The sequence below is a fragment of the Sphingobium soli genome, assembly GCF_020782245.1.
Taxonomy (GTDB): domain Bacteria; phylum Pseudomonadota; class Alphaproteobacteria; order Sphingomonadales; family Sphingomonadaceae; genus Sphingobium; species Sphingobium soli.
In genome coordinates this window covers 57,013-169,923 of sequence record NZ_JAJGNP010000003.1, presented here as the reverse complement: position 1 = coordinate 169,923, position 112,911 = coordinate 57,013, and the positions used below count along the sequence as shown (strand labels likewise).

The following is a 112,911-nucleotide window of genomic DNA, read 5'->3' as shown; positions in this document are numbered from 1 at the left end:
ATGGTCGGCAGGCGAGAAGGCCGAGCCGAACAGCGAGAGCAGCCGCGCTTCGTCGCTGGGTTGCAACGTGCCGCCGACCCAGGCGTTGCGCGCGGCGATTCGCGCTTCGTCCATCCGCCCCAATTGCATCAGCGCCACCGCGTTGCGGGCGTGGCCGACGGGCGTGCGCGGCGGAAATTGCGCGAAGAAGGCGACGACCTGCGTGGGCGCATAGCTGTCGGGATTGATGGCGGTTTCGGCCAGGCGGCGCATCCGGTCTTCGCCCGGCCAGCCCGGATTGGCCATGATGAAGCTGGCATAGGGCGCAAAGCCCAGCCCATCGCTCTGTTGCAGCGCGCGCCACTGGCTGATCGTGCCGGCGATCGAGCTATCGGTCGGCTGGCCAATCTGCGCCTGGACCTGGTTCCACTGGCTGGGCTGGCCATATTCGGGCGGCACCGGCTGCACCATCGCGCCGGTGGGCGAAGGCCGCGCCGCGTCCTCGGTCTGCGCGCTGGCGCCCGCGGTCATCAGCAACAAGGCAATAATCGGCATGCGGATCAGATAACTTTCGATAGGAGGAGGGGTGCGCATGCTGGACATAATCGCATTTGCGTCCTTATCAGGCCCTGAATGACGCGCTATAGCGCGCCGCTTGTCCCATCATGCCCCGGCAGCCCGGAGATTTGAAGGAGTTTCATCATGTTTTCGGGCTCGATTCCGGCTCTGGTCACCCCGTTCCGCGACGGGACGATCGACGAAGCCGCCTTTCGCGCGTTCGTCGACTGGCAGATTGCGGATGGATCGAGCGCGCTGGTGCCGTGCGGGACGACTGGCGAAAGCGCGACGATGACCGTTGAGGAGCATAACCGCGTCATCGCCATCTGCGTCGATCAGGCAGCAGGCCGCGTGCCGGTGATCGCGGGATGCGGGTCCAACGACACGCGCATCGCACTGGACCATATGTATGCGGCGCAGGGCGCGGGCGCGGATGCGGCGCTGGTGGTCGCGCCCTATTACAACAAGCCCAACCAGGACGGCGTCTATCGCCATTTCGCCTGGCTGGCCGAACGCTGCGACCTGCCCATCATCCTGTATAATGTGCCCAGCCGCACCATCACCGACATCGGCGTGCCGGTGATCCACCGCCTGTCGGAGGAGTTTCAGACCATCGTCGGGATCAAGGACGCGACCGGGAATCTGGGGCGGGTCACCGCGCAGCGTCTGGCCTGCCGCCCGGACTTCTGCCAGCTGTCGGGCAATGACGAAACGGCATTGGGGTTCAACGCGATGGGCGGCAAGGGATGCATCAGCGTCACCGCCAATGTCGCGCCGCGCCTGTGCGCCGATTTCCAGGCGGCGATGGCCCGCCATGACTGGGATGGCGCATTGGCGCTCCAGGATCGTCTCTATCCGCTGCACGATGCCCTGTTCAGCGATTCTTCACCCGGCCCGGTTAAATATGCGCTCACGCGGGTTCGCCCCGACATGCCCGGCGACGTCCGACTGCCCATTACCTGGCCGTCGGAATCGAGCCGGGCGGCGGTGGACCGGGCGCTGGAGATTGCGGGACTGGTTTAAATCCCTACATCCGTTCGGTTCGAGCCTGTCGGGAACCGGAACGACAGGGTTCTCGACAGGCTCGAACCGAACGGAAATTTGATAAGCCAATGGCCCGCCCCCGTCCCGAAACCTTCGACAAGAAGAAGATCGTCGCCGAAAACCGGCGCGCGAAGTTCGAATATTTCCTGGAGGATGTGTTCGAGGCGGGCATCGCCTTGCAAGGCACCGAGGTCAAATCGCTGCGCTTTGGCGAAGGCAATATCGCCGAAAGCTATGCTGAGGTGAAGGGCAATCAGGTATGGCTGGTCAACAGCAACATTCCCGAATTCAGCCATGGCAACCGGTTCAACCATGAATCCAAGCGCCCCCGCAAATTGTTGCTGCACGAGCGGGAGATTGCCCGGATGCACGGCGCGGTCGAGCGCAAGGGCATGACGCTGGTGCCGCTGGCGCTCTATTTCAACAGCCGCGGCAAGGTGAAGGTCGAGCTGGCGCTGGCCAAGGGCAAGAAGACCCATGACAAGCGCGAGACGATCAAGGAGCGCGACTGGAAGCGCGACCAGCAGCGCATCATGAAGGCGCATAGCTGATGAGCAGACTGACCCGCTGGTGGCATGCCAATTGCCCGACCCGCGAGTCGATGGAGCGCAGCCGCATCCTCGCCCCGGTCGCGCATCGCGTGCTCGAACCATCGCTGTGGCGCTTTACCCGCCGGTCGGTGCCGCGCGGCGTGGCGCTGGGCCTGTTCGTCGGCATATTCCTGATGATCCCGGGCGTGCAGATTGCGGGCGCAGCGCTGCTGGCGCTGCCTTTTCGCGCCAATATTCCGGTCGCCGCCGCCATGACATTCCTGTCCAACCCAGCGACGACGCCGCTGATCCTGATGGCGTCGGTGTGGCTGGGCAACTGGATGCTGGGGCGCAGCGCCGATGCGTCGGGCTTCATGGCGTTGGTCGACGGGCATGCGAGCGTGCGCGAATGGACCGCCTGGCTGGTGTCGGAAGCCGCGCCCGCCATGTTGATCGGCCTGCTGATCATTTCGCTGGTGTGCACCGCGATCGGCTATGTCCTGGCCGACTGGTTCTGGCGCCATCGCATGGGCCGCAAATGGCGGGCGCGCAAATTGAGGATTGGCAAGGTCCATCAAAGCAGGCCATTGGAGAAGGCGGCCGGCGCCTGACGCCGCGGCCGCAGGTTTCGATGGCGATGCAGGGGGTTGGCCGGTCATGGCGGCACGGCTGAAGACGGACGAGGAAGCGTGGCTGGGCCAGCCACCGTCCCCCTTTGTCCTGCCTATGCTGCTGGGCGCGGCCCTGCTGTCGGCGGCTCTCGTCCTCTATGCGGCGGGCAATGGGGTGCTGGCCGCGGGCTTTGCCGCGAGCGTGATCGCCATTGCGGGCCTGATGCGCTGGTATCGCCACCTCTATGCCCCTGCCCTGTCGGACCGGGAGGCGACGCCCGACTGGACGGTCGCGCGCGCCGCCGCCGACGCATCCAACATCGCCATCGCCGTCACCGACCGGTCGGGCCGGCTGGTCTGCGCCAGCGACCTGTTCGGCGAATGGTTTCCCGGCTATCCCACCCCACCGGGCGTCAGCAATGACGCGGGCCTGACCGAAAGCCTGTCGCAGGCTGCGCGCGCGGCCTGGCGCGACGGCGACGGCAAGCTGGAGGGGCTGGCGATGGGGGCGCTGCGGCTGGATGTCGACATTGCCCGCACTGGCCGGACCGAGGATTATCTGCTCTGGCGCTTCACCCCCGTGCGCCAGCCCAGCGCGCTGGACGACGTGCATCGCTTCCTGACCGGGGAGGCCGGGCGACAACTGGGCGAAGCGGGCATCATGGCGGCGATGATCGGCGGAGAGGGGCGCATTCGCGCCGCCAATGGCGCCTTCCTGCTGCGCGCGGCGGGACGCATCGACGCCAATATCACCGGTCGCGACTTTGCCGCGCATATGCGGGTGGACGACAAGGGCCGGCTGTTCCTGGCGCGCGAGGAAAATGGCGGCCTGCCGCTGCGCCTGCTCCAGGTGCCGCTGCGCCGCGCGAGCCAGCCCGGCGCCACGCAGGCGACGGTGCAGGACGGGCCGATGCTGTTGCTGCTGATCGACGAGCCGACCGGCGGGGGCGGCACGTCGGCGCTGTCCTATATCGAAACCCTGCTGTCTCTGCTGCCCTTTGGCCTGGCGATGGCGGACCGCGACGGGCGCATCCTGTTCGTCAACAAGGCGTTCGCGCGCGCCGCGGGCCTCAAGTCCGGCGACAAGCCGAGCTATCCGGGCGATCTGGTCGCGCGGGAGGATCAGGCGGCGGTGGCGGACGCAGTGCGGCGCTTTGCCGTCGGCCCGCAAATGTCGGGCGACATCGTGGTGCGCATGCGCGACCAGCCCGACGAACCGACCGCGCTCAGCCTGGCGGGCGTGCGCGGCCTGGGCGAGGCGGCGGTGCTTTTGTCGCTCAAGGACAATAGCGAGGAAAGCAAGCTCAAGCGGCAGGTGGCGCAGGCGACCAAGATGCAGGCGATCGGCCAGCTGGCCGGCGGCGTGGCGCATGATTTCAACAATATCCTGACCGCCATCATCGGCCATTGCGACCTGATGCTGATGCGCCATGTGCCGGGCGACAGCGATTATGACGATATCCAGCAGGTCAAGTCGAACAGCAACCGCGCGGCGGGGCTGACGCGGCAATTGCTTGCCTTTTCTCGGCAGCAGACATTGCGGCCGCAGATATTGCAGTTGCCCGATATCGTGTCGGACGTGTCGAACCTGCTCAAGCGGCTGCTGGGCGAAAATGTCCGGCTGGAGGTCAGCCATGGTCGCAATCTGGGCGCGGTGCGCGCCGATCCCGGGCAGCTGGAACAGGTGATCGTCAACCTGGCCGTCAACGCGCGCGACGCCATGCCCGAAGGCGGCACACTCAACATCCAGACCTATGCCGTGCCCGCCGCGAAGGCGCGCGAGATGCGCCAGCAGATCCTGCCCATCAGTGACTATACCGCACTGCGCGTGTCGGACACCGGCCTGGGCATTCCGCCCGATATATTGGCGAAGATTTTCGAACCCTTCTTCACCACCAAGGAACTGGGCAAGGGCACGGGCCTGGGCCTCTCTACCGTCTATGGCATCGTCAAGCAGTCGGGCGGCTATATCTTTGCCGAATCCGAACTGGGCCGGGGCGCAAGCTTCGTCATCTACCTGCCCGTCTATGCCGGTGCTGACGCACAGCAGGAGACGCCGGTACGCGAGCCGGTGAAACGCGCCGAAACCTGGGGATCGGGCACCATATTGCTGGTCGAGGACGAGGATATGGTCCGCGCGGTCGCCGAACGGGCGCTGACACGGCAGGGCTATACGGTGCTGACCGCCAATGACGGCGAACAGGGGCTGGAGGTGCTGGCCGCCCATGACGGCATCGACCTGCTGATTTCCGACGTGGTCATGCCCAATATGGATGGTCCGGCGATGGTGGCGCGGGCGCGCGTCAGTCATCCGCACCTGCCCGTGCTGTTCATGTCCGGCTATGCCGAGGAACAGCTGCGCAAGTCGATCGACATCGCCAATGTTGCCTTCCTGCCCAAGCCCTTTTCCGTCAACCAGTTGGCGCAGGCAGCGCGCGACACCATGGCGATGCAACCCGCCGCCGAATGATCTTGCGCCCGATCACGGCGTGGGGGCTGGGCAAGCGCGCGCCATTGGGCTAGCGAAGCCCCGGTCGAACAAAGGAAACAGGCATGTCGGACGCAAAATCCATCCTCGTCGTCGAAGATGAAGCGATGATCGGCATGATGCTTGAGGATTATCTCGACGCACTCGGCTATCGGCTGCACGCGCTGGTCGCGACGGTGGATGAAGGATGTGAGCAGGCCCGCCGCGGCGGCTTTGACGGCGCGCTGCTCGATTGCAATTTGCAGGGCGAGAAAAGCTGGCCGATCGCCGACATATTGGCGCAGGCCGGGATTCCCTTCGCCTTTGCGACCGGGGGCATGGCCGACGACCTGCCGCCCGCCCATGCCGATCGGCCGACGCTGGCCAAGCCCTTTACCGTGGGTGCGGTGGAGCGGGTGCTCGGCCGGATTGTAGGCGATTGAGGCGGGATTTTTCCGGCCGATAGGAAAATTCCGTTCCCCCCTTGTTCCATGAGAACAAATGGGATACATCATCGTCCAGCGCCGGCAGATTCGGCGTGATCCGCTTGACAGGGGATGGGCCGATGACCGCAATGCTGCAACTTATCGATTCCAAGAAGACGGGGAATATGGACAGACAAAAAGCATTGGATGCCGCGCTCGCCCAGATCGACCGCGCTTTTGGCAAGGGCTCGGCGATGAAGCTGGGGTCGCGCGAAAAGATCGAGATCGAATCCATTTCGACCGGATCGCTGGGGCTCGATATCGCGCTGGGCATTGGCGGCCTGCCCAAGGGCCGCATCATCGAGATTTACGGGCCGGAAAGCTCGGGCAAGACGACGCTGACGCTGCATGCCATCGCCGAAGCGCAGAAGGCGGGCGGAACGGCCGCGTTCGTCGATGCGGAACATGCGCTGGATCCGGCCTATGCCAAGAAGCTGGGCGTCGATATCGACGAACTGATCGTGTCGCAGCCCGATACGGGCGAACAGGCGCTGGAAATCGTCGACACGCTGGTGCGGTCGAACGCGATCGACATATTGGTGATCGATTCGGTCGCCGCGCTGGTGCCGCGCGCGGAGATTGAGGGCGAGATGGGCGACAGCCATGTCGGTTTGCAGGCGCGGCTGATGAGCCAGGCGCTGCGCAAGCTGACCGGCTCCATTTCCCGCTCCAAATGCATGGTGATCTTCATCAACCAGGTGCGCATGAAGATTGGCGTGATGTACGGCAATCCGGAAACCACGACCGGCGGCAATGCGCTCAAATTCTACGCCTCGGTCCGACTCGACATCCGCCGTACCGGCCAGATCAAGGATCGCGACGATATTGTCGGCAATGCGACCCGCGTGAAGGTGGTCAAGAATAAGGTCGCCCCGCCGTTCAAGCAGGTCGAATTCGACATCATGTATGGCGAGGGCATTTCCAAGATCGGCGAACTGCTCGACATTGGCGTGAAGGCCGGGCTGGTGGAGAAATCCGGTGCCTGGTTCTCCTATGACTCGATCCGCATTGGTCAGGGTCGTGAAAATGCCAAGACCTATCTGAAAGAGCATCCCGAACTGGCCGATCGGCTGGAAAAGGCGATCCGCGGCAAGACCGAGGAAGTGGCCGACGGGATGATGACCGGACCCGATGCGGAGGATGATGGCGAATAAGCCGGACAGGCGCGCTGGCCGGATCAACCGGGGCGCCGTTCGAACATGACTCGCCCGCCTGGCGCATCACGCACCGAAAAGGCCCGCCGCGCCCCCCGCGCTGCGGGCCTTTTACCGTTGGCAATCGCCGGATCGGGCCGCCGCATTTCGCCCGGTGGCCTTTCCCGCCACGATGGCGATTGCGTCCGCAAAATTCCTGCTTTGGCCCCAGTCGAGTGGCGCGCTGGTGGGTGCAAGCCACGCAAATCGCTCGAACGTGTCGACCACTGCGCTACGGGCAGCGGCAGCGGCGGTTGTGACCTCGGGAGGCTATGTGCGTGGGCCAGCCCGCACGGCGTTAAACGGAGTGAACAGGATAGCGGGCTCGTCGTCAGGGATCGATGCGCCGGTGGCGGAAAGATGGCTCATGCGGTCGGCTTCGGTCGTTGCGACAAGGACGTGGGCCACCGGCGCAATGTCACGAGGATTAGTCCCGCCAATCTGACAAGAGAATGAGTGGGAATGCGTCATTAAGCGCGCACCAATTCTGCTGACACCACGGCCGCTGTCCATATCGTCCGACGCATCCCCAGCCTTTCAACCCTGCCGTCACGCTGGCGCCGCCCGCCCCGCTCGGGCCGCAGGCGAACGGCTCCAAGATGCCTGAGGTCGCTCCCTCCCGATCGCCTTGATCGATGGCGCTTGCGTCGGGCCTGCAGGACAGCGAAGCTGCGCGGCACGGGCCGATTCGCGCCCGCTCTCCAAATCTGGACCATCCCCATGCGTATCGCGATCGAAGCGATTCTCGACTATGACTTCGCCTGCCCCACCGATGTGCTGTTAGCGGTCGAAGCCGCGGCGGTGCCCGACCAGCGCGTGCTCACACAATCCCATATCATCAACAATGCAGGCCCGCTGACCAACAAGGTCGGCGGCAGCGGCATCGGCCGGCGGACCTGGACCCGCACCGGCACGGGACGCATGGTCAGCACCTATCGCGCGACCATGGCAATCGACCGCGCTCCGATCGAGATTCGTCACCTGCCCCGCAGCCCGCTGCCCAGCCTGCCCGAAGACGTGCTGCCCTTCATCTGGCCGAGCCGTTATTGCGAGGCCGATCGCTTCGGCAGTTTTGTCGGCGGCCATTTTCCCGATCTGGACGGCGGGGCGCTGGTACAGGCGCTGGTCGATTGGGTGCGCGACAATGTCGCCTATGTGTCAGGCAGTTCGACCGTCACGACAACGGCCGCCGACACCTTCGTCGCGCAGCAGGGCGTGTGCCGCGACTTCGCGCATCTGACGGCCGCGTTGATCCGGTCGCGCGACATTCCCGCGCGGCTGGTGTCGGTCTATGCGCTCGATCTCGACCCGCCCGATTTCCACGCGGTGGTGGAGGTCTGGCTGGACGGGGCCTGGCACCTTATCGATGCGACCGGGCTGGCGCCGGTTGAGACGATGGCGCGCATCGCCGTGGGCCGGGATGCGACCGACATCGCCTTCATGACCATCTTCGGTGGCGGGCAGATGAACGCCCAGTCGATCCGCGTCAGCCGCCTGCCCGACGAGGACTGAGCGGCGGGGTCAGGCCCACCAGGTCGCCACCTCCTCCACCGCCGCGCGCGCCGCGGCGGGATCGGGCGTTTCGTTGGCGTCGCCATAGCCGAACCAGTCATCCTCGCCGACCGGCTGGACGACGATGCCGTCGCGCCGCGCGAGCAGCGCGATGCCGTGATAATAGATGCCGAAGGTCGCGCCCGGCTGCGGGATCAGCCAGGCAATCTGGCCGCGCACCGGCACAATGCTCTCATCGCGCCACAGCGCCCGTGCGCCATAGCCGGTGCAATTGATGATCACCTTTTCGCGAAGTGCGGCAAGGTCGCCGGGCGCGTGGAAGACGCGCGATTCGATCCGCCCGCCCGCGATCAGGAAATCGCTGGTCAATTGATGGGCGAGATCAGCGACGTTGAAGGTGAGCGAGGAATTGCGGCGGACGCGGTCGGCGCGAAAGGGATGCGCGCCGCGCGGCAGTTCCACCGAGCGCGGCGTGATGTCGCGCAGCCGCCCTTCCAGACGGAGAAAATCGTGAGAGCGTGGGGGCGCGGGCGCGACTGGCGCGATGGTCGATGTGGCGGCTGGCGGATCGGACAGGATGTAGCGGTCGGTCCATTCGACCGGATCGCCCGGCAGGCCGAGAAAACTCTGATAACGAGCGAAGGAGGTGCGCGCCATCGTCTCCCACCGGTCGGCAAACCCGGCATCGACCGCGCCCGCCATCGCGATGCGGCTGTCGGGCGACCAGGTGCCGGTGGCGCGGGCGGAGCGGACATCGGGAAACTGCTCCTTGGCGTAGATGGTGACGCGCGCGCCGGCGCGCTGCGCCGTCAAGGCTGCGGCAAGGCCAAGCGCGCCCGCGCCGATGACGGCGATGTCGCGCACGCCATCAGCCATGGCGAGCGGAACCGCCAGCTGCGCCGATCCCCAGCTCAACGACCAGCCGCTGCCGCCATGGCCATAATTGTGGACGACGCGCTTGCGCCCGACCTGCTCCACTTCGATGCGCGGGCCGGCGGCGCGAAAGGGGCGCAGGCAGACGGTGGTGCGGAAGATGCGGTCCACGCTGGCGCGGATCGGTTCGACCCCGGCCAAGGCGTTGAAGGGCGACACCGCCCCCGCCCGCGCGGCCATCAGCGACAGCGCGCCGCCACCCATGCCCGCGCGCAGAAAATGCCGTCTGTCCATGATCATCCCTTCATGCTGCGCCACCGCCAACAACGAAGCAGGCGGCCAAATCCCGCCGACTGTTCGCCACAAAATGATCCGACACAACCCAGATCATGGACAAGCGTCAAATGCGAACATAGAAGGAACATCATGGCGCAGATGTCCACCCGGCAGAAACTCGAAATATTGGCGGACGCCGCCAAATATGATGCGTCCTGCGCATCGTCCGGGACGGCAAAGCGCGATTCACGCGGCGGCAAGGGGATCGGATCGACCGAGGGCATGGGCATTTGCCATGCTTATGCGCCCGATGGCCGATGCATATCGCTGCTCAAGATCCTGCTGACCAACAGCTGCATTTTCGATTGCCATTATTGCATCAATCGCCGGTCGAGCGATGTGCGGCGCGCGCGGTTTACCGCCAGGGAAGTGGTAGACCTGACGCTCAATTTCTATCGCCGTAATTATATCGAGGGTCTGTTCCTCTCGTCGGGCATTATTCGGTCGTCGGACTATACGATGGAGCAGATGGTCGAAGTGGCGCGGTCGCTGCGCGAGGATCATGATTTTCGCGGCTATATCCATTTGAAGACCATTCCCGACGCCGACCCAGATTTGCTGCGGCAGGCGGGGCTGCATGCCGACCGGCTGTCAATCAATGTCGAATTGCCGACGGAAGGGGGCCTCAAGCGGCTGGCGCCGGAGAAGGACAGCGCGCGGATCGAAGGGGCGATGCGGCATTTGCGCACCGAAATGGAAGACAAGGGCGAGGCGCGGCGGAAATATCGCCACGCGCCCCGCTTCGCGCCGGCGGGCCAATCGACGCAAATGATCGTGGGAGCGGATGCGGCAGACGACCGCGCCATCATCACGCGGGCGAGCAGCCTTTACGACCGGCATCGGCTGCGCCGGGTCTATTACAGCGCCTTTTCCCCCATCCCTTCGCCCAGCGCGGTCCTGCCGCTCAAGCGACCGCCATTGCTGCGCGAACATCGGCTATACCAGTCGGACTGGATGATGCGTTTCTATGGCTATGACGCGCAGGAGATCGCGGCAGCGACCGATGCGGCGACCGGCTGCCTGCCGCTCGACATCGATCCCAAGCTCGCCTGGGCGCTCAACCATCGCGCCCATTTCCCGGTCGACGTCAACCGCGCCCCGCGCGAGGCGCTGCTGCGCGTGCCGGGACTGGGGGTGAAAGCGGTGGATCGCATCCTTGCCAGCCGGCGGCACCGACGCTTGCGGCTGGAGGATGTCGCGCGGCTGACCGTCTCCATCACCAAATTGCGGCCTTTCCTGGTGGCGGCGGACTGGCGGCCGATGACGCTGACCGACAGCGTCGATCTGCGCGCGAGGCTGGCCCCGCCCGCCAAGCAACTGGATCTGTTTGCGGCGTAAGGGCAGGGACGAATTTGGATGGTCTGCAAACGACCAGAAGCGGACATTCCCATGAACCGTTCGCCCTGATAGGGACTGAGCTTGCCGAAGGCCCGTATCGAAGGGCCGGCGCGTGTCATCGGTCCTTCGATACGCCATTTCGACAAGCTCAATGGCTACTCAGGACGAACGGTAGTTGTGCCTGCCATCCACCCAACCCAGCCATCCGACGAACGTCAATTTATCCCTGCCGCGTGGCAATTTCGGGTTGATTGACAGCGCCCTGTACGAAATACTGCTGACAAGGTCGGACAAGGAGATCGGGTCGTGGCGACGACATTGGGCCATCGGGCGGAGCGTAAGGGCTTCGCCAAGCGGATCAGCAGCCATCTGGCGGCGGCGCTCGTGGTCTTTTGCCTGGCGCAGATTTTCATTGTCGCGAAAATGGGCGGATCGCTCGCGCTGCACCTGGGTATCATCGTCGCGATCGGCGGCTATGCGGTGGCGGCGCGCGGGTTGGAGCGCCGCTGGCAGATGCTGGACGCAAGCGGCTTGTCGCATAGCGGGCTTGCCTTGCGCTTTCGCCGCGATCTGGTGCAGCTCTGGGGCGCCTGCGTGATCGGCGCGTTGCTGTGGATTCCCGTCGCCATCATCTTTCGGTTCCTGTTCGGCTGAAAGTCGGAGCCAATCCGCGCGCGCGTCGTTCTCCCCCTCGACAAGAGGAGAAGCGACCATGGCCGACGCCACCATATTCCACCGCCTGAAACAGGATCATGATAGCCACCGCCAGTTGTTCAAAAAGATGGACGATGCGCAGGGCGATGATGATCGGCTGAAAAAGCTGTTCGACCAGTTCAGGGTCGAAGTGACCGCCCATGCCGCGGCGGAGGAAGAAACGCTTTACGCCACCATGCTCGCTCGCCCCGACCTGCGCGAGGATGCCCAGCATAGCGTGTCCGAGCATAAGGAAATCGACGATTATCTGGAAGAGATGGAAGAGCAGGACTTCAACGGCAAGGAATGGCGCGAGACGTTCGCGCAGCTGAAGAAGCGTTACCTGCATCATATCGACGAGGAAGAGGAAGAGATGTTCCCCGACGCGGCCAAGGACCTGACCGCCGAAGAGGAAAAGACACTGGGCGCCAAGTTCGCCGAGCGCAAGCCTGCCGAACTGGAACGCGCCAAGGCCGAGGACTGACCCCTGCCCCGCCCCGCCGGCCATCAGGGCGTATCCATGCACCGCGTAGTGCTGGATGCGCCCGATGATTTCGAAGGCTGGCGCGATGCCGCGCGGCGGCTGGCGATTGCAGGAGTCGAACCGGATCATGTGACCTGGCAGATAAGGGGCGAGAGCGGCGACCTGTTCGGCGACGCGCCTTTGCCCCCTGCGCCGGACCGGGCGGCCTTTTCCGTACCGCGCGCGTTCGTCGCCCTGGCCGAGACGGTGGTGTTGCATAGCGACGCGGAGCGCTTCGCCTTGCTCTATCAGCTTTTGACACGGCTGCGCGATCAGCCGGGTCTGATGGAGGACAAGGCCGATCCGTTGCTTCGGCGGATCGACATGCTGGCCAAGGCGGTGCGGCGTGATATCCACAAGATGCGCGCCTTCGTCCGGTTTCGGGAAGTGGAAGAGGACGGCGCGGCGCGCTTCGTCGCCTGGTTCGAACCGGACCATCATATCGTGCGCGCCAATGCAGGTTTTTTCGTGCGCCGCTTCGCCACGATGCGCTGGTCGATCCTGACGCCGGACATCAGCATTCACTGGGAAGGTGAGACGCTGCGCGAAGGACCGGGCGCGACACGCGCCGACGCGCCGGAGGGCGACCCGGTCGAGGCGCTGTGGAAGGGCTATTATGCCGCAATCTTCAATCCGGCGCGGCTCAAGACCGGGGCCATGCTGTCGGAAATGCCCAAGAAATATTGGCGCAACCTGCCAGAGGCGGCGCTCATCCCCGACCTGGTTGCGGGTGCGCAGGCGCGCGAGGCGGCGATGATCGCGAGCGCGCCGCGTGCGCCGGCGCAACCGGGTGGCGGTGGGGAGGGCGGCGGCAAGGCGGGCGCGGGCAGCAACAGCAAGGCGGCATGGGCGGCGGTGCGCGAGGAGGCGATGGGCTGCACCCGCTGTCCGCTGCATCAGGGAGCAACGCAGACCGTGTTTGGCGAAGGACCGCTCGACGCGCCGCTGATGTTCATCGGCGAGCAGCCGGGCGATCAGGAGGATCAGGCCGGCCGCCCCTTTGTGGGGCCGGCGGGTCAGTTGCTGGATCAGGCGTTGATCGAGGCGGGCGTGGACCGGGCGCGCGCCTATGTCACCAACGCGGTCAAGCATTTCAAGTTCGAAGCGCGCGGCAAGCGGCGCATCCACCAGACCCCCGATGCGGGCGAGGTGCAGGCGTGCCGATGGTGGCTGACTCAGGAACTCGACATCGTGCGGCCGCGCCTGATCGTGGCACTGGGGGCGACGGCGGCGCGGGCGATGCTGGGCAAGGCCGTGACGATCAGCCGCACGCGCGGCTCCTCGATCGCGCTGGACAATGGCGCGGAAGGATGGGTGACGGTGCACCCCAGCTATTTGCTGCGCATCCCCGACGAAGCGAAGAAGGCGGAAGAACGCGCGCGGTTCGTCGAGGATTTGCGAGTGATCGGGGAGCGGGTGAAGGCGCTGGCATAAACTTGCGTTTGCCAATCATCGTGCTGCGCGCAAAATGCCTTATTCTCAGCCAACGAAGGTTTCAGCTGGCTGCTTGCGATAGAAATGAGGATTCCTCTGGTCCTTTACGCAGCCTATGCTGCAGTCATGCTGCTGATTATCGGAACGATTCGACTGCCGCCCGAGAATAGGGCGGCGGCCCGCCCTGCCATGAAGCGGATGGCTGAAATCAGCCGAGGCGAAGCGGGCTGCATGGACTATGTTTACGCCGAAGATGTGTTCGAGCCTGGCCTCATTCACGTCAAGGAGATGTGGGCCGACCAGCTCGCCCTCGACCGTCACTTCAACGCTGCCCATCTCCATGAATGGCGATCTACATGGGCGAGCCTTGGCATCGGAGAGCGCCACTTGCAGGTTTATGAAGTCGGCGCACCGCGATCTACATGACCGACCTTCGGCTTTTGCATGAAATAGGGCATGCCGGAGTTCGATGCTGAATGTAGCTGGCCATTCATGGGTAGGTACGCCCCCCATCCAACCTGTTAATGTCCCCGCTCACCCGGCGCTCAAATCATGTTTTTTCATGCAGTGGCGCAGCTGATCGTAGGTGAGGCCAAGGCCCTTGGCGGTAGCGCGCTGGTTGTAGCGATAGCGTTCGAGCGCGGCGCGGACGATGGCGGCTTCATAGGTGTCGACCGCGGCCTTGAGGTCGCTGATGCCGTCACAGGGCGAGGATAAGGATGCGGGCGCGGCTGGCGGGAGGGAGGGGGCTTCTTCGCGCGTTTCAGGGCGCGGCATCATCGCGCGCGGTTTCCAGGGAGAGGCGAAGGGATCGAAGGTGATACGGCTGATCGGCCGGGCGGGATCGTCCCAGCGATAGACCGCGCGTTCCACCACGTTGCGCAGTTCACGCACATTGCCGGGCCAGCCATGCCCTTCCAGTTCGGCGGCGCAGGCAGCGGTGAAGCCGGGCCATTGCGGCCAGTTGATTTCTGCGGCCATACGGCGGCCGAAATGATCGGCAAGCACCGCGACATCGCCTTCGCGCGCGCGCAGCGGCGGCAGGGTGATGACCTCGAAACTCAGCCGGTCGAGCAGGTCGGGGCGAAAACGGCCGGCATCGGCGGCGGCGGGCAGGTCTTCATTGGTGGCGGCGACGATGCGGACATCGACCCGAACGGGTTTCGATGCCCCGATGCGCGTGACCTCCCCATACTCCACCACACGAAGCAGCCTTTCCTGCGCCGCCATCGACAATGTTCCGAGTTCATCGAGGAAGAGCGTGCCGCCATCGGCTTCCTCGAACCGGCCGGGGCGCGCGCGGTTGGCGCCGGTGAAGGCGCCCTGTTCATGGCCGAACAGCTCCGCCTCGATCAAGGTTTCGGGCAACGCCGCGCAATTCATGGTGATGAGCGGTTCGCCCCAGCGTGGGGAGAGGTGATGCAGGCGTTCGGCGATCAGTTCCTTGCCGGTGCCGCGTTCACCGATGACCAGCACCGGGCGATTGAGCTCGGCAGCGCGCCCGGCCTGCTCCACCGCATCGAGAAAGGCGAAGCTCTGGCCGATAAATTGCGTATTTTTCTCCATGCGCCAACTTATGGTGAAATTTCCCACCCCTTGGCAAGAGGGATACCGCCGGCACTAGATTAAAACGCCCCGAAGGCGCGCAATTCTGCCACTTTTCGAAAATTGGCACGCCCCCTGCAAAGCTATCGGCAATCCGCAGCAAGATGCGGAAATCATATGAAGGCCAAGGTTCAGGGAGCAAGAAACATGGAAAAGACCACCAATATGCGCGAAATCGGCCAGCTGATGTCAGTCGCCATCGCCGCCGTCCTGTTCGGATCCACGATGATCCTGTCGGCGGTCGGCCCGGCCCGCGCCAGCGAAGCGCCGATCCTCGCGTCGAGCGACATGCCCGCCCCCGCCCGTTATCTGGCGTAAGGGCAAGGGCCAAACCACAAGAACACGCACCAGGAGCCAAGACATGGGTATTTTTTCCCGCACCCGAGACATCATCGCCGCCAATGTCACCGACTTGCTCGACAAGGCGGAAGACCCGGCGAAGATGATCCGCATGATCATCCTTGAGATGGAAGAGACGCTGGTCGAGGTGCGCGCGTCCGCCGCCCGCACGATCGCCGACCAGAAGGAAATGCGCCGGCACATCGCCAAGCTGACCGCGTTGCAGGACAGCTGGACCGAGAAGGCGCAGCTTGCCCTGTCGAAGGACCGCGAGGACCTGGCCAAGGCGGCATTGGTCGAGCGGCAGAAAGCGGCCGACATGGCCGAGCATCTGGCGCACGAGATCGAGACGCTGGACGAGGCGCTGAAGGCTTCGGAAGAGGATATCGCCAAGTTGCAGGGCAAGCTGCGCGAAGCCCGCGCCCGCCAGAACAGCCTGGTGAGCCGTATGGAAAGCGCACAGAACCGCCTGCGGGTGCGCGAAGCCTATGCCGGCGAGAAGGTCAACGACGCCTTTGCCCGTTTCGACATGCTGGAACGCCGCGTGGACATGGCCGAAGGCCGCGCCGACGCCATGGGCCTGGGCCAGCAGCCCAAGACGCTGGAGGAAGAGATTGCCGAGCTGAAGTCGGCCGACAAAGTCGATGCTGATCTCGCCGCTCTGAAGGCCAGCATGAACAAGGAAGGCTGACCCGATGGAAGAGGTGTTCCTGCCCATCATGATCTGCGGCATGCTGTTCATCGGCATGCCCTGGCTGATCTTCCACTATGTCACCAAGTGGAAGCAGGCCCCCAAGATCACCGACGAGGACGAGAAGCTGCTGGATGAACTCCACCTTCTCGCCCGCCGGCTGGAAGACAGGCTGCAGACGGTCGAACGGATCGTCGCCGCCGACAATCCCGATTTCCGCCCGCAACGTCCGGCACAGGACGACAGCTACACTTTCGACCGGAGGAACTGACATGAGCGCCCGCCGCACCAAATTCTATCTCGACAAGAAGAACGGGAAGTTCATGGGCGTGTGCTCCGGCATCGCCGACTATACCGGGATCGACGTGGTCTGGGTTCGCGTCGCGATGGTCCTGTCCTTCTTCATCGTGGGCTGGACCCTGCTGGGCTATTTCGTGATCGGCTTTGTCGCCGACACCAAGCCCAATGACCTCTACAGCGACCGGGACGACGAGAAATTCTGGCAAGGGGTGCGCGCCAATCCGGCCCGTTCCACCCGCGACGTCCGGTCCAAATTCCGCGACATCGACCGCCGGCTCGCCGACATCGAACTCTATTATACCAGCCGCAACACGCGCCTGGCTGACGAAATCGACAGTCTGCGCTGAGCCCCGCATCCTTAAGGGAGGAGAGAGCCAATGACTTTTGCCGGACCCAATTTCGTGATCGCCATCATCGCCCTGTCCATGGGCGCCTGGGTCATCACAACCTGGATGCGCGTCAAGCACGGCTATCCGGTTACGGATGATAACGGAAACACCGTTCATCGAACCGATCCCGACGCCGGTCGAAAAATCGACCTTCTGTCCAGCGAAAACGAAAAGCTGGTGGGCCGGATCAGCCGGCTGGAGGAACGCATCGCCGTGCTGGAGCGGATCGCCACCGATCCCGCCACCCGGACGGCCCGTGAAATCGACGCGCTGCGCTGAGCCGGTGTGAGCCAAGGGAAGTAAGGGACCATGGACAAGACCGATATGGTGGACGCCATCATCATGCCCAACCTGCCGTGGATCATCGGCGCCGGGCTGTTCATCGCGATCATCGCGATTGGCGGCTGGATTTTCACCACGTGGTTGCGCGTGCGCCACGGCTATCCGCTGGACGGCGCATGGGGCCAGGCCGTCTACCCGCAGAAGAATGAGGAAATGGTCGAGCGCATCAAATTGCTGAGCCAGGAAAATGCCCAGCTGCGCGCCGAGATCGGATCGATGAAGGACCGGCTGGCAGTGGTGGAGCGCATCGTCACTGATGAAAGCCACCAGTTGACCCGCGACATCGAAAGGCTGCGCGGCCCCGCCAACTGAGATGCGGTGGCACGAGGCGCCAACAGGGAGAAAGAGACATGAATCCGTTTGAAATGGTCGTCGCCATCATCGCCATCGTGATGATCGCGCAGGTGGTGAAGGCCCGGATGGGCGTGGTGAACCGCCACAAGGGCGAGGATTTCATCCATCGCGGCCCCGATCCGGAAGCCGACCGGCTGCGCGCCGAAGTGAAGGCGCTCAAGGACCGGGTGGCCGTGCTGGAACGGCTCGCCACCGATGATTCGACCGCGCTGGAGCGGGAATTCGACAAATTGCGCAGCCGCGACTGAGCGCGGTGCGACAGGGAGGCCAAGATGCACGACCCCTATATTTATCTGACGCTGGCGACGACGGCCCTGGCGGGCATCGCTATCCTGACCACAGCGGCGCTGCGCGGCTGGAATGGCTGGCTGGACCTCAAGCGCGCGGAACTGGGCCGGCAGGGCGAAGACGCCGCGCCGCCATCGGCCGCCGCCCGGATCGAGGTAGCGGACCTTAAGGAACGTATTCGTAAGCTGGAAGCAATCGCGGCGGGAGTCGATCTGTAACGGGGTTCCCGCGCCCGCTTTTGCGCCTATATGGGCGGCCATGACCGATATGCCCGCTGCCCCCCCGGCACTTGCCGACATTCAGGACGAATATGAATTTCTCGACGCGGACGATCGCTATCGGCTGCTGATCGACCTGGGGCGCGCGCTGGAGCCGATGCCCGACGCGCTCAAGACCGATGCGACGCTGGTGCGGGGCTGTTCGGCCGCCGTGTGGGTCTATCCCACCGTGCTGGACGGCGATTCGGAAACGGGAGGCCGGCTCCATTTCCTGGCGGACAGCAATGCGGCCATCACCAAGGGGATCATCGCACTGGTGCTGCTGACGGTGCAGGACAGTGCCCCGGCGCAGATTGCGCGCACCGATATCGAAGCCGCGCTGGCGCCCTTCGACCTCAAGAACCAGCTGAGTTCAAACCGCACGCAGGGCATTCCCAACATGATCGCCCTGATCCGGGAAACGGCGGCGCGTTACGCGGGGTAAGACGGGCAGCATGAAACCGGCCTGACGGCCTGCGCGTTCCTGCCTTTCGTCAAAAGGAGGACGTTGCCATGCGTCATGTCATCATAATGGCCGGCATTGCGCTCATCAGCGCCTGTTCGGCAGGGGAAAAGGCGAAGACACCGACCCAGCGCGAGCAGATCGGCCAGAGCTGGAAATATGAAGAGGCCGAGGGAACGAAGCTGGCCTATGTCGGCAGCGCGAACAGCGTCGCCACCATGACCGCACCCGACACATTTTCGGTTTTGCTGGTCCAGCCGATGAGCAATGGGGAAAAGACGGTGCGCGTGAAGCTGGTCGGCGCGCCTTTCCGGTGCGACCTGTCCGATTGCGCGGTAACGGCGCGCGCGGATGGCGGGGAGCCGATGGAGTGGAAGGGTCGGATGACCACCACCGACGACGGGATCGAATTGCCGCCATCGCAAAAGGCCTATGAGGCGATCAAGGCCGCCAGGACCATCGACGTCGACCTGATCACCGGGACCAAGGATGAAACCACCCGGTTCCGGTTCAACGTGGCAGGACTGGACCTGCCGGGCTGACGGGCTTTCGCACCCCGGCCCGCGAACGGCGGGCCAGTTCCTGCTTGAGTGCAGCGGGATGGGACGCGACGAGAAAGCCAAAGCTGACCGTGCCGTCCTTCGTCTCCACCGCGTGGTGCAGGCGATGCGCCTGCACGATCCGCTTCATATAGCGCGACCGGGCGACATAGCGGTTGCGTACGCGCTGATGCACGATGATGTCGTGGAAGCCGAGATAGATAGCGCCATAGGCCGCAATGCCCGCCCCGACCGCCGTTGCCCAGCTGCCCCAATTCCACTGAACGCCGCCCAGCAGCAGCAGGATGGAAGGCAAGGCGAAGATCACGAAATACAGATCATTGGCTTCCCAGTTGCCAGTGCGGGGCCGGTGATGGCTGGCATGCAGGAACCAGCCCGGCCCATGCATCACCCAGCGGTGCATGACATAGGCAAAACCCTCCATCGCAGCGACGGTAGCGACGAAGATGAGCAGAAGCAGCAGTGGCGACATGATGCCTTTATAGGCATGGCCGGCGCACTATGCGACCCCGTAAAGCAACGGATGGTCAGTCGTCCGCCGGTGGCTTTGCCATGTGCACCACGCGCTGGGGGAAGGGGATGGTGACGCCGTGATCGCGGAACAGGTGCCACAGCCGGCCGAGCACATCGGATTTGACATTGCCGACGCCGGCTTCGGGATCGGCGATCCAGGCGAGGATTTCATGATCGACGCTGTTGTCGCCATAGCCGGTCAGCCAGACATTGGGCTTGGGATCCTTGAGCACGCGCGGGCTTTCCAGCGCGGCCTGCATCATCAGCTTTTGTGCGAGGTCGAGATCGCTGTCATAGGCGATGCCGACGGGAATATGGATGCGCACATTGCGGTCGGAATAGGACCAGTTTTCAACCTCCTGCGTCATCAGATTTTCGTTGGGGATCAGATGTTCCTTGCCGTCGCGGGTGATGACGCTGACGGCGCGCACGCCGATTTTGTTCACCCAGCCGAAGCTGTCGCCCACGACGATGACGTCGCCCGGCTTGATCGACCGGTCGAGCAGCAGGATGATGCCTGCGATCAAATTGCCGACCGTCTTTTGCAGGCCGAAGCCGACCGCCAGGCCCAGCGCGCCGGAGAAAACGGCGAAAGCGGTGAGGTCGATTCCGAGCACGTCGATGCCGAAGAAGAAGGCGGCGGCGATGATGGCGATGCCCGCCAGTTTTTCGGCCAGCAATTTCTGGGTCGCGTCCAGTCCGCGCGAGCGGGATATGCTGCGCGCCAATACGCGATTGGCAAGGCGCACGGCACCGAACAGGCCGACGCCAATCGCCGCGACCGAGGTGACGTCAAGCAGCGAGATCCGGCTCTTCCCCAGTTGCAGGCCCACGCTGTCCATCATCTGCGCCAGCGGGGTGATGCCCCCCGTGCTGCCCGACAGCAGCATGACGAAGATCAGGATCGAGAGCGGTACCGTCGCCCAGAGCGGGATCGACACGCCGCGCAGCAGATGATTGGCGACCATCGCCAGCGCCCAGCCCATGACGCAGGCCAGGACGATATTGGCGGTCGTGCCGGTCGGCCAGACTGCCGTGGCGATCCCGACGAGCAGCGTCGCCAGCCCGTGGCGGACGAGCGGACGCACATGCGGCGTGAAAGTGGGGCCAAGATGCGCGCAATGTGGCTCGATGCGCCGCGCGATCATTCGCGCCACCGCGGCGCACAGGATATAGAGGCCGATCGCGACGCCAAGTGCGATGCCGGCTTCGATCCAGTCCGTGCTGCGCTCCAGCCGCGCCAGCAATTCGGGCGGGACAAGCCGCATCAGCATGCCGCCCTGAAGCGCGCGAGGCCGGCGTCGAGATCGGCGATGAGGTCGGCGGGGTCCTCCAGCCCGATATGCAGCCGCACCGCCGGCCCAGCCGCCTGCCAACGGGTGGCGCTGCGGTAGCGGGCGGGATCGACGGGCAGCGCCAGGCTTTCAAAGCCGCCCCAGCTATAGCCGATGCCGAAATGGGCCAGCCCGTCGATAAGGGCGGCGCGCGCGGCGTCATCCCCGCCATCGAGGATGAAGGTGAAGAGGCCGGTCGACCCGGAAAAATCGCGCGACCAATGGGCATGGCCGGGGCAGTCGGGAAGGGCGGGATGCAGGACGCGCGCGACGCCCGGCTGATCCTTCAGCCAGCGCGCCACGGCCAATGCGCCATCGCGGTGCTGCGCCAGCCGGACGCCCAGCGTGCGCAGCCCGCGCGCCGCCAGCCAAGCGTCGTCGGGACTGACCATCTGGCCGAAGAGATAGGCGGTCTGGCGAATCTTGCCGAACCAGTCGGCGTTGGCGGTGACGCTACCCATCATGACGTCGCTGTGGCCGACGATATATTTGGTGCAGGCGAGGATGGCGATGTCGACGCCATGAGCCATGGCCGGGAAATAGAGCGGCGTCGCCCAGGTATTGTCCATGAGCGTGACGACGCCATGCGCCCGCGCCCAGGCGGTGATGGCCGGCACATCCTGCACCTCGAAAGTGAGGCTTCCGGGGCTTTCCAGGAAGATGGCGCGGATCGGCCCGCTGGCGAGATGCGCGTCAAGGCCAGGTGCCAGCGGATCGTAATAGACGGTTTCGATGCCGTGCTGGCTGAGCATCTGGGTGCAGAAGGACCGGGTCGGATCGTAGGCGCTGTCGACCATAAGCAGCCGATCGCCAGGTTTCAGCACAGCCATCAGCGCGCAGGCGATCGCCGCTACGCCCGACGGGAATAGCATCGTCCCCGCCGCCCCCGGCTCCATTTCGGTGAGCGCGTCGGCCAGGCTCCAGGCGGTCGGCGTCCCCTTGCGCCCGTAGAAGAGCCGTTCATGCGTGCTGCTGGCGGCGGCTTGGCGCAGATGCGCGACATCGTCATAAAGGATGGTGGAGGCGCGCCAGACCGGCGGGCTGACGATGCCGCCGGGCTGGCCGGGCATACCGGTCCATTCCGGCTTGCGGCCCGCCTGCACCAGCTGCGTCAGGGGCTTGCGCCCGTCCTTTCCCTTGTCCTTGCCGCTCATGCCGGGCCGGCCGCCTTGGGCGTGGCGGGATCGAAGCCCCATTCCGACCAGCTGCCATCATACAGGCTAACGTCGTGCTTGCCGAGCGATTCAAGGCCCGCGAGCAGGATGGCCGCAGTGACGCCGCTGCCGCAGCTGGTGATGATAGGACGATCGAAATCGGTGCCGGCATCCGCAAACGCCTGCCGCAGATCGTCGCCCTGCTTCATGCAGTTGTCGGGCAGGAACAGCGCGGAGGATGGGAGGTTGCGGCTGCCGGGGATATGGCCAGACGCCATGCCGGGGCGCGGCTCCGCCTCTTCCCCGGTGAAGCGGCCTGCGCCGCGCGCGTCGATCACCTGCGCCCGCCCGCTCTCCAGATTGGCGCGCAGATCGGCCTTGGTGCGGACCTGTGTCCGATCGAGCCGGGCGACGGCGTTGCCGGGCGCGATCGTCGGCAGGCCGCTTTCCACCGGCCGCCCTTCCGCCCGCCATTTGGGCAGACCCCCGTCGAGGATCGCGGCCGACGCGCCCAGGCCATAGACGCGCATCATCCACCAACCGCGCGCGGCGCTGTGCGTCGGGCTGTTGTCATAGACGATGATCCGGCTGTTCGCGTTCACCCCCAGCGCCTGCATGCGCTGCGTCATCATCGCGTCGGGTGGCAGCATGCCCGGCGTCGGATCATCGGGATCGTTGAGGCTGGGAAGATCCATGAACGCTGCGCCCGGAATATGGGCTTCGGCATATTCGGCCTGCGGGTCGCGCGGCGTGCCGGGCAGGAACAGGCTGGCGTCCAGAATAACGAGATCGGGCTTGCCCAATTCGTCCGCCAGCCAGTCGGTGGACACGAAAATGGTCATGCGGCGCCTTTCCCGGAGAGTTTATAAGCCAATCCCGGTTTAGGGCGATGGAGCGGCCGTGGAAAGAGGCGTCAGGCCGGCGCCAGTTCGGCGGCGGCGCGCGCGGCGGGTCGGCGATATTGGCGCGGGCCCTGATCCAATCGCAGGGGCGCGAGCCGATCGGTCGGAGGTTCCTGTTCCTGGCCGACGATGAAGGCGCGCGCGGTCCGTCCCGACGGGAGATCGTCACCTTCCACCCCGCCCCAGCGATAGGCGGCGTCGAACGCGGCCAGCGGGATGAGCAGGCTACGCTGGCCCATCGCCACCGGGACGATCCGATCGGGGGTGAGGCGCAGTTCGCCCGTCAGCTGCCGCGTTTCGCCCGGCGCGATCGTCACCACGCTGTGCAGTGGCGTGCCTTCCTGCCCGGCGAGAAAGTCCTGCAACAAGGCCTGCTGCTGCGCGCCGGCATTGCCGATGACGCCGCGCACCAGCAGATCCTGCGCAGCCACTGTGCCGCGATTATGGAGGATGAGGACGTAGGCGACGGTCACGCCCATCAGCGAATAGCGCGCCTGGCTGACGACCAGGTCCATCGCAATCCAGGGACGGTCGGATGGCGGGGATACCGGTTCAGCGGGCGCTGGTGGCGCTGGAGCGGGCGGCGGGGTGGCAGGCCGCGGGCGCGCCGGCGGGGGCGCGTCGGCGACTGGTTCGGGCGCGGGAGCGAGAGGAGCGCGCGCTGCGTCGGACGATCGGCGACGGCGTTGCAGGAGGATGGCGCCAAGGAGGGCGAGCAGAGCTACGACGACGCCGATGATCCACGATAGCGCTGACGCCTCCTGCTGGGGGGCAGGCGCGGGCGGTGGTTCGCGGGCAACATCCGGCGTCGCGGCATTTTCCGCAGGCGCAGGAGGCGACGCTGGCGCTGGGGCGGGCGCAGCGTCGTTGGACGGGGTTGGCGTCGCCTGTGGTTCCGGCTCGACGGGTTCGGACGGCGGGGACGCGCGGGTCGAGGTGTCGCGCTCGGTCGATGGCGCTGTGCGAGGCGCTTGCGCTCGGGGCGGCGACGCCTGTTGCCGGGGCGTCGAGGGCACGGGCTGGACCGTGGCCCGCGGGGGCGTCACGGTTGGCGCGGTTACAGGTGGCGCGCTGACGGCCGGCGTCGTTGTGGAGGGAGCGGTTACGGGCGGATTGGCGCGCGGCGTTACCGGATCTCGATAGACGTCGAGTTCGGGACCCTGCCGATTGGGGTCGGGCGCGGGTCGGGACGGCGGCAGGGAAAATCCGCCGCTCGGCTGCTGCGTTTCCTGCGCGGCGAGCGGCGCGGCCATCAGCAATGGCGCGGCAATCCAGAACGAACGAATAAGAGACCCCATAGGCAAGCCAAGGCACAAGACGCACTGAACCGCAAGTGAACAATGCGCGGCGATGACATCAGCCGTGCGATCGCGTAGATGCGCGGTCATGACCAACCTTCCCACGACCCCGATTCATTTGGGCCAGGCCAGTGCCCTGCCCGCTTCGCCGCAGGACGCCGTCCTGGACTATGTGCCCAATCCCCGGCCCGGCCGCCCCTATCTGGTGCGCTTTACCGCGCCGGAGTTCACGTCGCTCTGCCCCGTGACCGGCCAGCCCGATTTCGCGCATCTGGTAATCGATTATGCGCCCGGCGACACGATCGTCGAATCCAAATCGCTCAAGCTGTTCCTGGGCGCGTTCCGCAACCATGCCGGTTTCCATGAGGATTGCACCGTGGGCATTGGCGAGCGGCTGTTCGCGGAGATGCGGCCGATCTGGCTGCGCATCGGCGGATATTGGTATCCGCGCGGCGGCATTCCCATCGACGTCTTCTGGCAGTCCGGCGAACCGCCTATGGGCATGTGGCTGCCGCCGCAGGACGTGCCGGGCTATCGCGGACGAGGCTGACCAATGCGCCCGCTTGTTTGACAAACGGGCAACAGACATCGACCAACGACAGGGATGCGCGGCGTGATCGCTTGACCGATGCGACGAAACGGTTGATCCCGCGTTCATTGGGCGAGAGATACAATCTCATGCCGCCCTTCAAGACGTGTCGGAGTCTGTCACCCCATGAGCTTTGCAAAAATCCTGCCGCTGCTGATCGCGGCTGCCCCCGTCGCCCTTGCCACGCCCGCGCTGGCGCAGAGCGCCGCCCCCACTGGCCCGGCGGCCGGCATCACCACGCAATTGCCGCATGGCGCGGTGCCCAGCCATTACACCATTGAGGTGACGCCCGACGCGGCCAACCTGCGCTTCACCGGCAACACCGTCATCGACGTGACCGTCACCCAGACCATGCCGCAGCTGGTGCTGAACGCCGCCGACCTGAGCTTTGGCGACGTGACGCTGACACCGTCGAGCGGCCGGGCGATCAAGGGCAAGGCGACGGTCGATGCGCAGGCGCAGACCGTCAGCCTGGATTTCGGCAAGCCGGTCGCGCCGGGCAATTACCGGCTGGCCATCGCCTATGCCGGCGTCATCAACCAACAGGCGAACGGCCTTTTCGCGCTCGACTATACCAATAATGACGGTCAGGCGAAGCGCGCGCTGTTCACCCAGTTCGAAGCGCCCGATGCGCGCCGTTTCGTGCCGAGCTGGGACGAGCCGAGCTACAAGGCGACATTCGACCTGAGCGCCGTCATCCCCACGGGCCTGATGGCGGTCGGCAACATGCCGGTCAAATCGACGGCGGACATGGGCGGTGGCAAGACCCGCGTGACATTTGGCACCAGTCCCAAAATGTCGACCTATCTGCTGTTCTTTGGCCTGGGCGAACTGGAACGCGCCACCAAGATGGCCGGCCAGACCGAAGTCGGCGTCATCACCGGCAAGGGCAATAGCGGCAAGGCGCAGCTGGCGCTCGACGCGTCGGCCAGCATCCTGCCCTATTTCAACGACTATTTCGGCGTGCCCTTCCCCCTGCCCAAGCTCGACAATGTGGCGGGACCGGGCCAGAGCCAGTTTTTCAGCGCGATGGAGAATTGGGGCGCGATCTTCACCTTCGAACGGGCGCTGCTGGTCGATCCGCGCTTCACGTCGGAAGCGACCAAGCGGCGCATCTACGAAACCGTCGCGCATGAAATGGCGCACCAGTGGTTCGGCGACCTCGTCACCATGGCATGGTGGGACGATCTGTGGCTGAATGAAGGCTTTGCCAGCTGGATGGCGACCAAGGTGACGGACAAGCTGCAACCCGACTGGGAAATGCTGCTGACCCGCGTCGACGGGCGCGAGGCGGCGATGAGCCTCGATTCGCTCGCCACCACCCATCCGGTCGTGCAGAAGGTCACCACCGTCGATCAGGTGAACCAGGCGTTCGACGCCATCACCTATCAGAAGGGTGAAGCGGTCATCACCATGCTGGAAGGCTATGCCGGCGAGGATGCGTGGAAGTCGGGCATTCAGGCCTATATGAAGGCCCACGCCTATGGCAACACCGTCACAGACGACCTATGGAAGGCGGTCGAGGGCGCGGGCGCGAAGGGGCTGGTGAGCATCGCCCATGACTTCACCAGCCAGCCGGGCATCCCGCTGGTGAAGGTGGACAGCGCCCAGTGCCGGGGCGGCCAGACCGTACTGTCGCTCAGCCAGGGTGAATTTAGCCGAGACCAGAAGAATAAAACGCCGCTCAGCTGGAACGTGCCGGTCAAGGCGCAGACGATCGGTGGCGAGGCGCAGCGCCTGATCCTGCAGGGCAAGGGACAGGTCACGCTGCCCGGATGCGGCGCCTATGTCGTCAATGCGGGCCAGACGGGCTATTATCGCTCGCTGTACCCGGAGGCCAATGTGAAGGCGCTGGCCAAGCACTTCACGAAGCTGGCCAGCATCGACCAGACCGGCCTGCTGGCCGACAATTTCGCGCTGGGCCTGGGCGGATATCAGCCGATCGGGCTGGCGCTCGATCTGGTCGACGCGGTGCCGGCGAGCGCCAGTCCCGCCGTGCTGGCCGAAGTGCCCGGCTATCTGGGCAGCGCCTATGACATGCTGGAGAGCGACAAGGCGGCGCAGGACCGGGTCGTCGCCTATAGTTCGCGCAAGCTGACGCCTGTCCTCAACGCGATCGGTTATGACGCCAAGGCGGGCGAGGGATCGCAGGTGCCGGTGCTGCGCTCCGCGCTGATATCGACGCTGGGCGACATGGGCGACAAGGCCGTGGTGGCCGAAGCCAATCGTCGCTTCGCCGCGCTGGACAGCGACCCGACCGCCCTGGACGGCCCGCTGCGCAATGTGTGGCTGGGCATCATCGCCAAAAACGCCGATCAGGCGACCTGGGACAAACTGCGCGCCATGGCCAAGGCGGCGAAGACCGACCTGGAAAAGAGCACGCTCTATGCGCTGCTGGGCGGTGCGCGCGACGAAAAGCTGGCCGCGCAGGCGCTGGACCTGGCGCTGACTGACGAGCCGGGCAAGACCACCAGCGCAGCGATCATCGGCCAGGTCGGCTATGCGCATCCGATGCAGGCGGTGGACTTCGTGCTGGCGCACCGGGCGCAATATGAGGCGCTGATCGACGTGTCGGCGCGCAGCCAGGCGCTCGCGCGGCTGGGTGGCGGTTCGGCCGACCCGGCGATGGCGACCAAGCTGGACGCCTATGCCACCCAATATCTGACGCCGGAATCGCGCAAGGTCGTTGACCGCGCCATCGCGTCGGTCAAGACGCGGGTCGAAACGCGGCAACGGTTGAAGGCCCCGCTCGCCAGCTGGTTTGCGGGCAAGCGGTAACAAGAAAAAGGGCGGCCCAGACGGGTCGCCCTTTTTCATTCAACGATCGAGCGCGGGGTCAGAAGCTGGCTTTCAGCCCATCGATCACGAATTGGGACGCCAGGGCCGCCAGAAGCACGCCCAGCAGCCGGGTGATGACCGCTTCGATCTTGTGCCCCAGCAGCGCCATCAGCGGCCCCGCGGCGATCAGTGCGCCAAGCATCAGGAGCAACGTCACGACGACCGCGCCCAGCACGACCATGCGTTCGATCAAGCCGTCGGTGCGCGACATCAGCAGCATCACCGTCGCAATCGACCCCGGCCCGGCGATCATCGGCATCGCCATGGGGAAGACGGAGACATCCTCCACCTCGGGCGTATCGGCGATCTTCTGCGCCCGATCCTCGCGCCGCTGGGTGCGCTTTTCGAACACCATGTCCATCGCGATGATGAAGAGCATGATGCCGCCGGCAATGCGGAAACTGTCGAGTTCGATGCCCAGCATGCCGAGCAGCTGTTTGCCCCACAAAGCAAAGACCAGCAGGATCGCGGCGGCGATGCCCACCGCGCGCACCGCCATGGCCCGGCGCTGCGCCGCGCTGGCGCCGTTGGTGATGCTGGCATAGATGGGCGCACAGCCGGGCGGGTCGATCACCACGAACAAGGTGACGAAGGCGGACAGGAACAGGGCGATCATGATCCGGCCTTTACGTTATCGTCGATGACGGTTTCATAGGCCGCGCCCGTCCACATGCGGACGGTGACGCGGCGGCTTTTGTCGGGGGCGACTTCAGCGGTCCAGAGCAGGCTGTCATCGGCAGGCGGCGCGTCCTTGCCGTCCTTAGCGGGCGGGCCGTCGGGCCGGGTGGCGCGCTTGCAGGTGGCGACCTTGCCCGACAGGATATCGGACGCTGGGCGCGGCGTGGCGAGCGTGTCGCCATGATCCAGGATCCACTGCCAGCGCCCCTTCTTGTCGCGCCGCCAGATGGTGGTGAAATAGCCGACCGATCCGTCCGGGCGCTTCCAGTTGCCGGTACTGGCCGCGAGCCGCCCGTCGCACGAGACATAGACGGTGGAGGGCGACCAATTGACCGATGCCGGCGGGTCCGCCTGTTTCTTGAGCCAGTCCTTCGCCAGCACTTTGTCGGGCACGAACATCACCGCATCGTCGGCGGCGGTTTCACGGAAGGCGGTCCATTGTCCCTTGTCCTGCGCCAGCCGGTTGAAGGCGATTTCGGCGGCGATCACAGAGCTGGGATCGGGCTGATAGCGCATTGGCGGGCGGGCCGCGACCAGGGCCGCAGCACCGATCGCCAGCAGGGCGAGCCGCGCGCTCACAGGCCGTCCGGCTTCGCCAGCCCGGCGCGAGCGTGGGCGGCGACCAGCGTGTTGCGCAGCAGGACCGCAATGGTCATCGGCCCGACACCGCCGGGAACGGGGGTGATCGCGCCGACATGGGCCAGCGCCTCGGCCGTGGCGACATCACCCACAATACGACTTTTTCCGGTATCCTCGTCATCGGGGACGCGGTTGATGCCCACGTCGATCACGGTCGCGCCGGGCTTGATCCATTCGCCCTTGATCATTTCCGGGCGACCCACTGCGGCGACAACGATGTCGGCGCGGTGGACGACGCTGGCCAGATCATGGGTGCGGCTGTGCGCGATGGTGACGGTCGCGTTTTCAGCGAGCAACAATTGCGCCATCGGCTTGCCGACGATATTCGACCGGCCGATCACCACCGCTTCCTTGCCGCTGAGGTCGCCCAGTTCATCCTTCAGGAGCATGATGCAGCCCATTGGCGTGCAGGGCACCAGCGCCTCCTGCCCGGTGGCGAGGCGGCCGGCGTTGACGACGTGGAAACCGTCGACATCCTTGGCCGGATCGATGGCGGCGATCACGGCGGCTTCGTCGATATGGTTGGGCAGCGGCAGCTGGACGAGGATGCCGTCGACCCGTTCGTCCTGGTTGAGTTCCTCGATCAGGTCGAGCAGATCGTCCTGGCCGATCGTGGCGGGCCGCTTGAACTCGAAACTGTCCATGCCGACCGCGACCGTCATCTTGCCCTTGGAGCGGACATAGACGCTGCTCGCCGGGTCTTCCCCCACCAGCACGACCGCCAGGCCCGGCTTACGTCCCGCCTGTTCCACGAAAACCGGGACCGCCTGCGCGATCCGTTCGCGCAGGCTGGCGGCGAACGCCTTGCCGTCGATGATCTTGCCGATGCTCATATCTGTTCCATCCACTGTTCGATGCAGGCCACCAGTCGGTCCTGCGCCCCGCCGCCGCCGATGATCCGCAGCCGCTTTAGCCGGTTGCTATCACCCGATTCCAGCATAATTGCGCTTTTCGGCCAATCCAGCGCCTGCGCCAGCAGGGCGATGAGCGCGGCGTTGGCGCGGCCCTTTTCCGGCACTGCGCGCACCCTTGCGGTAAGCCACGGCGCGGCCCTGTCATCACGCCAGACGCCACCGATCTCCTGCCGGGCCGATCCGGGCGTCAGGCGGATCGCCAGCAGCAGATCCGCGCCCGATCGGCTCCAGGCCGTCACACGAAGCCGAAGAGCGGCGGCAATATGGCCTGGCGGATGATCAGGATGGCGAGCAGCACCACCATCGGCGACAGGTCGAGCGCGCCCAAGTCCGGCATCACCCGGCGAATGGGGTTGTAGATGGGCGCGGTCATCCGGTCGAGCGCGACCATGACGGTGCGCACGAAGTCATTGCCCATGTTGACGACGTTGAAGGCGATCAGCCAGCTCATGATCGCCTGAATGATGATGATCCACCACAGCACGTCGAGCAGGATGACGATGATCTGATAAAGCGCGTAGGCCACAAGGGTCTCCGTAAAAGCGTTGCCCCCGGCTCTAGCCGAGGCGCAGGGGCCGGGACAAGCCATGTGCTGGCTCTTTTGGCGAAGGGCAGGCCCGCGCCTATCCCGCGATCAGCCGGACATAGGCGCTGGCGACCCAGCCGCTGGCGCACGGCCCTTCATAGGCCTGTTTGCGGTCCACCGGCGAGGACACGCCGCAATCGACGGCCGGGGTGCCGTCACCGTCCGCCGGAGCCGGGCGCACGACGACGCCCAGCCATTTCTGGTCGATGCTGCGCGTGCAGACATGCAGCCGCGCGCCCTCCTCCAGGGTTGCGACGCTTTTGGCTTCGGCAAAAGGCGCGGCGCGCAAGGCAAGACCATTGCCGCCCGCGCGCGTCACCTGCCCCATCACCCCGCAAGCGTCGAGGCGCGGGCCATCCTCGCCGATCGTCACCAGCCGCGCCAGCGTGGATTCGATCCGGCTGTCGGGCACCACCTCCCGCGGCGCGCCCGCGAGCGAACTGTTGGGCAATTCCTCATAGACGTCGTTGCTTTGCGAGCAGGCGGCGAGGACCAGCATCAGGGCAGGGACAATGCGCATGGAAAGCGTGATAGACCGGGCGGGACGCGGGGGAAAGACGCCATGTTTCGCTTTAGTTTCATAGGCGCATTCCCTATAGGCTTGGCATGAGCGAAGAACCCCTGAATAGCAGCAACAAAAATGATTATGGCGCCGACAGCATCAAGGTGCTGAAAGGTCTGGACGCCGTGCGCAAGCGGCCCGGCATGTATATCGGCGACACCGACGATGGCAGCGGCCTGCACCATATGGTGTTCGAGGTCAGCGACAATGCGATCGACGAGGCGCTGGCCGGTCATTGCGACAGGATCGTCATCACGCTCAACCCCGATGGCTCCGTCAGCGTCGAGGATAATGGCCGCGGCATCCCCACCGGCATCCACAAGGAAGAGGGCGTGTCGGCGGCCGAGGTCATCATGACCCAGCTGCATGCGGGCGGGAAGTTCGAGAATACCAGTGACGATAATGCCTATAAGGTGTCGGGCGGCCTGCACGGCGTGGGCGTATCTGTGGTCAACGCCCTGTCCGAATGGCTGGACCTCAATATCTGGCGGGACGGCAAGGAACATTATATGCGCTTCGCCTATGGCGATGCGACCGCGCCGCTGAAGGTGATCGGCGACGCGCCAGAAGGGAAGAAGGGGACGCGCGTCACTTTCCTGGCGTCGACCGAGAAGGCGCCCGGCGACGGCGGCACGTTCAAGAACCAGACCGACTATGATTTCGACAAGCTGGAGCATCGCTATCGCGAGCTGGCGTTCCTCAATAGCGGCGTGCGCCTGTTTCTGGTCGATGCGCGGCATGAGGAGAAGAAGGAAGTCGAGCTGTTCTACGAAGGCGGGATCGCGGCCTTCGTCAAATATCTGGATCGCAACAAGAATGCGCTGATGCCCGATCCGATCGCGATCGCGGGCACGCGCGACGATGTGACCATCGACGTCGCGCTGGAATGGAACGACAGCTATTATGAAAATGTGCTGTGTTTCACGAATAACATCCCGCAGCGCGACGGCGGCACGCACCTGGCCGCGTTCCGCGCGGCGCTGACCCGCACCTTGAACAACTATGCGGAAAAATCGGGCGCGCTCAAGAAAGAGAAGGTGTCCCTCACCGGCGAGGATATGCGCGAGGGGCTGACGGCGATCGTGTCGGTGAAGCTTCCCGATCCCAAATTCTCGTCGCAGACCAAGGACAAGCTGGTGTCGTCCGAAGTGCGTCAGCCGCTCGAAAGCCTGATGGCGGACAAGATGGCCGAGTGGCTGGAAGAAAATCCCGCGCACGGCAAGATGATCGTGCAGAAGGTGATAGACGCCGCCGCCGCGCGCGAGGCGGCGAAGAAGGCGCGCGAGCTGACCCGGCGCAAGGGCGCGATGGACATCGCGTCGCTCCCCGGCAAGCTCGCCGACTGCCAGGAGCGTGACCCGGCCAAGTCCGAACTGTTCCTGGTCGAGGGTGATTCGGCCGGCGGTTCGGCCAAGCAGGGGCGCAATCGCCACAATCAGGCGATCCTGCCATTGAAGGGCAAGATATTGAACGTCGAACGGGCGCGGTTCGACCGGATGCTGTCGTCCAAGGAGGTGGGCACGCTCATCCAAGCGATGGGCACGGGCATTCGCGACGATTTCAACCTGGAAAAGCTGCGCTACCACAAGATCGTCATCATGACCGACGCCGACGTCGATGGCGCGCATATCCGCACGCTGCTGCTGACCTTCTTCTACCGCCAGATGCCGCAGATCATCGAGGCGGGGCATCTCTACATCGCGCAACCGCCGCTCTACAAGGCGAGCCGGGGCCGGTCGGAAGTCTACCTCAAGAACGAGGCGGCGCTGGAGCAATATCTGGTCGACAATGGCGTCGAGACGATGGTGCTGGAAACCGGCGGCGGTGCCCGCGGCGGCGATGACCTGCGCGGCCTGATCGAGCATGGGCGGCGGATGCGTGCGGTGATGCGCTATGTGCCGCGCCGCTATAATCCGCAGATCATCGAAGCGCTGAGCATCAATGGCGCGCTCGACCCGGAACTGTCGAAAGAGAGCCAGGCGGAGCGGCTGGCCGCGACCGTGACCTGGCTGGGCGCCCATGACTCCGAAGGCCGCTGGTCGGGCCGTATTGCGCAGGAGGGCGGTTTCCATTTCGAACGGCTGTGGCGCGGCGTCACCGATCACCACATGATCGAGGGTGGCTTCATCGGGTCGGCCGAAGCGCGCAAGCTGCACACCATCGCCAGCGAGGAAGCGGCGAGCTACCAGAGCATCAGCCGGCTGGTTTCGGCCAAGGCGGCGCAGGCGGCGGAAGATGCGGGCGAGGACGACCTGCCGGCGGCCCCCGCCAAGGGCGCGACCATCACCAGCCCCAGCGATCTGCTGGAGGCGATATTGGCCGCCGGGCGGAAGGGCTTGTCGATCCAGCGCTATAAAGGGCTTGGCGAGATGAATGCCGAGCAATTGTGGGAAACCACGCTGGACCCCGACAACCGGTCGATGCTGCGCGTCGAGGTGGAGCAGGCGGACATTGCCGACGAAATTTTCAGCCAGCTGATGGGCGATGTGGTCGAATCCCGCCGCGAGTTCATCCAGGACAATGCGCTGAACGTCGCCAATCTGGACGTTTGAGATGGGGCCGGTCCGGTGCAGCTGGTGCGGCACCGACCCGCTTTATCGCGCCTATCATGACGAGGAATGGGGCGTCCCGCAGCGCGATTCCCGCATGTTGTGGGAAATGCTGATGCTGGAGGGGTTTCAGGCGGGGCTGTCCTGGATCACCATCCTGCGCAAGCGGGACGCCTTTCGCGCTGCCTTTGCCAGGTTCGATCCAGACCGCGTGGCGGCGTTCGGCCCGGCCGATGTCGAGCGGCTGATGGGCGATACCGGCATCGTGCGGGCGCGCGCGAAGATAGAAGCGACGATTGCCGGCGCGCGCATCTTTGGCGCGATGCGCGATTCCGGCGAGGATTTCGCGGATTATGCCTGGGCGTTCGTAGACGGGCAGCCGATCCGCAATGATGGGCGATCCTTTCCGGCGAAAACGGCGCTGTCGGAGACTATTTCCAAGGATCTGAAGCAACGCGGTTTCAAATTCGTCGGCCCGACGATCGTTTACGCCTGGATGCAGGCGACGGGGCTGGTGAACGACCATGCGGCGGATTGCTTCCGACGCGAGGCGGTGGCGGGATGAGGCTGGCGGCTCTGCTGCTGCTGGCGCTATCGGCCGGGTGCGGGGACGAGCCGAGGGCGGTGGTGAACGCGGCCGGGATCGAGCGCGAAGCGGAAGTGGTGCGCGCGCCGATCACCACGGAGCCCGCAAAGTCCGACAACGAAGGCGACAGGTCGACGTCGGTTGCGCCACCGGCCAAGCCTTTGGTTTCACGTGGAACATCAGCGCGCGATCCATCTCCGCCCGACTATCGCGCCATTGGCACCGAACCCTTTTGGGCTGTAACCGTGCGGGGCGCGACGGCGGTGCTGGAGCGGCCAGATGCACCGCCTCTCCGCTACGGCGTGCGCCAGGAAATGGACAGCAAGTCGCTGCGCTATCTGGGCGACGGCTTTACCATGACGATCAGCGAGGGGCCGTGCAGTGACGGAATGAGCGACGCGCTCTGGTCCGACCGGGTGCAGATCGCCTTTGCGCAGGGCGTGTACAAGGGATGCGGAGGGGACCGCGAAGAGGATCGCGGTTTCTGATCCGCCAATCGTTGAGGAAGGAAAGGAGATGCGATCATGCCCATGCCGCCCATCACCCCGTCGCGCCGCGACCTGCTCATCGGGTCCGCGCTGATGGCGGCCGCGCCGACCCCGTCGACCGCCGCCACGCCCGTTACCGGCACGCCGCCGGTGCCGCCGCAAGGGCCGCGCAAGACGCTGGGCATGGTGGTGTTCGAGGGGTTTGAGCTGCTCGATGTGTTCGGGCCGCTGGAAATGTTCGGCATGATCAATGACCGCGTCGATACGGTGCTGATTGCCGAGAAGGCGGGGCCGGTCGCGAGCCGCACTGGTCCCAAGACCGTTGCCGATGTGAGCTTTGCCGACGCGCCCAAGCTGGACATTGTGATGGTGCCGGGCGGATCGGGCACGCGGCGGGAGGTCGACAATCCGGCGTTCCTGGGCGCGATGAAGCGGCTTGCGGAGGCGACGCCGCAAGTGGCGAGCATCTGCACCGGATCGGGACTGCTGGCGAAGGCAGGGCTGTTGAACGGTGTGCGCGCCACCAGCAACAAGATGGCGTGGCAATGGGCTACCGCGCAAGGCAAGGAGGTGCATTGGGTGCCCCATGCGCGCTGGGTGGAGGATGGCCGCTTCATCACGTCGTCGGGGGTGTCCGCCGGCACCGACATGGCGCTCGCGCTGATCGCCAAGCTCTATGGCAAGGTGCTGGCGCAATGGGTCGCCGACCGGGCCGAATATCGCTGGAACGAGGACGCGAGCGACGATCCCTTCGCAGCTATCAATGGATTGTAATAGAATATTTAATCCGCGCGCATCGCTTCGTTGACCAGCGCTTCGGCCTCCATCAGCAGCGCGTCCTCGGCCGCCTGTTGCGCCACCTGCTCGCGCCCGATCAGGATCAGCACCGGCACCGCGAGCGGGCTGACGCGATCCAGTGTGATATGCAGCATCGTGGTCGCCGCGCGGTCGATCAGGTCGCCCAGACGCCCCACGTCGGTCATGCGCGCGCGGGCGTCCGCCCAGGCCGCCTTGATAAGCAGATGATCAGGCTGATATTTGCGCAGCACATCATAGATGAGGTCGGTGGAGAAGGTGACTTGCCGCCCGGTTTTGCGCTTGCCCGGATGCTGCCGTTCGATGAGGCCCGAAATGACCGCCACATCCCGAAAGGCGCGCTTGAGCAGGCTTGACTGTTCGACCCAGTCGATAAATTCATGGTCCAATATGTCAGCCGAAAACAGGCTCCTGGGGTCAGTGACGGGCTTGAGGCCATAGACCGCCAGCGCATAGTCGTTGGCGACGAAGCCCAGTGGCATCAGCCCCTGCGCGTCCATGCGGCGCGTGAGCAACATGCCGAGCGACTGGTGCGCATTCCAGCCTTCGAAACTGTAGCAGACGAGATAATGCCGCCCCTCATGCGGGAAGGTTTCGATCAGCAATTGCCCCGGCTGCGGCAGGACCGAGCGGGCCTCTTGCATTTCCAGCCATTCGCGCACGTCCTGCGGAAAGCGATGCCATTCCTGCGGTTCGGCCAGGAAATGCCGCACGCGGTCGGCCAGGCGCGTGGACATCGCCATGCGCGACCCGCCCCAACTGGGCACGCGCGCCTGTTTTGACGTGGCGCGCACGGTGAGGTCGCTCGTGTCCATGCGCACGACCTCCAGCGCCATGCCGGAAAAAAAGAAACTGTCGCCGGGACGGAGTTGCGCGGCAAAGCCTTCCTCCACAGTGCCGAGCTTGCGGCCATTGGCGAAGCGTACGGCGAGTGCGGGCTGATCGACGATGATGCCTGCGTTCAGGCGGTGCTGCTGAATGAAGCGGGGATGGGATACACGCCAGGTCCCGTCCTGTTCTCTGGTCAGCCGCTTGAACCGGTCATAGGCGCGCAGGGCGTACCCCCCGCCTTCGATGAAGTGAAGGACATGATCGAACGCTTCGGCGGTCAGCGCGCTATAGGGCGTGGCGGATTGCACCTCCTTGAGCAAATCCTCCGCGCGGAACGGCCCGGCACAGGCAAGCCCCATGACATGCTGGGCCAGCACGTCGAGGCTGCCGGGACGGAAATCATCGGCGTCGCGTTCGCCCGCCTCCACCGCGTCGAGCGCGGCGCGCGCTTCCAGATATTCGAAGCGATTGCCGGGGATGAGGATCGCTTGCGAGGCCATGTCGAGCCGGTGATTGGCGCGGCCGATCCGCTGGAGCAGGCGCGAGCTGCCCTTGGGCGCGCCCATCTGGATGACGCAATCGACATTGCCCCAATCGACGCCGAGGTCGAGTGAGGCGGTCGCGACCAGCGCGCGCAACTTGCCCGCCGCCATCGCGCTCTCCACCTTGCGTCGCGCCTCGATCGACAGGCTGCCATGATGGATGCCGATCGGCAGGTTCGCGTCGTTGGCCGACCAGAGATCCTGGAAGATGAGTTCGGCAAGCCCGCGGGTGTTGCAGAAGATCAGGGTGGTGCCGCGTGACTGGATTTCCGCCATGACCTGCGCGGCGGCATAGCGGCCCGAATGGCCCGACCAGGGAACGCGACCTTCGGGAATGAGGATGGCGACATGGGGGTCCGCGCCAGCCTCCCCCAGCACCGGCGTCACCGTGCCGATATCGCCATCAGGCGCGAGCCAGGCGCGATAGGCATCGACATCGGCGACCGTCGCGGACAGAGCGACACGGCGCAGATCGGGGTTGATCGTCTGAAGCCGCGCCATCGACAGGTTGAGCAAGTCGCCGCGCTTCTGGGTGGCAAAGGCATGAACTTCATCGACGATTATTGTCCGCAGATGGGCGAACATGATCTGTGCGTCAGGATAGCTGAGCAGCAGGGACAGCGATTCGGGCGTCGTGAGCAATATCTGCGGTGGGCGGGCGCGCTGCCGCGCCTTTCGGTCGGAGGGCGTGTCGCCGGTGCGGGTTTCCACGCGGATGGGCAGGCCCATTTCCTCGATCGGCGTCAGCAGGTTGCGCCGGACATCGACGGCTAGCGCCTTAAGCGGCGAGACATAGAGGGTGTGCAGGCCCTCGGTGGGATGGTCGATAAGATCAGCCAGCGTCGGCAGGAAGCCGGCCAGCGTCTTGCCCGCGCCGGTGGGCGCGACCAGCAGCGCATGATCGCCCTGCCGTGCCGCCGCCAGCATTTCCATCTGATGCCGGCGCGGACGCCAGCCGCGCGCGTCGAACCAGTTGCCGATAATGGGGGGGAGCGTGACGGGCATCGTCGGGAATGTAGGTACGCCTATGGCCTTCGTCACCCTCTCGTCCAGCCATCCGTCCTTGGCAATTAACATGCTTGGCAGCGAAATATTATGTCCCGACCCTCTGGCCCCCGCCCCCGCTCCTGCGTTACACTCCGGTCCATCATCAGCGTCGCTGCAGACGTCGCGAAGCAGGAGATATGATCATGACCGGCGAAACCCCGCCCCCCGTCACCGAAGCCGACCTGAGCGGCGTCGAAGCCACCGGCAACCGCCGCCGTCCCAAGGCGTCCATCCTGGAAATCGACGGCCGCAAGCTCAAGCCCGCGACCTTGATGATGGGCCATGGCTATGACCCGACCCTGTCGGAAGGGTCATTAAAGCCACCGATCTTCCTCACCTCCACCTTTGCCTTTGAAAGCGCCGCGGCGGGCAAGCGGCATTTCGAGGGCGTGACGGGCATCCGCCCCGGCGGCGCGGAGGGGCTGGTCTATTCGCGGTTCAACGGCCCCAATCAGGAAATTTGCGAGGACCGGCTATCGGTGTGGGAGGAAGCCGAGGACGCGCTGCTCTTTTCCAGCGGCATGTCGGCGATCGCCACCACCCTGCTGGCGCTGGTGCAGCCGGGCGACGTCATCGTCCACAGCGCGCCGCTCTATGCCGCGACCGAATCGCTGATCGGGCGCATTCTGGGCAAGTTCGGCGTGCAATGGGTCGACTTCCCGGCCGGCGCGACCGCGCAGGAGATTGGCGCGGTGATCGAGCAGGCCAAGAAACTGGGCCGGGTGGCGATGATCTATCTGGAAAGTCCTGCCAATCCGACCAATGTCCTGGTCGATTTAGAAGCGGTAGTCGCGCGGCGCGACTCCGTGTTCGCCGGGGTGGACCATGTGCCGCCGATCGCCATCGATAATACATTCCTTGGTCCGCTATGGCACAAGCCGATCGCCCATGGCGCGGACCTGGTCATCTACAGCCTCACCAAATATGCCGGCGGCCATAGCGATCTTGTGGCGGGCGGCGTGCTGGGCAGCAATGCGCTGATCAATACCATCCGCCTGATGCGCAACACGATCGGTACCATATTGGACCCGCACAGCGCCTGGATGCTGCTGCGCAGCCTGGAGACGCTGGAACTGCGGATGAGCCGGGCGGGCGAGAATGCCGCCAAGGTGTGCGCCTGGCTGCGCGACCAGCCGCAGGTGGAAAAGGTCGTCTATCTGGGCTTTCCCGAAACCGAGCGCCAAGCGGACATTTACAGGCGGCATTGCACCGGCGCGGGATCGACCTTTTCGCTCTACTTGAAAGGCGGAGAAGCCGAAGCCTTCGCCTTCCTCGACGCGCTCAAGATCGCCAAGCTGGCGGTCAGCCTGGGCGGCACTGAAACGCTGGCCAGCCACCCGGCGGCGATGACGCATTTGTCGGTGCCGGCCGAGCGCAAGAAGGCGCTGGCGATCGGCGACAATATGGTGCGCATTTCGATCGGCTGCGAGGATGCCGACGATCTGATCGCCGATTTCGCGCAGGCGCTGCGGCAGATAGGCTGAGCGGCATGACCAGACCCTTGTTGTTGGTGGGGCAGCCGCTGCTGGCGCCGTTGTTGCCCGTGCTGCGCGCCGAATATGATGTGATCGCGCTGTGGGACGACCCGGACCCGGCAGCGCTCGCCCGCGTCGATGCGATCGTGTGGGCCGGGGAGTTCCCGCTCGATCGGGCGCTGATCGACGCGATGCCGCAGCTGCGCCTGATCGCCTGCTTCACTGTCGGCTATGACGGCGTGGACCTGGACCTGGCGCGAACGCGCGGCATTGCCGTTGCCCATGCGGGCGCAGCCAATGCCGATGACGTCGCCGACCATGCGATCGGCCTGATGATCGCGCATCGCCGCTGGATCGTCGGCGGCGACCGGCATCTGCGGGCTGGCCAATGGACGATCAAGGCGAAGACACGCACATGGTCGATGGGCAGCGCGCGGCTGGGGATTGTCGGCATGGGCGCAATCGGCATCGCCATTGCGGAACGGGCGCAGGCGATGAAGATGCAGATCGGCTGGTGGGGACCGCGCCCCAAGCCGGGCCTGGCCTGGCCGCGCGCCGACAGCCTGATGGCGCTGGCCCGGCAAAGCGATATCGTGATCGTCGCGTGCCGAGCGGACGAAAGCAATCGCGGCATGATCGATGCTGCGATCATGGAGGCGGTCGGCGCAGACGGGCTGTTGGTCAATGTCGCGCGGGGTCAGCTGGTTCAGGAGGCGGCGCTGGTCGAGGCGCTGACATCGGGGCGGCTGGGCGGCGCGGCGCTGGACGTGTTCGATCCTGAACCGACCGATCCCGCGCGGTGGAAGGACGTGCCGAACATCGTGCTGACGCCCCATACCGGCGGCGCGACGCATGAGGCGGTGGGCCGGATGCTTGAAACGCTGCGCGCCAATCTGGCCGCGCATTTCGCCGGCGAGCCGCTGCCGGCCCGCGTGGTATAGGTGGTCAGTCCCAGTCTACCCGCGGCCAGCCGCGCGCCTGCGCCAGCAGGGCAAGGCGGCGGTGGGGATTGGCGGCAAAGGGCAGGTCGGCAAATTCCAGCATCGGCGCGTCCGAGACATGGTCGGAATAGGCCCGAATCTGCGCGTCGCTGCGGTCGATCGCCTGGGCCGCCATCCATGCCTTGATCATGCGCAATTTGCCGGTGTCATAGCAGTTTTCGCCGGCGATCTTGGCACGGACGTAGCGCAGATCCTGGCTGAGATGATCCGTGGCGATGACGGCGTCGAACCCCAGCCGGCGGGCGATCGGTTCGACATAGAGGCGATAGGATGCAGTGGCGAGCACCAGAGTGTAGCCGTCCGCGCGGTCTTGCGCGATCTGCGCCAGCGCGCCCTTGCGCACATTGGTGGCGATCACCTTGTCGGCGTAGCTTTCGACATGCGGCATCAACCGGGCGCGTTCGACATTGTAGCCGACCATCAGCGCCTGATTCAGCTCCTTGAGCCGCTGGCGGCTGATGAGCTTCACGACATAGGCCAGCATCAGCAAAACGACGCAGGGCAGCAGGATCAGCCGCCACGGCGCCATGGCGCGCGCGACATGGATCAGGAATCCGGTATAGGTGCCCGTCACCGTGACCGTGCGGTCCATGTCGTAGATCGCCAGATGATGCGTCATGCCGTATCCGAAACTTTTGCCCCAGCCCTTCGTTCTGACCTGCGGATGGGCCGTTTCGGCTTGCCGTGCAACCGATAATGGACCACTAAATCCCCCTGATGAACAAAGCCGCCGAACTCACAGAAGAGCAACGCGATGGCGGCACGGTAATACGGCTTTCGGGAAACCTGGCCATAGCGTGCCTTCATGATCTGCCTGCCCGCCTGGACGCTGTGCAGGGGCCGATCAATGCTGTCGACGTGTCGCAGGTCGATCATATCGACACGATCGGCGCATGGACCGTGCATAGCGCGGCCAAGCGATTGAACGCGCCAATCACCGGCGCGAACGAAGATGCAAAGAGGCTGATAGAGGCGGTCGGTACGCTGGACGAGCCGTTTTCCCTCCGCCCGGATAAGGTGTCGCCGCTGACGCGCGTCGTCGGCCAGATTGGCGATGCGGTGATCAGCGCCGGGACAACCTTGATGGGCCTGCTCGGCTTTTTCGGCGCCAGCCTGGTTGCGGCATGGGGGCTGATCCGGCATCCAAGCCGGTTTCGCGTCAATGCGGTCGTCCAGCGGTTCGAAGTGGTGGGCGTGTCGGCCCTGGGCATTATCGGCCTGATGAGTTTCCTGATCGGCATCGTCATCGCCCAGCAAGGATCGGTGCAGTTGCGGCAGTTCGGCATGGAAATGCTGACCATCAACCTGGTCGGACGCCTGACGTTCCGCGAACTGGGCGTGTTGATGACCGCGATCATGGTTGCTGGCCGATCCGGTTCGGCTTTTGCCGCACAGCTTGGCACGATGAAGCTGACCGAGGAAATCGACGCGATGCGCACCATCGGCGTGTCGCCGATGGAAGCGCTGGTCATGCCGCGCACATTGGCGGTGGTGGTGATGATGCCGCTGCTGGGTTTCTACGCGTCCATCGTCGCGGTCATCGGCGGCGGGTTCCTGTGCGCCGTTGCGCTCGACATTCCGCCCATCACCTTCGTCCAGCGGCTGCGCGAAGTCGTGCCGATCACCGACCTGTGGGTCGGATTGATCAAGGCGCCGGTGTTCGGCATCATCATCGCGCTGTCGGGCTGCTATCAAGGTATGCAGGTCAAGGCCAATGCTGAGGAAGTCGGCCTGCGCACCACCGCAGCCGTGGTTCAGGCAATTTTCCTCGTTATCGTGATCGACGCCTTCTTCGCCGTCTTCTTCACCTGGGTCGGGTGGAACTGATGAGCGAGATGGACATGCAGCAGGCCGACGAACGGCGCGTCGATGACGCCATCGCGCAAGACGGGGTTGCAATCCGCGTGCGCGGCCTGCGCAACAGTTTCGGCGATCAGGTTGTGCACGAAAAACTCGACCTCGACGTGCGCAAGGGCGAGATACTGGGGGTCGTGGGCGGATCAGGCACGGGCAAATCCGTCTTGATGCGGTCCATCATCGGATTGCAGACCCCGGATGAAGGCGATGTGTGCGTGTTTGGCGAGGCCATGGTCGGCCGCCTGGACGATGAAGCGCTGGCGGTCCGCAAGCGCTGGGGCGTTCTGTTTCAGGGCGGCGCGCTGTTTTCAACGCTCACGGTCGCGGAAAATGTCGAGGTGCCGATCCGCGAATATTACCCCAATATCGGGCCGAAGCTGCGCGAGGAGATCGCCGCCTACAAGATCCGCATGACCGGCCTGCCTGCCGAGGCTGGACCCAAATATCCGGCCGAACTGTCCGGCGGCATGCGCAAGCGCGCCGGGCTGGCGCGCGCATTGGCGCTGGACCCCGATTTGTTGTTCCTGGACGAACCCACAGCTGGCCTGGACCCGATCGGCGCGGCCGCGTTCGATGATCAGACTCGCAAGCTGCAACAGACACTGGGGTTGACCGTCTTCCTCATCACCCATGATCTCGACACGCTCTATTCGATTTGCGACCGGGTCGCCGTGCTGGCGGACAAGAAGGTGATCGCCGTGGGCACGATCGAGGAATTGCTGGCGCTGGATCACCCGTGGATCCAGGAATATTTCAATGGTCCAAGAGGCCGGGCCGCCACAGCGGCGGTGGAACGCGAAAAGAACAAGGTGGCGTCCGCGTCGCCCGAGGGAAGGCAATAGGATATGGAAACCCGCTCCAACCATGTGCTGGTCGGCACGGTCACGCTGTTGTTGCTGGCCGCGATTATGATTGCCGCCTTCTGGTTTTCGCGCCTGTCGCAAGGCGACAACAAGGAATATGACATCTTTTTCAAGCAGTCGGTCAGTGGCCTGGCGAAAGGATCGGGCGTCAACTATGCCGGCGTGCCGTCCGGCCAGGTCGAGAAGATCGAATTGTGGAAGCGCGACCCTAGTTTCGTGAAGGTGCGTATCTCCGTCCGGGATGGCACCCCTATCCTGCAAGGCACCACCGCCACGATTCAGGGCGTTGGCTTTACAGGGGTGAGTGAGATCGTGCTGGACGGCGCTGTGAAGGGCGCCCCGCCCATCCAGTGCCCCGCACAAAATGCCCCGGCGGCCTGCCCGGATGGCGTGCCTGTCATACCAACCAAGCCCGGCGCGCTGGGCGAACTGCTCAACAATGCGCCGCAGCTGCTGGAGCGTCTGTCCACACTGACCGAGCGCCTCACCGAATTGCTCGACGACAAGAATCAGCAATCGATTGCGGGCATCCTGGCCAATGTGGAGCGTATTTCGGGATCGCTGGCCGACCGCAGCCCCGAAATCGCCGCGACCCTGGCGGAAGCGCGCATTGCTGTCCAACGTACCGGTGTTGCCGTCGAGCAGATCGGCAAGCTGGCCGCGACGACGGATTCGCTGCTGAATGAACAGGGCAAGCCGTTGATGGCCGACCTGCGCAAGACCGTGCAGTCCGCAACCCGCAGCATCGACACACTCGACAAGACGATCGGCGAGGCGCAGCCTGGCGTGAAGAGTTTCAGCACGCAGACCATGCCGGAAGTCAATCAGCTGGTGCGCGACCTGCGGGAAATGTCGCGCGCGTTCCGCGGCGTTGCTGAAAAGCTCGACCAGCAAGGCGCCGGGTCGATCGTCGGATCGCCCAAATTGCCCGATTACAAGCCATGAGGAAGATAAGGATGAGGCGCATGTTCCACGCGAAACCCCATGGCGTCACGGCGGTGCTGGCCGCGGCTTTCCTGCTGTCGGGCTGCGTATCCTTCGGGGGGAAACCGCCCGAGCGGCTGCTGTCGCTCGATGCTGCGCACAAGGTGCCGTCCGGCACGCCGCGCGTCGCAGGGAACGGGCGGACGCTGATCGTGACCGAGCCTGAAGCGCCAAAGACAGTCGATACGGTTCGAGTGCCTGTCCAGACGAGCCCGACGTCAGTTGCCTATGTGACCGATGTGCAATGGGCCGATACGCCGCGTCACCTGTTCCGCCGTCTGCTGGCGGAGACGATTTCGGCCACGACCAACCGCGTGGTTCTGGATACGGGCCAATTTTCGGGCGATGGTGGCCAGCGGCTCACCGGCGAACTGATCGATTTCGGCATCAACGAAGCACAGCAGAGCGCGATCGTAACCTATGATGCGATGCTGATGACGCCGAGCGGGGTCGCATTGGCGCGTCAGCGATTTACCGCCAGCGCGCCGGTCGGCGGGAAGATCAATGCGACCAGCGTCGGTGCCCCGCTCAATGCGGCGGCCAATCAGGTGGCGACTGATGTCGCCGCTTGGGTTGCGGCGATGAAGGACTAAGGCACAGGCCGCCGGGACATCCTGCCAAGTTTCTCAATCCAGGCTCTTGCGGACCTGTTCCATCACGTCTTTCGACAAGCCCGGCTGAGACAGAATGCGTTGAAGCTGCGCTTGCATCAGGGCGGCACGCTGCGCATCGAACCTTTTCCAGCGGCCAAGCGGAGGCACCAAGCGCGCTGCTGTCTGCGGGTTGATGGGATCCAGGGCGAGGATGCAGTCGGCGACGAGCCGATATCCCTTGCCCGAGCGATGATGAAACGCCCACTGATTGCCCGAAAAAGCGCCATAAAGCGCGCGAACTCGGTTCGGGTTGTTGAGGGTGAAATCCTTATGTCGGCCCAGTTTCTCCACAAGGTCCACCGTATCAGGGTGCAAAGCGAAGGCTTGGGTCTGGAACCATTTGTCCAGCGTCAGCGCGTCGGCGCAATAACGGTTATAGAAAATATCGACGGCAGCGATGCGTTCGGGGCTTTCCCCGTTCGCCAATATGCCCAGTGCGGCCTGACGTTCGGTCATGTTGTCGGCGCTGTCGAACTGCTCAAAGGCCGTTAATGGGCCGTCCGCCGCGCCCGATGCCACCAGATAATGTAACGCCGCGTTGCGTAATTTTCTCGCACCCTTGGCCGCCGGCGACAAGGAAAAGCTGTTCGCGCGCAGCCGGGCATGCATATCACGCCATAGCGGCTCCAGTTCCGCGCCGATACGATGTTGAAGCGCGTCCCGGGCGTCGTGTATCGCATCAGGATCGACGATAGGCATCTGGTCACCCAGATAGGCTTCGCTGGGCAAACGGATCGCCTCCGCCACGAATGCGGAGTCCAAAGCCGGGTCGATCAGCGTCTGGCGGACCGCATCGACCACCGCCGACTCGTCCACCGGCTGGCCGCCGATCTGGCCCACAAGCACATTGACCATCAATTGCTGCATCGCTTCATAGCGGGCGAACGGATCATCGTCATGCGCTGACAGAAAGGCGAGGTCGGCTTGGCTGCGGTTGGTATCCACGATCACCGGCGCGGAAAAGCCGCGATTGATCGACAGCACGGGCGCGGTGGCGACATTCTGGAACGTGAAGCGCTGCTCCGACCGGGTCAGCATCAGAGTCTCGTCGCCATGATTGGCCCGGCTTTCCCGGTCGAACAGGGCAACGCGGATTGGGATCGCCATCGGCCGTTTTTCTGGCTGACCTGGGGTCGGCGGGATGATTTGGCTCAGAACCAGATTGACGCGACCGGTGGCGGCGTCATGCGACAGAAGCGCGCGCACGCGCGGGGTGCCGGCCTGTTCATACCAAAGCCGGAACTGAGTGAGGTCGATGTTGCCCCCATCCTCCATGGCGCGGACGAAATCCTCACAGGTTGCGGCCTGCCCGTCATGCCGGTCGAAATACAGGTCCGTGCCGGCATGAAAGCGTTCAGGTCCAAGCATCAACGCCATCATCCGGATCAGCTCAGCACCCTTGTTATAGATGGTCGCAGTGTAGAAGTTGCTGATTTCCATGTAGGATTCAGGCCGCACCGGGTGCGCGAGCGGGCCTGAATCCTCCGGGAACTGGCCCGCGCGCAGGATGCGGACATCCTCGATCCGCTTGACCGCATGGCTGCCCATATCCGCCGAAAAATTCTGGTCGCGAAAGACGGTAAAGCCTTCCTTTAATGACAACTGAAACCAGTCACGGCACGTGACACGGTTCCCCGACCAATTGTGGAAATATTCATGGGCGACCACGCCCTCTACGCCGTCATAGTCGATGTCGGTCGCGGTATCCGGATCAGCCAAAATATAACGCGAATTGAAGATGTTGAGGCCCTTATTCTCCATCGCGCCAAAATTAAAGTCAGCCACAGCGACGATATTGAAGACATTGAGATCATATTCACGGCCGTAGACACGCTCATCCCAGGCCATGCTGTTTTTAAGGGCCTCCATGGCATGGGTGGTGCGGGGAAGGTCGGCGTCCTTTACCCATATCCCAAGCTGTACGTCGCGGCCGCTCATGGTGACAAACCGGTCCCGGTTGCAGGACAGGTCGCCCGCCACAAGGGCGAACAAGTAGCAGGGCTTGGGATAGGGATCGTTCCAGATCGCCCAGTGGCGGCCATCTTCGCCATCACCCTGCTCTACTGGATCGCCGTTGGCGAGCAGGATTGGGAAACATGCCTTATCCGCCGCCATGCGCACGCTGTAGCGCGACAATATATCGGGCCGATCGGGAAAAAAGGTTATGCGGCGGAACCCCTCCGCCTCGCATTGGGTGCATAGCAGCCCGCCGCTGGCATACAGCCCCATCAGCTTGCTATTTCGTTCAGGGGCGAGTTCGACGAGCGTTTCCACCTCATGCGCGGCGCCCGGCAAGGGCAGAATGAGCGCGCCGGCTTCCAGATGCCATTCCGCCTGCGTCAGGGACCGACCATCGACCTTGACTTCCAAGGGCACCAGTCCGTCGCCATCGAGACGCAGCGGTCGGTCATGACCGCCGTTGCGCGCTACGGCGAGTTTCGCACGAACGGTCGTGAGCGCAGGATCAAGATCAAAATCAAGCGTAACGTCGGGCACCAGCCAGTCCGGCACACGATAATCCGAGCGACGAATGACGGCAGGCGAGGCGGCGGCAGCGTGTATATCCATGCTGCCAACCTAGGGCGGCAACCGGAAAAAGCCAGTCACTTCGAAAAGTGAGCGGCCGGCGTCCTCCTCTTTTCAGGCGCTTCAAATGCTTGCGAGGAGCAACGTCAGATGCGTTCGCCCGAGAGCCGCTGGCACAGCATATCGAGCTGGTCCAGGTTCGAGTAGCGCATCGACAAGGTGCCCCCGGTGGCTGCACCGTTATGGGCAATCTCGACTTTCAGGCCTAATATGTCCGCCAGATGTTGCTCCAGCGCCGCAATGTCGGGGTCCTTATCCTTGGGATCGGACCGCATCGAGCGTGCCGCAGGCGCATCATTGCCGGTTTTGGCGCGGCGAACCAGCTGTTCGGTATCGCGGACCGACAGGCCTTTCTCCTCGATCTGGCCAGCAAGCCGTTCACAATCGGGCGCGCCGATCAGCGCCCGGGCATGGCCCATGCTGATCTTGCTGTGCATAACCTGCTGTTGCACTGATTGCGGCAGGTCGAGCAAGCGCATCAGGTTGGCGACATGGCTGCGGGATTTGCCGACGATACGACCGAGCGCCTCTTGGCTATGGTTGAACTCGGCGATCAGCTTTCGATAAGCTTCCGCTTCCTCGATAGGGTTTAGGTCTTCACGCTGAATATTTTCTATCAACGCGATCTCAAGCGTTTCCTGCTCGTCGAAGTCGCGGACGATCGCAGGAATACGGTGGAGTTGCGCCCGTTGCGACGCGCGCCAGCGACGTTCGCCAGCGATGATTTGAAAACCCCCGCCATGCGGGCGCACGATGATGGGCTGGATTACGCCGCGTTTGGCGATGCTGTCGGCCAGTTCCTGCAAGGCGCCATCGTCAAAATGGCGGCGCGGCTGTTCGGGATGCGGATGGATGAGCGCGACTTCGATGCTCTGCACCGCCTTGCCATTGACCTGGGGCGCAGAGGGAGAAACCGGTTCTTCGCGAGCAACGTCGCCCAATAGAGCAGACAGGCCACGACCCAATCCTTGGGGGCGCTTTGCCGTCTTGGGCTTTTCGGTCATATCCTCGCTCAAGCCGCAACCTCCTCTGGGGGCAGGCGCGCGATCAGCTCGCGCGCCAGACGCATATAAGCTTCCGACCCCGAGCAACGGAAGTCGTAGATAAGCGCCGGAACGCCATGGCTGGGCGCTTCAGACAGTCGGACGTTACGAGGGATGACGGTTGAAAAGACCAGATCGCCCAAACAGGCCCGGACGTCATCCGCGACCTGATCGGTCAATCGATTGCGGCGATCATACATGGTGAGTGCTACGCCCATGATCGACAAGCCAGGGTTGAAACGTCCCCGGATGCGTTCAACGGTTTGCAGCAATTGCGACAAACCTTCGAGCGCGAAAAATTCGCATTGCAATGGCACGAGCAGCGACTGCGCCGCCACCATGGCGTTGATGGTCAGCAATCCCAATGATGGCGGACAGTCGACCAGGCATATATCCCAACGCCCCGGCTGCGCTTCCGACAATACCCGCTCGAGCCGGTGCGTCCGCTCTTCATATTCGATCAGTTCGATTTCAGCGCCGGATAAATCCTGGGTTGCGGGCACCAGATCCAGCTTCGGCACGCGCGTCGTCACGATACTGTCGTCCAACGCGCAATTGCCCACCAGCAAGTCATAGCTGGAGCGCTCGCGTGCTGCCTGATCAACCCCCAGGCCGGTCGATGCATTGCCCTGCGGGTCAAGATCCACCAGCAAAACGCGAAGTCCGGTGGCGGCAAGACCGGTAGCTAGATTGATCGCCGTGGTCGTCTTCCCAACCCCACCCTTCTGGTTGGCGATAGCGATGCGGATCATGAACGACCTTTCTTCTTGCCGGCGGGCGCGACATTCCGGGCAACGATGATGGCGCTGTCCGCGTCCGTTACACTCGGTTCCACGTGGAACACACCTTGCCACGATGGGCGCACGGCCTCCAGTTCATTTTTCGCGGTTCGTCCCTTTGGCAACACCCAAAGGCTGTTCCTGTCGGAAAGATGCAGCGCCGAATGCAGCAATTTGTCCAGCGGGGCATAAGCGCGCGCGCTGATGACGGCTGCATGCATTGCCGGCGCGGACTCGACGCGACCGCCGAACACGTCCGCATGTTGCAGGCCAAGCTCTGCGATCACAGCATTCAGGAAATCCACGCGCTTGCGGCGGGCTTCGATCATCAGGACTGGCTGCTTACCGAGGCATGCAATCACGATGCCGGGCAATCCCGCCCCCGCACCCAGATCAACCCACGTACCTGTAGCAGCGCCTTCGACCAAAAGCAGCAACTGGGCAGAATCGACGATATGCCTTGCCCAGATCTGGGCACGCGTCGATTCCGCAATAAGGTTCTGTTCGTCCATGGAGGACAGCAGGATTGCAACGAAGCGTTCAAGCTGGTCCCATGTTCCACGTGAAACATCAAAATGAGAACGGAGCCACGCCCTGGCTTCTTCTTCGGTCACGCGGCCATCCGGCGGGTATGAACCAGGATGGCAGCCAAGGCCGCAGGGGTGATACCGCGGATACGGCCAGCAGCCGCTAACGTATCCGGACGGGCGGCCTCCAGACGTTCGATCATCTCGCTGGACAATCCACCTACTGATCGAAAGTCAAAGTCGGCGGCAATGATCACTCGCTCGTCCCGCCGCAATGCTGCGACTTCCGCTTCTTGGCGAAGGAGATACGGCGCATAATGGGCATCTTCGAGCAATTCGTTTCGCACATCGTCCGGCGCATCTTGCAGGCTGGGCGCGAGCGTCATGAGCAAGCGCCGAGGGACCTCAGGGAAGCGGGCCCATTCGGTCAGCGTGCGGCGCGCCCCATCCTGCCTTACGGCCGCGCCGGCCTTCGCCATTTCAGATGCCGTCATAGACCGGGCCAACGCAGTTTCAACCCGCGAGCGCCAATCCGACCGAAGCTGCAGACGTCGCGCACGATCCGGTCCAATCAGGCCATGGGCAAGACCCAGGGAGCCAAGGCGGGTCTCCGCATTGTCGGCGCGCAGGCGGAGGCGATATTCCGCGCGCGCAGTCAGCATGCGATAGGGTTCCGTAACACCCTGCAGCACCAGGTCGTCGATCATAACGCCGATATAGGAGCTGGCCCGGTCCAAGATCATCGGCGATTGTCCTAGCGCGTAAGCGGCAGCATTGGCACCGGCAACCAGCCCTTGCGCCGCCGCCTCCTCATAGCCCGTTGTGCCGTTGATCTGACCCGCGCAAAAAAGACCCGATACCGCCCGCAGCTCCAAAGCGCTGGTGAGCGCACGCGGGTCGACATGATCATATTCCACGGCATAGCCCGCTACGACGATTTTCGCGCGTTCAAGACCGACCATTGATTGGATCATGTCCCGCTGGATATCAGCCGGCAGAGAGGTGGAAATACCGTTGGGATAGACCAACGGGCTGTCGAGCCCCTCCGGTTCGAGGAATATCTGATGCCCGTCACGATCGCCGAAGCGAAGAACCTTGTCCTCAATGGAGGGACAGTAGCGCGGTCCCCGCCCCTCAATCGCGCCACTGAACAAAGGCGAGCGCCCTAGCCCATCTCGGATGATCCGATGCGTTCGATCATTTGTCCGCGTGATGGCACAGGCCAATTGCGGCAATATGCGGTTTGGCGTCACGGGCGACATCGTCCACCCGTCGTCATCCGATGGTTGAGTTTCCAAACGAGCCCAGTCGATCGTCCGGCCATCGATCCGCGGTGGCGTACCAGTCTTCAACCGCGCGATCGGCAGATCCAACAGCCGCAATTGCGTTCCGAGACTGGTAGCCGCCCTTTCCCCGACGCGCCCGCCAACGTCCTGAGTATCGCCGCAGAAAAGTTTGCCGCCCAGGAAAGTGCCAGTCGCCAGCACGATTGCAGATGAGTTCAGCGCGCGTCCATCGGCCATCCGGACGCCAGTGACCTGCCCGGCGTCCAGCAGCAGTTCCTGCGCTTCACCCTCAATGATCGTCAGACCATCCAGATCATCGATCAGCCTGTGAATGGCGGCCCGATAGCGAACACGGTCGGCTTGAACGCGCGGTCCCTGAACCGCAGCACCCTTGCTGCTGTTGAGCATGCGATAATGGATAGCAGCGGCATCTGCAGCGCGGGCCATGAGGCCGTCCAACGCATCGACTTCGCGCACGAGATGGCCTTTGCCCAGACCGCCAATGGCAGGGTTGCAGGACATGGCTCCGACAGTCGATCGGTCAAACGTCAGCAATGCTACAGTAGCGCCCTTGCGTGCAGCAGCAGCGGCCGCCTCACAGCCGGCATGGCCACCACCGACCACGATCACATCATAGGGTTTATGCATGCGTCGCCCTTATCAGAGTCGGGGCTATTTGGTCAAAAGCGTTCCACGTGGAACATTATTATTTCCCGATGCAGAAACCCGAAAAAAGGCGGTCGAGCATATCCTCCGTGCTTGCTTGACCAGTCAGCGTGTCAAGGACTGCGCGTCCAAGCCGACATTCTTCCGCGATTATGAGCAGGTCATGATGCGCGCGCGCCGCGCGGAGGTGATCGGCCAACCGGACCACCAGATCGCGTTGTCTGCGGTGGAGGGCATAGTCCCCCTCGCCTGGCAGCAGAGTGGCGGCACGCGCTGCGAGCGCCGCCAATAATGCCCCCATATTTTCGCCGGTCAGGGCCGATACCGGCAAGCCGGGCCGAGTACTATTCTGTCGGTCGCTCTGGGCAGCTATAAGGATAGCGTCGGGTCGAGGCATCGCATCCGCAGCCCCTAGCCAAAGAATGACATCCGCCGCCTCAAGCGCAGCCCGCGCCCGGTCGATACCGATAGCCTCAATATCATCACCGACATCGTCTCGCAGCCCGGCGGTGTCGGTGAAGAGATAGGCGACACCATCAATCGCGGCCGGCACCTCGATCCGGTCGCGCGTCGTTCCGGCAATGGCCGACACGATGGCGGCATCCCGGCCGACCAAAGCATTGAGCAGGGTCGATTTCCCTGCATTGGGCGGACCCGCCAGTACGACGCGAATACCATCCCGCAATCGTTCCGCTGACGGCGCAGCAAGGACGTTTCGAACATCGCCTTCCAACAGCGATAATTGCTCCGCGATATCGTCTTCGATGCTCGCGTCGGGGACGTCATCTTCGTCCGAGAAGTCCAGAGCCGCTTCCGCCATGGCGGACAGCGCGAGCAACCGTGCACGCCAATCGTCAATCCGTCGTGAGAAATGCCCTTCCGCCATGGACAAGGCCGCCCTGCGCTGACTTTGCGTTTCCGCCGCAAGCAGGTCCGACAATCCCTCCACCGCGTTCAAATCCATGCGCCCATGGTCGAATGCCCGGCGTGTGAATTCCCCGGGCTGAGCGCGCCGCAGTCCGGGAATGGCGCTCAGTACGGCTTCGACCGCGTCGATGACCGCCCGACCGCCGTGACAGTGAAACTCCGCCATGTCTTCGCCAGTGACAGTATGAGGTCCCGGCAGCCAAAGAAGGAGGGATCGGTCGAGCGGCATTCCGCCCGTCGGATCGCGCAGCAAGGCCAGGCTCGCCTGTCGGGGGGCGGGCATTCGATGCGCCAACATCTCCATCGCCGTCCCAGCTAGCGCACCGCTTACCCGAATGACGGCAATCCCTGCCGGCGGCGGGCCGCTGGAAAGAGCGAAAATCGTATCCCTCGACGGTCCGCGCACGGCTACTTTGTGTCATCCTTGCCGCCGCCCATACCGGCCAGCCCGACATTCATCATCTGCTGGAACATCCGCATGCTGGCGTCGCCCAATGGCGAAAAGCTTTTGAGCAACGTTTCCATTTGCTCGACACTGCCAATGCCATCAAAACTATCCAGCATCGTGCGGATATATTTGTCGTGTATCGGGCTCACATCCGGCAATCCGAGAAAGGCGCGGGCCTCCGCCGGGGTGCAATCCACGTCAACGGTAACCTTCATGTCCCTGCCCTTTCCGGCTGATATGCATGCACATCATCTGTCATGCGATAGTTAGACGCGCAAATGCTAATTTTTAGGGCGAATCGATGGTTGTGCCGCCCGACGGCAGGGCCAATATGCGTGCGGGACTCGTTGCGAAAGGATCAAGAAATGGGTGCATTCATTCCTGTCGACACGCTGGACAGCGACGCGCAATTTGACGCCTATGTCGCCAAGCCCGAGGGCGAGGCCAAGGCGGCAATCATCGTTATCCAGGAGATATTTGGTGTCAATGAAGGCATCCGGCGCAAATGCGATGGCTGGGCAAAAGCAGGCTATGTCGCCTATGCGCCCGACCTGTTCTGGCGCATCGATCCGCATATCGAACTTGATCCGGATGTCCCCGACGAGATGGACCAGGCTTTGGCGTTGATGCCGAAGTTCAATCAGGACCAGGGTATTCGCGACCTTGAAGCCACGATCAAGGCGGCGCGGGTCGCGGCCGGCGGCGGCAAGGTAGGGCTGGTAGGCTATTGCTTGGGAGGTCGTCTGGCGTTCATGGCCGCATGTCGGACCGACGGCGACGCCTTCGTCGGCTATTATGGCGTCGGCATCGATGGATTGCTGGGTGAACAACACGCGATCGGCAAACCGACCATGCTTCATGTCCCGACAGCAGATCATTTCGTCACGCCCGATGTGCAGAAAGCGATGCATGAGGGACTGAAGGACAATGTTCATGTGACGTTGCATGATTATGAGGGCCTGGATCATGGCTTTGCCACTGAAATGGGCCAGCGCCGGAATGATGCCGCAGCCGTTCTGGCCGATGGCCGCACCGCCGATTTTTTCGCGGAGCATCTGTCTTGACGCAGGCCTATCGCATGATCGTCCGGCAGCATGGCGGGCCGGATGTGATCGAGCGGGAGGACATGGACACTCCCGTTCTGGCCCATGGCCAGGTGCTGGTGGCGACCGAGGCCATTGGTCTCAATTATATCGACACCTATTTTCGCACTGGCCTTTATCCCGGCGATCTTCCCCTCACATTGGGCAATGAGGGCGCCGGGCGGGTAGCGGCGGTCGGTCCAGGGGTCACCGCCTTTTCCGTCGGCGATCGGGTGGCGAGCGGCACGGGCAAGGGCAGCTACACAACCCATTGGGTCGTGTCGCAGGACCAGCTGGTCGCCCTGCCCGATTCTATTGACAGCACGGATGCGGCGGCGATGATGCTGAAGGGCATGACCGCCTGCTACTTGGCCGAAGACGTGCTCCCACTGAAAGCCGGGCAGGTGGCATTGGTTCATGCCGCCGCGGGTGGCGTGGGATCGGTGCTGGTTCCCTGGCTGCGGGACAAGGGCGTCATCGTCATCGCCCACAGCGGCTCGGCGCAGAAAGCTGCGAAGGTCGATGCGGACCATAGTCTGCATGATCCCATGGAGACGCTCGCCGATCATATATGTGCGATCACCGACGGACATGGTGTCGATGTCGTTTATGATGGCGTGGGCAAGGCGAGCTGGAACGCGTCGATCGCCAGCCTCAAACGTCGCGGCATGATGGTCAGCTATGGCAATGCCTCAGGTGCTGTGCCGCCGGTCAATCTGCTCGATTTAAGCCGCGGTGGATCACTGTACGTAACGCGACCGACGTTGTTCGACTATGTGGCTACGCCCGAAGCGCTGACGCATACGGCCCAAAGACTGTTTGACCGCATGGCCCAAGGCATCATCAAGGCCGAAATTGGCCAACATTTTGCCCTGACCGAAGCCGCGCAGGCACATCGTACGCTCGAAGCAAGGCAGACAATTGGCTCTACCGTTTTAATCCCCTGAAGGAGCCCCGCGAATATCGCTTCAGCCCAGTCGGCGCTTTAGATATCGGCGCAGGCGCTTTGGCCACGGTGGCGTCATTGGGCGATCAGGTTCACGTCGCACCAGTGGCGTCATCTCAACATCGTCAATCTTCTTAAGTTCAGGCAACTTGGTACAAACGATAACGTCCTGAAGGCTCTCACCGATACCGCCTCCCATCCAGCACCCATAGCTGACCCGGGTTATGGTCATTCCCGCTTTCCACACCATATCTCTGATTAAATCGGCATCGAACGCGATGAAGGAGAGTGGATCGTCTGCGTTAGCAATGAAAACGTCCTGCGCATCCATCATTCTTTGGCGGTCGAGAGGAAACATCGACTGCCCTGATAACACCATGTGCCGTGAAAAGGCATTAAGCTCGAAACAGGTGAATAAGAAGCGGCCACCGGGTTTCATCATAGAAGACACAAAGTCTAACAACTTCTGGAAATCATCTTGGGTAACATGCGTAAAAACAGAAAACGCGTAGCCATCCGTGAAGTAACCTTGGTATTTCTTTCTTAGATCGTCATGGCTTGCACGATCTCGCTCATCAATGAAGCGATCATAATGATCGTTCATGCCCTCAATCAGTTCAAATGTCGTATTTGGTACTGTTGGAGCAATATTCTGTTCGCAAAATTCGATAACTGGGGGCATGATATCCATGCCCACAATTTTTGTGGGACGGACACCGGCTTTGTGCAGCGAAACCAATCCCCTGCCTATCCCGCAGCCAAAATCGAGGACTTTGGATGCACCATTAAGGCGCACATGACGGCGCAGCACATTAACACAGGCATCGCCGACCTTCTCGGGGTCTGATCCTCCAACCCAGTCGTTCATGGGGGAGGCGCGCATGAGATCATAAATTTGAGAAAGTTCGGTCACTTACAATCCCTAACTATTCTTCCGCTACATGATGATGTGAAGCGGTAAACATTCCCATGCCGCACAATCAAGTGCATGCGCCAAAAAGACCGCGAAAGTCCAAGTGTCACCATTTGCTTCTGCGGAGCGCTTTCAAAACAGGGTCAGCAGGCCCACTTGCTGATCGACAAACCCCTCATAGATCATCTTCAACGCCACATAGATGATGACGGCGAGGCCCAGATAGGCGATCCAGCGAAAACGCTCGATATAATGGGCGATGACATTGGCCGCGATGCCCATCAGGGCGACCGACAGGACCAAGCCGATCATGAGGATCCCGGGATGGTCGCGCGCCGCGCCGGCCACGGCCAGGACGTTGTCGAGGCTCATCGACACGTCGGCCACGGCGACGGCCCAGGCGGCTGCCGCAAAGCTCTTGGCGGGGCGCAGCCCGGACACGTCGTCATCGCTGGGATCGTCGGGCGTATCCGCCCCGCGCGCAGGATGCAGCTCGCGCCACATCTTCCAGCTGACCCAGAGCAGCAACAGACCGCCGGCCAGAATGAGGCCGACAATCTGCATCAGCTGGCTGACCACCAACGCAAAGGCGATGCGCAGCACCAGAGCGGCCAGGATGCCGATCAGTATCACCTTCTTACGCTGGGCGGCGGGAAGGCCAGCCGCCAGCGCGCCGACGACAATCGCATTGTCGCCCGCCAGCAGCACGTCGATCATCAACACCTGGACAAAGGCCGACAGCGCGGATGGCGACGTTATATTGCTGAAATCATGGATGATATGCTGCCAGATTTCGGCAGGTGAGCCGACCCCTTGAACAGCCGAAGCGGCGGTGGCGAATAGGTCGATCATAGCGGCCCTTGCGTCCCTGTCGTCGATAGGAAGAACGCCGGACCATCGCATGATCCGGCGCTCCGATACAATATGGGGCGCCCGAAGCGCCCCATGTCCTCAAAGGAGGAACCCCCCAGCGGGGTTACTGGTTCATCGTCGCGAAGAAATCCTCGTTGGTCTTGCTGTCCTTCATCTTGTCGAGCAGGAACTCCATTGCGTCGATCGTGCCCATCTGCATGAGGATGCGGCGCAGCACCCACATCTTGCTAAGCGTCGGCTTGTCGACCAGCAATTCTTCCTTGCGGGTGCCGGACTTGCCAACATCGAGCGCCGGGAAAATGCGCTTGTCCGCAACCTTGCGGTCCAGCACGATTTCCGAGTTGCCGGTGCCCTTAAACTCTTCGAAAATGACTTCGTCCATACGGCTGCCGGTGTCGATCAACGCGGTGGCGATGATGGAGAGCGAACCGCCTTCCTCGATATTGCGCGCCGCGCCGAAGAAACGCTTGGGACGCTGGAGCGCATTCGCATCGACGCCGCCGGTCAGCACCTTGCCCGACGAAGGGACGACCGTGTTGTAGGCGCGGCCAAGGCGGGTAATGGAGTCGAGCAGGATCACCACATCCTTCTTGTGCTCGACCAGACGCTTGGCCTTTTCGATCACCATTTCTGCGACCTGGACGTGGCGAGTGGCGGGCTCGTCGAAGGTGGAGGAGACAACCTCACCCTTCACGCTGCGCTGCATGTCGGTGACTTCCTCGGGCCGCTCGTCGATCAACAGCACGATCAGGAAGACTTCGGGATGATTGTCGGTGATCGCCTTGGCGATATTCTGCAGCATCACCGTCTTGCCGACGCGCGGCGGCGCGACGATCAGCGTGCGCTGGCCCTTGCCCTGCGGGGAAACGATGTCGATGACGCGCGCCGACTTGTCCTTGACGGTCGGGTCCAGCGTATCGAGCCGCAGCTTCTCGTCCGGATAGAGCGGCGTCAGATTGTCGAAATTGACGCGGTGGCGAACCACATCGGGGTCATCGAAATTGACCGTGGTAAGCTTAGTGAGGGCAAAATAGCGCTCGCCATCCTTGGGCGCGCGGATCTCACCTTCCACCGTGTCGCCAGTGCGCAGGCCGAATTTGCGGACCTGATTAGGCGAAACATAGATGTCATCGGGACCAGCGAGGAAATTGGCTTCCGGGCTGCGCAGGAAGCCGAAACCATCGGGCAGCACCTCGATCGTGCCTTCACCCATGATCTGTTCGCCATTTTCCGCCTCGGCCTTCAGAATCGCGAACATCAGGTCCTGTTTGCGCAACGTCGATGCGCCTTCTACGCCCAGTTCCTCCGCCATGGTGACGAGGTCGGCGGGGACGGTTTTCTTGAGGTCCTTGAGGTGCATGAGCGAGTCGGTCCGATGAGGTGAAGAAGGAAAAGGCCGGAAAGGAAGGATTTAGCCGGCGAGGACCGCCGGGACTCCGCGCTCCGGAAGGGCGTGGACAGGTTGTTTGCGTGTAGCGGGCCGTGCATCCTTCCGTCAAGCTGGGACAGGCATCCAAAATCCGCAAATCTGGGGCCCGTTCGCCAATGGCGCGGTCAGCGGTGCACATGGCGCGATTGTCGCCTGTCATGCTATAAGGGCGGCAGAAGACACGAAGAGGATGAGGATATGGGACGGCTCCCTGCCCTGCTGGCGATCATGCTGGCGTTCGGCAACGCGCCCCTGGCTGCGCAAACGCCGCCGCTCGATCCACAAGTACCTCCCGCGCTCGTGCGCACCGCCAGCCTGGACGATCGCGTCACCATCCCCATTTCCATCGACGGCAAGGGGCCATGGCCCTTCGTCATTGATACTGGATCGCAGCGCACGGTGATCGCGCGCGACCTGGCTCAACGCCTGGGGTTGCCGCCGCGCGCTGATGTCACGATCCTTAGCATGACCGGACGGTCCCAGGTCGCAACGGTCGCCCTGCCGCGCCTGACATTCGGTGCGGGCGTGATCGACGATATCGAAGCGCCTGTGCTGGAGGGGGAGCATCTGGGCGCGGCGGGCCTGTTGGGGCTGGATAGCCTGCACGACAGGCGCGTCGTCCTGAATTTCCGCAGCGGCACGATGGACATTGCCGACAGTGGCCGCCGACGGACATTTCCAACCGATCCCGACACGATCGTGGTGGAAGCGCGGCGCAAGCGCGGGCAGCTGATTCTATTGGATTCGCGGGTCAACGGGATGCGGGTCAACATCATGCTCGATACCGGCAGCCATTACAGCATCGGCAACCTGGCGCTACGCGACAAGCTGCTGCGCAAAAAGCGCGCGCCCGACCTGCTGACCGCGACACTCACCAGCGTCACGGGCGGCACGCTGATCGGGGAAGTCGGCCGCATAGGATCGGTGGCGCTGGGCCGCGTCAACCTGACCGAAGTGCCGGTGATCTTTGCCGACGCCAGCCCCTTTGCGGAACTGGGCATGCAGGACAAGCCCGCCTTGCTGCTGGGCATCAGCGCGCTGCGGGTGTTCGACCGGGTGGCAATCGATTTCGCGCGGGGGAAGGTCGACTTCCTGTTACCCGACGCCAGTGCGATCACGCCCACACGCTTGGCGGCGAACCAACCGGCGGATGGCTGAGCCGCGTTTCAGGGCTGCTGCGATGGCGGCCGGTTGGACGGCGGCTGTTGCGCCGGCTGGCGCGCGCGGTCGCGGCCCAGCACATTGTCGATCCACTGCTGGTCGAGCCGCGGCGGCTGCGGGCGATCCTGCGGGTCGATCTCCATATCCGGCTCATCCTCATAGCCCTGCGAAGGCGCGGGGGCTGGCGGCTCGATCGGATAGCCATTTTCATCGACCATCATGCCGCCGGCATAGGCGCCATTGTCGGGGCCCTCATAATAGGCCTCTTCATCCGGTTCGAGCTGCCATTCGGGCAAGGTAACTTCGGTGTCGAACTTTTCGACCGGTCGCTTGGCGACGGCGACCTTCATATAGTCCGCGAAGGCGCGGGCCGGGGCGCGGCCCCCCTGCAATCCGCCCACCGCACGCGCATCATCGCGGCCCATCCAGACGCCGGTGGTGATGCCGCTGGAAAAGCCCAGGAACCAGCCATCCTTGTTGCTGCTGGTGGTGCCAGTCTTGCCCGCGACTGGCCGGCCGATCTGTGCGGCGCGGCCCGTACCGGTGCTGACCGCGGTTTGCATCAGGTCGGTCATGCCCGCCGCCACCCAGGGCGCGACCAGCACGCGGCTGGTGTCATCCTGATGTTCGTAGAGCAGTCGCCCGTCCGCCGTCGTCACCTTGGTGATGCCATAGGGCGTGACCGCGATCCCCTTGCGCGCGATCGAGGCAAAGGCGCGCGTCATGTCGATCAGGCGCACGTCGGACGTGCCCAGCACCATGGAAGGATGGGTGTTAATCGGCGTCGATATGCCAAAGCGGCGGGCCATGTCGGCGACGGTGGAAAAGCCCACTTCCACGCCCAGCTTGGCCGCGACCGTGTTGATGGAATAGGCAAAGGCGGTCCGGATATCGATCGCGCCGGCGAAGCGGCCATTGCTGTTGCGGGGGCTCCACCCGTTGATCGTTACCGGCTCGTCGGTGATGCCGGTGTCGGGCGTATAGCCCGCCTCGAGCGCTGCCATATAGACGAAGATCTTCCACGCGGAACCGGGCTGACGGGTGGCGGTGACGGCCCGGTTATAGTTGGACGACACATAATCAAGGCCGCCGACCATCGCACGCACGGCGCCGTCGCGATCCAGGCTGACCATGGCGCCTTGCGCGCCCTTGGGCGCGTTGGCCTGCACCGCTGCGGTCGCAGCCCTCTGCATGCCAAGGTCGATCGTGGTATAGACCTCCAGCGGCTCATTGGGTTCGTCGATCAGCAGGTCGAGCTGCGGCAACGCCCAGTCGGTGAAATAGCGCACGCTGTTCTGCGGCGGTTCGGGCGCCATCTTGACGTCGTCCAGGTCTACACTGGCGCGCTCCGATGCTGAAATCTTGCCATTATCCTGCATCAGGTCGAGCACGACGCCCGCGCGGCCGATCGCCGCCTCGGCGTCGGCGGTGGGGGAATAGCTGGAAGGCGCCTTGACAAGTCCGGCGATGATCGCGGCCTCTGGCAAGTCGATCGTCGTTGCGGGATGGCCAAAGAATTTGCGGCTGGCGGCGTCGATGCCATAGGCGCCGCCGCCAAAATACACCTTGTTGAGATAGAGTTCGAGGATCTGCCGCTTGGAAAATTTGCGTTCCATCGCCAACGCCAGCACCATTTCGCGGATCTTCCGCCCGAAACTATAGCTGTTGTTGAGGAAGATATTGCGCGTCACCTGCTGCGTAATGGTCGATGCGCCCTGCAGGCGGCGGCCGGACCCGCGCCGTTCCACCGCGACCCAGGCGGCGCGCGCCATGCCCACCGGGTCGATGCCGGGATGCATGTAGAAACGCTTGTCTTCGGTCGAAACCATCGCGTCAACCATGACCGCCGGGATCTGATCATAGGTCATCCAGCGGCCGAAACTGGGACCAAGCGAAACGATCACGCTGCCATCGGCGGCATGGACGCGGATCATCTGGCCATTGGGCGAGGATTTGAGACTTTCATAGTCGGGCAACGACTGAAGCGCGATCACGACAGCGATCACCAGCGCCAACATGGCCGCGACCGCTGCCGCCAGGCCGATCTTCAGCCCGCGCATCAGCCATTTCCTGACGCCGCGGGGCGTGCCCTTGCTCTTGCCTGATCCTGCCATCTGTGCCGCCCCGGATACGCGCTAAACCTGGTCCGGGCCAGCGCAAATCATGCGTCCGGCATTCGAAATGGACCGCTTCGCCCCTTCCATGGCGATACGCGCTTTACCAGCGATGAACGATCATGGATGCTGTTCGCGCGGCTTGAAGTCGAGACTGGCGCTGTTCATGCAGTAACGCAGGCCATTGACGCCGGGGCCATCGGGAAAGACATGGCCCAGATGCCCGTCACATTTGGCGCAGCGCACTTCGGTGCGGATCATGCCGTGACTGGTGTCGCGAATTTCCTCGACCGCGTCGATGTCGACGGGCGCTGTGAAGCTGGGCCAGCCCGATCCGCTATCATATTTTTCCTCGCCATCGAACAGTTCCGCGCCGCAGCCGGCGCAATAGTAGACGCCATCGATCTTGTTGGCGTTGAGCTTGCCGGTGAAGGCCCGCTCCGTGCCCCCTTCGCGCAGCACATGAAATTGTTCGGGGGTCAGGCGCTGGCGCCATTCGGCGTCGGTGAGGCTGATCTTTTCCATGGCGGCAATATGGCCATGGGGCGAAGGCGGATCAAGCCCGCTCCCGCGCTGCCTGCCGCGCTATGGCCAGCAACTCATGCCGCACCATCAGGTCGCCCAGGCCCCTGCCCCCGCGGCTCGATCGCTCGGCCGCCAATAATCGCTGGATCACGCGCGCGATACCGGGCGCGTCCCAAAGTCGCACCTGCCGCGTCACCAGCCCCTTTTCCTTCCAGAACACCGCGCGGCCGGCCTGATCGACCGCCGCCTCCAGCCGCCCGCTGGCGTCGAAGGCGTCACGGATCGTCGCCAGCAGCATCGCGCGGGTGAGCAACGGGCGGATCACAGCCGCCATTGCGGCGCCCGCCTGCGCCAATGCCGTCAATTCGCGATGCATCGCCCGAAGGTCGCCGCCCAGCACGGCGTTGACCAGGGGACCGACTTCCGTTTCAGGATTATCCGCCGACAGCGCATCCAGCGCTTCCGCCGTGGCTTCGGCCGGCCGGTCGGGCGCCGCGTCGAGATAGAGAATCAGCTTTTCGATCTCGCCCGCCATCAGCGCCCGGTCCCCACCCGACAGGTCGACGATCCGCCGGGCCAGGTCAGACGACAGGCGCAGCCCGCCGTCCCGCGCGATACCGATGGCGATCTGCTCCGCCTCCCGCCCGTCGGGTTGATAGGAGATGCAGGCCAATATGCCTTTATGATCGAGCGCCAGCTTGGCCAGCTTCGACGTCGGCTTGAGCGCGCCGGCGACCGCGATCACCGGGTTGCCCGCCGCTTCGGCGTCCAGCAAGGCGTTGAGGGCGGGCAGGCAATCATCGCCAATGCCGTTGACGCGAATCCAACGCTTGTCGCCGAACATGGAAAAGGCCGCCGCTTCGTCGGACAGGCGCGCCGGATCCTCGCGCAGGGTCGGCGCGTCGAGGTCGATCCGCTCCGCCTGCGGCCCCATGGCGCGTTCAAGACGCTTCGCCAGCGCCTGGCTGCCCGCCTCATCGGGGCCGTAGAGCAGGAAGAACCGGGTGTTCGCGGCCGCACCCTGACCGGGGGCGTCCAGCGCCTTTTCCATCTGGCCGCGATTGGCCTTCAAGGATTGGCGGCCTTGCGCGAATAGAGAGCAAGGCGGGTGATAATCTGATCAGCGACCGTCTGCGACAGCCGTTCCAGCGCGGTATCTTCGGCGGCAATCGTGGCATATTCGCTGGAGGTGACGTCGATGCCCGCGTCCGACCCGGCGGTGTCGTCCAATATCTGCGCGCCTGTGCTTTCATCCACCAGCTGATAGCGCGCGCGCAGCGTCCGCCGCTCGCGCGTGATCGCCGCGTCGGCGCGCAGGCCAAGGCCCGCAATATTATCGTCCAGCTTGACGACCAGTCGGTAGCGCGGGCCGCTGCCGCTCTGCATCGCGGCCAGCCGATCGTTGAGGGCATTGCGGACCAGCCAGCCCGCCTTGCCCTCGATCGGGGCGACCTCGACATTGCCCAGCGCCCGCGCGACCGGCCCAGCGCCGCCCCCACCATAGACCGGCCGCAGCCCGCAGGCGGTAAGGGACGCAAGGCCGATAAGGGGGACGATGACGGGAAGGATGCGCTTCATGATCCGGACCCTTAAACCTTCCGTCGTTCCCGCGAAAGCGGGAACGACGGGGTTCGATTCAGATGACCAGATTGACCAGCCGATCGGCCACCACGATCACCTTCTTGGGGCTGGCACCGTCCAGGATACGGGCGACATTCGGGGCAGCGAGCGCCAGCCTTTCCAGTTCGTCCCTGGGCGTTCCCTTGGCCACGGTGATGGTGTCGCGCAGCTTGCCCATGACCTGGCAGGCGATGGTGACTTCATCATCGACCAGCAGCGCGGGATCGACCGCCGGCCATGAAGCCTCGGCGATCAGGCCGGAACAGCCATTGTCCTGCCCCATCTGCGCCCAGCCTTCCTCGGCCAGATGCGGCGTCATCGGCGCAACCAGCAGCGCCAGCGTACGAATGGCGGTGGTGCGGCTGGCCGATGGCCTGGCCTTTTCGACCGCGTTCACCAGTTCGTAGATCTTGGCGACCGCCTTATTGAAGCCCAGCGATTCAATATCCTTCGCCACGCCGTCGATCGTCTGGTGCAGCTTGCGGTCCAGCGCCTTGTCCTGGCCTTCCGCCGCCGCATCGGCCTCAGCGAACAGCCGCCAGACACGGTTGACGAAACGCCAGCTTCCCTCGATGCCGCTGTCGGTCCAGGGCAGATCGCGCTCGGGCGGGCTGTCGGACAGCATGAACCAGCGCACCGCGTCCGCACCATATTGTTCGATGATGTCATCGGGATCGACGACATTTTTCTTGGACTTGGACATTTTTTCGACGCGGCCAACGGTAACGGGCGCGCCGCTTTCGATATGCGTATAGTCGTCCCCGGACTTCTTCACCTCGACGGGCGACAGCCAGCTGCCATCGCCGGCCTTGTATGTTTCATGCGTCACCATGCCTTGGGTGAACAGGCCGGTGAACGGCTCGGCAAAGCCCAGCTGCCCCATATGCTGGAGCGCGCGCGTCCAGAAGCGGGCGTAGAGAAGATGCAGGATCGCATGTTCGACGCCGCCAATATATTGGCCGACCGGCAGCCATTGCTCGACCGTGGCGCGATCGAACGGCCTGTCCCTGGGCTGGCTGGCGAAGCGGATGAAATACCAGCTGGAATCGGCGAAGGTGTCGAGCGTGTCCGTCTCACGCCGGGCGGGCTTGCCGCAGGCCGGGCAATCGACATGCTTCCAGGTCGGATGCCGGTCGAGCGGGTTGCCGGGAATGTCGAAGCTGACATCCTCTGGCAGCACGACCGGCAGCTGATCCTTGGGTACCGGGACCACGCCGCAGCCGTCGCAATGGATCACGGGGATCGGCGTGCCCCAGTAACGCTGACGCGACACGCCCCAGTCGCGCAGGCGGAACACGGTCTTGCCCTCGCCCCAGCCTTCGCTCTCGGCGCGGGCGATGACGGCGGCCTTGGCCTCTTCCACCGCCATTCCATCAAGGAAGCGGGAGTTCACCAGACGGCCGGGGCCGGTATAGGCCTCGTCATGAATGGGCTTGTCGGCCTCACCCTCGGCGGCGACCACGCGCTCCACGGGAAGCATATATTTGCGAGCGAAGTCGAGGTCGCGCTGGTCATGGCCTGGCACGCCCATGACCGCGCCGGTGCCATAGTCCATCAGCACGAAATTGGCGATGAAGACGGGCAGCTGCCAGTCCGGGTCGAACGGATGAACCATCGACAGGCCGGTGTCGAAACCCAGCTTTTCGGCCGTCTCCAGCTCGGCCGCGGTGGTGCCGCCTTCCTTGCATTTCTCGATGAAGGCGGCGGCGTCCGCATTGTTGGCGGCGATCGCCTGCGCCACGGGATGATCCGCGGCGATCGCGACGAAACTGGCGCCGAAGATGGTGTCGGGCCGGGTCGAATAGACCGCGATCCCCGCGCCCGCGTCCAGACCCTCCAGCGCTTCGCGTTCCGGGAAGGGTGCGAAGTCGAACCGGAATTGGAGCCCAACCGACTTGCCGATCCAGTTTTCCTGCATGGTCCGCACCTTTTCGGGCCATTGGTCGAGGCTCTTCAGCCCGTCCAGCAGGTCGTCGGCGAACTGGGTGATCTTGAGGAACCACTGGTTGAGCTTGCGCTTTTCGACCGGCGCACCCGATCGCCAGCCCTTGCCGTCGATCACCTGTTCGTTCGCCAGCACGGTCATGTCGACCGGGTCCCAGTTGACCGACGATTCCTTGCGATAGACGAGGCCAGCCTCCAGCATGTCCAGGAACAGCGCCTGTTCATGGCCATAATAGTCCGGTTCGCAGGTGGCGAGTTCGCGGCTCCAGTCGATCGCGAAGCCCAGCTTTTTCAGCTGCGCGCGCATGTTGGCGATGTTGGAACGGGTCCAGTCGCCCGGATGCACCTTCTTTTCCATCGCGGCGTTTTCGGCCGGCATGCCAAAGGCGTCCCAGCCCATCGGATGCAGCACTTCATGCCCGGTCATCCGCCGGAACCGCGCCAGCACATCGCCCATCGAATAGTTGCGCACATGGCCGATATGGATGCGCCCCGATGGATAGGGAAACATCTCCAGCACATAGGATCGCGGCTTGGGCGAAGCATCGTTCGCGCGAAAGCTCTGCTTTTCGTCCCACACCGCCTGCCAGCGGGCGTCGGCCTCCAGCGGGTTGAAGCGCCTTTGCATCTCTAATCCTTACACATACGCGCGGGGCTGGGCCTGCGATGAAGCCCAGCCCCGGATGCTGAAAAACGGGCCGCGCCGCGCGGCCCCTGGAAATTGGGGTAGGGTCAGCCGATCGCCATGCGGCGCAGGTCGCGCGCCTTGGTGAGGATGATCTCCTCCAGCTTCTGCACCGTGGCGGCCTTGACCGGGGCATCGACCCAGGCGCCATTCTGGCTGACCTGGCGGCTGGCAGCGACGCGCACCGCATCGGCGCGCAGATCCTGATCCAAGATCGACACGGTCAGCTTCATTCGCTCGCCGGGCGTATTGGGATCGATATACCAGTCGGTGACGACCACGCCGCCGTTCGAGTCGGTTTGCGCCAGCGGCATGAAGGACAAGGTGTCGAGCGTCGCGCGCCACAGATAGGCGTTGACGCCGATCGTCGTCACGCGAGAGGCGGCGAGATCCGCCTTGGGCCGGTCCTTGGAACCACCGCCGCACGCCGCGAGCGGCAGAAGCGCAGCCAGCAGCAGACCGGCGGAAACAGGGGCGGGAAGGCGACGGGCCATCAGGCATGTCCTAGCTTGAAAAGACGAAAATCAGCCCGCTTCTATAGTGTCCGCGCGCCATTGGGCAAGGGGCGCTGGATCAGTCCGTCGCGCGCGGGCGTTGACCGCGAAATTATTGCGCCGCCGGCACCTTCGACAAACATGTGGGTTTGGAGCAACAGCTTCGATAAAAAGCCGCCGGGCCTCTAGCCAGTGGCGGCTTTGTCGGTGTAATGCGTTAACAAATACAAGTTGGCGGGGACGAGATTCGGGTCATGCGCATGAACAGGGGATATTTAGCGGTAGCAGGATCGGCAATTGCCGTTGCCGGCTTCCTGCTGTCTCCCGCCATTGGCGCGGCGACGGATCTGGCGCCGCTGCGCCCCGATGCGCCGGTATCGCTGGGTGCGCTCGGCAGCATTTCCTCCTTCACCCCCACCACCAAGGATCCTCAGCTTGCTGCGGCTTACGCCAAGATCGCAGCATCCGCCAGCCGGCAGGGTTTCCGCTTCACGCCCACCAGCGGATCGCTGAGCGGCCAGCGTGAAATCACCATCATGGTCCGCGCAAGCGATCGCGGTGGCTCGGACAAGACCGAGACGCCCGTCGATATCAAGCCCATGGCCTTCAGCCTGAACGGCGCGCATAACTGGCGCAAATTCGCCCTGCCCGAATCGGTGGGCCGCAAGGCGCTTGACCCGGTGCCGGTCGAAACGATGGTTGATGCCAAGAATTTCTCCCTCGATGATGGCAAGAAGGACCGTTTCAGCACCAAGGTACTGATCGAAAGCCGTCGCGAACCGAGCGCCGCGCGCAACCCGGCGGCTGAGAAGGATTATTCGCTGGACCTCGCCAGCTCCTATTCGCTGACCCGTAACCTTAACGTAACGGCGGGCGTGCGCTACAACAATAATGTCGTGGGTCGTTTGACCCCCATGACCGACGACCGGCAGGACAGTCAGGCCGTCTATCTGGGCACCAGCTTCAAATTCTGACGGCTTGGCCGTGGATCGATTCGCGCCGGTGATCAATGCGCGGCACGGGTTTCCGCAACGCGGTATTGCGTGAATCTGAACCACGAACGGCCCCCAACCTGGTTGATCCCATCCATGGCTTGGCTATCAACGTAGTGATGCCCCCCCGCCTTCACCCTTGCCGATGATTCGCCGGCACTTCGGCACGTTTCGCGGACTGGTGCGGCTTGCCCTCTCCTATCCACAGATGTTTCTGGGCCTGTCCACGGGCAGGTCGTTCGATCCCGCCTGCGTGCGCCGACTGGTCTTCGTCTGCCAGGGCAATATCTGCCGCAGCGCCTTTGCCGAGGCGGTAGCGCGTCGTGCCGGCCTGCGCGCGGTATCCGTGGGCCTTTCCACCACGCCCGGTCGCCCCGCTCATCCGCCCGCAATCGCGGCCGCGCACGCGCTTGGCCACGACCTCCACGCCCATCGCGCCACCGATCTTGCAGATTATCAGCCGCAGCCGGGCGACCTGCTGCTGGTGATGGAAGTGCGGCAACTGGCCCGGTTGGCCGCAGATCCGCGCCTGCGCGACGTGCCGCGCACATTGCTGGGCCGATGGACCCGACCGATGACGCCGCATCTGCACGACCCTTATGGGCTGGACGAGGAATATATGGTGCAGTGCCTGACCCGCATCGAAAGGGCGGTCGCCCGGATCGCTGTCAGCCTTCCCGGCGCACGGCTTTCCTGACGATCTGCGCCATGTCGCGCAGCCACGGCCGGAAGTCGTGCCAGGACCACACATAATAACGCGATCGCGGATCGAGAAATCCCATCAGATAGCCCGCCAGCTCCGCCAGCGGCCGCCGACGGAAATAGGGATCGTCGATCGTGCGCGGCCGCAGCAGAATGCGCCCCAGCCGCTTGGTTTCGGGCACCATGTACCGCGCGCGCAGATCGTCGCGGGGCGCCCGAGCCGGATCGGTCTGCCCCAGGACGACACGGCGATAGGCCTCCCACGCGAAATGCGCGCTGCAATGCCAGGCAAGCGGTTGGCTGCCCCAGAAGCGGCCATTGACCTCCATCAGCCAATATCGATCATTGTCAGGATCATGACGATATTCGACCATTGCCTGACCCTCCCACCCAATGGCCCGCAGCAATTTTTCCGACAGCGCCATTTGCGCGTCATGGCGGTCCATCGGTTCTGCCCGGCAAAGCGTCGATACGCCACCTTCGGGCGGCCATTCATGCAACCGCCGATGCTGAAAGCGCAGCGTGGCGCGGCCGCCCTGCATGTAGAGCATCTGCCCCAGGCCATGACCGGCGCAATATTGCTGGATCAGGGGCCAGCGGCCGATCGGCGCAAACCGGTCCAGCAAGGCGCGGAGGTCTTCGGGACCATGTAGATAATCCGTCTTGCGCCACTCCAGGCCCGCGGCCTCCAGCACGGGCAAGATCGCCTGCGGGTTCGCCCATTTGGCGACGAGGGGATAGCGCATGTCCGCAAGGCGCGCGGCGAAATCCTCACCAGGCACGGGTTGCCATGTCTGCGGCGTAAGCAGGCCCGCCCCCGCTGCGGCCTCCAGCGTCTGCCGCTTGTCCAGCACGCGCGCCAGGCGATCGAGCCGAGGCGCGAGAATATGACAATCGCCGATCATCGGCGGCATCGTCGCCAATTCCATCAGGTCGGATTCAGCGATCGCCAACACGGCGCGCGCGCTTGTCCGCGCGATAAGATCGGGCAGCCAGGATGCGATCAACCCGTCCGGGCGCCGGGTCCAGCCCCGGCAATGACGCGAGGCGACAGCGATGGCGGACGCATCACGCGCGACGCCATGCACAGGAACATCGTGCTCCCCCAACTCTCGCGTGATCGTCAGGGCGATGGCATTTTCCATGCCAAGGAGGAGAACGCCGGGCAGCGCGCTCACGCAGGGATAAGCCGATGCTCGTAGCGCCACGTGGCCAGTGCCTGCGCCGCCATGCGCATTCCGGTGCGCCACCGGCTGGGCGGCACGCGATCCAGGGGACGTTCAGGCGCGTCGGCCAGCGCCGGTGAAAGATCGCGGAAGCCCATGCCGCGCACCCCCGGCAACCCAGCGGCTTCGCGGCACAGCTGTTCGAACCGGCGGATCACGGCCCCGTTCGGCCGCGCGCGATCGCGCGACAGCATTTCGAAACTATGGGTCACCACGACAAAGGCGTCATGACCGTTGCGAACGGCGTGACGCAGGCCGGCGCGCATCTCGTCCGCCGACATGGCGCAAATCTGCGCCGGTCGAAATCCGCCGGGACGGTCGATAATGCCTGACACGGGCAATTCGGCCACGCCATGGATACGCTTTGCGCCAATCTGTCCATGATCTGCCGAAATGCGGCAGTCGCCGCCCAGATAGGCCGGGTTGACGCTGCTGTCCCAGTCGATGCCGACAGCCGCCAGTGCGCGCAGCGTATCGTCATTGGCCCCGAAATTGCCGGCGCGAAAGGCCGTGATCGGCGGCGCGCCGGCTTGCTCCAGATAGTCTTTGGCCAAACCGAGCAGCGTTACCTGATCGCCTAGCGAGAAATCGCCGATATTGCGCCCCTGACGCCCTTCGACAGGCGAGTCCCTGGCCCAGGCGAGCCATTCGGTGTGGATATGCAGTTGCACCTCATGCCCGCGACCGACGATCTCGCCGACGATCGGCGTAAGGAAGGCCGCGCCATGAACCAGCGCAGGCAGCGGGTCGAGGAAGAACACGCCTGTCAGCTTATGGCGATCCAGCACATCCATCTGCCAGCCAATGCCACAGGCCCGGCCACCTGTTTCGGCATGGATCGATCGTCGCAGATTTTCGTCGAGGCTCAGCCCGCGTTGCTGCAACAGGGCGGACAGCTCGGTATCGACGGTGATGAGCAACGCGGTCATGCGGTGATCCGGCCAGAGTGTCCTGCTCCTGTAAGCGCAATGCGTTAAGGAGCCGTATTATGTCCGGGATATGTCGGCATGCGCGCCGCTGCGCAATATGGAGGCCCGATTTTGTCAATCGAGCAGTGCGAACTCGCCATAGCTGCCTTGGAAGAAGAGCAGGGGCCGCTCGGGCCGCTCCACCTCCAGCGCGACTACGCGCCCCAGCACGATGTGGTGATCGCCCGCTTCATGCACCGCATCGAGCGTGCAATCGATCCAGGCGACGACATCGTCCAGGATCGGAGAGCCGTGGGCCGATACGCGATGGGCGATGCCGGCAAATTTATCGACTCCGGGCGCGGCGATCTGACGGCATACCGGCAGCTGATCGCTGGCGAGGATATTGACGCAAAAGCGGCCGACCTTTTCAATGCGGGGCCAGCTGCTCGACGTCTTGGCCGGAAAAAAGGCGACCAAGGGCGGATCGAGCGAGACGGAGGTGAAGGAACCGACCACCATGCCCACCGGCGCGCCATCCGCTTCGACGGCGGTCACGACGCACACACCGGTCGGGTAATGGCCGAGCACGCGACGAAAGGTCGCGCTGTCAAAACCGGTCATGCCCATGGCGTCACGCTCCCCATTGCTATTGTCGCGCCTTCCCTGTCGCGTCGAGACGCTCTGGCGCAAGCGAAAAGCGACAGAGAGCCGGTCAGAGCGCCACGCCGCCCGCCGCCAGCACCGCCAAAGTCAGCAATTCCGACGCGTTGGAGGACATAGTCGCGATCTGGACGGATTTTTCCATCCCCACCAGCAGCGGGCCGATCATCGAGGTGCCACCCAGTTCACGCAGCAGCTTGGCCGAGATGTTGGCGGAATGCAGGCCCGGCATGACCAAGACATTGGCGGGACCCGACAACCGGCTGAAGGGATAATTTTTCATCACCGCCGGATTGAGCGCCGCGTCAGGCGTCATTTCGCCCTCATATTCGAAATCGACCGCTCGTTCGTCCAGCAGCTTCACCGCGCCGCGAATATTGTCGAGGAAGCTGCCGGGCGGGTTTCCGAAATTGGCGTAGGACAGGAAAGCGACGCGCGGATCATGGCCCATGCGGCGCGCAACCGCGACTGTGCCCATGGCGATGTCGGCCAGTTCCGCCGCGCTCGGTCGCTCGTTCACCGTCGTGTCGGCCAGAAACACCGTCTTGTCCTTCGCCACCATGACATGGATGCCAAAGGGCGTGCGGCCGGCCGCCGGGTCCATGACCCGCTTTACCTCCCGCAGGGTCTGGGCATAGGGCCGGGTCATGCCGGTCAGCATCGCGTCGGCAACGCCCATCTTCACCAGCAAGGTGCCGAAGATATTGCGATCGCGGTTCACCATCCGCTCGCAGTCGCGGCGCAGATAGCCCCGGCGCTGAAGCCGCGCATAGAGCATGTCGACCATATCGGGCACCAATGGCGAATTGACGCTGTTATGCAGTTCAAAGCTCTCGGGATCGCGCACGCCCAGCGCGCGCAACTTGTCCACCACGTCGCCGCGCCCGACCAGGACGGGGACGCCATAGCCCAGTTCGCGAAACTGGATCGCGGCGCGCAGCACCACCTCCTCCTCCGCTTCGGCAAAGACCACGCGTTTGGGATTGGCCTTGGCGATTTCATAGGCGCTGTTCAGCACCGATGTCGTGGGATTGAGCCGCGCCTTTAGGGACTGGCGATAGGCGCCTAGATCCTCGATCGGTCGCTGCGCCATGCCGGTTTCCATCGCCGCTTGAGCGACAGCGGCCGGCACCACTTCCATCAGACGCGGATCGAAGGGGGCAGGAATGATATAATCGGGCCCGAAACTGTGCGACCGGCCATAGGCCTTGGCCACTTCCTCAGGCACGCGTTCGCGCGCCAGTTCAGCGATCGCCTTGGCCGCCGCCAGCTTCATCGCCTCATTGATGCCGGTAGCCCGCACGTCCAGCGCCCCGCGAAAGATGAAGGGGAAACCCAGGACATTGTTGACCTGATTGGGGAAATCGGACCGCCCGGTCGCGACAATCGCATCCGGCCGCACCGCCTTGGCATCGGGAGGCAGGATTTCGGGGTCGGGATTGGCCATGGCGAAGATGATCGGCTTGTCCGCCATGGACGCTACCATTTCCGGACTCATCGCGCCGGCAACCGAAAGGCCCAGGAACACATCCGCGCCCTTCACGGCTTCGGCCAGCGTGCGTGCGTCGGTCCTGACCGCATGGGCCGATTTCCACTGGTTCATGCCTTCGCTGCGGCCCTGGTAGATCACGCCCTTGCTGTCGCACATGATGACATTGTCGTGCGGCACGCCCAGCGCCTTTATGAGTTCGGTGCAGCTGATCGATGCGGCCCCGGCTCCATTCACCACCACCTTCATGGTCTTCATGTCGCGGCCCGTTAGGAGTGCGGCATTGAGTACGCCCGCAGCGGCGATGATCGCGGTGCCATGCTGGTCGTCGTGGAAGACGGGAATATTCATCCGCTCCTTCAGCGTCGTTTCTATAACGAAGCATTCGGGCGCCTTGATATCCTCCAGGTTGATGCCGCCAAAGCTCGGCTCCATCAGCTCGACCGCATCGATGAAGCGGTCGACATCCTCGGTCTTCAGTTCGATGTCGATCGAATCGACATCGGCAAAGCGCTTGAACAGCACCGCCTTGCCTTCCATCACCGGCTTGGAGGCGAGCGCCCCCAGATTGCCAAGGCCAAGAATTGCGGTGCCATTGGAGATGACTGCAACCAAATTGCCCTTGGCGGTATAATCGTAGGCGGTTGCGGGGTCGGCCGCGATGGCGCGGACCGGAACGGCGACACCGGGGGAATAAGCAAGGGACAGGTCGCGTTGCGTCGCCATTGGCTTGGACGCGATGATCTCGATCTTTCCAGGCCGCCCGGTTGCGTGGAAGAACAGCGCCTCGCGTTCGGAAAATTCCACATTGGATCGGTCGGACATCATGGGCTCCCAACTATTGGAACTTTTGGAAAGATGAACAGGCCCTAGCGGTGCGCCTATCTTGTGGGCAAGTGCGAGATACGCAATTTTCCCGCACCTTTCGCGACGCTCTGGTTTCAGGCCGGCGTTCGGGCTATCGGCTGCGCCATGGCGAAATCCAGCGACACGACCGCCCAGCCCACGCCGATGATGGCCCAATATCTGGCGCTCAAGGCGCAGGCGCAGGACTGCCTGCTCTTCTACCGGATGGGCGACTTCTTCGAACTTTTCTTTGACGACGCAAAACTGGCCGCCGCGACGCTGGACATAGCGCTCACCAGCCGCGGCGATCATGAAGGCGCACCGATCCCGATGTGTGGTGTTCCGGTGCACAGTGCCGAATCCTATCTCGCGCGGTTGATCAAGGGCGGCCACCGTGTCGCCATCGCCGAACAGACCGAAACCCCTGCGCAGGCCAAGGCGCGCGGGAGCAAGGCGCTGGTGACGCGCGACATCGTTCGCTACGTCACCGCCGGCACGCTGACCGAAGAAACGCTGCTCGACGCGCGGCACGACAATATGCTGGTGGCGCTGGCGCAGGTGGGGGGCGAGACGTCGGGCGAGGTCGGCATCGCTGCCGCCGATATATCGACTGGCCGGTTTGAGACATTGACCTGCCCCATCGTCGACCTGCCCGCCGAATTGGCCCGGTTGCGGCCGAGCGAAACCGTGCTGGCGGACGGCGCAACGATGGATGTTCCGGGCGCCACAGCCTTTGACCGCGCAGCCTTTTCCAGCAGCCGGGCGCAAGCTGCGCTCAAGCGGCTGTTCGGCGTGGCAACGCTTGATGGCTTTGGCCAATTCGACCGCGCCGAACTTGCCGCCATGGGCGGGCTGGTCGCCTATCTCGATCATGCCGGCAAGGGCACACTGCCTTTCCTTGCGCCCCCGATGCGCAAGGCGAGCGGCGCACATGTCGCGATTGACGCGGCCACGCGGGAAAGCCTGGAGATCGTCGCCACCACCGCCGGCACGCGCGCAGGCAGCCTGCTCGCCGCCGTCGACCGGACAGTCACGGGCGCGGGCGCGCGACTGCTGGCGCAGGATATTTCCGCGCCGCTGATGGACCTGTCCGCCATCGAAGCGCGGCTGGGCCTGATGCAGATGTTCCATGATGATGCGGGCCTTCGCGATCAAGTGCGCGGCGCCCTGCGCGCCCTGCCCGACATTGGCCGCGCGCTGGGGCGCGTCGCGGTCGGCCGGGGCAGCCCCCGCGACCTGGGCCAGTTGCGCGATGGCCTTGGCGAAGCCCGGATGCTGCGCGAACGGCTGGGCCGTCTGCCCGACCAGCCGCCGCTGCTGCAACAATTGCTCCCTGCGCTCGACGGCCATGGGCAGATGGTGGACGCCTTAGCGCGCGCGCTCATCCCTGCGCCACCAACCGAAACCGCCAATGGCGGCTATATCGCCGATGGCTATGACGCGGCGCTGGACGAACTGCGCCGCATGGCCGGGGACGGCCGCCGCGCCATCGCCGCGCTGGAGGCGAAATATCGCGAGCAAACCGGCATCGGCGCGCTCAAGATCCGGCACAATGGCGTGCTCGGCTATCATGTGGAGGTCCCCGCCCGCGCCGCCGACGCGCTGATGGCGCCCGACAGCGGCTTTACCCATCGCCAGACGCTGGCCGGCGTGGTGCGTTTCAATTCGGTGGACCTGCATGAAGAAGCCGGGCGCGTCGCCCAGGCCGGCGCGCATGCGCTGGTCGCCGAAGCCGCGCATCTAGAGGACCTCACCAACGCCGTACTCGATCGCAAGGCCGATATTGCCCGCGCGGCCGATGCGCTCGCTCGGCTCGACGTCGCCGCTGCGCTGGCCGAGCGCGCGGCAGAGGGGGGATGGCAGCGGCCCCATTTCGTCGCTGCCGATGGAGTCGGTGGTCATGGGGGGCAATGTCTCGACATCGTCGGCGGGCGCCACCCGGTCGTGGAGGATGCGCTGCGTAAGGAAGGCCAGCCCTTCGTCGCCAATGATTGCCGGCTTGGCGAAAGCGATAGGCTGTGGCTGGTCACAGGCCCCAATATGGGGGGCAAATCGACCTTCCTGCGGCAAAATGCGCTGATCGTGATATTGGCGCAGGCGGGTGGCTATGTCCCCGCCCAGTCGGCGACGATGACATTGGTCGACCGCTTGTTCAGCCGTGTTGGCGCATCGGACAATCTCGCCAAGGGCCGGTCCACCTTCATGGTCGAAATGGTGGAGACCGCCGCGATCCTGGCGCAGGCATCCGAGCGGAGTTTCGTCATTCTGGATGAAGTCGGGCGCGGCACATCGACCTATGACGGGCTAGCGCTGGCCTGGGCCGTGGTGGAGGCGGTGCATGAGGTCAACCAGTGCCGCTGCCTCTTCGCCACACATTATCACGAATTGACGCGGCTGGCGGAAACTCTCCCCTCGCTCTCGCTGCACCATGTCCGCGCCCGTGAGTGGAAGGGCGACCTCGTCCTGCTGCACGAACTTGCGCAGGGGCCGGCCGACCGCAGCTATGGCCTGGCGGTTGCGCGGCTCGCCGGCCTGCCGCCCGCGGTGCTCAAACGGGCAAAGGATGTTCTCGCGCGGCTGGAAGCAGGCAAGGCGAAGACCGGCGGCATTGCGGCGGGCCTTGACGACCTGCCCCTGTTCGCAGCGGCCGCGGCGCAGGAGGATGAGCCGGTCGACCCGTTGCGCGAGGCGATCGAAGCAATCGATGCGGATGCCCTGTCTCCGCGTGAAGCGCTCGATCACATCTATCGATTGAAACAACTGGTCGTGCAGGAGCAGCACGACTAGATAGCGCAGCATGGTCATGCAGTTTCCCGCCTTAGGATCGCGTCGCGCGATCATCGACCGGCGCGCCATTTCCGATCGGATCAACGCCCTGGCGCTGGAGCACCGCGGCGATCCCATGCGGCTGCGCGGCCTGATCGTGCAGGAACTCAAAGATGCGCTCGACCATGGCCGGGCGGATGTTGCGCGCCGATTGGAGGAGCGGCCGACGCGTGGACGCGAAACGGTGAGCGCCTTTGCCTTCCTGATCGACCAGATTCTGCGCTTGCTCTATGACGCGACGACGCATCACCTCTATCCAGCCGGCAATCGCAGCACGGGCGAGCGGATCGCGCTGATCGCCGTGGGCGGCTATGGCCGGGGCGAAATGGCGCCGCACAGCGATGTCGATATCGGCTTCATCACCCCCTGGAAACCGACCGGCTGGACCGAGCAGGTGATCGAATCCATGCTCTATTCGCTCTGGGACCTCGGCTTGAAGGTCGGGCATAGCAGCCGGTCGGTCGATGAGACGATCCGCATGGCCAAAAGCGACCTGACGGTCCGCACCGCCCTGTTGGAAGCGCGCTATATCTGGGGCGACCGCTCGCTGTATGAGGAAAGTTCGACCCGGTTCGACGCCGAAGTGATGCAGGGCAATGCCCGCGCCTTCGTCACCGAAAAGCTGGAGGAACGCGACGAACGGCACCGGCGCATGGGCGACAGCCGCTATGTCGTCGAACCCAATGTGAAGGAAGGCAAGGGCGGGCTGCGCGACCTCCACACCCTCTTCTGGATCGGCAAATATGTAAATCGCGTCCGCTCGGTCGCGGAACTGGTCGACGTGGGTTTGCTGACGCAAGCGGAACTGCGCCAGTTCCAGAAGGCGGAGGATTTCCTCTGGGCGGTTCGCTGCCATCTCCACAGCATTACCGGCCGAGCCGAGGATCGGCTGACCTTCGACCTGCAACTGGAAACCGCGACCCGGATGCACTTCACCGGCCGCGCCGGTCGGTCGGGCGTCGAGCGCTTCATGCGCTATTATTTCCTGAACGCCAAAACGGTCGGCGATCTGACCGCCGTCTTCCTGGCGCATCTCGACGACCAGCTTGGCCCCAAGGGTCGACGCTATATCCCCAGCCTGTTCCGCCGGCCCAAGAAGCTGGAAGGGTTCGTGCTGGATCGCGGGCGATTGAGCCTGCCGAGCGACGATTTTTTCCAGGCGGACCCGGTGCGTTTGCTGGAGATATTCGCGCTGGCGGACAAGCACGGGCTTCAGATTCACCCCAGCGCCATGCGCGCCGCCAGCCGCGATGCTGGCCTTATCACCAACAAGGTGCGCAAGGACGCGCGCGCCAACGGCTTTTTCATGGACGTGCTGACGTCGCCGCGCGATCCCGAAACGGTGCTGCGCTGGATGAATGAATCGACGGTTTTTGGTCGCTTCATCCCCGACTTTCGCCGCGTCGTCGCGCAAATGCAGTTCGACATGTATCATCATTACACAGTCGATGAACATACGATCCGCGCTGTCGGCCTTCTCGCGCGCATCGAAAAGGGAGAGCTTGGCACCGACCACCCGCTCGCTACCGACCTGATGGGCAAATTGCTGTCGCGCCGCGTCCTCTATGTCGCGGTGCTGCTGCATGACATTGCCAAGGGTCGGGGCGGCGACCACAGCATATTGGGCGCGGACATCGCCGACACGCTCTGTCCGCGCCTTGGCCTGACGGCGGCGGAGACAGAGACCGTATCCTGGCTGGTGCGCTATCATCTGCTCATGTCGGCCACCGCCTTCAAGCGCGATCTCGCCGACTATAAGACCATCCTCGATTTCGTGGAGGTAGTGCAAAGCGCCGAGCGGCTGCGCCTGCTGCTATGCCTGACCGTCGTCGATATTCGCGCGGTGGGGCCGGGCGTATGGAACAGCTGGAAACGGCAACTGCTCGGCGATCTCTACGAATCGGCAGAGGAGGTGCTTCGCCTTGGCCACAAACAGAAGGGCCGTAGCGAACGGGTCGCCGCGAAACAGGATATGCTGCGCCAGACATTGGGCATGAGCGAGGAGACTTTCGACGCGCTCAGCAGCCGCCTGCCCGAATCCTACTGGATCGCGGAGCCTGAAGACATCCTGATCCATAACGTCCAGCATATCCTGGAATCGGGCGATTCGCCGCTGTCGATCGCCGCACAATATTATCCGCAACGCGGCGCGACGCTGGTCACGGTCTATGCAGCCGACCATCCGGGTCTTTTCTATCGTGTCGCGGGCGCCATCCATCTGGCCGGCGGCAATATCATCGACGCGCGCATCCATACGACGCGCGACGGCGTCGCCATCGACAATTTCCTGGTACAGGACCCGCTCGGCGGCGCGTTTCACAGCCCCGAGCAGTTGAAGCGCATTCGCAGCGCGATCGAGGATTCCCTGTCGAACCGACACCGCCTCATTACCAAATTGGCGGCGCGGCCCCTGCCCCGCACCCGCGCCGAGGCGTTTCGCATCGAACCCAATGTGCTGATCGACAACAAGGCGTCGAACCGCTTCACCGTGATCGAGGTCAATGCCCGCGATCGCCCAGCGCTGCTGTTCAGCCTCGCCAACGCGCTGTTCCAGTCGAAAGTCACCGTCCACAGCGCTCATGTCGCCACCTATGGCGAGCGCGCGGTCGACACCTTCTACATCACCGACCTGATCGGCGGAAAGATCGAGAGCAAGGCGCGGCTCCAGACGCTTGAGCGCCGGTTGCTGGCTGCGGCCGGTGGCGAGGTGGGCGAGGCGCTGCAACGGGCATAAGGGCCCAACGGCAAAGCGGAAGATCGTTAGCGCCGGATGTCCATCCTATCGCCGGGCCGCAACAGCGGCAGCAGGCGCAGCATGTCTGACCGTTCCACCGCCACGCATCCGGCGGTCGGCCGGCCTTCCGACAGGTGGAAGAAAATGGCGCTCCCCTGCCCTGCGACCGGCGGCGCGTCATTATAGCCCAGCACCATGATGACATCATAGGCATCGTCGCTGCGGATCAGGCTCTCTGCGGAAAAGGCGCGGGGCAACCGGACAGGACGATTATAGGCGGGGTCCGCACTATCGTCGGACCAGCCGTCGCTTTTGCGGATCCAGCGCCAGGGCAGATGGATATCGCTCGACTCCACCCTGCCCTGCCGCAGCAACACGCCCCGGATCGGCCAAAGTCCGACCGGCGTGCACCCATCCCCTTCCCGCTTGTCGGCCGCTGGGCGGGCGCCGCCTCGCCCGATCGTGCAGTCCATCGCCAGTTCGCCGAAGGTAAGCCGCCCTGCGGCGCAATCGACGCGGATCACGCTCATAGCTGGTGGCCGGTCCGGTCCCGCTTGGTCGCCAGATAGCGTTCGTTGTGCGGATTGGTCGGCAGGATGATCGGCAGGCGTTCGGTTACTGTGATTCCCGCCGCCTCCAGTCCCGTTACCTTTTTGGGATTATTGGTCAGCAATCGCACCGCACCCACATTCAGCAGGTCGAGCATCCGCGCCGCGACCGAAAAGTCGCGCGCATCGATGGCAAAGCCCAGCCGCACATTGGCGTCAACCGTATCGAACCCCTGATCCTGCATCGCATAGGCGCGCAGCTTGTTGACCAGACCGATGCCGCGCCCTTCCTGCCGCAGATAGAGCAAGATGCCCCATGGCGCGTCCGCGATCCTGTGCAGCGCCTCATGCAATTGTGGCCCGCAATCGCATTTCAGGCTGCCCAGCGCATCGCCGGTCAGGCATTCGCTGTGCAGGCGGACGACCGGAGGCGAACTGTCGCGTTTGCCGACAATCAGCGCGACATGCTCGCGCGGCTCGTCCGGGCTGCGGAAGGCGACGATCTCCGCGGTCTCGCTCGCCGAGACCGGCAGACGCGCGCGTGTCGCGATGGCCAGATGGATGGCATCGTCATAGGCGGCGATATCATCAGCGCTTGCTTCCGCCTCCGCATCGCCGTCAGCAGCGCTCACAAAATAGGCCGGCAAAATACCTGCCAGCCGCGCCAGCCGAAGCGCCGCCTGGGCGGCATGGGGGCTGACGAGCGGCCGCGCCCGGAAAGGTCCCTTGAGCGGCGAGCCCAGATCCAGCACGGGATCGGCGATGCTGGTCGCGACGTCGGCGTCGATCCAGAGCGTGCGTGCGATCAGCACTGGGCGTTCGGGGTCGGCGGCCGCCAGCTGGTTGGCGAGGTTGAGCGTCTCGGCGCGGGCGGCGGAGATCAAAATGTCGGCTTTGGCGTCGGGATCGAAGTCGGCCAGCGTCACGGCGTCCGCACCCTCGATCGCCATCAGCCGGATCGCGCCATCGTCCGCGACCAGCCGCACCGGCCAGCCCCGGCGCAGCGCGTCGATCGCGCGCGCGGCGTTGCGCCCTACGCTGCCTGCCATCAGAAGGCGAAGTCCGTGATGATCGGAATATGATCCGACGGCTTAATCCAGCTGCGCGCCGGTTCGATCACGCGATGGCCGACAGCTTTTTCCGCGACGTCGCGGGTCATCCACATATGGTCCAACCGCCGCCCGCGATCCGACGCCGCCCAATCCTTCGCCCGATAGCTCCACCAGGTGTAGAGCCGGGCGGGTGCAGGATGGAAATGGCGGCCGATATCGACCCAGTCGTTCGACGCCTGCAACCGGCCCAATATCTCGCACTCGATCGGGGTATGGCTGACCACGTCAAGCAACTGGCGATGGCTCCACACATCGCATTCCAGCGGCGCGATGTTGAAATCGCCGGTCAGGATGGTGGGCTTGTCCTCCAGAGCGGCCGACCATTCGATCATCCGCTCCAGAAAATCCAGCTTCTGGCCGAATTTGGGATTCACAGTGCGATCGGGCACATCGCCGCCGGCAGGCACATAGACATTTTCGATCCGCACGCCATTGTCCAGTCGCACGCCGACATGGCGCGCCTCGCCATTGGCCTGCCAGTCCAGCCGGTCATCCTCATGGATCGGCACCTTGCTCAGGATCGCGACGCCATGATGCATGCGCTGGCCGTTCAACACCTGATGGACATAGCCCAGCCGCCGGAACATCTCGGTAGGGAAAGTCTCATTCACCACCTTGGTTTCCTGAAGGCACAGGATGTCGGGCGTTTCCTCTCGCAGCAATTGTTCGACGATGTCGATGCGGGCGCGAACGCTGTTGATGTTCCAGGAACAGACGGAAAGGGTTTGGGCCATGACGATGCCCTAAAAGCCCGCGGGTCGTTGCGCAAGCGGCGGACTTCGGCGCTTATACCGGACAATGTAAGACCCCCGCTCCGGGGGCGTGGAACGGGGGTCTCGATCGCGCCCTTGAAGCGCTTCGCGGCGAAAGATGGGGACCGGGTAACAGGGGGGAAATCCCGGCTTAGCCTTCCGCCGTGAAATGCTGATTAGCGCTGCCGATATGAGCGGCAGATGAACGGATTGGAAAGTTTTTCAATCCATCGCGCCCGATGCTCCGGTCAGCCGCCGGCCGACCTGCCGCGCGGGCGCGGATCGGTCCAGCGAAAGGCGGAATCCTCCACCGGCGCGCCATAGCGTTGGTTGGTCAGGCGCACGGCGGTGCGGTTATTCTGCGAATCGAGGGCTACCCAGCCATAAAGTTGAAGGCCAGCCGGGCTGGCCGCGTCACGCTTGAAAATCATGGTGATGGTGCCGAATTCCGGTCGCTTGGGATCGCGCGCCTGCACCGACAGGATCGAGGGATCATCGGTCGGGATCACCTTGCCGAATTTCGACAGATCCTTGCTCGGATCAATCAGCGCACCCAGCGGCGAATTTCCGATCGGCCAGCGCTGCACCTGCCGCACTTCATAGTCGATGACGGTCAGCGCCTTGCCATCGCCCACGATCAGCAAAGGAACGCCCTTCTGATATTGAAAGCGGATCTTGCCAGGTTGCTTCAGCGTCAGCTTGCCGGTCAGCGTCTGACCATTCCGGTCGGTCTGGCTGAAATCAGCGGTCATGGTCGTGACCGCGCGGATATAGGCATTGACCCGCGACAGGTCGGCATCGCCCTGCTGCGCGGCGGCCGGCAGGGTCGGCACGACCAGCGGCGCAGCGGCAAGGGCCAGCATAAGGGGCGCAACGATGCGCTTCATGGCGTCTAACTCCGGTTCGTTCCTATGGCCTTATGGCCTAGTAGGCGCGGCTTGAACCCGCTGTGAACCCGCTCGTTCCGAAACTGCAAGGATTTCTGCAAGCCAAATTTCCGCCGCTCCAATGGCGGAAAAAAAGGGCCGGTCCGAAGACCAGCCCTGAAAGTTTTTAGGAGAGGATGCCTGAAAGGCCTTTTCCCTATGCCTTCACGCGCGCCTGCGTTCAAATGCGAAGCATTCGATGACGATTGCACGTCCTGCAACCGCCTCAGATGGGATTGCCATTTTCGTCGCGCAGCACTTCGCGGCGGCCGACATGGTTGGGCGGGCCGACCAGCCCTTCCTCCTCCATCCGTTCGATCAGGCGCGCCGCGCTGTTATAACCCACGCGCAATTGACGCTGGAGCCAGCTGGTCGATGCCTTCTGATTCTCGAACACGAGCTGGCATGCCTTGCGGAACAGCTGCGCGTCGGGACTGTCATCGCCCAGATCGACGCCATCAAGCGCGAAGCTGCCTTCCTCCGGCTCCTCGGTGACGGCGGAGATATAGTCTGGCTGGCCCTGCGTGCGCCAATGGTCGGCGACCATGCGCACTTCGTCATCCGACACGAAGGGACCATGGACGCGGGTCAGCCCCTTGCCGCCATGCATATAGAGCATGTCGCCCTTGCCCAGCAGCTGTTCAGCGCCCTGTTCGCCCAGGATCGTGCGGCTGTCGATCTTGGAGGTGACGAAGAAACTGATGCGGGTCGGCAGGTTCGCCTTGATGACGCCGGTGATGACGTCGACCGAGGGGCGCTGGGTCGCGAGGATCAGGTGAATGCCCGCCGCGCGCGCTTTCTGCGCGAGGCGTTGGATCAGGAATTCGACTTCCTTGCCCGCCGTCATCATGAGGTCGGCGAGCTCGTCCACCACCACGACAATCTGAGGCAGCGGCTGGAAATCGAGCTGCTCCTCCTCATAGATCGGCTTGCCGGTCTCGGGATCATAGCCGGTCTGGACGCGGCGGCCGAGCGGCTTGCCCTTCGCCTTGGCGGCGCGCACCTTCTCATTATAGTTGGCAAGGTTGCGCACGGAGATGGACGCCATCATACGATAGCGATCCTCCATCTGCTCGACGGCCCATTTCAAGGCACGGATGGCCTTGTTGGGTTCGGTCACGACCGGCGAAAGGAGATGCGGGATGTCGTCATAGGTCGACAGTTCCAGCATCTTTGGGTCGATCATGATCAGGCGCAACTGATCGGGCGTCATGCGATACAGCAATGACAGGATCATCGCGTTCAAGCCCACCGACTTGCCCGACCCGGTCGTCCCCGCGATCAGCAGGTGCGGCATGGGTGCCAGGTCCGCGATGATCGGCTCGCCCGAGATATTCTTACCCAGGATGATGGGCAACGTCGCTTCCTGCCCGAATTGCTCGCTGGTGATGAGTTCGCGGAAGGACACGCCCTCGCGATTGGCATTGGGCAGTTCGATGCCGATGACGGTGCGTCCGGGAATCGTGGCCACGCGAGCCGACAGCGCCGACATGTTGCGCGCGATATCGTCCGCCAGCGCGATGACGCGGCTCGCCTTGATGCCGGGCGCGGGTTCCAGTTCATACATGGTGACGACCGGGCCGGGCCGCACTTCGGTGATGTTGCCCTTAACATGGAAGTCGTCGAGCACGGATTCGAGCAGGCGAGCGTTGCGCTCCAGCGCAGCCTTGTCGATCTTGCCGCCCTGATTGGCAGGAATGGGGTTGAGCAAATCGGGTGACGGCAGCGAACTGTTGCCGAACAGATCGTCCTGGCTGACGGGAGCCATGGCGCGCTGCACCGGCGCCGGCTTGGGCGCCTGGATCGTGATCGGCGGTTTGGGTTCATTCGACACCTGCCGGCGCGGCGCGATGATCCGCTCATCCTCCTCATCCTGCGACACGGGTTCGTCGGCGGCCGGGCTTCCCGCCAGCGCAAGCCTGGGACGCGGCAGGTTCAGCCGCGGCAACGCAGGGCGGCGCAGCGCGATGATCGGCTTTTCCAGCGCCAGGCTGCGATAGCAGGTGAACAGGCCGACGATCAGTGCCAGGACGATCAAGCCGCCCTTGATCCACGGCGCGGCGGCGGGAGCCTGCACCAGCAGGCTGCCAATCCCCTTGGCCGTCACCAGGCCGATCACCCCGCCCCAGCCGGCGGGCAGGCCGACCAGCGGGTCGGTCTGGAACAATGCCAGGGCGATTCCGACCAGAATGATGCCGAAAAGGCATTTGCCAAACTGGCCCTTCCACCCCGCCATGTCCTGATCGCCCCAGAGGCGACGAGCGGTGACCGCCATCAGCGGCAGGATCAAGGCCACCGGCACACCCAGCAGCCAGAGCAGGAAATCGGCCGCCCAAGCTCCGGGCGAGGCCATGATGTTGGCGACATGATCGCCGGCCACCGTGTTCATCGACGGGTCACTCGGCGCATAGCTGAGCAGCGCCAGTGCCAGGAACAAGGTTCCCAGCATCAGCGCGATCGCGCCGATCAGCGCGCCGCTGCGTATCAGGCTGCGCTTGAGCATTTCACGCCATTCCGGCGTGCGTTTGACGGTGCGGCCGACGGCCATAACTTACCCATGTCCCCCAAATGTTCCGTTTCGGCACAATGCGCCGAGCGGGGAGTCCGCGTCAAGTCCGCGCCCCGTCGATCTACCGTAACGATCCGTGGTCTAGGGCTGGAGCGCGGCCAAGCGGACGAGCGCCTGCCCATCGACCCGCTGCACTGTCCATTCGTCCATCGCACGCGCGCCCAAGGCTCGATAGAAAGCGATGGACGGTTCATTCCAGTCGAGCACCGACCATTCCAACCGCGCGCAGTCGCGTTCCATCGCGAGCGCTGCAAGGCGGGACAGGAGCGCTTTGCCCGCGCCCAGCCCGCGTGCCTCCGGCAGCACGAACAGGTCCTCCAGATACAGGCCGGGTCGTCCTTCGAAGGTCGAGAAATTATGGAAGAACAGGGCAAAGCCCACCGCCGACCCGTCCGCCTCCGCAATCAGTACCTCAGCCATCGGGCGGGGTCCGAACAAATAGCGGCCAAGCGTTTCGCGATCGGCCTTCACCTCATGCGCCAGCCGTTCATAATCGGCGAGCGCGCGAATGAAGGCCTGTATCGTATCGATGTCTTCGGCCTGTGCCGCGCGAATGATGATGGCGCTCATGCCGTTCCTGCCTCCACATGGGCGATTGCCGCCCGTTTCGAGCGCGCCGCGATAAGGCAGCCGGCAATGATCAGCAAGGCGCCCGCCAGCGTCGGTATGGTCAAGGGTTCGCCAAATACCAGCCAGCCGATGATCGCGGCCCAGATGAACGCGCTATATTCCACCGGGATCAGGCGCTGCGCCTCCGCCCGCGCATAGGCCCAGGCCAGCGCCGCGAGCGAGGTAAAGGCCAGGGTCGCGGCAAGGACTATCAGCGGGACAGCATCCAGCGAAGGCACGGTCAGCCAGAATGGCGCCGCCAGCGTGAATACGCCCAGCATGATGAGATGCTGGAAAAAGGCGACCTCGATCGGGGAGGCGAGCTGCGCCTGCCTGCGCTGGATGATAAGGTTCCACGCGAAGAGGACCGCCGAGCCCAATACCGCCAGCGCCCCGATCAGCGCATCGGGTTCATAGCGCCCCTGCAACCGGCCCGACAGGATGACCGCGACCCCAATCACACCCAGGAGCGATGCGCCGATCGCGCGCCGCCCGACACTTTCCTTGAGCAGCCATGCAGCCAGATACAGGGCGATCAACGGCGCGATGAAGGACAGGGCGATCGCCTCGGCCAGCGGCAGGCGCAGGATCGCCCAAAAGAACAACGCCGCCATGGCGGCGACGACGACGCCGCGCAGCAGATGGATCCGTAGCACTGCCGCGCCGGGCCAACGCTGCCGCGTTCCCAGCATCAATATAAGACCAAGTACGGTCCCCGCGAGCGCCCGCCAGAAAAGGGCATTGTAGAGACCTATCTCCAGCCCCAGCCCCTTCATCGTTGCGTCCATCACTGAAAACAGCGCGACACCCAGGCAGCAGACGGCAAAGGGGGCCGCGACGCCACGCGGCGAGGCGTCCATGGTCGCGCGCTGCCTATTCCGCCGCTTCGATCTTGCCGGCGTCGGTGCTTTCGGCCTCCAGCTTCGCCGCCTCGATCTCGGCTGCCTTGGCCTCCACCAGGCGAACGATATGGTCGACCATATCGGCGTCCTGAACCGTATGATCGGTGACACCCGACAGATAGACCATATGCTTGCCCGCGCCGCCGCCGGTCAGGCCGATGTCGGTTTCGCGCGCTTCACCCGGACCATTGACGACGCAGCCAAGGACGGAGAGCGAGAGCGGCGTATGGATATGCTGAAGCCGCTCCTCCAACGCCTGCACCGTGCGGATCACGTCGAAACCCTGCCGCGCGCAGGAGGGGCAGGAGATGACCTTCACCCCGCGGGTGCGAATGCCGAGCGACTTCAATATCTCATAGCCGACGCGCACTTCCTCCTCCGGTTCGGCGGAAAGGGACACGCGGATCGTGTCGCCGATGCCGGCCCAGAGCAGGTTGCCGATGCCGATGGCGCTTTTCACCGTGCCGCCGATCAGGCCGCCCGCTTCGGTGATGCCCAGATGCAGCGGACAATCGACCGCCTCGGCAAGGCTCGCATAGGCGGCGACGGCCAGGAACACGTCGCTGGCCTTCACCGCAACCTTATAGTCGTGGAAATCCTGGTCCTGGAGCAACTTGATATGGTCGAGCGCGCTTTCGACCAGGGCTTCGGGGCAGGGCTCACCATATTTTTCCAGCAAATCCTTTTCCAGGCTGCCGGCGTTGACGCCGATGCGGATGGAGCAGCCATTCGCCTTGGCCGCGTCCACCACTTCCTTGACCCGCGCTTCGCTGCCGATATTGCCGGGATTGATCCGCAGGCAGGCCGCACCCGCATCGGCGGCTTCCAGCGCGCGCTTGTAATGGAAATGGATGTCGGCGACGATCGGCACGCGCGCGGCGCGCACGATCTGTTTCAAGGCGGCGGTCGATGCCTCGTCGGGGCAGGACACGCGGATGATGTCCACGCCCACCTCCTCGCAGCGCCGGATCTGGTCGATCGTCGCCCTGACGTCGTGGGTGGGCGTATTGGTCATCGTCTGGACGCTGACCGGGGCGCCCCCACCCACGGGCACATTGCCGACCATGATCTGCCGGCATTGGCGACGGGCGATATCGCGCCAGGGACGCAGGCCGGGATTATGATCGGACATGAAAAAGGGGCTCCGTGGTTACGAAGCCCCTATAGTCCTTCACGCGCCGGGTTGAAACCGCCGACGCGCACAATCGCGCGCCCGGATCAGAAGCGGACGGTCAGAGAGGCCGCGACCTGGTCGGCATTGCCGCTGGTCTGCGCCAAAGTGGTCGCGGTGACGGTGGCGGGTGTCGGGAAATAGCTGTCGGGGCGGATGATGTTCGCCTTTTCGACGAAGGTGTGCGCGTAGCTGAGGTTCAGCGCCATCATCTCCGACATGTTCCAGGTCGCGCCGCCGGTCAGCCAGACGCGGTCGCCGTCGGGCACGCGCGTGGTCAGATATTGCGGATTGGTGGGCGTGCGGTCGAACATCGTGCCGGCGCGCAGCGTCAGCGCCGGGCTGACATCATATTCGCCGCCGACGCTGACCGAATAGCTGTCCTTGTAATCCAGTTCCTTGTTGGTCGTGCCGGTCGCGGACGTGACCGCGATGCCCTTGAACTTCGACCAATTATACCATTTGCCGGTGATCATCGCGCGCAGTCGCGGCGTCAGGCGGTGCATCATGCTGACGGTGACGATATCGGGCAGATCGAGCGGCGCGGTCGCGGCAAATTCACCATTGGCGGCCGTCAGCGGCGCGGCCAGGCCGGAAATGATCTGTGTCCCTTGCAGCTTGTGGCTGATGCCAGAGCGATAATGGACACCGAAATTGGTGTCCCCCGTGGTGTAGAACAGACCCGCATTCCAGCCCACCGACCAGTCATCGCCCTTCAGACTGGTGAAACCATCGGTCGGGACGAGCGGCGACACCTGTGGCAGTGCATTGGTCAGCGTCGCCTTCACATATTGCACGTCGACGCCGCCCCCGATCGACAGATTGTCGGTCAGCTTATAGGCGGCCGATGGTTGGATATTGTAGGTTTTAAGGTCGGTGTAGAGCGAATCATACCGGCCGAAGAAATCATCAGCATATTCCAGCTTCAGCCCAAAGGGCGCGTTGACGCCCAGGCCCAGCCACAGCTTGTCCGTCACCTGCGCGCTGGCATAAAAGCTGGGCACCGGAATGACGCTTTCAAACGGATTGCCGCCATCGCCGCCCGTCACGGGGACGCGCACGGTCGATCCGGGGACCGAACGATAGCTGCCACGATTGGTCTGGTGCGCCGACGCCATCAGCGCCGATGCGCCAGCCGACAGCTGCACGCCCTGAAGTTCCGTCATCGCCGCGGGATTGAAATAGATGGTGGACGGGTCGTCCCCGGCCGCAGCGCCGCCCGAAAGCGCGCGGCCAATCTCGATCGGCGACTGTTCCTGCAGGTAGAAACCGCCGGCGAGCGCGGGCACCGGCAAAGCGAGTGCGGCGGTTGCAAGAAGGGACCAAGGCAGACGGCGGTTTAAAGACATGGGGTGCATCCTCTAATTGTTGGCGACTCTTCTTCGGTCCCGGGCGGACGCTGGCTGCAACGCGCGAACCGGGCTTATGACGCAGGCGACTTACCAAAGATGTCGTGAATTTCCAGTATATGCGCCGTCGTTCATCGCACTTTTGCAGGTGGTCGCGCAGGCGCGCACCTCACTGACGCTACGGCTGCCAGACGATGAAGCCCGGCAACGAAGGCAAAAAAAAAGCCGCCCGGAAAGGCGGCCTTGAAGTTTTAGGAGAGGATGCCTGAAAGGCCTGTTCTGTTTGCGGTGCAGCACGGATTATCGCAAATGCGAATGGATCATCGATGATTGCATTTTCTGCAACTGGATGATTTTTGCCTCCTTTCCCTAGGGGAAAGTCGCGTTAAGATCTGCATCATTCTGCCGTTCGGATACACCCACCTCATCCTTCCCCGGCCAGATTCCTGTGGATCCCAGACTTTTTCAGCTGCGAATCGAGGATCATGAGCATATCGGCCAAAGCAGATTCGTCCGTGGCCTCTGCCCGGACCACCAGCGCTGCTTCCGTGTGGGACGCTCGCAGAAGCCACCATCCCAGCGGTTCGCGCACGCGTACGCCATCAACCAGATTGAGGTCGGCGCCCTTGGCGTCCAGCCGTCCGCGCACCTCATCCACCACCGCAAATTTGCGCGCTTCCGGCACCGATATGCGGATTTCCGGCGTGATGATGCTTCGGGGCAAGCCTTCAACCATATCGGTCACGCTCCGCCCCAATCCGCCAACGGCGCGGATCAGCCGGACGGCGGCATATAATCCATCGTCATAGCCAGGATAATCATCGGCGAAGAAGAGGTGGCCCGTCGTTTCCCCGCCCAGCGGGCTGCCAATCTGCTTCATTTTGGACTTGATATGACTGTGGCCGCTTTTCCACATGACGGGTTGGCCACCCAGCGCGGCGATCCGGTCGAACACGGTCTGGCTGGTCTTGACGTCGGCCACGATCGGCGCGCCAGGCCGCGCTTTGACCACCTCTTCGGCGAACAGGCCGAGCAACTGATCGCCGGGAATCGCACGGCCCTGTCCGTCGATCACGCCGATCCGGTCGCCATCCCCATCGAAAGCCACGCCGAAATCGAGCTGCTTCTCCAGGACCAGCGTGCGCAGGTCAGCCAGATTAGCATCCTTGCTGGGATCGGGATGATGATGGGGAAATTGACCGTCTATATCGATAAAGAGCAGATGATGCTCACCAGGGAGCAGCTGCGTCAGGCGCTCCACCGCCGGCCCGGCCGCGCCGTTGCCCGCATCCCAACCGACACGGCACGCCGGACCGTCAAAGCCCTGCATCAGTCGCGCGACGTAAGCGTCCAGAACAGGACGGCTTTGAACGCAGCCCACGCCCTCATCCCAGTCCCCCGCCGCAGCCAGAGCGCCCATCGCCTGTATCTCAGCCCCGAAAAAAGGCGCATGCCCCTTCACCAGCTTGAAGCCATTCTGATCGGCGGGATTATGGCTGCCGGTTATCTGAATGCCGCCATCCACATCGCCCGTATATTCGGCATGATATAGCATCGGCGTCGGCCCCAGGCCGATACGCGCCACATCGATTCCGGTCGCGACCAGGCCGTCGACCAGAGCCGCCTCCAGCATCGGGGAACTCAGCCGCCCGTCATAGCCCACCGCGACGCGCCGCCCGCCGCTGCGCGCGACGATCGTCCCGAAACTGCGCCCCAGCGCCCAGGCGTCGGCCTCATGCAATGTTCGTCCCACCGTGCCGCGCAGGTCATAGTCGCGCAGCAGCGTGGGATCGAAGCGATGGCTCACCGCCCTGCCCGCTCCTGCAGCAGCAGATCGCGCGCGGCATTGATCTGCGCCGCCAGCGCCTCTGTCCCACCCTTGTCGGGATGAACAGACGCGATCAGGCGCCGATGCGCCGCGCGGATCGCATCGGCATCGGCATCCGGGCCAAGCCCAAGTAGCGCGCGCGCGCGCGCGATGTCGGCGTGATCAGCCGTCGGGGCAGGAGGGATTGCCCGTTTGCGCCGCCGCGCGCGCGCCTGCCCCTGTTGCGCGAAGAACAGTGCGACGCTGATCAGCAGCGGCGCGCCGATCACTGGCTTGCCCTTTGCCGCCAGCACCGCCCCCACCAGCGCTGCGCTCAGGGCAATCCCGTCCTTCGCGGTCATGCGTTGCAGCTTGCCGGTCCAGATCAGCCAGATGGCGAGTGCTGCGATCAGCAGCGTCAACACGCCCATCAGGCCGCGCCGATCAGATCCACAGAGGCGGCGCCACCCTGCGTCGGCAGGGCAAAGCCCGCCACCATCTCGCGCAGTTCCTGCCGCGCGGCGATGTGGCTGACACCCAGTTCGCCCAGATGCCCCTTGTCCAGCAGGGTCAGGCCTGACGGGAAAAGCTCGCGAAAGATCACGCGTTCCGACAGACCGGGGATGACCCGGAAACCGACCCGGCGCGACAATTCCATCAGTGCATCGCCCACCCGCTTCTTGTTGCGCGCATCATGATGCTGGACGCGGTTGCGTAGCACCACCCAATCGATCGTGACCCCGTCCACCTTTGCCCGCGTCTTGCGCGCGTCAAAGATCAGTTCCGAATAGAAGGATAGGCGCCGCACCTTGAAGGTTTCAGGATCGACCTGACCGATGAGGTCGAAATCAACGAAACTGTCGTTCATCGGCGTCACCAACGTGTTGGCGTGGGGCGCCAGATGGCGCGCGAAGACATCGTCGCGTCCCGGCGTATCGACGACCAGGAAATCCTTGCCCTGCGCCATCTCCACCACCTGATCGTCCAGCGCGTCGGTGCTGTCGCCGGTAAAGACCGAAAAATCGGGCACTGGCAGGTCAATGCCGCGGCGACGTGCGGTTTCAACGCGGTTTTCCATATAGCGGGTGACCGTCCGTTGCCGCGGATCGAGGTCGATAAGGCCAACCTGGTGCCCCAGGGCGCTGAGCGCGATGGCGGTATGAACGGCCGTCGTCGATTTGCCCGTACCGCCCTTTTCATTGGCGAAGATGATGAGATGCGGCTGAGGATTGCCCATTGCCCCTGATAACCCCGTTGACTGTCGCAATGATGATTGACGCTCGCGCCGGCACCGGCATAGCAGGACGCCATTATCTCCTCGCCCTTATCGGAGCCCATCCTTCCGTGCAAACGCTGCGTGATATCTCCACTCTCCGCGCCGCTGTCGATGCCCTGCGCAGCAATGGCCGGCCGATTGCTCTGGTGCCGACAATGGGCGCGCTGCATGACGGGCATATGGCCCTGGTGGAGGAAGCGCGCCGCCACGGACGCCATGTCGTCGTGTCGATCTTCGTCAATCCCCGGCAATTCGGTCCGAACGAGGATCTGGACGCCTATCCAAGGCGCGAAGCCAAGGACGCGCAGCTGCTTCAGGCAGCCGGCGTTGCCATTCTCTGGGCGCCGAGCGTCGACGTCATGTATCCCGCCGGATTTGCCACCAATATCAGCGTGTCCGGCATCAGCGAAGGACTGGATGGCGCAGCGCGGCCCGGTCATTTCGACGGCGTCGCCACGGTCGTGACCAAATTGTTCAACCAGGTCCGGCCCGATGTCGCGATCTTTGGTGAAAAAGATTATCAGCAGCTTGCCGTCATCCGCCGTTTCGTGACCGACCTTGACCTGCCTATCGAGATTGTCGGCCTGCCGACGCAGCGGGCCGAGGACGGCCTCGCCCTGTCGTCGCGCAATGCCTATCTAACCGAAGACGAACGCAAAAAGGCGTTGGCGCTGCCGCGCGCGCTGGGCGAAGCCAAGCGACAGATGGAACGCGGCGATCCAGTCGATGGCGCGCTGGCGCAGGCGATAGCGACGCTGTCGGCCCATGGTTTTGGCCCGATCGACTATATAACCTTGTGCGACGCGACAACGCTCGAGCCGATACATAGGCTTGATCGGCCGGCGCGGCTGCTCGGCGCGGCGAAACTGGGCTCCACGCGCCTTATCGACAATATCGCAGTCGATCCTGCCTAAACGCAAGCAGGGGGATCAGAAGGGTTTCACGATCACCGCGATCACGATCACGGCCGCCGCGATCCCCGGAATTTCGTTCAGCAACCGCAACTGCCGGTCGCCAAGCGGCCGCTGCCCCTTGGCCAGCTTCTTCGTGTAGCTCGCGATCCAGCCATGATAGCCGGTCAGCCCAAGCACGAAGAGCAGTTTGAGGTGGAACCAGCCGAACTGCCACGCACCAATTTCCACCATCAGCATCAGCCCCAGCACCCAGACCAGCACCAGCGAGGGGTTGAGGATGATCTTGAGCAAGCGGCCTTCGCGTTCGATCCAGCGCTGGTCCTCTGGCGACCCCGGCACGGTTTCCTGATGATAGACGAAGAAGCGCGGCATCATGAACAAGCCCGCCATCAGGAAGATGACGAAGATCAGATGGGCGGCCTTCACCCACAGATAAGCGGCGCCAAGATAGACCATCAGCTGCAATCTCCTTGCTGTCGCACATAGCTAAGAAGCGCCTCGACATGCGCAATGGGCGTGTCGGGCAAAATCCCATGGCCAAGGTTGAAGATATGCGGGCGATCGGCAAAGGCAGCGCGGATCGCGTCCACCGCCTCTTCCACCGCGCGCCCGCCAGCAATCAGCGCCAGGGGATCGAGATTGCCCTGCACCGGCATGCCCGCCGGTAAGGCGCCATGCGCCCAATGCGGATCGATCGTTTCGTCCACGCCAACAGCATCGACGCCGGTTTGCACCGCATAATCGGCCAGCTTCGCGCCCGCCCCCTTTGGAAAGCCGATGACCGGAATATCGGGATGGCGTTCCTTCAGCGCCGCGACGATGCGGCGGTTGGGGTCGATCACCCAGCGTTCAAACTGGATCGGCGCCAGGCTGCCGGACCAGCTGTCAAATAATTGCACGGCCTCGACCCCGGTCGCGATCTGGCCGCTGAGATACTCGACAGTCGCCGCGATGATCGCGTCGATCAGCGCAGCAAAGCGATCGGGCTCGCCATAGGCCATGCGCCGCGCAGCCCCATGATCCTTGCTGCCCTGGCCCGCCACCATATAGGTTGCGATCGTCCAGGGACTGCCGGCAAAGCCCAGAAAGGTGACATTGGGGTTCAGCGCGGCCTTCACGCGGCGCACCGTGTCATAGACGGCGTCAAAACGCGACCATTCGGGCGTCAGCGCCGACAGGTCCGTCTCCGCCAGGATCGGCGCGAGGCGTGGGCCTTCGCCGGCCTCGAACCACAGACTCTGCCCCATGGCATAGGGCACGATCAGGATGTCCGAAAACAGGATCGCTCCGTCAAAGCCGAACCGGCGCAACGGTTGCAGCGTCACTTCCGCCGCGGCGGCGCTGTCATAGACCAGTTCCAGAAAGCCGCCCTTATCGGCACGCAACTCGCGATATTCCGGTAGATAGCGGCCTGCCTGGCGCATCAGCCAGACTGGCGGCACTGCCGGACGTTCACCCCGGAGCACGCCCAGAAGTTTCTTGTCGGCGCCATGGGCCGGGGCGTTCAGGCTCATCAGACTCTCACTTAATTAAGATTCAAAAAGGATGATGCAGATGTTGGTGCGTTGGCAGCGGGGTTAATGCGCTGTGCCCGGAATTGCCAACAGATTGACTCTGGCGATTGACGCAATCGCGTCCGAGTCAGGCAATCTGCCCCCGCTATCCACAGGCTGTGGATGAAATCCAGCGCCTGTGGGAGGGGTGTGGATAAGAGTCCGGTCAGTGGGGAGGGACCAAAACCGCGATTTCATCCACTGATTCCTCCCTTGCTTTATCCACAGCCCTTCCACACAGATGGGCACATGGCGCGTATCCACCTCCACCTTCTATCAGATTCCACCGGGGAAACGCTTGAAAATATTGCCAAGGCGGCGATCGGCCTGTTCGAAAATGTCGAGGCAATCCGCCATTTCTGGCCGATGGTGCGGTCGGATGTGCACCTTGACCGGATCATGGAGGATATCGCCGCCAATCCGGGCCTCGTGCTGTTCACGCTGACGAACCATATGCTGCGGCGGCGGCTGGAAACCCGCTGTCGCGCGCTTGGTCTGCCGCATGTCGCGGCGCTCGACAGCGTGGCAGACGCCCTCTCCAACATATTGGGGCAGGAAACCCGCACCCGGCCAGGCCGCAAACATATATTGGACGAAGCCTATTTCGCGCGGATCGAGGCGATCCAGTTCACCATCGCGCATGATGACGGCGTCGGCCACGAAAATTGGGAGGAGGCCGATATCGTCCTAGCGGGCGTTTCGCGTGCGTCCAAAACGCCAACCTCCATCTATCTCGCCAATCGCGGCTACAAGACCGCCAATATCCCGCTCGTACCGGAATCGCCGCCGCCGCGCAGTCTCTACACGCTGCGTCATCCCATGGTCGTGGGGCTTACCGTCAGTCCCGAACGGCTGATCCAGATTCGGCGTAACCGGTTGCTCTCGCTCAACCAGGCGCCTGAAACCGCTTATGTCGATATCGACAAGGTGCAGGATGAACTGGCCTTTGCCAGGCGCATGTTCGCTGACCATGGCTGGCCCGTCATCGACATGACGCGGCGGTCGATCGAGGAAGCCGCCGCGGCGATCATCAACCTCTTCAACGACCGAGTGCTCGCGGAGGGAGACGGCGCATGATCGTCCTTGCCTCGCAAAGCGCCAGCCGCCGGGCGCTGCTGACGGCGGCGCAGGTGCCCTTCGAGGCGCTATCCCCCGGCGTGGACGAAGATGCCGCCAAGGCGGCGCTGCGCGCCGACGGGCTGGACGCCCGCGCGCTCGCCGATGCCCTGGCGGAACTGAAGGCGCTGAAGGTGTCGCGTCGCGTGCCTGGCGCGCTGGTGCTGGGCTGCGACCAGACGCTCAGCATCGGCGACGGCGCGGAACGGGGCGAGATGATCGACAAGGCGATTGATCGGGCCGATGCGGAGCGCATCCTGCGCCAGCTTTCGGGCCGCGTGCATCATCTTCACAGCGCTGCGGTGATCGTGCTGAACGGTGATCCGATCTGGCGGCATGTCGAGCGGGTGCGCATGACCGTGCGGCCGTTGTCGGAAAACTTTATTACTGCCTATCTGGACAGCGACTGGGACGAATGCCGCTGGTGCGTGGGCTGCTACCGGATCGAAGGACCGGGCGCGCAACTGTTCAGCCGGGTGGAAGGCAGCCAGTTCGCGATCCAGGGTCTGCCGCTTCTTCCCCTGCTTGACTTTCTGCGCGTGCGTGGCGTTCTGAAAGCATGACCGACAAACTTCCCTATGCCGAGGTAATCGGCGATCCGATCGCGCACAGCCAGTCGCCCCTCATCCATAATTTCTGGCTTGAGGCCCTCAATATTGAGGCGGAATATCGCAAGACGCACGTGACAGCCGATAGCCTCAGCACCTATTTCCTTCAGCGGCGCGCCGACCCGGACTGGCTCGGCTGCAATGTCACCATTCCGCATAAAATCGCAGTACTCGATTATGTCGATGATCCGGGCGGCGTGCGCGACCGGATCGGGGCGGTCAACACCATTGCCTCGGAAACCGGCGGACCGTTGATCGGCACCAACACCGACGCGGGCGGTTTCCTCCAGCCATTGCTGCGCGACGGCTGGCAGGGCCAGAGCGCCGTCATTATCGGGTCGGGCGGCGCGGCGCGGGCGATTTTATTCGCGCTGGCCAGCCTTGGCGTCCCCGACATCAGCATCATGGCGCGCGACGCCGCCAAGGGTCAGGCGCTGCTTGATCGCGCCAGGGTGAAGGGCAGGGTGCTTGGCATGGCCGACGCGCTGCCGGCCGCTGACCTGCTGGTCAATTCAACCTCGCTCGGCATGGTCGGGCAGCCCGCGCTCGATCTCGACCTGACGCCGTTGCCCGAAAAGGCTATCGTCTACGACATCGTCTATGCCCCGTTGGAAACCGGCTTGCTCAAAGCTGCGCGCGCGCGGGGTTTGCGGACGCTTGATGGCCTTGAAATGCTGATTGGACAGGCGGCTCTGGCCTTCGACATATTCTTCGACGCGCAGCCGCCTCGCGAACTGGACGGGGAATTGCGCGAACGGCTCCTCGCCGCCCAGTCATGAAGGTCTATGGCCTGACCGGCTCGATCGGCATGGGCAAATCGACCGTCGCGGCCATGTTCCGCCGGGCCGGGGTGCCGGTATTCGATGCCGACGCGGAGGTGCACCGGTTGCAAGGCCCGGACGGCCCCTTGCTTCCCGCTATCGAAGCCCGATTTCCCGGAACCACGGGTCCCAAGGGCGTGAATCGTGCCAGGCTGGGCGCTGCCGTCTTCGGCGATCCGCAAGCGCGCAAGGCGCTGGAGGCGATCGTCCATCCGGCCGTCCACGACCGGCGCGAGCGGTTCCTGAAACGCCACCGCGCCCGCGCTTTCGTCATCCTCGACATACCGTTGCTGTTCGAAACCCGTGGCGAAAGGCGGCTGAACGGCGTGATTGTCGTTACCGCACCGGCGTGGAAGCAGCGTCGGCGCGTGCTCGCCCGGCCCGGAATGACGGCGTCCAAATTCCGGCAGATCGTCAACCTGCAAACTCCCGATGCTGTAAAGCGGACGCGGGCTGACTATATCATCAATACGGGCACGAGCTTGGCCGAAACGGCCGCACAGGTTCGCCGTCTGGTCGCTTGCCTTGGCCGCCAGACAGGCAGATAAGGGTTAGCCCACAGAGTCGATTGCGAGGGCAATGCGCGAGATTATTTTCGATACCGAAACGACAGGGTTCGACCCTGCATCCGGCGACCGGATGGTGGAGATTGGCTGTATCGAACTGGTCAATCGTGTGCCCACCGGACGCACATTCCACGCTTATTATCACCCCGAACGCGACATGCCGGCGGCCGCCTTTGCGGTCCATGGCCTGTCCGCCGATTTCCTGGCCAAGCATCCGGTCTTTTCACTGGGCGCGCTGGAACTGCTCGATTTTCTGGAGGACAGTCCGCTGGTCGCGCACAATGCGCGCTTCGACTTCGGATTCCTCAACCATGAACTGACATTATGCGGCCATCCGCAAGTCGGCATGCACCGCATGATCGACACCGTCGCGATTGCCCGTCAACTCCATCCGGGCGCCAAGCACAGTCTGGACGCGCTCTGCACCCGCTACGGCATCGATCGCAGCCATCGCGTCAAGCATGGCGCGCTGCTGGACGCGGAATTGCTGGCGCAACTCTATATCGAACTGACCGGCGGCCGTCAGATCGGCCTGGGTCTGGCACAGGAGGAGGCAAAAGAGATCGTCAGGGTGGAACTGACGGAAAGTCCCGTTGTTCGCCCTGTTCGTCCTGCGCGCGTCTTCATGGCGAGCGCGCAGGAGCTGGAACGGCACGCCGCGTTCGTCGCGACGCTGGACAGGCCGCTCTGGCTGGAGGAGGCATAGGCCCATCAAGGACCTGTGCCTTCACGCCAACCCGGCCGCCCTCCCGGCGGTTCGGCAAGAATAAGGAGAAGGCATATGGATATTCGTGTTTCCGGGCATCAGGTCGAAACGGGCGACGCGCTCAAGCAGCATGTCTGGGATCGGCTCGAGGCGATGGCCGAGAAATATTTTTCCCGCACGATTTCCGCCCAGGTCACCTTCCGCGGCGCGCCGCATGGCGCTTTCCATTGCGACATCGTCTGTCATGTCATGACCGGTCTTATCCTCAAGGGCGCGGGCGAAGCGCAGGAGGCGCATCCGGCCTTCGACCAGGCGGCCGAGCGGATAGAAAAGCAGCTGCGCCGCTATATGCGCCGTCTGAAGGACCGCAGCCAGCAGGCAGCAGCCGCTGAAGCGCAGCGCGCCAACGGCTTCAGTCTGGATGATGTCGATGGCGCAGGCTACACCATCTTTGCCGGCGGCCGCGAAGAGGAAGAACCCGATGACGCGCCCCTGATCGTCGCGGAAACGCGCGTCGACATCCCAGAGGCGAGCGTATCGGATGCGGTGATGATGCTTGATCTGCGCAACACCAATGCCCTGCTTTTCATGAATGCGGGCACATCGACCTATAATATGGTCTATCGTCGCCAGGATGGGACGATTGGCTGGGTTGAGCCCCGCGCCTGACCCCTTGCGCCCGGCCCCGCTGCTGTTGACCTTCCGGGTCGGGCGGCTTATGGGGCCGGGCTTCACAGTCCCCGAGCATACGCGCATAATCTTCCCCCTGGCTGAGCGCGGCTCGGCTGGTTCGGAATGGTCATGGTACAGTTCAACGATATCGTCTCGCCCGACGCGCTGGCCGCGCGGCTCACGATCAATGGCAAGAAACAGCTGTTTCAGAAAATCGCGGCGCTGGCGGCGGATGCCTATGGCCTCGATGCTGCGATCGTGGCCGAGGCGCTGTTCGACCGCGAGCGGCTTGGGTCGACGGGATTTGGCGGCGGCGTCGCCATTCCGCATGCCAAGATCCCCGGCCTTGCCCGCATGTGCGCTCTGGTCATTCTGGCCGACCCCGCCATGCCGTTCGATGCCGTGGACGAGGCGCCGGTCGATATCATCTTCGCTCTGCTTTCGCCGGTGGATAGCGGCGCCGAGCATCTGAAGACTCTGGCGCGCGTGTCGCGTTACCTGCGTGACGATCATAATGTGGCGCGCCTGCGGGGCGCCAGTTCGGCCGAAGCACTTTATGCGCTCCTTGCAGGCAGCGGGACGCGTGACGCAGCCTGAAAGTCCGAGCGGGGAAGCCGCGCATTTTCGCGCGCTGGAGCAGCTTTATCGTTCCGCGCCGATCAACCGCCTGTTCCGATCCGACCTCGTCATCACAGAAGCAGGCCGGTCCCGCATCGACTTCGATGTCGATGAAAGCCAGTTCCACGCGGCCGGCGCAGTGCATGGCACCGTCTATTTCAAGATGCTGGACGATGCCGCCTTCTACGCGGCTAACAGTCTGGTCAGCGATCGCTTCCTGCTGACGACCGCCTTCAACCTGCTGTTCACCCGCCCGATCGGGCCGGGACGGATACGCGCGGAGGGGCGCTGGATCAGCGGCAAGCGGCGGGTCTATGTCGCCGAAGCTAGCCTGATCGGTTCGGACGGAGAAGAGGTCGGTCGGGGAACGGGCACCTTCATGCGCTCGCAATTCCCCTTGTCCTCGCTTCCCGGCTATGCCGCCTGATCCCCGCCTGACCAGCGCGATGCTGGTCGGAGCGCTGCGACGGCGAGTCGTGGAGGCGGGCGGATTCGCCACCATTCTTGTCAAAGGCGATGAGATAAGCGGCGTCATCCTTGTCCAGGCGGTGGAACGCGGACGGGAAACAGGACTTTTTGAACGAGTGCCGAACCTTGATGGCGGATATGCGTTAATGCGTTGTGGTCCCGCCCCGGCGGAAGGGCCCGAAGCGCTATCGGCTTATATCGAGCGCCGCCGCAGGTCTGACCCGGACCTGTGGGTAGTCGAACTCGATGTCGCGCAAGCGGAACGGTTCGCCGCTGAAACAATTTGCTGATCGTTGACAGACCGTCATGGTCCGGGCAGAGGCGCGCGACGCCATTGCGCAGGTTGCCGTTTCGTCCATGGGGGGCGGGTCTGGTAAACACGCAGACGGGAGGCGGCCGGTCGTCGCGACAATAGGGTTACAATAGACGACGCCCCGGCCAAGAACCGCTTGTTTTTGAGCTGAAATGAGTTTTCGTTTGAGAGCTGCGATCGTCGCAGCCTTTGCCTTGTCCGCGGCCGCCGCCATGTCCGCTTCTGAAATGTCGATCGCTGGCGAATCCATCGCCTCGGTGACGTCCTTGCCAAACACTGTACACGCTGCCACGCAGCCTGCGGTCGTCTTTGCCGCTCCGCGCGAAACCGCGCAGCCGCTGGATTCCGACCATGTGGCCGGTTCCTCTTCTTCTTCCGACTCCGATTTTTCGGCAACCAGCCTCGCTGCTCTGGTCGACGCCCAAGGCGCACCCGAGGAGCTGGACGGCGACATGCAATGCCTGGCCGGAGCGGTCTATTTCGAATCCAAGGGCGAAAGCCTGGAAGGCCAGCTGGCCGTCGCGCGCGTGATCATCAACCGCGCCAAGTCCGGTCGTTTCGCTGACAGCCTGTGCGGCGTCATCTATCAGCCCAGCCAGTTCAGCTTCGTGCGCCGCGGGTCGATGCCGCCGATCCGCATGGAAAGCCGCAGCTGGCGCCAGGCCGTCGCCATTGCGCAAATCGCGATGGAGGACAGCTGGGACAGTCGGGCTGAAGGTGCGCTCTTCTTCCACGCCCGCCGGGTTTCGCCGGGCTGGGGCAAAACCAAATTGGCCTCGATCGACAATCATATCTTCTACCGCTGATCCCGCCGGATTTGCGGACAAGACAAAAGACTGAGCCGGTTCGGACTGCCCGAATCGGCTTTTCTTTTGTTCCTATATTGTTCTAATGGTTGGGCATGAATAGCATTGCACAAGACGGCTGCTCCGCGCTTACCGACGGCACGGCCATGGCGGTCGCGCGCGGGACGTTGCGTCTCTTTTTTCGGCATGACATGAGCGGCATCCTGGAAGTGCCGCTGCCCAATGGCCGGCGTGCCGATATCATGGCGATCGACAGCGCCGGGCGACTGACCATCGTTGAAATCAAATGCAGCCGCGCCGATTTGCTGGGCGACATGAAATGGCCCGATTATTTCGACTATTGTGATCGTTTCTACTGGGCTGTGCCAGCAGGTTTCGACCTTAGCCCATTTGAAGGCGAATCGCTCTGGCCGGGGCGCACGGGACTGATCGTCGCCGACCAATATGACGCCGAACTGGTACGCCCTGCGCCGGTCGAACCCCTTGCCGCCGCCCGGCGCAAGGCGGAAACCCTGCGCTTTGCCCGTCGTGCGGCCCGCCGTCTTACCGCGCTGGCTGACCCGGATCATGCCACGGAACTGGGCTGGTAGCAGCCTTTCCCCGCGCCTTTACAACCGCCCGCGCCGCGTCCAGTTCAATCAGCAAGTCGGCCTGCGCCGGCATATGGTCGAGCATGTGGCGCGTGATCCGTTCATAATGCTGAAGGAAGCGGGACAGGGCAGCGTCGTCCATCCCTTTGCCGGCCGCGCGCAGGGGTTCTTCCTGTTCGCTGCGCCATCGATGAACGACCGAAAAATCGGGCGCGGCCAGAAAGACAAGGCAATCGATCCGGTCAAACAACCGTTGATAGGGTCCTGCCAATGTCGTGTTGACGAAGTGACGCCAGTGTCCGTACGCATCCTCGTCGCGCTCCAAGGTGTTGATCGGCGCTTCCAAAGCGTCAATCGACTGCGCCCGGGCGCCGACGCACCACCCCTCCAATAGCAAAAGGCGCGTGCCTGTCGGGGCGTGATCCCATTGCGCCTGCGGCAGGCGGTCATCGCTGCCCTTGTCGAAGCGCGGGAGCGCCGCAGCCACGCCGCGTTCAAGAGCCGAGATAACCTCAACGCCAAGGCCAATGTCATGCGTGCCCGGCACCCCCCGCGTGCGCAGCAACGGATGCACATCTCGCGCCAGCGCGGTCCGCTCGGCCTTGGTGAGATACAGGTCGTCGATGGACAGCAGCGCGGTCGGCACATGCGCGTTGTTCATGCGTGTCTTGATGGCTGCGGCAAGGGTGGACTTCCCGCTGCCCTGCGCGCCGGCGATCCCCACGATCATCAGCGGATCGAACACCTGCGCCAGGGTCCGCGCGATCATTGCCGTGGCGATGTCGATGGCGTTCAACCGCCCACCTTCCTGTTCATCGGCCTCAGCCGCTCAGGGCAATGCCGCCACCAGCAGCTTGTCGATCTTGCGCCCGTCCATGTCCACAATCTCGAAACGCCATCCCTGGTCATCCACGAAATCGCCTACCTCGGGCAGGCGCCGCATCAGCCAGAGCGCGTGGCCGGCCACCGTCGCATAATCACGGTCTTCCGACAGGCTGATGTCGATCCGGTCTGCCAGTTGGTCGATCGGCATCTGGCCCGACACCAGCAGGCTGCCGTCCTCCCGCTCCACCAAGTCCGGCTCGTCAAAGGCGTCGCGGTCCGACGCGAAATGCCCCGCGATCGCGGACATAAGGTCGGCCGGCGTCACAATGCCTTCGAAATGACCATATTCATCATGCACCATCACCATCGGCACATCCGACCGGCGCAGCACTTCCAGCGCGTCCATGGCATCGACCTGATCGGGTACGATCTCCGCCCGGCGCATTAATATGTCGAGCGTCAACGCTTCCCCCCGAAACAGGGCAGTCATGATGTCGCGCGCCTGGACGACGCCGACAATATCCTCGACCGACCCGCGCCCGACCGGCAGACGGGTATGGGACGTCGCCAGCAGCCGGGCGCGAATCGTTTCCTCGTCGGCATTCAGGTCGATCCAGTCGACATCCATACGCTGGGTCATCACCTCGCGCACTGGCCGATCGGCCAGGCGCACCACGCCCGAAATAATCGCGCGTTCGCTTTCCTCGATCACGCCTGACCGGCTGGCTTCCGCAACGATCAGGTGCAATTCTTCAGCTGTGACGTGATTTTCGGATTCGCGATCCATGCGCAACAGCTTGAAGATCAGCGCGCTCGATCCATCCAATATCCAGACCAGCGGCGCGGTCAGCCTAGCCAGCCACAACATTGGCGTCGCGACCAGCAGGGCAATCGTCTCCGGCGCGCGCAGCGCAAACTGTTTGGGCACCAGTTCGCCCACGATCAGCGAGGCATAGGTCGTAAGGCCAATAACGAGCGAAAAGCCGGCTGTGGCTGCGATATTAGGAGCCAGGCCCAGAGCCTCCAGTCGCTGGCCAACGGGACCGCCCAAGCTCGCGCCTGAATAGGCACCTGCGACGATTCCGATCAGCGTGATGCCGATCTGTACGGTCGACAGGAAGCGGCCAGGATCAGCCGCCAAGTCGAGCGCGACCCTGGCACCCCGGCGCCCCGCCTTTTCCATCGCCTGCAGCCGGGGCCGCCGCGCCGATACGATCGCAAGCTCGGACATGGCGAAGACGCCATTGAGCGCAACCAGCGCCAGGATGATGACGATGTCGACCCAAGGAAAGGGCGTCGGAGTTGGGGAGGGGATCGTGGCCATGGTGGTCAGTTGCCCCCTATAGCGCCTATTCTTTCAATTTCACAACATCAGCATCATCGGTAGTTCAGTTCGGCTGTGGAACAAAGATCGAGGCTTGGCCATTTGGGGGGCCATGCGCTCCTTTTGCGGGCGGATAAAGACAAGGGAACGGATATTATGAGGATTTCTCATCGCATCATGGGCGCGGCGGGTCTGGCCGCCATGTTGGCAACCACCGCCTGCACGACCGATCCGAACACCGGTCAGCGGTCGATTTCCAAGGCGGCGATTGGCGGCATCGGCGGCGCGCTGGGCGGCTATCTGCTGGGCGATCTGGTCGGCGGCCGCAATGATCGCACCGAAAAGATTCTGGGTGCAGGCATCGGCGCTGTCGCGGGCGCGGGTATTGGCGCCTATATGGACGCGCAGGAGCGCAAGCTGCGTGAGGAAACGGCCGGCACCGGCGTCGATGTGATCCGTGACGGCGACAATCTGCTGCTGCGCATGCCGTCGGGCATTACCTTCGGCTATGACCGCGCCGACGTGCAGCCGCAGTTCCAGCCGACGTTGAATGATGTCGCCAGCGTCCTGGCCCAATATCCCAAGACTTATATCGACGTATATGGGCATACCGACAGCGATGGGTCGGACGCCTATAATCAGACCTTGTCGGAACGGCGTGCGCAGGCAGTCGCCAATTACCTGGTCGGCCGGGGCGTCCAGTCGGCGCGTATCGGCACGCGCGGCTTTGGTGAAACGCAGCCCATAGCGTCCAACGCAACTGAGGAGGGCAAGGCCGCCAATCGCCGCGTCGAAATAAAGATCGCGCCGGTTACGGAAGCCGACGTTCGTAACTGATCCGTCTGGCTTTTATGAACATGGCTGCACCCGGTCCGCTCGCGGATCGGGCGCAGCTATTTGGAAGGCCTATCGGATAGGTCGCAGTGGCAGACCTTATCCCTTCATTCCTGCAAAGATACGCCCGGACTGCGGGGGTCTGCCGCGCCGACCCAATGGCCATCGGCGGTGCGTTCGGCGGCATTGGCCTTGAGGCCGAGCGGGCTCAGCGTCACATGATGGCCCAGCTTCTCGAGCGGCGCCTTCATGGCCTCTAGCGATGTGCCCTGCTCCAGCACCAGACCGTCCTTGTTATAATAAATAAGGCCATGCGCGATCGAGTCCTGCGCTGACAGCCCCCAGTCGAAATGCGCGATCAGCGCCTTGGCCACCTGCATGATGATGGTCCGCCCGCCGGCTGCGCCCACGGTGAAAATCGGCACGCCTTTGTCATCGTACACGATGGTCGGCGACATGGAGGACAGCGGTCGCTTGCCAGGCTCGACGCGGTTGGCGACCAGCTTCCCGTCCTTTTCCGGCGCAAAGCTGAAATCGGTAAGTTCATTGTTGAGGATCACGCCATTGGCGACCAGCTGGCTGCCAAAAAAACTTTCGATGGTGGAGGTCCAGCTGGCGACATCGCCATTGCGGTCCACTGCCACGAAATGGCTGGTGCCGGCCTCGGGCTGCGGCCCTGCCGCGGTGCGCGGCTGCGCTCCGGGCGGTGTGCCCGGTTCATATGTGCGCAACGACCGATCCAGCCGGATCATGGCGGACCGGCGCTTCAAATAAGCGGGGTCGATCATGCCGGCGACCGGCACCGACACGAAATCGGGATCGCCCAGCCAGGTATCGCGATCGGCATAGGCCAGCTGCATCGCTTCGCCGATCACATGCCAGCTGCGTGGATCATCCTTGCCCCATTGGCCCAGCGGGAAGCGTTCGACCATGCCCAATATTTCGAGAACGGTCACGCCGCCGGCTGATGCCGGACCCATGCCGCACACGGTATAGGCGCGATATTTGCCGCACACGGGTTTGCGCATTTTGGCGGTATAGCCGGCCAGATCTGCGGTCGTCATCGGCACCGGATTTTTGGGCGCGTCCGTCACCGCCCTGGCGATGGCCTGCGCGTTTTCGCCCAGGTAAAAGGCGTCCGGCCCTTCCACAGCTACCCGCTTGTAGAGCGCGGCGAGCGGCGGGTTCTTGAGCAGCGTGCCTACCGGCGGCGGCGCGCCATCAACCCAGAAATAGGACTGGATTTCGGGAAAATCCTTCCAGATATCCTTCAACCGGTTGAGCGCGGTCGCTGTGCGCTCCCCCAGTTCAAACCCATTCTGCGCCAATTTGATCGCCGGCTGGAACAGGTCGGCCCAGGGCAGCTTGCCCCATTTGCGATGCGCTTCCCATGCCAGCCGCAGATTGCCGGGCACCCCGACCGAATAGCCACCCGGCCAGGCCTGGATGAAGGGCAGGGGTTTGCCATCAGGGCCAAGGAAGCGGTCGGGCCGCGCGGCGGCCGGCGCGGTTTCGCGCCCGTCGATCGATTCCAGCAGGCCGGTGCCGCCATCATGATGCATCAGGAAGCCGCCGCCGCCGATGCCGCTATTATGGGGTTCGACAACGCCCAGCGTCAGCATCATCGCGATCGCGGCGTCGGTGGCGCTGCCGCCCTGGCGCAATATCTCTTGCCCGGCCTGAGCCGCGCGCGGGTCGGCCGCCGAAACGGTGGCGTTGAGCGCGACCGGTGTGCGGGCCAGCAGCGGCGCGGGAACCGCTATGGTGGTGGTAAGAAGGGCGAGCGGGGCCAGTGCGGCCGAGAGGCGGAACGTCATGACCGGCACCCTAAGCGCTCTGCGACATGCCGCAACCTTTTCGATAGCGTCATCATGCTCCGTTGAACGGATCAGGCGTCTCTTCCCACCAATTCGGCGATGGTGCGCACCCCGTCGCGCATCATCAGCGCCTTCAGCCCGGCATTGATGCGCCGCGCCAGCCAGGGGCCTTCATAGACAAGCGCGCTGTAGATCTGCACCAGCGATGCGCCGGCGCGGATTCGGTCATAGGCGTGCTCCGCGCTTGCGATGCCCCCCACGCCGATCAGCGGTAGCCGATCGCCCAGAAGCCGCCGGAAATCGCGCAGCCGCGTCAATGACAGGTCGTTGAGCGGCGCGCCCGACAGGCCACCGGCCTCCGTTGCATAAACGGACCGCAGCGGTGGCCGGCTGGTGGTGGTGTTGGACACGATGAGCGCGTCTATCGCGTGATCGGTGCAGGCAGCGGCAATGTCCTCCATGTCCGCGGGCGTCAGATCGGGCGCCACTTTAAGGAAAATGGGCGTCCGGCCCACGCCGCGCGCCGCCATCACCGCCCCCAGCAGATCATCGAGCGCCGCGCGGTCCTGAAGCGCCCGCAGTCCCGGCGTATTGGGCGAGGAGATATTGACCGTCAGATAATCGGCGAGCGGCATCATGCAGGTGACGCCCGTGACATAATCGGCAATCCCCCGGTCCGCCGCCGTCGCGTCCTTGTTCGCGCCGATATTGATGCCGATCACCGGACCTTCGCCCTTGGGCCGGCGATAGCGGGCGATTCGGTCGGCCGCTGCGCCCTGGCCGCCATTGTTGAAGCCGAACCGATTGATGACGGCCCGGTCCTCGACAAGGCGGAACAGGCGGGGCTGAGGATTGCCCGGCTGAGCCAGCGGCGTAAGCGTGCCCAATTCTGCAAAGCCAAAGCCCAGGCTGTGCATCTTGTGCGCGACCCGTCCGTCTTTGTCATAGCCCGCGGCAAGGCCAACGGGATTGGGAAAGCGCAGACCGGCAACCTGACTTTCCAACATTGGGTCGGCAGGCAGCGGGTGCGCCGTCGGCGTCATGCGCAGGGCGGCGATCGACAGATTATGCGCGCGTTCAGGGTCCAGCGCGAAGAGCAGCGGACGGATCAGGCGATAGGACATGGTGGCGCTATGCCAGCGCCGCCCATCGCCGTCGAGTCACTGTGACAGCCGCGCCACACGCTCCGACTCCGCGTTACTTAATGACAGTAAACGTCATCATTGAGACCGTTTCGGACGCAGAAATGTCCGTTCTGTCCAATAAACTTTCAATGATTCGGGCGTAAAGCGCTCCTGCGACCCGAAGGCTCCTAGGCCCTATGGCCAACGAGACCTTTTCCTGACCCGGCGGTGAAAACCGTCGGGTCATTTTTTTGCCCCTCTGCCATTGCTGGCGCGGGTCGCCATTGGACTTCATGGCCCTTGCGTATTGTGACGTCAGGCGCATAGTGGGCGGCGGGGTGAAATATGGGGTCGCATCAGGCATCTAAGCCGGCGGGCGCGGTTGCGTTGCCGGATGAGCGGGGTCCACTGTCCTATGCGGTGGCTGCGGCGCAGGGACCGGTGCGGTTGCACTATATGCCGCCGCCCGAGCGGCTGCGTCTCTATTTCGGTTCGCTCTATCATTTCAGCGTGACCGCTGATTCCTACGCCGACGCCACGCGCGCCGATGTACCGCAATTGCGGTTCATGCTCAGCGGCAATGGTCATTACCAGTTTCAGGACGGCGCGAAGGTCGCAACGCCGACCGTGTGCCTGCTCGGACCGACCATGGGGGCAACCCGGTTCGTGCTGAATGGCCCGGCACGCGTGCTGGGCATTTCCCTGTTGCCTGCTGGCTGGAGGTCGCTGTGCGGACAGGATGCAAGCGACCTTGCCGACCGGCTGCTCGACTTTACTGACGTGCACGAAGGCGTCTTTGCCGCCTTGCTCGATCGCCTGCGGGATATGGACGCGGCTGACGGCGATGCCATGGCGGATCTGGTCTGGACCCAGCTTGGGCGGATCGTGCAGCCATTGCGGAAGGCGACTTGGGAATTGCTCGCCGCCGTCGATGCCTGGCTGATCGGCGAAGGTTCGCCGCGTATCGAAGCGCTGGCGGAAGCCACCGGCCTGTCGCAGCGCCAGCTCGCGCGGCTCACTAACCGCTATTATGGCGCGCCGCCCAAATTGCTGGCGCGCAAATATCGGGCGCTGCGCTGCTCCGCCCGGATCGCGCTGGATGGCGAAAGCTGGCAGCAATTATGCGAGGAGGCCGGCTTTTACGATCAGTCGCATTTTATTCGCGAAATCAAGCATTTCATCGGTCTTACCCCGCATCAATTGCAGACTGAACCGTCGGCGGTCGCGCAGTTGACGCTGTTGCGTCGATCCTTGGGGAGCGACATCGCGATTCTCAATCGCTTGTCATAAATACCCTTGATTCCCGTAGCGCAGGGGACCACATGCGCAATCGGATGGATTCGATCCGATTTGAGAATGGTTCGCAATGCGCTTGTCGAGTTTCGCTGATTATGCCGTGGTGCTGATGAGCGCGGCCGCGCGCCATTGTGGCGGCGCGCGGATGAACGCGACAACGCTGGCCGCCGAAACCGGCATTCCGCTGCCCACCGCGCAAAAGCTGGTGAGCCGGTTGTCGGGGGCTGGACTGCTCGAATCAAGTCGGGGCACGGGCGGTGGCGTCCGCCTGTCCCGCCCGCCCGCGACGATTACGCTGGCGGATGTGGTGGAAGCGGTCGAAGGGCCGATTGCCATGACCGCCTGCGCCGAAATGGGCGCGCATGACTGCAATCTGGAACGGGATTGCCGCATCCGCCCGCATATGAATGTCGCGAACAATGCGATCCGCCAGGCGCTGGCTGGAGTGACGATCGCGAGTTTGACGAGAGAGATGGCATGACCGACGACGTGACGACCATACGCAATCAGGAAGCATTGGAGGCCGCCGAGCGTGCGTCCACCTATGAGCATGGCTGGTCGTCCGCGATCGAGCAGGATTTCGCGCCCAAGGGGCTGAACGAGGATACCGTCCGCTTCATTTCCGCCAAGAAGCAGGAGCCGCAATGGCTGCTGGACTGGCGGCTCAAGGCCTTTGCCCAATGGCAGACGATGGAGTCGCCGGAATGGGCCAAGCTCAACGTCCCGCCGATCGATTATCAAGATGCCTATTATTACGCCGAGCCCAAGAAGAAGGCGGAGCTGAACAGCCTTGATGAGGTCGATCCCGAAATCCTCGCCACCTACCAGAAACTGGGCATCCCGATCGCCGAGCAGGAAATGCTCGCTGGGGTGAAGGGCAGCCGCAAGGTTGCGGTGGACGCGGTGTTCGACAGCGTCTCCGTGGCGACCACTTTCCGCAAGGAATTGGAGGAGGCCGGTGTCATCTTCCGCTCCATAAGTGAGGCGGTGCGCGAATTTCCCGACCTGGTGCAGAAATGGCTGGGCAAGGTCGTGCCGATGCACGACAATTACTTCGCTACCCTCAACTGCGCGGTCTTTTCCGACGGCACCTTCGTCTACATTCCCAAGGGCGTGCGCTGCCCGATGGAACTCAGCACCTATTTCCGCATCAACGCGGAAAATACCGGCCAGTTCGAACGCACGCTGATCGTCGCGGATGAAGGCAGCTATGTTTCCTATCTCGAAGGCTGCACCGCGCCGATGCGCGACGAGAACCAGCTCCACGCCGCGGTGGTCGAACTGGTCGCGCTGGACGATGCGGAGATCAAATATTCGACCGTCCAGAACTGGTATCCCGGTGATGAGCAGGGCAAGGGCGGCATCTATAATTTCGTGACCAAGCGGGCGCTCTGCCAAGGGCGCAACAGTAAGGTTTCGTGGACGCAGGTGGAAACCGGCAGCGCCATCACCTGGAAATATCCCAGCTGCGTGCTGAACGGCGAGAATAGCGTGGGCGAATTCTACTCGGTCGCGCTCACCAACAACATGCAGCAGGCCGATACCGGCACGAAGATGATCCATAATGGCAAGGGCACGCGCTCGACCATCGTGTCCAAGGGGATCAGCGCGGGTCGGTCGAACAACACCTATCGCGGGCTGGTGCGCGTGGCGCCGGGCGCGGAAGGGGTGCGCAACTTCACCCAGTGCGACAGCCTGCTGCTGGGTGATCAGTGCGGCGCGCATACCGTGCCCTATATCGAGGTGCGAAACCCCTCGGCGCAGATCGAGCATGAGGCGACGACGAGCAAGATTTCGGACGACCAGCTTTTCTACGCGATGCAGCGCGGGCTGGACACGGAGAGCGCGGTTTCGCTGATCGTCAACGGCTTCGCCAAGGACGTGCTGCAACAGCTGCCGATGGAGTTCGCGGTGGAAGCGCAGAAGCTGCTGGGCATCAGCCTTGAGGGCAGCGTGGGATAAATAATGCACGTCAGCCGGGCCCGATCCGGCGTCCTGCCTGTCTTCTGTGGCAGCGGGACCCCGGATCAAGTCCGGGGCGGCAAAACGGGACAATGAGGATAGATATTTTGAGCGACGAAGACGATATCCAGGATGCCCTCGCCGATTTCGCGGAGGATGTTGGGAACGGCCAGTCATGGACGGCCGCCATCCGCATCCTGACCGAAGATTATGAGCTGGAAGAAGGCGAGCTGGAAGCCCGCGCGCGCAAGGATTTTGGCGATCTCGACGCCTATCAGGCCGAATGTCGCGCTGCGCTGGAAAAGGGCGACGCCGCCTTTGCCGAGCGGCTCAAGACCGACAAGGCCTTCCACAAGGCCAAGGCCCCCAATCTGGCCCGCATGGAGCCAGTGACCGAATTCGTGAGCGGCGTGCTGGAAAAGGGCGCGCCGGAACCGGGCGCGGACTGGTGGCCCTATATGCCGATCAAGCGCCATATCGATACGCTGTTCCCCGCGCCGGGCGACGTGCGCGACATGGCCTTCTGGACCGCGCGGACGCTCCAGCGCGCGCACAAGGGATAAAAGATGCTGACGATCGACAACCTCACCAATGAAATCGACGGAAAGCCTATTCTCAAGGGCTTGTCGCTCGCCATCAAGGCGGGTGAAATCCACGCGATCATGGGACCGAATGGCGCTGGAAAATCGACGCTGGCCTATACTTTGGGTGGCCGTCCCGGCTATGAGGTGACGGGCGGCGATGCCTCCTTTGACGGTGTGAACTTGTTCAGCTTGGACCCCCACGAGCGTGCGGCTGCCGGGCTGTTCCTGGGTTTTCAATATCCGGTCGAAATTCCCGGCGTGTCGAACCTCCAATTCCTGCGCGAGAGCCTCAACAGCCAGAAGCGCGCACGCGGCGAAGCTGAACTCAATGGCGGCGAGTTCATTCGCCTGGCCAAGGAGAAAGCGGCGCTCTTGGGCCTCGACATGGACATGCTCAAGCGTTCGGTGAACGTCGGCTTTTCAGGCGGCGAAAAGAAGCGCGCCGAGATGGTGCAGATGGGCATTCTCGATCCCCGGCTCGCGATCCTCGACGAAACCGATTCCGGCCTCGACATCGACGCGCTCAAGATCGTGGGTGCCGGCATCAACGCGATCATGCGCAAGCCTGACAAGGCAGTGCTGCTCATCACCCATTATCAGCGGCTGCTCGATTATGTGAAGCCCGACTTCGTCCATGTCCTTGCCGGCGGCCGGATCGTGAAATCGGGCGGTCCGGAACTCGCGCTGGAACTGGAACGCGAAGGCTATGCGGAGGTCGTGGCCGCGTGACCGCGCTCGCTCTTCCCACGCGCCGCGACGAAGCCTGGCGCTATAGCGATCTGGATGCGCTCGCGAGTGTCTGGCCAGTGCCGGATGCGACCCGGATCACGGTTACGGCCGGCCAAAGCGCGCATGGGCATCTGTTGCAGGACGCCGCCACCGGTGCGGCGGCAGTGCACGACTATGTCATTGATATTGCGGACGGTGGGCGGTTCGATTTCCACCTGCTCAATATCGGCGGCAGGCTTGGACGAGTCACTTTCGCCGTCACGCTGGGGAAGGGCAGCCATTTCGAACTTAATGGCGCGATCATCGGGGGCGGCGATCAAACGCTGGAGATCGTGACCCAGGTCACC

Annotated in this window: 114 protein-coding genes (2 of these 114 cut by a window edge); 60 read left to right on the top strand and 54 right to left on the bottom strand. The window is 63.7% G+C overall.

Annotation, left to right across the window (positions count from 1 at the left end):
- Positions 1-582, bottom strand: the start of a protein-coding gene (locus LL253_RS05515) for a lytic transglycosylase domain-containing protein (protein WP_228226477.1). Its footprint begins 1,494 nt before the window's first position; 582 of the gene's 2,076 nt are visible here — the first part of the coding sequence; the start codon lies at positions 580-582; its stop codon lies beyond the left edge, outside the window.
- A 99-nt stretch (positions 583-681) separates the two neighbouring features.
- On the opposite strand from LL253_RS05515, the gene dapA reads away from it, so the two are divergent.
- The 7 genes from dapA (at position 682) to LL253_RS05480 (ending at position 8,379) form a co-directional block, all read left to right on the top strand.
- A complete protein-coding gene (gene dapA / locus LL253_RS05510) occupies positions 682-1,560 on the top strand; it encodes a 4-hydroxy-tetrahydrodipicolinate synthase (RefSeq protein WP_228221371.1) in 879 nt (292 codons plus the stop codon).
- Positions 1,561-1,649: 89 nt separating this feature from the next.
- Entirely contained in the window at positions 1,650-2,132 is a 483-nt protein-coding gene (smpB, locus tag LL253_RS05505) for an SsrA-binding protein SmpB (protein ID WP_037543240.1), read from the top strand.
- Entirely contained in the window at positions 2,129-2,722 is a 594-nt protein-coding gene (locus LL253_RS05500) for a DUF2062 domain-containing protein (RefSeq protein WP_037543243.1), read from the top strand. The genes smpB and LL253_RS05500 overlap by 4 nt, the downstream gene beginning before the upstream one ends.
- A 46-nt stretch (positions 2,723-2,768) precedes the next feature.
- Positions 2,769-5,192, top strand: a complete 2,424-nt coding sequence (locus LL253_RS05495; protein WP_009823230.1) for a hybrid sensor histidine kinase/response regulator — start codon at positions 2,769-2,771, stop codon at positions 5,190-5,192.
- 83 nt (positions 5,193-5,275) lie between these two features.
- Positions 5,276-5,632, top strand: a complete 357-nt coding sequence (locus LL253_RS05490; protein ID WP_009823231.1) for a response regulator — start codon at positions 5,276-5,278, stop codon at positions 5,630-5,632.
- Positions 5,633-5,754: 122 nt separating this feature from the next.
- Positions 5,755-6,828 carry a recombinase RecA gene (gene recA, locus LL253_RS05485; protein WP_037543685.1) on the top strand — a complete coding sequence of 358 codons (1,074 nt, stop codon included), beginning with the start codon at positions 5,755-5,757 and terminating at the stop codon, positions 6,826-6,828.
- Positions 6,829-7,587: 759 nt separating this feature from the next.
- On the top strand, positions 7,588-8,379 hold the full coding sequence (locus LL253_RS05480; protein ID WP_009823233.1) for a transglutaminase-like domain-containing protein: 792 nt from the start codon (positions 7,588-7,590) through the stop codon (positions 8,377-8,379).
- Between the two features lie 9 nt (positions 8,380-8,388).
- Here the strand turns inward: LL253_RS05480 and LL253_RS05475 are convergent, their stop codons facing one another.
- Positions 8,389-9,546, bottom strand: a complete 1,158-nt coding sequence (locus LL253_RS05475) for an FAD-dependent oxidoreductase (protein ID WP_228226476.1) — start codon at positions 9,544-9,546, stop codon at positions 8,389-8,391.
- Positions 9,547-9,678: 132 nt separating this feature from the next.
- Here LL253_RS05475 and LL253_RS05470 point away from each other — a divergent pair, with 132 nt between their 5' ends.
- The 5 genes from LL253_RS05470 (at position 9,679) to LL253_RS05450 (ending at position 14,002) form a co-directional block, all read left to right on the top strand.
- Positions 9,679-10,926, top strand: a complete 1,248-nt coding sequence (locus LL253_RS05470; RefSeq protein ID WP_228226475.1) for a putative DNA modification/repair radical SAM protein — start codon at positions 9,679-9,681, stop codon at positions 10,924-10,926.
- A 306-nt stretch (positions 10,927-11,232) separates the two neighbouring features.
- Positions 11,233-11,580, top strand: coding sequence for a hypothetical protein (locus LL253_RS05465; protein ID WP_228221376.1), 348 nt, complete (start codon positions 11,233-11,235; stop codon positions 11,578-11,580).
- Positions 11,581-11,638: 58 nt separating this feature from the next.
- Entirely contained in the window at positions 11,639-12,103 is a 465-nt protein-coding gene (locus tag LL253_RS05460) for a hemerythrin domain-containing protein (RefSeq protein WP_228226474.1), read from the top strand.
- A 36-nt stretch (positions 12,104-12,139) separates the two neighbouring features.
- Positions 12,140-13,576, top strand: coding sequence for a UdgX family uracil-DNA binding protein (locus LL253_RS05455; RefSeq protein ID WP_228226473.1), 1,437 nt, complete (start codon positions 12,140-12,142; stop codon positions 13,574-13,576).
- Between the two features lie 126 nt (positions 13,577-13,702).
- Positions 13,703-14,002, top strand: coding sequence for a putative quinol monooxygenase (locus LL253_RS05450; protein ID WP_228226472.1), 300 nt, complete (start codon positions 13,703-13,705; stop codon positions 14,000-14,002).
- Between the two features lie 108 nt (positions 14,003-14,110).
- On the opposite strand, the gene pspF is transcribed toward LL253_RS05450, so the two are convergent.
- Entirely contained in the window at positions 14,111-15,142 is a 1,032-nt protein-coding gene (pspF, locus tag LL253_RS05445) for a phage shock protein operon transcriptional activator (RefSeq protein WP_228226471.1), read from the bottom strand.
- A 186-nt stretch (positions 15,143-15,328) separates the two neighbouring features.
- Between pspF and LL253_RS05440 the strand changes: the two genes are divergently transcribed.
- The 10 genes from LL253_RS05440 to LL253_RS05395 all read left to right on the top strand — a co-directional run bounded on the left by LL253_RS05440 (position 15,329) and on the right by LL253_RS05395 (position 19,146).
- Positions 15,329-15,499 (top strand): hypothetical protein, encoded by a 171-nt coding sequence (locus tag LL253_RS05440; protein WP_169534108.1) that lies wholly within the window; start codon positions 15,329-15,331, stop codon positions 15,497-15,499.
- A 43-nt stretch (positions 15,500-15,542) separates the two neighbouring features.
- Positions 15,543-16,211: a phage shock protein PspA gene (pspA, locus tag LL253_RS05435; RefSeq protein WP_009823243.1), complete on the top strand. Its 669-nt coding sequence runs from the start codon at positions 15,543-15,545 to the stop codon at positions 16,209-16,211.
- Between the two features lie 4 nt (positions 16,212-16,215).
- Positions 16,216-16,482, top strand: a complete 267-nt coding sequence (pspB, locus tag LL253_RS05430; protein WP_009823244.1) for an envelope stress response membrane protein PspB — start codon at positions 16,216-16,218, stop codon at positions 16,480-16,482.
- A 1-nt stretch (position 16,483) separates the two neighbouring features.
- Positions 16,484-16,858: an envelope stress response membrane protein PspC gene (gene pspC, locus LL253_RS05425; RefSeq protein ID WP_009823245.1), complete on the top strand. Its 375-nt coding sequence runs from the start codon at positions 16,484-16,486 to the stop codon at positions 16,856-16,858.
- A 30-nt stretch (positions 16,859-16,888) separates the two neighbouring features.
- Entirely contained in the window at positions 16,889-17,179 is a 291-nt protein-coding gene (locus LL253_RS05420) for a hypothetical protein (protein ID WP_009823246.1), read from the top strand.
- A 30-nt stretch (positions 17,180-17,209) separates the two neighbouring features.
- Positions 17,210-17,554, top strand: coding sequence for a hypothetical protein (locus tag LL253_RS05415; protein ID WP_228221381.1), 345 nt, complete (start codon positions 17,210-17,212; stop codon positions 17,552-17,554).
- Between the two features lie 38 nt (positions 17,555-17,592).
- The gene (locus LL253_RS05410; protein WP_009823248.1) at positions 17,593-17,844 is read left to right on the top strand and encodes a hypothetical protein; all 252 of its coding nucleotides are present in this window, start codon (positions 17,593-17,595) and stop codon (positions 17,842-17,844) included.
- A gap of 24 nt (positions 17,845-17,868) precedes the next feature.
- Positions 17,869-18,102: a hypothetical protein gene (locus LL253_RS05405; protein ID WP_228221383.1), complete on the top strand. Its 234-nt coding sequence runs from the start codon at positions 17,869-17,871 to the stop codon at positions 18,100-18,102.
- Positions 18,103-18,142: 40 nt separating this feature from the next.
- Positions 18,143-18,586, top strand: a complete 444-nt coding sequence (locus tag LL253_RS05400; RefSeq protein ID WP_009823250.1) for a SufE family protein — start codon at positions 18,143-18,145, stop codon at positions 18,584-18,586.
- Positions 18,587-18,654: 68 nt separating this feature from the next.
- Positions 18,655-19,146, top strand: a complete 492-nt coding sequence (locus tag LL253_RS05395) for a hypothetical protein (RefSeq protein ID WP_228226470.1) — start codon at positions 18,655-18,657, stop codon at positions 19,144-19,146.
- Here the strand turns inward: LL253_RS05395 and LL253_RS05390 are convergent.
- The 5 genes from LL253_RS05390 to LL253_RS05370 form a co-directional block, all read right to left on the bottom strand.
- Positions 19,115-19,636 carry a sterol desaturase family protein gene (locus LL253_RS05390; RefSeq protein WP_228226469.1) on the bottom strand — a complete coding sequence of 174 codons (522 nt, stop codon included), beginning with the start codon at positions 19,634-19,636 and terminating at the stop codon, positions 19,115-19,117. The two genes, LL253_RS05395 and LL253_RS05390, sit on opposite strands and share 32 nt — an antisense overlap.
- Before the next feature lie 55 nt (positions 19,637-19,691).
- Positions 19,692-20,951, bottom strand: coding sequence for a mechanosensitive ion channel family protein (locus LL253_RS05385; protein ID WP_228226468.1), 1,260 nt, complete (start codon positions 20,949-20,951; stop codon positions 19,692-19,694).
- On the bottom strand, positions 20,945-22,165 hold the full coding sequence (metC, locus tag LL253_RS05380; RefSeq protein ID WP_228226467.1) for a cystathionine beta-lyase: 1,221 nt from the start codon (positions 22,163-22,165) through the stop codon (positions 20,945-20,947). Before metC ends, LL253_RS05385 begins: the two co-directional genes overlap by 7 nt.
- The gene (gene sseA / locus LL253_RS05375; RefSeq protein ID WP_228226466.1) at positions 22,162-23,007 is read right to left on the bottom strand and encodes a 3-mercaptopyruvate sulfurtransferase; all 846 of its coding nucleotides are present in this window, start codon (positions 23,005-23,007) and stop codon (positions 22,162-22,164) included. Before sseA ends, metC begins: the two co-directional genes overlap by 4 nt.
- Before the next feature lie 71 nt (positions 23,008-23,078).
- The gene (locus tag LL253_RS05370; RefSeq protein WP_228226465.1) at positions 23,079-24,365 is read right to left on the bottom strand and encodes a hypothetical protein; all 1,287 of its coding nucleotides are present in this window, start codon (positions 24,363-24,365) and stop codon (positions 23,079-23,081) included.
- A gap of 88 nt (positions 24,366-24,453) precedes the next feature.
- Between LL253_RS05370 and queF the strand changes: the two genes are divergently transcribed.
- Complete coding sequence (gene queF, locus LL253_RS05365; protein WP_228226464.1) at positions 24,454-24,915, top strand: preQ(1) synthase; 462 nt, start codon at positions 24,454-24,456, stop codon at positions 24,913-24,915.
- A 165-nt stretch (positions 24,916-25,080) separates the two neighbouring features.
- Positions 25,081-27,732, top strand: coding sequence for a M1 family metallopeptidase (locus tag LL253_RS05360; RefSeq protein ID WP_228226463.1), 2,652 nt, complete (start codon positions 25,081-25,083; stop codon positions 27,730-27,732).
- Between the two features lie 58 nt (positions 27,733-27,790).
- On the opposite strand, the gene LL253_RS05355 is transcribed toward LL253_RS05360, so the two are convergent.
- The 6 genes from LL253_RS05355 to LL253_RS05330 all read right to left on the bottom strand — a co-directional run bounded on the left by LL253_RS05355 (position 27,791) and on the right by LL253_RS05330 (position 31,129).
- Entirely contained in the window at positions 27,791-28,408 is a 618-nt protein-coding gene (locus LL253_RS05355) for a MarC family protein (protein WP_009823258.1), read from the bottom strand.
- Complete coding sequence (locus LL253_RS05350; RefSeq protein WP_228221395.1) at positions 28,405-29,049, bottom strand: YybH family protein; 645 nt, start codon at positions 29,047-29,049, stop codon at positions 28,405-28,407. Before LL253_RS05350 ends, LL253_RS05355 begins: the two co-directional genes overlap by 4 nt.
- Complete coding sequence (gene folD, locus LL253_RS05345) at positions 29,046-29,942, bottom strand: bifunctional methylenetetrahydrofolate dehydrogenase/methenyltetrahydrofolate cyclohydrolase FolD (RefSeq protein ID WP_228226462.1); 897 nt, start codon at positions 29,940-29,942, stop codon at positions 29,046-29,048. Before folD ends, LL253_RS05350 begins: the two co-directional genes overlap by 4 nt.
- On the bottom strand, positions 29,939-30,262 hold the full coding sequence (locus LL253_RS05340; RefSeq protein ID WP_228226461.1) for a DUF167 domain-containing protein: 324 nt from the start codon (positions 30,260-30,262) through the stop codon (positions 29,939-29,941). The genes folD and LL253_RS05340 overlap by 4 nt, the downstream gene beginning before the upstream one ends.
- Positions 30,259-30,549: a YggT family protein gene (locus LL253_RS05335; RefSeq protein WP_009823262.1), complete on the bottom strand. Its 291-nt coding sequence runs from the start codon at positions 30,547-30,549 to the stop codon at positions 30,259-30,261. Before LL253_RS05335 ends, LL253_RS05340 begins: the two co-directional genes overlap by 4 nt.
- A gap of 97 nt (positions 30,550-30,646) precedes the next feature.
- Positions 30,647-31,129, bottom strand: a complete 483-nt coding sequence (locus LL253_RS05330; RefSeq protein WP_228226460.1) for a hypothetical protein — start codon at positions 31,127-31,129, stop codon at positions 30,647-30,649.
- Positions 31,130-31,215: 86 nt separating this feature from the next.
- On the opposite strand from LL253_RS05330, the gene gyrB reads away from it, so the two are divergent.
- From gyrB to LL253_RS05310, 4 genes are read left to right on the top strand one after another with little or no spacing between them, the layout of a single operon-like run.
- Positions 31,216-33,723, top strand: coding sequence for a DNA topoisomerase (ATP-hydrolyzing) subunit B (gene gyrB / locus LL253_RS05325; RefSeq protein ID WP_009823264.1), 2,508 nt, complete (start codon positions 31,216-31,218; stop codon positions 33,721-33,723).
- A 1-nt stretch (position 33,724) separates the two neighbouring features.
- Positions 33,725-34,285, top strand: a complete 561-nt coding sequence (locus LL253_RS05320; RefSeq protein ID WP_228226459.1) for a DNA-3-methyladenine glycosylase I — start codon at positions 33,725-33,727, stop codon at positions 34,283-34,285.
- A complete protein-coding gene (locus tag LL253_RS05315) occupies positions 34,282-34,794 on the top strand; it encodes a membrane-like protein (protein WP_228226458.1) in 513 nt (170 codons plus the stop codon). Before LL253_RS05320 ends, LL253_RS05315 begins: the two co-directional genes overlap by 4 nt.
- 36 nt (positions 34,795-34,830) lie before the next feature.
- Positions 34,831-35,568 (top strand): DJ-1/PfpI family protein, encoded by a 738-nt coding sequence (locus LL253_RS05310; RefSeq protein WP_228226457.1) that lies wholly within the window; start codon positions 34,831-34,833, stop codon positions 35,566-35,568.
- An 8-nt stretch (positions 35,569-35,576) separates the two neighbouring features.
- On the opposite strand, the gene LL253_RS05305 is transcribed toward LL253_RS05310, so the two are convergent.
- Complete coding sequence (locus tag LL253_RS05305; RefSeq protein WP_228226627.1) at positions 35,577-37,988, bottom strand: ligase-associated DNA damage response DEXH box helicase; 2,412 nt, start codon at positions 37,986-37,988, stop codon at positions 35,577-35,579.
- Between the two features lie 185 nt (positions 37,989-38,173).
- Here LL253_RS05305 and LL253_RS05300 point away from each other — a divergent pair, with 185 nt between their 5' ends.
- Positions 38,174-39,514 (top strand): cystathionine gamma-synthase family protein, encoded by a 1,341-nt coding sequence (locus tag LL253_RS05300; protein ID WP_228226456.1) that lies wholly within the window; start codon positions 38,174-38,176, stop codon positions 39,512-39,514.
- A 5-nt stretch (positions 39,515-39,519) separates the two neighbouring features.
- Positions 39,520-40,446, top strand: a complete 927-nt coding sequence (locus LL253_RS05295; protein WP_228226455.1) for a 2-hydroxyacid dehydrogenase — start codon at positions 39,520-39,522, stop codon at positions 40,444-40,446.
- Between the two features lie 4 nt (positions 40,447-40,450).
- On the opposite strand, the gene LL253_RS05290 is transcribed toward LL253_RS05295, so the two are convergent.
- Positions 40,451-41,125 carry an HAD family hydrolase gene (locus tag LL253_RS05290; protein WP_228226454.1) on the bottom strand — a complete coding sequence of 225 codons (675 nt, stop codon included), beginning with the start codon at positions 41,123-41,125 and terminating at the stop codon, positions 40,451-40,453.
- A gap of 98 nt (positions 41,126-41,223) precedes the next feature.
- On the opposite strand from LL253_RS05290, the gene LL253_RS05285 reads away from it, so the two are divergent.
- Genes LL253_RS05285 through LL253_RS05270 form a run of 4 tightly spaced genes read left to right on the top strand, consistent with a single transcriptional unit; the run spans position 41,224 to position 44,803 of the window.
- On the top strand, positions 41,224-42,333 hold the full coding sequence (locus LL253_RS05285; RefSeq protein ID WP_228226453.1) for an ABC transporter permease: 1,110 nt from the start codon (positions 41,224-41,226) through the stop codon (positions 42,331-42,333).
- A 14-nt stretch (positions 42,334-42,347) separates the two neighbouring features.
- Positions 42,348-43,205 (top strand): ABC transporter ATP-binding protein, encoded by an 858-nt coding sequence (locus LL253_RS05280; protein WP_371388786.1) that lies wholly within the window; start codon positions 42,348-42,350, stop codon positions 43,203-43,205.
- Between the two features lie 3 nt (positions 43,206-43,208).
- Positions 43,209-44,171: an MlaD family protein gene (locus LL253_RS05275; RefSeq protein ID WP_009823274.1), complete on the top strand. Its 963-nt coding sequence runs from the start codon at positions 43,209-43,211 to the stop codon at positions 44,169-44,171.
- Between the two features lie 20 nt (positions 44,172-44,191).
- Positions 44,192-44,803, top strand: coding sequence for an ABC-type transport auxiliary lipoprotein family protein (locus LL253_RS05270; RefSeq protein WP_228226452.1), 612 nt, complete (start codon positions 44,192-44,194; stop codon positions 44,801-44,803).
- A 33-nt stretch (positions 44,804-44,836) separates the two neighbouring features.
- Here the strand turns inward: LL253_RS05270 and pepN are convergent, their stop codons facing one another.
- The 7 genes from pepN to LL253_RS05235 form a co-directional block, all read right to left on the bottom strand.
- Positions 44,837-47,431 (bottom strand): aminopeptidase N, encoded by a 2,595-nt coding sequence (gene pepN, locus LL253_RS05265; protein ID WP_228226451.1) that lies wholly within the window; start codon positions 47,429-47,431, stop codon positions 44,837-44,839.
- A gap of 104 nt (positions 47,432-47,535) precedes the next feature.
- The gene (locus LL253_RS05260) at positions 47,536-48,453 is read right to left on the bottom strand and encodes a ParB/RepB/Spo0J family partition protein (RefSeq protein WP_407696080.1); all 918 of its coding nucleotides are present in this window, start codon (positions 48,451-48,453) and stop codon (positions 47,536-47,538) included.
- An 8-nt stretch (positions 48,454-48,461) separates the two neighbouring features.
- The gene (locus tag LL253_RS05255; protein ID WP_228226449.1) at positions 48,462-49,244 is read right to left on the bottom strand and encodes a ParA family protein; all 783 of its coding nucleotides are present in this window, start codon (positions 49,242-49,244) and stop codon (positions 48,462-48,464) included.
- Positions 49,241-49,885, bottom strand: a complete 645-nt coding sequence (gene rsmG, locus LL253_RS05250) for a 16S rRNA (guanine(527)-N(7))-methyltransferase RsmG (protein WP_228226448.1) — start codon at positions 49,883-49,885, stop codon at positions 49,241-49,243. Before rsmG ends, LL253_RS05255 begins: the two co-directional genes overlap by 4 nt.
- Positions 49,882-51,732, bottom strand: coding sequence for a tRNA uridine-5-carboxymethylaminomethyl(34) synthesis enzyme MnmG (gene mnmG / locus LL253_RS05245; RefSeq protein WP_228226447.1), 1,851 nt, complete (start codon positions 51,730-51,732; stop codon positions 49,882-49,884). Before mnmG ends, rsmG begins: the two co-directional genes overlap by 4 nt.
- Positions 51,733-51,790: 58 nt before the next feature.
- On the bottom strand, positions 51,791-53,059 hold the full coding sequence (mnmE, locus tag LL253_RS05240) for a tRNA uridine-5-carboxymethylaminomethyl(34) synthesis GTPase MnmE (protein WP_228226626.1): 1,269 nt from the start codon (positions 53,057-53,059) through the stop codon (positions 51,791-51,793).
- 26 nt (positions 53,060-53,085) lie between these two features.
- Entirely contained in the window at positions 53,086-53,340 is a 255-nt protein-coding gene (locus LL253_RS05235; protein WP_009823282.1) for a DUF6489 family protein, read from the bottom strand.
- 150 nt (positions 53,341-53,490) lie between these two features.
- Here LL253_RS05235 and LL253_RS05230 point away from each other — a divergent pair, with 150 nt between their 5' ends.
- Both LL253_RS05230 and LL253_RS05225 read left to right on the top strand, forming a co-directional pair.
- Positions 53,491-54,189 (top strand): dienelactone hydrolase family protein, encoded by a 699-nt coding sequence (locus LL253_RS05230; RefSeq protein ID WP_228226446.1) that lies wholly within the window; start codon positions 53,491-53,493, stop codon positions 54,187-54,189.
- Positions 54,190-54,203: 14 nt separating this feature from the next.
- Positions 54,204-55,154 (top strand): quinone oxidoreductase family protein, encoded by a 951-nt coding sequence (locus LL253_RS05225; protein ID WP_228226625.1) that lies wholly within the window; start codon positions 54,204-54,206, stop codon positions 55,152-55,154.
- A 21-nt stretch (positions 55,155-55,175) separates the two neighbouring features.
- Here LL253_RS05225 and LL253_RS05220 read toward each other — a convergent pair whose 3' ends face one another.
- The 3 genes from LL253_RS05220 to rho all read right to left on the bottom strand — a co-directional run bounded on the left by LL253_RS05220 (position 55,176) and on the right by rho (position 58,299).
- Entirely contained in the window at positions 55,176-56,066 is an 891-nt protein-coding gene (locus LL253_RS05220; protein WP_228226445.1) for a class I SAM-dependent methyltransferase, read from the bottom strand.
- A 132-nt stretch (positions 56,067-56,198) separates the two neighbouring features.
- Positions 56,199-56,918 (bottom strand): YjbE family putative metal transport protein, encoded by a 720-nt coding sequence (locus LL253_RS05215; RefSeq protein WP_228226444.1) that lies wholly within the window; start codon positions 56,916-56,918, stop codon positions 56,199-56,201.
- Positions 56,919-57,042: 124 nt separating this feature from the next.
- Positions 57,043-58,299: a transcription termination factor Rho gene (gene rho, locus LL253_RS05210; RefSeq protein WP_009823287.1), complete on the bottom strand. Its 1,257-nt coding sequence runs from the start codon at positions 58,297-58,299 to the stop codon at positions 57,043-57,045.
- Between the two features lie 267 nt (positions 58,300-58,566).
- Here rho and LL253_RS05205 point away from each other — a divergent pair, with 267 nt between their 5' ends.
- On the top strand, positions 58,567-59,526 hold the full coding sequence (locus LL253_RS05205) for a retroviral-like aspartic protease family protein (protein WP_228226443.1): 960 nt from the start codon (positions 58,567-58,569) through the stop codon (positions 59,524-59,526).
- Between the two features lie 8 nt (positions 59,527-59,534).
- On the opposite strand, the gene LL253_RS05200 is transcribed toward LL253_RS05205, so the two are convergent.
- The 6 genes from LL253_RS05200 to LL253_RS05175 form a co-directional block, all read right to left on the bottom strand.
- Entirely contained in the window at positions 59,535-61,643 is a 2,109-nt protein-coding gene (locus LL253_RS05200; protein ID WP_228226442.1) for a transglycosylase domain-containing protein, read from the bottom strand.
- A gap of 120 nt (positions 61,644-61,763) precedes the next feature.
- Positions 61,764-62,168 (bottom strand): peptide-methionine (R)-S-oxide reductase MsrB, encoded by a 405-nt coding sequence (gene msrB, locus LL253_RS05195; RefSeq protein WP_009823290.1) that lies wholly within the window; start codon positions 62,166-62,168, stop codon positions 61,764-61,766.
- A 31-nt stretch (positions 62,169-62,199) separates the two neighbouring features.
- Entirely contained in the window at positions 62,200-63,240 is a 1,041-nt protein-coding gene (gene holA, locus LL253_RS05190; RefSeq protein ID WP_228221416.1) for a DNA polymerase III subunit delta, read from the bottom strand.
- Positions 63,237-63,746, bottom strand: a complete 510-nt coding sequence (gene lptE, locus LL253_RS05185) for an LPS assembly lipoprotein LptE (protein ID WP_009823292.1) — start codon at positions 63,744-63,746, stop codon at positions 63,237-63,239. The genes holA and lptE overlap by 4 nt, the downstream gene beginning before the upstream one ends.
- Before the next feature lie 58 nt (positions 63,747-63,804).
- Complete coding sequence (gene leuS, locus LL253_RS05180; protein WP_228226441.1) at positions 63,805-66,360, bottom strand: leucine--tRNA ligase; 2,556 nt, start codon at positions 66,358-66,360, stop codon at positions 63,805-63,807.
- Between the two features lie 104 nt (positions 66,361-66,464).
- Entirely contained in the window at positions 66,465-66,911 is a 447-nt protein-coding gene (locus tag LL253_RS05175; protein ID WP_228221418.1) for a DUF3576 domain-containing protein, read from the bottom strand.
- Between the two features lie 254 nt (positions 66,912-67,165).
- On the opposite strand from LL253_RS05175, the gene LL253_RS05170 reads away from it, so the two are divergent.
- Positions 67,166-67,885: a hypothetical protein gene (locus tag LL253_RS05170; protein ID WP_228221419.1), complete on the top strand. Its 720-nt coding sequence runs from the start codon at positions 67,166-67,168 to the stop codon at positions 67,883-67,885.
- A 163-nt stretch (positions 67,886-68,048) separates the two neighbouring features.
- Positions 68,049-68,600, top strand: a complete 552-nt coding sequence (locus LL253_RS05165) for an arsenate-mycothiol transferase ArsC (RefSeq protein WP_228221420.1) — start codon at positions 68,049-68,051, stop codon at positions 68,598-68,600.
- Here LL253_RS05165 and LL253_RS05160 read toward each other — a convergent pair.
- The 4 genes from LL253_RS05160 to LL253_RS05145 form a co-directional block, all read right to left on the bottom strand.
- Positions 68,572-69,783, bottom strand: a complete 1,212-nt coding sequence (locus LL253_RS05160) for a carboxylate--amine ligase (protein ID WP_228226440.1) — start codon at positions 69,781-69,783, stop codon at positions 68,572-68,574. The genes LL253_RS05165 and LL253_RS05160 overlap by 29 nt on opposite strands.
- Complete coding sequence (locus LL253_RS05155) at positions 69,780-70,760, bottom strand: polysaccharide deacetylase family protein (RefSeq protein ID WP_228226439.1); 981 nt, start codon at positions 70,758-70,760, stop codon at positions 69,780-69,782. Before LL253_RS05155 ends, LL253_RS05160 begins: the two co-directional genes overlap by 4 nt.
- A gap of 114 nt (positions 70,761-70,874) precedes the next feature.
- Positions 70,875-71,363, bottom strand: coding sequence for a flavin reductase family protein (locus LL253_RS05150; RefSeq protein ID WP_228226438.1), 489 nt, complete (start codon positions 71,361-71,363; stop codon positions 70,875-70,877).
- Positions 71,364-71,454: 91 nt separating this feature from the next.
- Positions 71,455-73,716, bottom strand: coding sequence for an NADP-dependent malic enzyme (locus LL253_RS05145; protein WP_037543698.1), 2,262 nt, complete (start codon positions 73,714-73,716; stop codon positions 71,455-71,457).
- Between the two features lie 147 nt (positions 73,717-73,863).
- On the opposite strand from LL253_RS05145, the gene mutS reads away from it, so the two are divergent.
- The gene (mutS, locus tag LL253_RS05140; RefSeq protein ID WP_228226437.1) at positions 73,864-76,524 is read left to right on the top strand and encodes a DNA mismatch repair protein MutS; all 2,661 of its coding nucleotides are present in this window, start codon (positions 73,864-73,866) and stop codon (positions 76,522-76,524) included.
- Between the two features lie 10 nt (positions 76,525-76,534).
- Positions 76,535-79,297, top strand: coding sequence for a [protein-PII] uridylyltransferase (locus LL253_RS05135; protein ID WP_009823302.1), 2,763 nt, complete (start codon positions 76,535-76,537; stop codon positions 79,295-79,297).
- A gap of 26 nt (positions 79,298-79,323) precedes the next feature.
- Here the strand turns inward: LL253_RS05135 and LL253_RS05130 are convergent, their stop codons facing one another.
- From LL253_RS05130 to LL253_RS05075, 12 genes are all read right to left on the bottom strand, one after another.
- Positions 79,324-79,827: a L,D-transpeptidase family protein gene (locus tag LL253_RS05130; protein WP_228226436.1), complete on the bottom strand. Its 504-nt coding sequence runs from the start codon at positions 79,825-79,827 to the stop codon at positions 79,324-79,326.
- Positions 79,824-80,894, bottom strand: a complete 1,071-nt coding sequence (ribA, locus tag LL253_RS05125) for a GTP cyclohydrolase II (RefSeq protein ID WP_009823304.1) — start codon at positions 80,892-80,894, stop codon at positions 79,824-79,826. Before ribA ends, LL253_RS05130 begins: the two co-directional genes overlap by 4 nt.
- Positions 80,894-81,691, bottom strand: a complete 798-nt coding sequence (locus LL253_RS05120) for an exodeoxyribonuclease III (protein ID WP_228221428.1) — start codon at positions 81,689-81,691, stop codon at positions 80,894-80,896. The genes ribA and LL253_RS05120 overlap by 1 nt, the downstream gene beginning before the upstream one ends.
- 266 nt (positions 81,692-81,957) lie before the next feature.
- On the bottom strand, positions 81,958-82,596 hold the full coding sequence (locus tag LL253_RS05115) for a LolA family protein (RefSeq protein WP_009823306.1): 639 nt from the start codon (positions 82,594-82,596) through the stop codon (positions 81,958-81,960).
- A gap of 265 nt (positions 82,597-82,861) precedes the next feature.
- Positions 82,862-85,183, bottom strand: a complete 2,322-nt coding sequence (locus LL253_RS05110) for a DNA translocase FtsK (RefSeq protein ID WP_228226435.1) — start codon at positions 85,181-85,183, stop codon at positions 82,862-82,864.
- A 102-nt stretch (positions 85,184-85,285) separates the two neighbouring features.
- Positions 85,286-85,774: a GNAT family N-acetyltransferase gene (locus LL253_RS05105; RefSeq protein ID WP_009823308.1), complete on the bottom strand. Its 489-nt coding sequence runs from the start codon at positions 85,772-85,774 to the stop codon at positions 85,286-85,288.
- Positions 85,771-86,673, bottom strand: coding sequence for a DMT family transporter (locus LL253_RS05100; protein WP_228226434.1), 903 nt, complete (start codon positions 86,671-86,673; stop codon positions 85,771-85,773). The genes LL253_RS05105 and LL253_RS05100 overlap by 4 nt, the downstream gene beginning before the upstream one ends.
- 13 nt (positions 86,674-86,686) lie before the next feature.
- The gene (gene ispG / locus LL253_RS05095; RefSeq protein WP_228226433.1) at positions 86,687-87,847 is read right to left on the bottom strand and encodes a flavodoxin-dependent (E)-4-hydroxy-3-methylbut-2-enyl-diphosphate synthase; all 1,161 of its coding nucleotides are present in this window, start codon (positions 87,845-87,847) and stop codon (positions 86,687-86,689) included.
- 86 nt (positions 87,848-87,933) lie between these two features.
- A complete protein-coding gene (locus LL253_RS05090; protein ID WP_228226432.1) occupies positions 87,934-89,235 on the bottom strand; it encodes an OmpP1/FadL family transporter in 1,302 nt (433 codons plus the stop codon).
- A gap of 424 nt (positions 89,236-89,659) precedes the next feature.
- Positions 89,660-91,042 carry a phosphoglucomutase/phosphomannomutase PgmG gene (gene pgmG / locus LL253_RS05085; protein WP_228226431.1) on the bottom strand — a complete coding sequence of 461 codons (1,383 nt, stop codon included), beginning with the start codon at positions 91,040-91,042 and terminating at the stop codon, positions 89,660-89,662.
- Positions 91,039-91,473, bottom strand: coding sequence for a J domain-containing protein (locus tag LL253_RS05080; protein WP_228226430.1), 435 nt, complete (start codon positions 91,471-91,473; stop codon positions 91,039-91,041). Before LL253_RS05080 ends, pgmG begins: the two co-directional genes overlap by 4 nt.
- Positions 91,473-92,279: a division plane positioning ATPase MipZ gene (locus LL253_RS05075; protein ID WP_228226429.1), complete on the bottom strand. Its 807-nt coding sequence runs from the start codon at positions 92,277-92,279 to the stop codon at positions 91,473-91,475. Before LL253_RS05075 ends, LL253_RS05080 begins: the two co-directional genes overlap by 1 nt.
- Before the next feature lie 107 nt (positions 92,280-92,386).
- Between LL253_RS05075 and panC the strand changes: the two genes are divergently transcribed.
- Positions 92,387-93,232: a pantoate--beta-alanine ligase gene (gene panC, locus LL253_RS05070; RefSeq protein WP_228226624.1), complete on the top strand. Its 846-nt coding sequence runs from the start codon at positions 92,387-92,389 to the stop codon at positions 93,230-93,232.
- Between the two features lie 15 nt (positions 93,233-93,247).
- On the opposite strand, the gene LL253_RS05065 is transcribed toward panC, so the two are convergent.
- A complete protein-coding gene (locus LL253_RS05065) occupies positions 93,248-93,688 on the bottom strand; it encodes a CopD family protein (protein WP_228226428.1) in 441 nt (146 codons plus the stop codon).
- Positions 93,688-94,746 carry a uroporphyrinogen decarboxylase gene (hemE, locus tag LL253_RS05060; RefSeq protein ID WP_228226427.1) on the bottom strand — a complete coding sequence of 353 codons (1,059 nt, stop codon included), beginning with the start codon at positions 94,744-94,746 and terminating at the stop codon, positions 93,688-93,690. The genes LL253_RS05065 and hemE overlap by 1 nt, the downstream gene beginning before the upstream one ends.
- Positions 94,747-95,034: 288 nt before the next feature.
- Between hemE and LL253_RS05055 the strand changes: the two genes are divergently transcribed.
- From LL253_RS05055 to LL253_RS05005, 11 genes are all read left to right on the top strand, one after another.
- A complete protein-coding gene (locus LL253_RS05055; protein ID WP_228221438.1) occupies positions 95,035-95,862 on the top strand; it encodes a pyruvate, water dikinase regulatory protein in 828 nt (275 codons plus the stop codon).
- Entirely contained in the window at positions 95,859-96,464 is a 606-nt protein-coding gene (locus LL253_RS05050) for a Maf family protein (RefSeq protein WP_228226426.1), read from the top strand. Before LL253_RS05055 ends, LL253_RS05050 begins: the two co-directional genes overlap by 4 nt.
- Positions 96,461-97,288, top strand: coding sequence for a shikimate dehydrogenase (aroE, locus tag LL253_RS05045; RefSeq protein WP_228221440.1), 828 nt, complete (start codon positions 96,461-96,463; stop codon positions 97,286-97,288). The genes LL253_RS05050 and aroE overlap by 4 nt, the downstream gene beginning before the upstream one ends.
- The gene (coaE, locus tag LL253_RS05040; protein ID WP_228226425.1) at positions 97,285-97,878 is read left to right on the top strand and encodes a dephospho-CoA kinase; all 594 of its coding nucleotides are present in this window, start codon (positions 97,285-97,287) and stop codon (positions 97,876-97,878) included. The genes aroE and coaE overlap by 4 nt, the downstream gene beginning before the upstream one ends.
- 31 nt (positions 97,879-97,909) lie before the next feature.
- Positions 97,910-98,602, top strand: coding sequence for a DNA polymerase III subunit epsilon (gene dnaQ / locus LL253_RS05035; protein ID WP_009823322.1), 693 nt, complete (start codon positions 97,910-97,912; stop codon positions 98,600-98,602).
- Between the two features lie 75 nt (positions 98,603-98,677).
- Positions 98,678-99,271: a ribosome hibernation-promoting factor, HPF/YfiA family gene (gene hpf / locus LL253_RS05030; RefSeq protein WP_009823323.1), complete on the top strand. Its 594-nt coding sequence runs from the start codon at positions 98,678-98,680 to the stop codon at positions 99,269-99,271.
- A gap of 132 nt (positions 99,272-99,403) precedes the next feature.
- Positions 99,404-99,871 carry a PTS sugar transporter subunit IIA gene (locus tag LL253_RS05025; protein WP_228226424.1) on the top strand — a complete coding sequence of 156 codons (468 nt, stop codon included), beginning with the start codon at positions 99,404-99,406 and terminating at the stop codon, positions 99,869-99,871.
- Complete coding sequence (locus tag LL253_RS05020; protein WP_228226423.1) at positions 99,831-100,319, top strand: PaaI family thioesterase; 489 nt, start codon at positions 99,831-99,833, stop codon at positions 100,317-100,319. The genes LL253_RS05025 and LL253_RS05020 overlap by 41 nt, the downstream gene beginning before the upstream one ends.
- 19 nt (positions 100,320-100,338) lie before the next feature.
- On the top strand, positions 100,339-100,650 hold the full coding sequence (locus LL253_RS05015; RefSeq protein WP_266100883.1) for a DUF1491 family protein: 312 nt from the start codon (positions 100,339-100,341) through the stop codon (positions 100,648-100,650).
- A gap of 175 nt (positions 100,651-100,825) precedes the next feature.
- Positions 100,826-101,479 carry a cell wall hydrolase gene (locus LL253_RS05010; RefSeq protein ID WP_228226421.1) on the top strand — a complete coding sequence of 218 codons (654 nt, stop codon included), beginning with the start codon at positions 100,826-100,828 and terminating at the stop codon, positions 101,477-101,479.
- Between the two features lie 95 nt (positions 101,480-101,574).
- Entirely contained in the window at positions 101,575-102,069 is a 495-nt protein-coding gene (locus LL253_RS05005; RefSeq protein ID WP_228226420.1) for an MmcB family DNA repair protein, read from the top strand.
- On the opposite strand, the gene LL253_RS05000 is transcribed toward LL253_RS05005, so the two are convergent.
- Both LL253_RS05000 and LL253_RS04995 read right to left on the bottom strand, forming a co-directional pair.
- A complete protein-coding gene (locus tag LL253_RS05000) occupies positions 102,023-102,838 on the bottom strand; it encodes a kinase (protein ID WP_228226623.1) in 816 nt (271 codons plus the stop codon). The genes LL253_RS05005 and LL253_RS05000 overlap by 47 nt on opposite strands.
- A gap of 60 nt (positions 102,839-102,898) precedes the next feature.
- Complete coding sequence (locus LL253_RS04995) at positions 102,899-104,218, bottom strand: hemolysin family protein (protein WP_009823330.1); 1,320 nt, start codon at positions 104,216-104,218, stop codon at positions 102,899-102,901.
- A gap of 156 nt (positions 104,219-104,374) precedes the next feature.
- Here LL253_RS04995 and LL253_RS04990 point away from each other — a divergent pair, with 156 nt between their 5' ends.
- Positions 104,375-105,055 carry an OmpA family protein gene (locus LL253_RS04990; RefSeq protein WP_009823331.1) on the top strand — a complete coding sequence of 227 codons (681 nt, stop codon included), beginning with the start codon at positions 104,375-104,377 and terminating at the stop codon, positions 105,053-105,055.
- A 104-nt stretch (positions 105,056-105,159) separates the two neighbouring features.
- Here LL253_RS04990 and ggt read toward each other — a convergent pair whose 3' ends face one another.
- Together ggt and LL253_RS04980 are read right to left on the bottom strand one after the other, a co-directional pair.
- The gene (gene ggt / locus LL253_RS04985; RefSeq protein ID WP_228226419.1) at positions 105,160-106,869 is read right to left on the bottom strand and encodes a gamma-glutamyltransferase; all 1,710 of its coding nucleotides are present in this window, start codon (positions 106,867-106,869) and stop codon (positions 105,160-105,162) included.
- A 71-nt stretch (positions 106,870-106,940) separates the two neighbouring features.
- The gene (locus LL253_RS04980) at positions 106,941-107,993 is read right to left on the bottom strand and encodes a quinone-dependent dihydroorotate dehydrogenase (protein WP_228226418.1); all 1,053 of its coding nucleotides are present in this window, start codon (positions 107,991-107,993) and stop codon (positions 106,941-106,943) included.
- Positions 107,994-108,338: 345 nt separating this feature from the next.
- Between LL253_RS04980 and LL253_RS04975 the strand changes: the two genes are divergently transcribed.
- From LL253_RS04975 to LL253_RS04950, 6 genes are all read left to right on the top strand, one after another.
- Positions 108,339-109,283, top strand: a complete 945-nt coding sequence (locus tag LL253_RS04975; RefSeq protein WP_009823335.1) for a helix-turn-helix transcriptional regulator — start codon at positions 108,339-108,341, stop codon at positions 109,281-109,283.
- Positions 109,284-109,359: 76 nt separating this feature from the next.
- The gene (locus LL253_RS04970; RefSeq protein WP_009823336.1) at positions 109,360-109,770 is read left to right on the top strand and encodes an RrF2 family transcriptional regulator; all 411 of its coding nucleotides are present in this window, start codon (positions 109,360-109,362) and stop codon (positions 109,768-109,770) included.
- Complete coding sequence (gene sufB, locus LL253_RS04965) at positions 109,767-111,251, top strand: Fe-S cluster assembly protein SufB (RefSeq protein ID WP_228226417.1); 1,485 nt, start codon at positions 109,767-109,769, stop codon at positions 111,249-111,251. The genes LL253_RS04970 and sufB overlap by 4 nt, the downstream gene beginning before the upstream one ends.
- Before the next feature lie 107 nt (positions 111,252-111,358).
- Positions 111,359-111,814 carry a hypothetical protein gene (locus LL253_RS04960; RefSeq protein WP_228226416.1) on the top strand — a complete coding sequence of 152 codons (456 nt, stop codon included), beginning with the start codon at positions 111,359-111,361 and terminating at the stop codon, positions 111,812-111,814.
- Between the two features lie 3 nt (positions 111,815-111,817).
- On the top strand, positions 111,818-112,564 hold the full coding sequence (gene sufC / locus LL253_RS04955) for a Fe-S cluster assembly ATPase SufC (RefSeq protein ID WP_009823339.1): 747 nt from the start codon (positions 111,818-111,820) through the stop codon (positions 112,562-112,564).
- Positions 112,561-112,911, top strand: the beginning of a protein-coding gene (locus tag LL253_RS04950) for a SufD family Fe-S cluster assembly protein (RefSeq protein ID WP_009823340.1). The gene runs 402 nt beyond the window's last position; 351 of the gene's 753 nt are visible here — the first part of the coding sequence; the start codon lies at positions 112,561-112,563; the stop codon falls past the right edge of the window. The genes sufC and LL253_RS04950 overlap by 4 nt, the downstream gene beginning before the upstream one ends.

Bases quoted from the DNA above. Each gene is read 5' to 3' on its own strand.
- LL253_RS05420 (WP_009823246.1), top strand. From the start codon at position 16,889: ATGACTTTTGCCGGACCCAATTTCGTGATCGCCATCATCGCCCTGTCC.
- pspF (WP_228226471.1), bottom strand. From the start codon at position 15,142: ATGGAGAAAAATACGCAATTTATCGGCCAGAGCTTCGCCTTTCTCGAT.
- pspC (WP_009823245.1), top strand. From the start codon at position 16,484: ATGAGCGCCCGCCGCACCAAATTCTATCTCGACAAGAAGAACGGGAAG.
- LL253_RS05320 (WP_228226459.1), top strand. From the start codon at position 33,725: ATGGGGCCGGTCCGGTGCAGCTGGTGCGGCACCGACCCGCTTTATCGC.
- LL253_RS05300 (WP_228226456.1), top strand. From the start codon at position 38,174: ATGACCGGCGAAACCCCGCCCCCCGTCACCGAAGCCGACCTGAGCGGC.
- LL253_RS05020 (WP_228226423.1), top strand. From the start codon at position 99,831: ATGCGCTCCTTGCAGGCAGCGGGACGCGTGACGCAGCCTGAAAGTCCG.
- LL253_RS05155 (WP_228226439.1), bottom strand. From the start codon at position 70,760: ATGACCGCGTTGCTCATCACCGTCGATACCGAGCTGTCCGCCCTGTTG.
- gyrB (WP_009823264.1), top strand. From the start codon at position 31,216: ATGAGCGAAGAACCCCTGAATAGCAGCAACAAAAATGATTATGGCGCC.
- LL253_RS05270 (WP_228226452.1), top strand. From the start codon at position 44,192: ATGTTCCACGCGAAACCCCATGGCGTCACGGCGGTGCTGGCCGCGGCT.
- LL253_RS04990 (WP_009823331.1), top strand. From the start codon at position 104,375: ATGAGGATTTCTCATCGCATCATGGGCGCGGCGGGTCTGGCCGCCATG.
- LL253_RS05295 (WP_228226455.1), top strand. From the start codon at position 39,520: ATGACCAGACCCTTGTTGTTGGTGGGGCAGCCGCTGCTGGCGCCGTTG.
- LL253_RS05145 (WP_037543698.1), bottom strand. From the start codon at position 73,716: ATGTCCGACCGATCCAATGTGGAATTTTCCGAACGCGAGGCGCTGTTC.
- LL253_RS05075 (WP_228226429.1), bottom strand. From the start codon at position 92,279: ATGGGCAATCCTCAGCCGCATCTCATCATCTTCGCCAATGAAAAGGGC.
- LL253_RS05090 (WP_228226432.1), bottom strand. From the start codon at position 89,235: ATGTCTTTAAACCGCCGTCTGCCTTGGTCCCTTCTTGCAACCGCCGCA.
- rho (WP_009823287.1), bottom strand. From the start codon at position 58,299: ATGCACCTCAAGGACCTCAAGAAAACCGTCCCCGCCGACCTCGTCACC.
- LL253_RS05005 (WP_228226420.1), top strand. From the start codon at position 101,575: ATGAATAGCATTGCACAAGACGGCTGCTCCGCGCTTACCGACGGCACG.
- LL253_RS05315 (WP_228226458.1), top strand. From the start codon at position 34,282: ATGAGGCTGGCGGCTCTGCTGCTGCTGGCGCTATCGGCCGGGTGCGGG.
- LL253_RS05175 (WP_228221418.1), bottom strand. From the start codon at position 66,911: ATGGCCCGTCGCCTTCCCGCCCCTGTTTCCGCCGGTCTGCTGCTGGCT.
- ggt (WP_228226419.1), bottom strand. From the start codon at position 106,869: ATGACGTTCCGCCTCTCGGCCGCACTGGCCCCGCTCGCCCTTCTTACC.
- LL253_RS04970 (WP_009823336.1), top strand. From the start codon at position 109,360: ATGCGCTTGTCGAGTTTCGCTGATTATGCCGTGGTGCTGATGAGCGCG.
- LL253_RS05215 (WP_228226444.1), bottom strand. From the start codon at position 56,918: ATGATCGACCTATTCGCCACCGCCGCTTCGGCTGTTCAAGGGGTCGGC.
- LL253_RS05395 (WP_228226470.1), top strand. From the start codon at position 18,655: ATGCGTCATGTCATCATAATGGCCGGCATTGCGCTCATCAGCGCCTGT.
- LL253_RS05150 (WP_228226438.1), bottom strand. From the start codon at position 71,363: ATGACCGGTTTTGACAGCGCGACCTTTCGTCGCGTGCTCGGCCATTAC.
- LL253_RS05405 (WP_228221383.1), top strand. From the start codon at position 17,869: ATGCACGACCCCTATATTTATCTGACGCTGGCGACGACGGCCCTGGCG.
- sufB (WP_228226417.1), top strand. From the start codon at position 109,767: ATGACCGACGACGTGACGACCATACGCAATCAGGAAGCATTGGAGGCC.
- LL253_RS05455 (WP_228226473.1), top strand. From the start codon at position 12,140: ATGCACCGCGTAGTGCTGGATGCGCCCGATGATTTCGAAGGCTGGCGC.
- LL253_RS05475 (WP_228226476.1), bottom strand. From the start codon at position 9,546: ATGGACAGACGGCATTTTCTGCGCGCGGGCATGGGTGGCGGCGCGCTG.
- LL253_RS05330 (WP_228226460.1), bottom strand. From the start codon at position 31,129: ATGCGCATTGTCCCTGCCCTGATGCTGGTCCTCGCCGCCTGCTCGCAA.
- LL253_RS05170 (WP_228221419.1), top strand. From the start codon at position 67,166: ATGCGCATGAACAGGGGATATTTAGCGGTAGCAGGATCGGCAATTGCC.
- dnaQ (WP_009823322.1), top strand. From the start codon at position 97,910: ATGCGCGAGATTATTTTCGATACCGAAACGACAGGGTTCGACCCTGCA.
- sseA (WP_228226466.1), bottom strand. From the start codon at position 23,007: ATGACCATTTTCGTGTCCACCGACTGGCTGGCGGACGAATTGGGCAAG.
- LL253_RS05290 (WP_228226454.1), bottom strand. From the start codon at position 41,125: ATGACGCATCATCTGGCGATCTACGACATGGACCGCACGGTCACGGTG.
- LL253_RS05370 (WP_228226465.1), bottom strand. From the start codon at position 24,365: ATGGGGTCTCTTATTCGTTCGTTCTGGATTGCCGCGCCATTGCTGATG.
- LL253_RS05415 (WP_228221381.1), top strand. From the start codon at position 17,210: ATGGACAAGACCGATATGGTGGACGCCATCATCATGCCCAACCTGCCG.
- ribA (WP_009823304.1), bottom strand. From the start codon at position 80,894: ATGGCAGGCAGCGTAGGGCGCAACGCCGCGCGCGCGATCGACGCGCTG.
- hpf (WP_009823323.1), top strand. From the start codon at position 98,678: ATGGATATTCGTGTTTCCGGGCATCAGGTCGAAACGGGCGACGCGCTC.
- LL253_RS05255 (WP_228226449.1), bottom strand. From the start codon at position 49,244: ATGATCCGCATCGCTATCGCCAACCAGAAGGGTGGGGTTGGGAAGACG.
- LL253_RS05015 (WP_266100883.1), top strand. From the start codon at position 100,339: ATGCTGGTCGGAGCGCTGCGACGGCGAGTCGTGGAGGCGGGCGGATTC.
- LL253_RS05260 (WP_407696080.1), bottom strand. From the start codon at position 48,453: ATGACCGAAAAGCCCAAGACGGCAAAGCGCCCCCAAGGATTGGGTCGT.
- LL253_RS05065 (WP_228226428.1), bottom strand. From the start codon at position 93,688: ATGGTCTATCTTGGCGCCGCTTATCTGTGGGTGAAGGCCGCCCATCTG.
- LL253_RS05200 (WP_228226442.1), bottom strand. From the start codon at position 61,643: ATGGCAGGATCAGGCAAGAGCAAGGGCACGCCCCGCGGCGTCAGGAAA.
- folD (WP_228226462.1), bottom strand. From the start codon at position 29,942: ATGAGCATCGGCAAGATCATCGACGGCAAGGCGTTCGCCGCCAGCCTG.
- hemE (WP_228226427.1), bottom strand. From the start codon at position 94,746: ATGAGCCTGAACGCCCCGGCCCATGGCGCCGACAAGAAACTTCTGGGC.
- LL253_RS05205 (WP_228226443.1), top strand. From the start codon at position 58,567: ATGGGACGGCTCCCTGCCCTGCTGGCGATCATGCTGGCGTTCGGCAAC.
- LL253_RS05225 (WP_228226625.1), top strand. From the start codon at position 54,204: ATGATCGTCCGGCAGCATGGCGGGCCGGATGTGATCGAGCGGGAGGAC.
- pspB (WP_009823244.1), top strand. From the start codon at position 16,216: ATGGAAGAGGTGTTCCTGCCCATCATGATCTGCGGCATGCTGTTCATC.
- mutS (WP_228226437.1), top strand. From the start codon at position 73,864: ATGGCGAAATCCAGCGACACGACCGCCCAGCCCACGCCGATGATGGCC.
- metC (WP_228226467.1), bottom strand. From the start codon at position 22,165: ATGAGCGGCAAGGACAAGGGAAAGGACGGGCGCAAGCCCCTGACGCAG.
- LL253_RS05355 (WP_009823258.1), bottom strand. From the start codon at position 28,408: ATGATCGCCCTGTTCCTGTCCGCCTTCGTCACCTTGTTCGTGGTGATC.
- LL253_RS05275 (WP_009823274.1), top strand. From the start codon at position 43,209: ATGGAAACCCGCTCCAACCATGTGCTGGTCGGCACGGTCACGCTGTTG.
- LL253_RS05100 (WP_228226434.1), bottom strand. From the start codon at position 86,673: ATGGACGCCTCGCCGCGTGGCGTCGCGGCCCCCTTTGCCGTCTGCTGC.
- LL253_RS05390 (WP_228226469.1), bottom strand. From the start codon at position 19,636: ATGTCGCCACTGCTGCTTCTGCTCATCTTCGTCGCTACCGTCGCTGCG.
- pepN (WP_228226451.1), bottom strand. From the start codon at position 47,431: ATGGATATACACGCTGCCGCCGCCTCGCCTGCCGTCATTCGTCGCTCG.
- coaE (WP_228226425.1), top strand. From the start codon at position 97,285: ATGAAGGTCTATGGCCTGACCGGCTCGATCGGCATGGGCAAATCGACC.
- ispG (WP_228226433.1), bottom strand. From the start codon at position 87,847: ATGTCCGATCATAATCCCGGCCTGCGTCCCTGGCGCGATATCGCCCGT.
- LL253_RS05165 (WP_228221420.1), top strand. From the start codon at position 68,049: ATGATTCGCCGGCACTTCGGCACGTTTCGCGGACTGGTGCGGCTTGCC.
- aroE (WP_228221440.1), top strand. From the start codon at position 96,461: ATGACCGACAAACTTCCCTATGCCGAGGTAATCGGCGATCCGATCGCG.
- dapA (WP_228221371.1), top strand. From the start codon at position 682: ATGTTTTCGGGCTCGATTCCGGCTCTGGTCACCCCGTTCCGCGACGGG.
- LL253_RS05110 (WP_228226435.1), bottom strand. From the start codon at position 85,183: ATGGCCGTCGGCCGCACCGTCAAACGCACGCCGGAATGGCGTGAAATG.
- LL253_RS05385 (WP_228226468.1), bottom strand. From the start codon at position 20,951: ATGCTGATGCGGCTTGTCCCGCCCGAATTGCTGGCGCGGCTGGAGCGC.
- pspA (WP_009823243.1), top strand. From the start codon at position 15,543: ATGGGTATTTTTTCCCGCACCCGAGACATCATCGCCGCCAATGTCACC.
- leuS (WP_228226441.1), bottom strand. From the start codon at position 66,360: ATGCAAAGGCGCTTCAACCCGCTGGAGGCCGACGCCCGCTGGCAGGCG.
- LL253_RS05305 (WP_228226627.1), bottom strand. From the start codon at position 37,988: ATGCCCGTCACGCTCCCCCCCATTATCGGCAACTGGTTCGACGCGCGC.
- mnmG (WP_228226447.1), bottom strand. From the start codon at position 51,732: ATGCATAAACCCTATGATGTGATCGTGGTCGGTGGTGGCCATGCCGGC.
- queF (WP_228226464.1), top strand. From the start codon at position 24,454: ATGACCAACCTTCCCACGACCCCGATTCATTTGGGCCAGGCCAGTGCC.
- LL253_RS05025 (WP_228226424.1), top strand. From the start codon at position 99,404: ATGGTACAGTTCAACGATATCGTCTCGCCCGACGCGCTGGCCGCGCGG.
- LL253_RS04975 (WP_009823335.1), top strand. From the start codon at position 108,339: ATGGGGTCGCATCAGGCATCTAAGCCGGCGGGCGCGGTTGCGTTGCCG.
- LL253_RS05360 (WP_228226463.1), top strand. From the start codon at position 25,081: ATGAGCTTTGCAAAAATCCTGCCGCTGCTGATCGCGGCTGCCCCCGTC.
- LL253_RS04995 (WP_009823330.1), bottom strand. From the start codon at position 104,218: ATGGCCACGATCCCCTCCCCAACTCCGACGCCCTTTCCTTGGGTCGAC.
- LL253_RS05000 (WP_228226623.1), bottom strand. From the start codon at position 102,838: ATGATCGCGCGGACCCTGGCGCAGGTGTTCGATCCGCTGATGATCGTG.
- recA (WP_037543685.1), top strand. From the start codon at position 5,755: ATGACCGCAATGCTGCAACTTATCGATTCCAAGAAGACGGGGAATATG.
- LL253_RS04980 (WP_228226418.1), bottom strand. From the start codon at position 107,993: ATGTCCTATCGCCTGATCCGTCCGCTGCTCTTCGCGCTGGACCCTGAA.
- LL253_RS05135 (WP_009823302.1), top strand. From the start codon at position 76,535: ATGGTCATGCAGTTTCCCGCCTTAGGATCGCGTCGCGCGATCATCGAC.
- msrB (WP_009823290.1), bottom strand. From the start codon at position 62,168: ATGGAAAAGATCAGCCTCACCGACGCCGAATGGCGCCAGCGCCTGACC.
- LL253_RS05490 (WP_009823231.1), top strand. From the start codon at position 5,276: ATGTCGGACGCAAAATCCATCCTCGTCGTCGAAGATGAAGCGATGATC.
- LL253_RS05470 (WP_228226475.1), top strand. From the start codon at position 9,679: ATGGCGCAGATGTCCACCCGGCAGAAACTCGAAATATTGGCGGACGCC.
- LL253_RS05450 (WP_228226472.1), top strand. From the start codon at position 13,703: ATGCTGCTGATTATCGGAACGATTCGACTGCCGCCCGAGAATAGGGCG.
- LL253_RS05440 (WP_169534108.1), top strand. From the start codon at position 15,329: ATGGAAAAGACCACCAATATGCGCGAAATCGGCCAGCTGATGTCAGTC.
- LL253_RS05010 (WP_228226421.1), top strand. From the start codon at position 100,826: ATGAGTTTTCGTTTGAGAGCTGCGATCGTCGCAGCCTTTGCCTTGTCC.
- LL253_RS05400 (WP_009823250.1), top strand. From the start codon at position 18,143: ATGACCGATATGCCCGCTGCCCCCCCGGCACTTGCCGACATTCAGGAC.
- smpB (WP_037543240.1), top strand. From the start codon at position 1,650: ATGGCCCGCCCCCGTCCCGAAACCTTCGACAAGAAGAAGATCGTCGCC.
- LL253_RS05230 (WP_228226446.1), top strand. From the start codon at position 53,491: ATGGGTGCATTCATTCCTGTCGACACGCTGGACAGCGACGCGCAATTT.
- LL253_RS05120 (WP_228221428.1), bottom strand. From the start codon at position 81,691: ATGGCCCAAACCCTTTCCGTCTGTTCCTGGAACATCAACAGCGTTCGC.
- LL253_RS05235 (WP_009823282.1), bottom strand. From the start codon at position 53,340: ATGAAGGTTACCGTTGACGTGGATTGCACCCCGGCGGAGGCCCGCGCC.
- LL253_RS05055 (WP_228221438.1), top strand. From the start codon at position 95,035: ATGGCGCGTATCCACCTCCACCTTCTATCAGATTCCACCGGGGAAACG.
- LL253_RS05130 (WP_228226436.1), bottom strand. From the start codon at position 79,827: ATGAGCGTGATCCGCGTCGATTGCGCCGCAGGGCGGCTTACCTTCGGC.
- LL253_RS05115 (WP_009823306.1), bottom strand. From the start codon at position 82,596: ATGAAGCGCATCGTTGCGCCCCTTATGCTGGCCCTTGCCGCTGCGCCG.
- LL253_RS05285 (WP_228226453.1), top strand. From the start codon at position 41,224: ATGAACAAAGCCGCCGAACTCACAGAAGAGCAACGCGATGGCGGCACG.
- LL253_RS05410 (WP_009823248.1), top strand. From the start codon at position 17,593: ATGAATCCGTTTGAAATGGTCGTCGCCATCATCGCCATCGTGATGATC.
- LL253_RS05460 (WP_228226474.1), top strand. From the start codon at position 11,639: ATGGCCGACGCCACCATATTCCACCGCCTGAAACAGGATCATGATAGC.
- LL253_RS05480 (WP_009823233.1), top strand. From the start codon at position 7,588: ATGCGTATCGCGATCGAAGCGATTCTCGACTATGACTTCGCCTGCCCC.
- LL253_RS05495 (WP_009823230.1), top strand. From the start codon at position 2,769: ATGGCGGCACGGCTGAAGACGGACGAGGAAGCGTGGCTGGGCCAGCCA.
- LL253_RS05080 (WP_228226430.1), bottom strand. From the start codon at position 91,473: ATGGGCGTGTTGACGCTGCTGATCGCAGCACTCGCCATCTGGCTGATC.
- LL253_RS05280 (WP_371388786.1), top strand. From the start codon at position 42,348: ATGCAGCAGGCCGACGAACGGCGCGTCGATGACGCCATCGCGCAAGAC.
- LL253_RS05105 (WP_009823308.1), bottom strand. From the start codon at position 85,774: ATGAGCGCCATCATCATTCGCGCGGCACAGGCCGAAGACATCGATACG.
- LL253_RS05310 (WP_228226457.1), top strand. From the start codon at position 34,831: ATGCCCATGCCGCCCATCACCCCGTCGCGCCGCGACCTGCTCATCGGG.
- lptE (WP_009823292.1), bottom strand. From the start codon at position 63,746: ATGAAGCGCATCCTTCCCGTCATCGTCCCCCTTATCGGCCTTGCGTCC.
- sufC (WP_009823339.1), top strand. From the start codon at position 111,818: ATGCTGACGATCGACAACCTCACCAATGAAATCGACGGAAAGCCTATT.
- LL253_RS05050 (WP_228226426.1), top strand. From the start codon at position 95,859: ATGATCGTCCTTGCCTCGCAAAGCGCCAGCCGCCGGGCGCTGCTGACG.